The organism is Corynebacterium tuberculostearicum SK141 (genome assembly GCF_000175635.1).
GTDB lineage: Bacteria > Actinomycetota > Actinomycetes > Mycobacteriales > Mycobacteriaceae > Corynebacterium > Corynebacterium tuberculostearicum_C.
The window spans coordinates 115344-225539 of the sequence record NZ_ACVP01000003.1; the positions used below are offsets into that span (position 1 = coordinate 115344).

At 62.0% G+C, this 110196-nt stretch carries 110 protein-coding genes and 3 pseudogenes (2 of these 113 running past the window's edge); 59 read left to right on the top strand and 54 right to left on the bottom strand.

What is annotated here, in order from left to right; all coding sequences use genetic code 11:
- The 3 genes from CORTU0001_RS00895 to CORTU0001_RS00905 all read left to right on the top strand — a co-directional run.
- Positions 1-1467, top strand: partial view of a 5-oxoprolinase subunit B/C family protein gene (locus CORTU0001_RS00895; protein WP_005326669.1) — the 3' portion only. 108 nt of this gene lie to the left of the window's left edge; 1467 of the gene's 1575 nt are visible here — the last part of the coding sequence; the start codon falls outside the window, past its left edge; it ends in the stop codon at positions 1465-1467.
- Complete coding sequence (locus tag CORTU0001_RS00900; RefSeq protein ID WP_005326671.1) at positions 1457-3238, top strand: acetyl/propionyl/methylcrotonyl-CoA carboxylase subunit alpha; 1782 nt, start codon at positions 1457-1459, stop codon at positions 3236-3238. Before CORTU0001_RS00895 ends, CORTU0001_RS00900 begins: the two co-directional genes overlap by 11 nt.
- A 68-nt stretch (positions 3239-3306) precedes the next feature.
- The gene (locus CORTU0001_RS00905) at positions 3307-3927 is read left to right on the top strand and encodes a GntR family transcriptional regulator (RefSeq protein ID WP_005322499.1); all 621 of its coding nucleotides are present in this window, start codon (positions 3307-3309) and stop codon (positions 3925-3927) included.
- On the opposite strand, the gene CORTU0001_RS00910 is transcribed toward CORTU0001_RS00905, so the two are convergent.
- The 3 genes from CORTU0001_RS00910 to CORTU0001_RS00920 form a co-directional block, all read right to left on the bottom strand.
- Positions 3924-4694, bottom strand: a complete 771-nt coding sequence (locus CORTU0001_RS00910; protein WP_005326675.1) for a putative hydro-lyase — start codon at positions 4692-4694, stop codon at positions 3924-3926. The two genes, CORTU0001_RS00905 and CORTU0001_RS00910, sit on opposite strands and share 4 nt — an antisense overlap.
- Positions 4694-5857 (bottom strand): NRAMP family divalent metal transporter, encoded by a 1164-nt coding sequence (locus tag CORTU0001_RS00915; protein ID WP_005326676.1) that lies wholly within the window; start codon positions 5855-5857, stop codon positions 4694-4696. Before CORTU0001_RS00915 ends, CORTU0001_RS00910 begins: the two co-directional genes overlap by 1 nt.
- A gap of 187 nt (positions 5858-6044) precedes the next feature.
- Positions 6045-6947 carry an endonuclease domain-containing protein gene (locus tag CORTU0001_RS00920; RefSeq protein WP_005326677.1) on the bottom strand — a complete coding sequence of 301 codons (903 nt, stop codon included), beginning with the start codon at positions 6945-6947 and terminating at the stop codon, positions 6045-6047.
- Between the two features lie 251 nt (positions 6948-7198).
- Here CORTU0001_RS00920 and CORTU0001_RS00925 point away from each other — a divergent pair, with 251 nt between their 5' ends.
- Positions 7199-8242, top strand: a complete 1044-nt coding sequence (locus CORTU0001_RS00925; RefSeq protein WP_005326678.1) for an RNase H family protein — start codon at positions 7199-7201, stop codon at positions 8240-8242.
- Positions 8243-8414: 172 nt separating this feature from the next.
- Here the strand turns inward: CORTU0001_RS00925 and galK are convergent, their stop codons facing one another.
- The 6 genes from galK to CORTU0001_RS00955 form a co-directional block, all read right to left on the bottom strand.
- A complete protein-coding gene (gene galK / locus CORTU0001_RS00930) occupies positions 8415-9614 on the bottom strand; it encodes a galactokinase (RefSeq protein ID WP_005326680.1) in 1200 nt (399 codons plus the stop codon).
- Positions 9607-10701 (bottom strand): galactose-1-phosphate uridylyltransferase, encoded by a 1095-nt coding sequence (gene galT / locus CORTU0001_RS00935; RefSeq protein ID WP_005326682.1) that lies wholly within the window; start codon positions 10699-10701, stop codon positions 9607-9609. The genes galK and galT overlap by 8 nt, the downstream gene beginning before the upstream one ends.
- Positions 10701-10943 (bottom strand): hypothetical protein, encoded by a 243-nt coding sequence (locus CORTU0001_RS00940; protein WP_005322508.1) that lies wholly within the window; start codon positions 10941-10943, stop codon positions 10701-10703. Before CORTU0001_RS00940 ends, galT begins: the two co-directional genes overlap by 1 nt.
- A gap of 10 nt (positions 10944-10953) precedes the next feature.
- Entirely contained in the window at positions 10954-12603 is a 1650-nt protein-coding gene (locus CORTU0001_RS00945; RefSeq protein WP_005326684.1) for a sodium:solute symporter family protein, read from the bottom strand.
- A gap of 11 nt (positions 12604-12614) precedes the next feature.
- Positions 12615-13514, bottom strand: a complete 900-nt coding sequence (locus CORTU0001_RS00950; protein ID WP_005326686.1) for an aldose epimerase family protein — start codon at positions 13512-13514, stop codon at positions 12615-12617.
- A gap of 195 nt (positions 13515-13709) precedes the next feature.
- A complete protein-coding gene (locus tag CORTU0001_RS00955; protein WP_100067788.1) occupies positions 13710-14153 on the bottom strand; it encodes a YdcF family protein in 444 nt (147 codons plus the stop codon).
- Positions 14154-14283: 130 nt separating this feature from the next.
- Between CORTU0001_RS00955 and CORTU0001_RS00960 the strand changes: the two genes are divergently transcribed.
- From CORTU0001_RS00960 to rbsD, 6 genes are read left to right on the top strand one after another with little or no spacing between them, the layout of a single operon-like run.
- Positions 14284-15273 (top strand): LacI family DNA-binding transcriptional regulator, encoded by a 990-nt coding sequence (locus CORTU0001_RS00960; RefSeq protein WP_005326690.1) that lies wholly within the window; start codon positions 14284-14286, stop codon positions 15271-15273.
- Positions 15270-16814, top strand: coding sequence for a sugar ABC transporter ATP-binding protein (locus CORTU0001_RS00965; protein WP_005326692.1), 1545 nt, complete (start codon positions 15270-15272; stop codon positions 16812-16814). The genes CORTU0001_RS00960 and CORTU0001_RS00965 overlap by 4 nt, the downstream gene beginning before the upstream one ends.
- Positions 16811-17752 (top strand): ABC transporter permease, encoded by a 942-nt coding sequence (locus CORTU0001_RS00970; RefSeq protein WP_005326694.1) that lies wholly within the window; start codon positions 16811-16813, stop codon positions 17750-17752. The genes CORTU0001_RS00965 and CORTU0001_RS00970 overlap by 4 nt, the downstream gene beginning before the upstream one ends.
- 12 nt (positions 17753-17764) lie before the next feature.
- On the top strand, positions 17765-18679 hold the full coding sequence (locus tag CORTU0001_RS00975) for a substrate-binding domain-containing protein (protein ID WP_005326696.1): 915 nt from the start codon (positions 17765-17767) through the stop codon (positions 18677-18679).
- Positions 18676-19584, top strand: coding sequence for a ribokinase (locus tag CORTU0001_RS00980; RefSeq protein WP_005326698.1), 909 nt, complete (start codon positions 18676-18678; stop codon positions 19582-19584). The genes CORTU0001_RS00975 and CORTU0001_RS00980 overlap by 4 nt, the downstream gene beginning before the upstream one ends.
- Positions 19577-19951, top strand: coding sequence for a D-ribose pyranase (gene rbsD / locus CORTU0001_RS00985; RefSeq protein WP_005326700.1), 375 nt, complete (start codon positions 19577-19579; stop codon positions 19949-19951). The genes CORTU0001_RS00980 and rbsD overlap by 8 nt, the downstream gene beginning before the upstream one ends.
- On the opposite strand, the gene CORTU0001_RS00990 is transcribed toward rbsD, so the two are convergent.
- Positions 19948-20214 (bottom strand): type II toxin-antitoxin system RelE family toxin, encoded by a 267-nt coding sequence (locus CORTU0001_RS00990; RefSeq protein ID WP_034667840.1) that lies wholly within the window; start codon positions 20212-20214, stop codon positions 19948-19950. The genes rbsD and CORTU0001_RS00990 overlap by 4 nt on opposite strands.
- A 69-nt stretch (positions 20215-20283) precedes the next feature.
- On the opposite strand from CORTU0001_RS00990, the gene CORTU0001_RS00995 reads away from it, so the two are divergent.
- Entirely contained in the window at positions 20284-20535 is a 252-nt protein-coding gene (locus tag CORTU0001_RS00995; RefSeq protein WP_005326702.1) for a type II toxin-antitoxin system Phd/YefM family antitoxin, read from the top strand.
- Here CORTU0001_RS00995 and CORTU0001_RS01000 read toward each other — a convergent pair.
- From CORTU0001_RS01000 to CORTU0001_RS01010, 3 genes are all read right to left on the bottom strand, one after another.
- Positions 20532-20813: a type IV toxin-antitoxin system AbiEi family antitoxin domain-containing protein gene (locus tag CORTU0001_RS01000; protein ID WP_034667842.1), complete on the bottom strand. Its 282-nt coding sequence runs from the start codon at positions 20811-20813 to the stop codon at positions 20532-20534. The genes CORTU0001_RS00995 and CORTU0001_RS01000 overlap by 4 nt on opposite strands.
- 257 nt (positions 20814-21070) lie before the next feature.
- Positions 21071-21571, bottom strand: a complete 501-nt coding sequence (gene purE, locus CORTU0001_RS01005; protein WP_005326706.1) for a 5-(carboxyamino)imidazole ribonucleotide mutase — start codon at positions 21569-21571, stop codon at positions 21071-21073.
- A gap of 24 nt (positions 21572-21595) precedes the next feature.
- Positions 21596-22711, bottom strand: a complete 1116-nt coding sequence (locus CORTU0001_RS01010) for a 5-(carboxyamino)imidazole ribonucleotide synthase (RefSeq protein WP_050776567.1) — start codon at positions 22709-22711, stop codon at positions 21596-21598.
- A 79-nt stretch (positions 22712-22790) separates the two neighbouring features.
- Between CORTU0001_RS01010 and budA the strand changes: the two genes are divergently transcribed.
- Positions 22791-23522, top strand: coding sequence for an acetolactate decarboxylase (gene budA / locus CORTU0001_RS01015; protein WP_005326708.1), 732 nt, complete (start codon positions 22791-22793; stop codon positions 23520-23522).
- Here the strand turns inward: budA and CORTU0001_RS01020 are convergent.
- A complete protein-coding gene (locus CORTU0001_RS01020) occupies positions 23500-23940 on the bottom strand; it encodes a hypothetical protein (RefSeq protein WP_005326709.1) in 441 nt (146 codons plus the stop codon). The two genes, budA and CORTU0001_RS01020, sit on opposite strands and share 23 nt — an antisense overlap.
- Before the next feature lie 24 nt (positions 23941-23964).
- A complete protein-coding gene (locus CORTU0001_RS01025) occupies positions 23965-24834 on the bottom strand; it encodes a biotin--[acetyl-CoA-carboxylase] ligase (RefSeq protein WP_005326710.1) in 870 nt (289 codons plus the stop codon).
- Between the two features lie 44 nt (positions 24835-24878).
- Here CORTU0001_RS01025 and CORTU0001_RS01030 point away from each other — a divergent pair, with 44 nt between their 5' ends.
- The 6 genes from CORTU0001_RS01030 (at position 24879) to CORTU0001_RS01055 (ending at position 30910) form a co-directional block, all read left to right on the top strand.
- Positions 24879-25871: an ABC transporter ATP-binding protein gene (locus CORTU0001_RS01030; RefSeq protein ID WP_034667844.1), complete on the top strand. Its 993-nt coding sequence runs from the start codon at positions 24879-24881 to the stop codon at positions 25869-25871.
- A 168-nt stretch (positions 25872-26039) separates the two neighbouring features.
- Positions 26040-27290 (top strand): ABC transporter substrate-binding protein, encoded by a 1251-nt coding sequence (locus CORTU0001_RS01035; RefSeq protein ID WP_005326712.1) that lies wholly within the window; start codon positions 26040-26042, stop codon positions 27288-27290.
- A gap of 122 nt (positions 27291-27412) precedes the next feature.
- Positions 27413-28417: a carbohydrate ABC transporter permease gene (locus tag CORTU0001_RS01040; protein ID WP_425265839.1), complete on the top strand. Its 1005-nt coding sequence runs from the start codon at positions 27413-27415 to the stop codon at positions 28415-28417.
- On the top strand, positions 28417-29238 hold the full coding sequence (locus CORTU0001_RS01045) for a carbohydrate ABC transporter permease (RefSeq protein WP_005326715.1): 822 nt from the start codon (positions 28417-28419) through the stop codon (positions 29236-29238). The genes CORTU0001_RS01040 and CORTU0001_RS01045 overlap by 1 nt, the downstream gene beginning before the upstream one ends.
- Positions 29238-29423 (top strand): hypothetical protein, encoded by a 186-nt coding sequence (locus CORTU0001_RS01050; RefSeq protein ID WP_005326716.1) that lies wholly within the window; start codon positions 29238-29240, stop codon positions 29421-29423. The genes CORTU0001_RS01045 and CORTU0001_RS01050 overlap by 1 nt, the downstream gene beginning before the upstream one ends.
- Positions 29420-30910, top strand: coding sequence for an alpha-amylase family protein (locus tag CORTU0001_RS01055; protein ID WP_005326719.1), 1491 nt, complete (start codon positions 29420-29422; stop codon positions 30908-30910). Before CORTU0001_RS01050 ends, CORTU0001_RS01055 begins: the two co-directional genes overlap by 4 nt.
- A 112-nt stretch (positions 30911-31022) precedes the next feature.
- On the opposite strand, the gene CORTU0001_RS01060 is transcribed toward CORTU0001_RS01055, so the two are convergent.
- Genes CORTU0001_RS01060 through CORTU0001_RS01070 form a run of 3 tightly spaced genes read right to left on the bottom strand, consistent with a single transcriptional unit; the run spans position 31023 to position 33477 of the window.
- Positions 31023-31601, bottom strand: a complete 579-nt coding sequence (locus tag CORTU0001_RS01060; RefSeq protein ID WP_005326721.1) for a hypothetical protein — start codon at positions 31599-31601, stop codon at positions 31023-31025.
- Positions 31602-31603: 2 nt separating this feature from the next.
- Positions 31604-32176: a hypothetical protein gene (locus CORTU0001_RS01065; RefSeq protein ID WP_005322542.1), complete on the bottom strand. Its 573-nt coding sequence runs from the start codon at positions 32174-32176 to the stop codon at positions 31604-31606.
- A 32-nt stretch (positions 32177-32208) separates the two neighbouring features.
- Positions 32209-33477, bottom strand: a complete 1269-nt coding sequence (locus CORTU0001_RS01070; RefSeq protein WP_005326723.1) for a hypothetical protein — start codon at positions 33475-33477, stop codon at positions 32209-32211.
- A gap of 349 nt (positions 33478-33826) precedes the next feature.
- Here CORTU0001_RS01070 and CORTU0001_RS01075 point away from each other — a divergent pair, with 349 nt between their 5' ends.
- From CORTU0001_RS01075 to CORTU0001_RS11595, 6 genes and pseudogenes are all read left to right on the top strand, one after another.
- A complete protein-coding gene (locus tag CORTU0001_RS01075; RefSeq protein WP_084771589.1) occupies positions 33827-35287 on the top strand; it encodes an acyl-CoA carboxylase subunit beta in 1461 nt (486 codons plus the stop codon).
- Between the two features lie 8 nt (positions 35288-35295).
- Positions 35296-35505, top strand: coding sequence for an acyl-CoA carboxylase subunit epsilon (locus tag CORTU0001_RS01080; RefSeq protein WP_005326728.1), 210 nt, complete (start codon positions 35296-35298; stop codon positions 35503-35505).
- Positions 35505-36092, top strand: coding sequence for a Maf family protein (locus CORTU0001_RS01085; protein ID WP_005326730.1), 588 nt, complete (start codon positions 35505-35507; stop codon positions 36090-36092). The genes CORTU0001_RS01080 and CORTU0001_RS01085 overlap by 1 nt, the downstream gene beginning before the upstream one ends.
- A gap of 31 nt (positions 36093-36123) precedes the next feature.
- Positions 36124-36540, top strand: coding sequence for a DUF3151 domain-containing protein (locus CORTU0001_RS01090; protein ID WP_005326731.1), 417 nt, complete (start codon positions 36124-36126; stop codon positions 36538-36540).
- Between the two features lie 15 nt (positions 36541-36555).
- Positions 36556-37296, top strand: coding sequence for a hypothetical protein (locus tag CORTU0001_RS01095; RefSeq protein ID WP_005326733.1), 741 nt, complete (start codon positions 36556-36558; stop codon positions 37294-37296).
- A 166-nt stretch (positions 37297-37462) separates the two neighbouring features.
- Positions 37463-38759: pseudogene (locus CORTU0001_RS11595) on the top strand (IS3 family transposase).
- A gap of 92 nt (positions 38760-38851) precedes the next feature.
- Here CORTU0001_RS11595 and CORTU0001_RS01110 read toward each other — a convergent pair.
- Both CORTU0001_RS01110 and CORTU0001_RS01115 read right to left on the bottom strand, forming a co-directional pair.
- Positions 38852-39745: a DUF4282 domain-containing protein gene (locus CORTU0001_RS01110; protein ID WP_005326736.1), complete on the bottom strand. Its 894-nt coding sequence runs from the start codon at positions 39743-39745 to the stop codon at positions 38852-38854.
- Between the two features lie 87 nt (positions 39746-39832).
- Complete coding sequence (locus tag CORTU0001_RS01115; protein ID WP_005326737.1) at positions 39833-40894, bottom strand: Cj0069 family protein; 1062 nt, start codon at positions 40892-40894, stop codon at positions 39833-39835.
- 247 nt (positions 40895-41141) lie between these two features.
- On the opposite strand from CORTU0001_RS01115, the gene CORTU0001_RS01120 reads away from it, so the two are divergent.
- The 7 genes from CORTU0001_RS01120 (at position 41142) to CORTU0001_RS01150 (ending at position 47674) form a co-directional block, all read left to right on the top strand.
- Positions 41142-42005 (top strand): sulfurtransferase, encoded by an 864-nt coding sequence (locus CORTU0001_RS01120; protein ID WP_005326738.1) that lies wholly within the window; start codon positions 41142-41144, stop codon positions 42003-42005.
- Between the two features lie 156 nt (positions 42006-42161).
- Positions 42162-43925 carry an acetyl/propionyl/methylcrotonyl-CoA carboxylase subunit alpha gene (locus CORTU0001_RS01125; RefSeq protein WP_005326739.1) on the top strand — a complete coding sequence of 588 codons (1764 nt, stop codon included), beginning with the start codon at positions 42162-42164 and terminating at the stop codon, positions 43923-43925.
- A gap of 23 nt (positions 43926-43948) precedes the next feature.
- Positions 43949-44392, top strand: coding sequence for a hypothetical protein (locus CORTU0001_RS01130; RefSeq protein ID WP_005326740.1), 444 nt, complete (start codon positions 43949-43951; stop codon positions 44390-44392).
- Positions 44393-44434: 42 nt separating this feature from the next.
- A complete protein-coding gene (locus tag CORTU0001_RS01135) occupies positions 44435-45016 on the top strand; it encodes an ABC transporter ATP-binding protein (protein ID WP_005326741.1) in 582 nt (193 codons plus the stop codon).
- Positions 45013-46035: a hypothetical protein gene (locus CORTU0001_RS01140; protein WP_005326744.1), complete on the top strand. Its 1023-nt coding sequence runs from the start codon at positions 45013-45015 to the stop codon at positions 46033-46035. Before CORTU0001_RS01135 ends, CORTU0001_RS01140 begins: the two co-directional genes overlap by 4 nt.
- Before the next feature lie 140 nt (positions 46036-46175).
- Positions 46176-46553 carry a GntR family transcriptional regulator gene (locus CORTU0001_RS01145; RefSeq protein WP_005326746.1) on the top strand — a complete coding sequence of 126 codons (378 nt, stop codon included), beginning with the start codon at positions 46176-46178 and terminating at the stop codon, positions 46551-46553.
- A 47-nt stretch (positions 46554-46600) separates the two neighbouring features.
- Complete coding sequence (locus CORTU0001_RS01150) at positions 46601-47674, top strand: DUF5808 domain-containing protein (RefSeq protein ID WP_244262069.1); 1074 nt, start codon at positions 46601-46603, stop codon at positions 47672-47674.
- 165 nt (positions 47675-47839) lie between these two features.
- Here CORTU0001_RS01150 and CORTU0001_RS01155 read toward each other — a convergent pair whose 3' ends face one another.
- Entirely contained in the window at positions 47840-51271 is a 3432-nt protein-coding gene (locus CORTU0001_RS01155) for a pyruvate carboxylase (protein WP_005326749.1), read from the bottom strand.
- A 360-nt stretch (positions 51272-51631) separates the two neighbouring features.
- Between CORTU0001_RS01155 and CORTU0001_RS01160 the strand changes: the two genes are divergently transcribed.
- Genes CORTU0001_RS01160 through CORTU0001_RS01170 form a run of 3 tightly spaced genes read left to right on the top strand, consistent with a single transcriptional unit; the run spans position 51632 to position 53527 of the window.
- A complete protein-coding gene (locus tag CORTU0001_RS01160; protein WP_005326752.1) occupies positions 51632-52000 on the top strand; it encodes a GntR family transcriptional regulator in 369 nt (122 codons plus the stop codon).
- A complete protein-coding gene (locus CORTU0001_RS01165) occupies positions 51987-52841 on the top strand; it encodes an ATP-binding cassette domain-containing protein (protein ID WP_005326754.1) in 855 nt (284 codons plus the stop codon). The genes CORTU0001_RS01160 and CORTU0001_RS01165 overlap by 14 nt, the downstream gene beginning before the upstream one ends.
- A gap of 2 nt (positions 52842-52843) precedes the next feature.
- Complete coding sequence (locus CORTU0001_RS01170; protein ID WP_005326756.1) at positions 52844-53527, top strand: hypothetical protein; 684 nt, start codon at positions 52844-52846, stop codon at positions 53525-53527.
- 116 nt (positions 53528-53643) lie between these two features.
- On the opposite strand, the gene CORTU0001_RS01175 is transcribed toward CORTU0001_RS01170, so the two are convergent.
- The 4 genes from CORTU0001_RS01175 to upp form a co-directional block, all read right to left on the bottom strand.
- Positions 53644-55071 (bottom strand): NAD(P)H-quinone dehydrogenase, encoded by a 1428-nt coding sequence (locus CORTU0001_RS01175; RefSeq protein ID WP_005326758.1) that lies wholly within the window; start codon positions 55069-55071, stop codon positions 53644-53646.
- Positions 55072-55141: 70 nt separating this feature from the next.
- Positions 55142-56332 (bottom strand): M20 family metallopeptidase, encoded by a 1191-nt coding sequence (locus CORTU0001_RS01180; protein ID WP_005326760.1) that lies wholly within the window; start codon positions 56330-56332, stop codon positions 55142-55144.
- A 93-nt stretch (positions 56333-56425) separates the two neighbouring features.
- Positions 56426-56800 carry a helix-turn-helix domain-containing protein gene (locus CORTU0001_RS01185; protein WP_034667858.1) on the bottom strand — a complete coding sequence of 125 codons (375 nt, stop codon included), beginning with the start codon at positions 56798-56800 and terminating at the stop codon, positions 56426-56428.
- Between the two features lie 47 nt (positions 56801-56847).
- On the bottom strand, positions 56848-57483 hold the full coding sequence (upp, locus tag CORTU0001_RS01190; protein WP_034667911.1) for a uracil phosphoribosyltransferase: 636 nt from the start codon (positions 57481-57483) through the stop codon (positions 56848-56850).
- Between the two features lie 57 nt (positions 57484-57540).
- On the opposite strand from upp, the gene CORTU0001_RS01195 reads away from it, so the two are divergent.
- Genes CORTU0001_RS01195 through CORTU0001_RS01205 form a run of 3 tightly spaced genes read left to right on the top strand, consistent with a single transcriptional unit; the run spans position 57541 to position 60054 of the window.
- The gene (locus CORTU0001_RS01195) at positions 57541-57819 is read left to right on the top strand and encodes a hypothetical protein (protein ID WP_005322591.1); all 279 of its coding nucleotides are present in this window, start codon (positions 57541-57543) and stop codon (positions 57817-57819) included.
- Positions 57820-58764 (top strand): C40 family peptidase, encoded by a 945-nt coding sequence (locus CORTU0001_RS01200; RefSeq protein ID WP_005326764.1) that lies wholly within the window; start codon positions 57820-57822, stop codon positions 58762-58764.
- A 51-nt stretch (positions 58765-58815) separates the two neighbouring features.
- Positions 58816-60054 carry a hypothetical protein gene (locus CORTU0001_RS01205; RefSeq protein WP_005326765.1) on the top strand — a complete coding sequence of 413 codons (1239 nt, stop codon included), beginning with the start codon at positions 58816-58818 and terminating at the stop codon, positions 60052-60054.
- A 329-nt stretch (positions 60055-60383) separates the two neighbouring features.
- Here the strand turns inward: CORTU0001_RS01205 and CORTU0001_RS01215 are convergent, their stop codons facing one another.
- From CORTU0001_RS01215 to CORTU0001_RS01225, 3 genes are read right to left on the bottom strand one after another with little or no spacing between them, the layout of a single operon-like run.
- Positions 60384-61415 carry an alpha/beta hydrolase gene (locus CORTU0001_RS01215; protein ID WP_005326767.1) on the bottom strand — a complete coding sequence of 344 codons (1032 nt, stop codon included), beginning with the start codon at positions 61413-61415 and terminating at the stop codon, positions 60384-60386.
- Positions 61416-62093, bottom strand: a complete 678-nt coding sequence (locus tag CORTU0001_RS01220; protein ID WP_005326768.1) for a type 1 glutamine amidotransferase domain-containing protein — start codon at positions 62091-62093, stop codon at positions 61416-61418.
- Between the two features lie 11 nt (positions 62094-62104).
- A complete protein-coding gene (locus tag CORTU0001_RS01225) occupies positions 62105-62995 on the bottom strand; it encodes an adenosine deaminase (protein WP_394372002.1) in 891 nt (296 codons plus the stop codon).
- A gap of 39 nt (positions 62996-63034) precedes the next feature.
- On the opposite strand from CORTU0001_RS01225, the gene CORTU0001_RS01230 reads away from it, so the two are divergent.
- The gene (locus tag CORTU0001_RS01230; protein WP_005326771.1) at positions 63035-64228 is read left to right on the top strand and encodes a D-alanyl-D-alanine carboxypeptidase family protein; all 1194 of its coding nucleotides are present in this window, start codon (positions 63035-63037) and stop codon (positions 64226-64228) included.
- Here the strand turns inward: CORTU0001_RS01230 and CORTU0001_RS01235 are convergent.
- From CORTU0001_RS01235 to CORTU0001_RS01265, 7 genes are all read right to left on the bottom strand, one after another.
- A complete protein-coding gene (locus CORTU0001_RS01235; RefSeq protein WP_005326774.1) occupies positions 64191-65123 on the bottom strand; it encodes an RDD family protein in 933 nt (310 codons plus the stop codon). The genes CORTU0001_RS01230 and CORTU0001_RS01235 overlap by 38 nt on opposite strands.
- A gap of 56 nt (positions 65124-65179) precedes the next feature.
- Positions 65180-66259 (bottom strand): YhjD/YihY/BrkB family envelope integrity protein, encoded by a 1080-nt coding sequence (locus CORTU0001_RS01240; protein ID WP_005326776.1) that lies wholly within the window; start codon positions 66257-66259, stop codon positions 65180-65182.
- Between the two features lie 102 nt (positions 66260-66361).
- On the bottom strand, positions 66362-67387 hold the full coding sequence (gene trpS, locus CORTU0001_RS01245; protein ID WP_005322617.1) for a tryptophan--tRNA ligase: 1026 nt from the start codon (positions 67385-67387) through the stop codon (positions 66362-66364).
- Positions 67388-67504: 117 nt separating this feature from the next.
- Positions 67505-67696, bottom strand: a complete 192-nt coding sequence (locus tag CORTU0001_RS01250; protein ID WP_005322618.1) for a hypothetical protein — start codon at positions 67694-67696, stop codon at positions 67505-67507.
- A 51-nt stretch (positions 67697-67747) separates the two neighbouring features.
- Complete coding sequence (locus CORTU0001_RS01255) at positions 67748-68719, bottom strand: trimeric intracellular cation channel family protein (RefSeq protein WP_005326777.1); 972 nt, start codon at positions 68717-68719, stop codon at positions 67748-67750.
- On the bottom strand, positions 68719-69636 hold the full coding sequence (locus tag CORTU0001_RS01260) for an exodeoxyribonuclease III (protein WP_005326778.1): 918 nt from the start codon (positions 69634-69636) through the stop codon (positions 68719-68721). The genes CORTU0001_RS01255 and CORTU0001_RS01260 overlap by 1 nt, the downstream gene beginning before the upstream one ends.
- A gap of 21 nt (positions 69637-69657) precedes the next feature.
- Complete coding sequence (locus CORTU0001_RS01265; RefSeq protein WP_005326779.1) at positions 69658-70911, bottom strand: MFS transporter; 1254 nt, start codon at positions 70909-70911, stop codon at positions 69658-69660.
- A 216-nt stretch (positions 70912-71127) separates the two neighbouring features.
- On the opposite strand from CORTU0001_RS01265, the gene CORTU0001_RS01270 reads away from it, so the two are divergent.
- The gene (locus CORTU0001_RS01270) at positions 71128-73341 is read left to right on the top strand and encodes an NADP-dependent isocitrate dehydrogenase (RefSeq protein WP_005326780.1); all 2214 of its coding nucleotides are present in this window, start codon (positions 71128-71130) and stop codon (positions 73339-73341) included.
- 169 nt (positions 73342-73510) lie between these two features.
- On the opposite strand, the gene CORTU0001_RS01275 is transcribed toward CORTU0001_RS01270, so the two are convergent.
- Entirely contained in the window at positions 73511-74794 is a 1284-nt protein-coding gene (locus tag CORTU0001_RS01275; RefSeq protein ID WP_005326781.1) for a hypothetical protein, read from the bottom strand.
- A 1156-nt stretch (positions 74795-75950) separates the two neighbouring features.
- On the opposite strand from CORTU0001_RS01275, the gene CORTU0001_RS11895 reads away from it, so the two are divergent.
- On the top strand, positions 75951-76133 hold the full coding sequence (locus CORTU0001_RS11895; protein WP_005326783.1) for a hypothetical protein: 183 nt from the start codon (positions 75951-75953) through the stop codon (positions 76131-76133).
- 29 nt (positions 76134-76162) lie between these two features.
- Positions 76163-78187, top strand: a complete 2025-nt coding sequence (locus CORTU0001_RS01285; protein ID WP_005326785.1) for a M3 family metallopeptidase — start codon at positions 76163-76165, stop codon at positions 78185-78187.
- 345 nt (positions 78188-78532) lie between these two features.
- On the opposite strand, the pseudogene CORTU0001_RS11345 reads toward CORTU0001_RS01285, so the two are convergent.
- The 3 genes and pseudogenes from CORTU0001_RS11345 to pdxS all read right to left on the bottom strand — a co-directional run.
- Positions 78533-79036 (bottom strand): annotated as a pseudogene (locus CORTU0001_RS11345) (phosphoenolpyruvate carboxylase); the annotation flags it as partial.
- A 91-nt stretch (positions 79037-79127) separates the two neighbouring features.
- Complete coding sequence (pdxT, locus tag CORTU0001_RS01300; RefSeq protein WP_005326789.1) at positions 79128-79841, bottom strand: pyridoxal 5'-phosphate synthase glutaminase subunit PdxT; 714 nt, start codon at positions 79839-79841, stop codon at positions 79128-79130.
- Positions 79842-79855: 14 nt separating this feature from the next.
- Complete coding sequence (gene pdxS / locus CORTU0001_RS01305; protein ID WP_034667867.1) at positions 79856-80758, bottom strand: pyridoxal 5'-phosphate synthase lyase subunit PdxS; 903 nt, start codon at positions 80756-80758, stop codon at positions 79856-79858.
- Positions 80759-80839: 81 nt separating this feature from the next.
- On the opposite strand from pdxS, the gene pdxR reads away from it, so the two are divergent.
- From pdxR to metX, 4 genes are all read left to right on the top strand, one after another.
- Positions 80840-82144: a MocR-like pyridoxine biosynthesis transcription factor PdxR gene (gene pdxR / locus CORTU0001_RS01310; protein WP_005326792.1), complete on the top strand. Its 1305-nt coding sequence runs from the start codon at positions 80840-80842 to the stop codon at positions 82142-82144.
- A 37-nt stretch (positions 82145-82181) separates the two neighbouring features.
- Positions 82182-82343 carry a hypothetical protein gene (locus CORTU0001_RS11770; RefSeq protein WP_167313628.1) on the top strand — a complete coding sequence of 54 codons (162 nt, stop codon included), beginning with the start codon at positions 82182-82184 and terminating at the stop codon, positions 82341-82343.
- Between the two features lie 123 nt (positions 82344-82466).
- Positions 82467-83783, top strand: a complete 1317-nt coding sequence (locus CORTU0001_RS01315; RefSeq protein ID WP_005326793.1) for an O-acetylhomoserine/O-acetylserine sulfhydrylase — start codon at positions 82467-82469, stop codon at positions 83781-83783.
- On the top strand, positions 83780-84898 hold the full coding sequence (metX, locus tag CORTU0001_RS01320) for a homoserine O-acetyltransferase MetX (RefSeq protein ID WP_005326794.1): 1119 nt from the start codon (positions 83780-83782) through the stop codon (positions 84896-84898). Before CORTU0001_RS01315 ends, metX begins: the two co-directional genes overlap by 4 nt.
- Positions 84899-85011: 113 nt before the next feature.
- Here the strand turns inward: metX and CORTU0001_RS01325 are convergent, their stop codons facing one another.
- From CORTU0001_RS01325 to CORTU0001_RS01335, 3 genes are all read right to left on the bottom strand, one after another.
- Positions 85012-85992 (bottom strand): HNH endonuclease signature motif containing protein, encoded by a 981-nt coding sequence (locus tag CORTU0001_RS01325; protein ID WP_005326795.1) that lies wholly within the window; start codon positions 85990-85992, stop codon positions 85012-85014.
- A 125-nt stretch (positions 85993-86117) separates the two neighbouring features.
- Entirely contained in the window at positions 86118-86432 is a 315-nt protein-coding gene (locus CORTU0001_RS01330; protein ID WP_005326796.1) for a DUF3017 domain-containing protein, read from the bottom strand.
- Positions 86429-87277, bottom strand: a complete 849-nt coding sequence (locus CORTU0001_RS01335) for a bifunctional methylenetetrahydrofolate dehydrogenase/methenyltetrahydrofolate cyclohydrolase (protein WP_005326797.1) — start codon at positions 87275-87277, stop codon at positions 86429-86431. The genes CORTU0001_RS01330 and CORTU0001_RS01335 overlap by 4 nt, the downstream gene beginning before the upstream one ends.
- A 23-nt stretch (positions 87278-87300) precedes the next feature.
- Here CORTU0001_RS01335 and CORTU0001_RS01340 point away from each other — a divergent pair, with 23 nt between their 5' ends.
- Positions 87301-87771 (top strand): tRNA (cytidine(34)-2'-O)-methyltransferase, encoded by a 471-nt coding sequence (locus CORTU0001_RS01340; protein ID WP_005322648.1) that lies wholly within the window; start codon positions 87301-87303, stop codon positions 87769-87771.
- Here the strand turns inward: CORTU0001_RS01340 and CORTU0001_RS01345 are convergent.
- Complete coding sequence (locus tag CORTU0001_RS01345) at positions 87755-89128, bottom strand: PH domain-containing protein (protein WP_005326798.1); 1374 nt, start codon at positions 89126-89128, stop codon at positions 87755-87757. The genes CORTU0001_RS01340 and CORTU0001_RS01345 overlap by 17 nt on opposite strands.
- Positions 89125-89586, bottom strand: a complete 462-nt coding sequence (locus CORTU0001_RS01350) for a PH domain-containing protein (RefSeq protein ID WP_005326799.1) — start codon at positions 89584-89586, stop codon at positions 89125-89127. The genes CORTU0001_RS01345 and CORTU0001_RS01350 overlap by 4 nt, the downstream gene beginning before the upstream one ends.
- A 111-nt stretch (positions 89587-89697) precedes the next feature.
- Between CORTU0001_RS01350 and CORTU0001_RS01355 the strand changes: the two genes are divergently transcribed.
- Genes CORTU0001_RS01355 through CORTU0001_RS01370 form a run of 4 tightly spaced genes read left to right on the top strand, consistent with a single transcriptional unit; the run spans position 89698 to position 91260 of the window.
- Positions 89698-90246 carry a hypothetical protein gene (locus tag CORTU0001_RS01355; RefSeq protein WP_218840718.1) on the top strand — a complete coding sequence of 183 codons (549 nt, stop codon included), beginning with the start codon at positions 89698-89700 and terminating at the stop codon, positions 90244-90246.
- A complete protein-coding gene (locus CORTU0001_RS01360) occupies positions 90239-90457 on the top strand; it encodes a helix-turn-helix domain-containing protein (protein WP_034667872.1) in 219 nt (72 codons plus the stop codon). Before CORTU0001_RS01355 ends, CORTU0001_RS01360 begins: the two co-directional genes overlap by 8 nt.
- 42 nt (positions 90458-90499) lie before the next feature.
- Positions 90500-90763: a helix-turn-helix transcriptional regulator gene (locus CORTU0001_RS01365; RefSeq protein ID WP_005322660.1), complete on the top strand. Its 264-nt coding sequence runs from the start codon at positions 90500-90502 to the stop codon at positions 90761-90763.
- Positions 90763-91260: a hypothetical protein gene (locus CORTU0001_RS01370; RefSeq protein WP_005326801.1), complete on the top strand. Its 498-nt coding sequence runs from the start codon at positions 90763-90765 to the stop codon at positions 91258-91260. Before CORTU0001_RS01365 ends, CORTU0001_RS01370 begins: the two co-directional genes overlap by 1 nt.
- Here CORTU0001_RS01370 and CORTU0001_RS01375 read toward each other — a convergent pair.
- Positions 91257-94376, bottom strand: a complete 3120-nt coding sequence (locus CORTU0001_RS01375) for an error-prone DNA polymerase (protein WP_005326804.1) — start codon at positions 94374-94376, stop codon at positions 91257-91259. The genes CORTU0001_RS01370 and CORTU0001_RS01375 overlap by 4 nt on opposite strands.
- 137 nt (positions 94377-94513) lie before the next feature.
- On the opposite strand from CORTU0001_RS01375, the gene CORTU0001_RS01380 reads away from it, so the two are divergent.
- The 3 genes from CORTU0001_RS01380 (at position 94514) to CORTU0001_RS01390 (ending at position 97162) form a co-directional block, all read left to right on the top strand.
- Positions 94514-95377: a MetQ/NlpA family ABC transporter substrate-binding protein gene (locus tag CORTU0001_RS01380; protein WP_005326805.1), complete on the top strand. Its 864-nt coding sequence runs from the start codon at positions 94514-94516 to the stop codon at positions 95375-95377.
- A 70-nt stretch (positions 95378-95447) separates the two neighbouring features.
- Positions 95448-96485 (top strand): methionine ABC transporter ATP-binding protein, encoded by a 1038-nt coding sequence (locus CORTU0001_RS01385; RefSeq protein ID WP_005326807.1) that lies wholly within the window; start codon positions 95448-95450, stop codon positions 96483-96485.
- A complete protein-coding gene (locus CORTU0001_RS01390) occupies positions 96482-97162 on the top strand; it encodes a methionine ABC transporter permease (protein WP_005326808.1) in 681 nt (226 codons plus the stop codon). The genes CORTU0001_RS01385 and CORTU0001_RS01390 overlap by 4 nt, the downstream gene beginning before the upstream one ends.
- Positions 97163-97198: 36 nt before the next feature.
- On the opposite strand, the gene CORTU0001_RS01395 is transcribed toward CORTU0001_RS01390, so the two are convergent.
- Positions 97199-98059 (bottom strand): sucrase ferredoxin, encoded by an 861-nt coding sequence (locus CORTU0001_RS01395; RefSeq protein ID WP_005326810.1) that lies wholly within the window; start codon positions 98057-98059, stop codon positions 97199-97201.
- A 110-nt stretch (positions 98060-98169) separates the two neighbouring features.
- On the opposite strand from CORTU0001_RS01395, the gene CORTU0001_RS01400 reads away from it, so the two are divergent.
- Entirely contained in the window at positions 98170-98727 is a 558-nt protein-coding gene (locus tag CORTU0001_RS01400) for an AMIN-like domain-containing (lipo)protein (protein WP_005326812.1), read from the top strand.
- On the opposite strand, the gene CORTU0001_RS01405 is transcribed toward CORTU0001_RS01400, so the two are convergent.
- Positions 98724-100247, bottom strand: coding sequence for a Y-family DNA polymerase (locus CORTU0001_RS01405; RefSeq protein WP_005326814.1), 1524 nt, complete (start codon positions 100245-100247; stop codon positions 98724-98726). The two genes, CORTU0001_RS01400 and CORTU0001_RS01405, sit on opposite strands and share 4 nt — an antisense overlap.
- Positions 100244-100840 (bottom strand): hypothetical protein, encoded by a 597-nt coding sequence (locus tag CORTU0001_RS01410; protein WP_050776568.1) that lies wholly within the window; start codon positions 100838-100840, stop codon positions 100244-100246. Before CORTU0001_RS01410 ends, CORTU0001_RS01405 begins: the two co-directional genes overlap by 4 nt.
- Before the next feature lie 130 nt (positions 100841-100970).
- On the opposite strand from CORTU0001_RS01410, the gene CORTU0001_RS01415 reads away from it, so the two are divergent.
- Both CORTU0001_RS01415 and CORTU0001_RS01420 read left to right on the top strand, forming a co-directional pair.
- Positions 100971-101390: a hypothetical protein gene (locus tag CORTU0001_RS01415; protein WP_005326817.1), complete on the top strand. Its 420-nt coding sequence runs from the start codon at positions 100971-100973 to the stop codon at positions 101388-101390.
- 137 nt (positions 101391-101527) lie between these two features.
- On the top strand, positions 101528-102565 hold the full coding sequence (locus CORTU0001_RS01420; RefSeq protein WP_005326818.1) for an HNH endonuclease signature motif containing protein: 1038 nt from the start codon (positions 101528-101530) through the stop codon (positions 102563-102565).
- Positions 102566-102632: 67 nt separating this feature from the next.
- On the opposite strand, the gene guaA is transcribed toward CORTU0001_RS01420, so the two are convergent.
- A complete protein-coding gene (gene guaA / locus CORTU0001_RS01425) occupies positions 102633-104207 on the bottom strand; it encodes a glutamine-hydrolyzing GMP synthase (protein WP_005326820.1) in 1575 nt (524 codons plus the stop codon).
- A gap of 33 nt (positions 104208-104240) precedes the next feature.
- On the opposite strand from guaA, the gene CORTU0001_RS11675 reads away from it, so the two are divergent.
- Positions 104241-104612, top strand: a complete 372-nt coding sequence (locus CORTU0001_RS11675; RefSeq protein ID WP_157749110.1) for a hypothetical protein — start codon at positions 104241-104243, stop codon at positions 104610-104612.
- 111 nt (positions 104613-104723) lie between these two features.
- On the opposite strand, the gene CORTU0001_RS01430 is transcribed toward CORTU0001_RS11675, so the two are convergent.
- On the bottom strand, positions 104724-105887 hold the full coding sequence (locus CORTU0001_RS01430; protein WP_005322688.1) for a GuaB3 family IMP dehydrogenase-related protein: 1164 nt from the start codon (positions 105885-105887) through the stop codon (positions 104724-104726).
- A gap of 7 nt (positions 105888-105894) precedes the next feature.
- Positions 105895-107415, bottom strand: a complete 1521-nt coding sequence (gene guaB / locus CORTU0001_RS01435; RefSeq protein ID WP_005326824.1) for an IMP dehydrogenase — start codon at positions 107413-107415, stop codon at positions 105895-105897.
- A 119-nt stretch (positions 107416-107534) separates the two neighbouring features.
- Between guaB and CORTU0001_RS01440 the strand changes: the two genes are divergently transcribed.
- Positions 107535-107906 carry a DUF5319 domain-containing protein gene (locus tag CORTU0001_RS01440; protein WP_005326826.1) on the top strand — a complete coding sequence of 124 codons (372 nt, stop codon included), beginning with the start codon at positions 107535-107537 and terminating at the stop codon, positions 107904-107906.
- A gap of 3 nt (positions 107907-107909) precedes the next feature.
- Here the strand turns inward: CORTU0001_RS01440 and CORTU0001_RS01445 are convergent, their stop codons facing one another.
- Together CORTU0001_RS01445 and CORTU0001_RS01450 are read right to left on the bottom strand one after the other, a co-directional pair.
- Positions 107910-108665, bottom strand: coding sequence for a hypothetical protein (locus tag CORTU0001_RS01445; protein WP_005326828.1), 756 nt, complete (start codon positions 108663-108665; stop codon positions 107910-107912).
- Between the two features lie 65 nt (positions 108666-108730).
- Positions 108731-109303: a sigma-70 family RNA polymerase sigma factor gene (locus tag CORTU0001_RS01450; RefSeq protein WP_005326830.1), complete on the bottom strand. Its 573-nt coding sequence runs from the start codon at positions 109301-109303 to the stop codon at positions 108731-108733.
- A gap of 306 nt (positions 109304-109609) precedes the next feature.
- Between CORTU0001_RS01450 and CORTU0001_RS01455 the strand changes: the two genes are divergently transcribed.
- Positions 109610-109912: a WhiB family transcriptional regulator gene (locus CORTU0001_RS01455; RefSeq protein WP_005326832.1), complete on the top strand. Its 303-nt coding sequence runs from the start codon at positions 109610-109612 to the stop codon at positions 109910-109912.
- Positions 109913-109921: 9 nt separating this feature from the next.
- On the opposite strand, the pseudogene CORTU0001_RS01460 reads toward CORTU0001_RS01455, so the two are convergent.
- Positions 109922-110196, bottom strand: a pseudogene (locus CORTU0001_RS01460) (AAA family ATPase); it runs 635 nt beyond the window's last position.

Here is a 110196-nt window from a genome sequence, read left to right on the forward strand (position 1 = left end):
GTGGACTGCATCGCGGCCGCCACCACCCTGCTGCTGACGTTTGAAGCGCCGGATTCGGCGCGCGATGCAGCGGAATTCCTGCAGGACTTCTCCCCTGCCGCCGCGACGGCTGCGGAGGCCCGAACGGTAGAAATCGATGTGCTCTATGACGGCGAGGATGTGGACGAGGCCGCGGACCTGCTGGGCCTTTCGCGCGAGGCGCTCATTGACTGGCATACCTCTACCGAGTGGACCGCGGCTTTCGGTGGCTTTGCCCCGGGCTTTACCTACTGTGCGCCGTCGGAGCCCTCCCAGGCGCGAGCGGTGCCCCGCCGCTCCAGTCCCCGTACCGCGGTGCCGGCCGGTGCTGTAGGTATCGCGGGTGAGTTTTCCGCGGTGTACCCGCGCGTTTCCCCGGGCGGCTGGCAGCTTTTGGGCACCACCAATACGCCGATGTGGGATTCCAATGCCAACCCGCCGGCGCTGGTACAGCCGGGCGACCGCGTGCGCTATCGCAGCGTGGATAAGCTGCCTGAGCTTGTTGATCACTCTGCCCGCTCGAAGCGCGCCCCTGCCCGCTTGCCGCGCATGGAGGTTATCGATGCCGGCCTGCTCACCCTCTACCAAGACCTGGGCCGCCCCGGTGTGGGCGATCTCGGCGTGACTCCCTCCGGTGCTGCCGACCGCGCCGCCGCCGCGACCGCCAATGTGGCCGTGGGCAACCCGCGCGGGGCAACGGTGCTGGAGAATATCGGCGGCATTAAGCTCCACGCGCTCACCGATACCGTCATTTGCGTCACCGGCGCTACCGCGCGTGTGCGCCTCGGCGAGATGCCGGTTCACCTCGCCCGCCCAGTGCTGGTCACGGCCGGGCACACCGTCTCGGTGGATCCTGCAACGGTAGGCATGCGCAATTACGTGGCCATCCGCGGCGGCATCATCGCCGAATCCGAGCTTGGCTCCGCGGCCACCGACGTCCTTTCTGGCCTTGGCCCGGACCCGGTCACCACCGGCGATGTCATCGGCGTGCTACCGCGCTCTACCGGCATGACCGACGCCCAGCTGGCTAACCCACTGCGCGTGCGTGAAAGCTCCGACGGCAAGACCCGCGCCACCTTGCGCTGCGTGCTCGGACCCCGTGATGACTGGTTTGGCGATAATGTCTCCGCCTTCCTAGATACCGAATGGACCGTCACCTCGGACTCCAACCGCGTGGGCCTGCGCCTCGATGGCGAAGAGCCGATTGAACGCGTTAAAGACGGCGAGCTCCCCTCTGAGGGCATGGTCGCCGGATCGATCCAAATCCCGCCCAATGGCAAGCCCGTAGTCTTCCTGCGCGATCATGCCGTGACCGGCGGCTACCCCGTTATCGCTACCGTCTTGGAAGAAGATATTGATATCGCCGCGCAGCTGCCACCCGGCGCGCGCGTGAACTTTGAACTCGTAGCACCCCAAGCCTTGAACACTGGAGATAAGAATGCAGATTAAGACCGTCCTCATTGCTAACCGCGGCGAGATTGCCGTGCGTATCGCCCGCGTCGCCCGCGACCTGGGCATTAAGTCCATCGCCATTTACTCCGAAGCGGACGCAGGTGCCCTGCATACCCAGGTAGCCGATGAAGCTTATGCGCTGCCGGGCAATACCGCGGCCGATACCTACATGAACGTGCCCGCGCTACTCGATATCGCGGTGCGCGCCGGTGCCGATGCCATCCACCCGGGCTACGGCTTCTTGTCCGAAAACGCCGACTTTGCCCGCACGGTTACCGAGGCCGGCATGATCTGGATTGGCCCTTCCCCGGAGTCCATCGAGTTGCTCGGTGACAAGATCGCTGCGCGCCGCGTGGCCGAGGAGGTCGGCGCGCCGCTGGCACCGGGTACCTCCGATCCCATCGATGACTGGCAGGAGGCCCGCGCCTTCGCCGAAGAGCATGGCCTGCCCATTGCCATCAAGGCCGCTTATGGCGGCGGCGGACGCGGCTTGAAGGTCGTGGACAATATGGAAGAAATTGAGGGCGCGTTCAACTCCGCCGGCCGCGAGGCCATGGAGGCTTTCGGCCGCGCCGAGTGCTACGTGGAGAAGTTCCTCACCCACCCACGCCACGTCGAGGCCCAGGTGCTGGCCGATACGCACGGCAATGTGCGCGTGCTCGGCACCCGCGATTGCTCCACCCAGCGCCGCTTCCAAAAGCTCATTGAGGAGGCTCCAGCGCCCGCGCTTTCCGACGCCCAACGCAACGGCATCATCGAAGGCGCGCGCTCCATTTGCTCCAAGGTGGGCTACACCGGCGCCGGCACCGTGGAATACATCGTTTCCGAGGACGGCACCATTTCCTTCCTCGAGGTCAATACCCGCGTCCAGGTCGAACACCCAGTTACCGAGGTAGTCACCGGCACCGATATCATCGCCGAGCAGTTCCGCATCGCGGCCGGCGAGCCGCTGTCCTTCGATGAGGATCCGCAGTCCCACGGTCACGCTTTTGAGTTCCGTATCAATGCCGAGGACATCCTCAATGGCTTCGCCCCGTGCCCCGGCACCATCGTCTCCTTCGAGCCGCCCACCGGCCCGGGCATCCGCGTGGATTCCGCGGTGCGCTCTGGCTCTATCATCCCGCCGTACTATGACTCCCTGATTGCCAAGCTCGTGGTGTGGGGCCCAACCCGCGAGATCGCTCTGGCTCGCGCCCGCTTTGCCCTGCGCGAGTTCACCGTCACCGGCGTGCGCACCGTGCTGCCGTTCCACCGCGACATGATGGATGAGCCTGCACTCATCGGCACCGCCGCCCCGGCAGACGATGCCGCTGCCGCCGGCGCCTCCGAGATTGGCGTATTTACTGACTGGGTGGATCACAACTACCGCCCGTCTGCCACCAACCAGGTGGAAAAGGTCGAGGCCATCTACACCCAGCGCCGCAATGTGGCCGTAGAAATCGACGGCAAGCTGGTCAACGTCGGCGTCCCCGTGGACTTCCTCGCTGCGCCGGGCGCCGCCTCAGCTGGTGGTTCTGCCTCCACCGCGCCGTCTTCGGCCGGCGCGCAGTCCACCGATGACAATGCGGTCACCTCCCCGTTCGAGGCCAACCTCGTGGCCTGGAACGTTGCGGACGGCGATACCGTGGCCGAGGGCGATGCCATCGCCACCGTCGAGGCCATGAAGATGGAATCGGCCATCAAGGCTCCGCGCGGCGGTACCATCAAGCTCCTGGCCGCAGAAGGTGACCGTCTGGATTCCTCCAAGGTCATCGCGACCATCGATTAGCGCTCGCGCCATCGTTATGCACCCCATCTTCAATGTGAGGTGCATAACTTTTTAGTACAGTTGTGGTCATGCTTTCCCAGTCTGTCGCCTCCGAGTTGCGCGAGGCCATCTCCGCCGGCGAGTTTCAGCCGGGCGAGCAGCTCAGCGAGGTCAAGGCGGCCGAGCGCTTTCACTGCTCGCGCAATACCCTCCGCGAGTCCTTCACTAGGCTGGCCGCGGAACGCATTGTGGAACGCATCCCTAACCGGGGTGTTTTCCTTGCGACGCCCGATGCAGACTATATCCGCGACCTCTTTGCCGCCCGCGCAGCCATCGAGCCCGCGGCGGTGCGCTGGGGCGAGTTTGCTGATGCCCCCTCGCTCGTTACCCTCACTTCCTCCGCCTTCGACTACGCGGCACGCGGCGAGCACCAAGAAGTCTCCGCCATCAACCAACGCTTCCACCGCACGCTGGTGGCCGCGCTGGGCTCGCCCACCCTTAATGAGCAGATGGATAACCTGCTCGCCCGCATGCGGCTCACCTTCTTGCTAGCAATCCCGCGCTACCCGCAGCTGCATGCGGACCACATTCAAGGCAATATCACCTTGGCCACGCTCATCGCAGATGGAAAACGCCTCGAGGCCGCCACGCTTTCGCATGACAGCCTCATGAATACCTGCGAGAAGATCCTCGCCGTGCTGGACGATTAAGGAATGAGAAAATCTTGATCGCGGGCGTTGGTCACGAGCATCTGGCCCGGTGCGTGCGTAATAGCTAAGCGCGGCTTAGATTCCATCACGATGGCCTGCGGGGTCACACCACAGGCCCAAAAGACCGGCAGGCAGCCCTCCGGCACTTCGCCCGGATCACCAAAGTCCGGGCGGTTCAAGTTCTCAATGCCAATGGCCGCCGGGTCACCCACGTGAACCGGGGCGCCGTGAACTGATGGGTAACGGGAGGTAATCCGCACGGCATCGGAGACCTGCGCGGCCGGAATAGGGCGCATGGAGACTACCATGGGCCCGGAAAAGACACCGGCCGGGGTGGTGGGAATCGTGGTTTTAAACATCGGCACGTTGCGCTGCTGGGCAATGTGCGCGACCTCAATGCCGTTATCCTGCAGCGCAGTCTCAAAGGTAAAAGAGCAACCGATGAGGAAGCTGACCATGTCTGGGGTGTAGTAGGAGGTGACGTCGGCAAGCGTGGCTGTGTGCTCGCCGTTTTCAAAGACGCGGTAGGCCGGAATATCGGTGCGGATGTCCCCGCCCGGCAGCAGCTCGGAGGTGTACTGACCGGCTTCCAGGACGCCCACAATCGGACATGGCTTGGGATTGCGCTGGGCAAAGAGCAAGAAGTCGAAGGCGTATTCTTGCGGCACGGCCAGCAGGTTAGCCTGCATGAAGCCGCGGGCATGCCCGGCGGTGGTGGCCATGTCATGGCTGCGTGCATACTCGCGCACCTGCTCTGGGGCCTGCATTATGCCCACAGTTCGGTAATGCCGGAGAAAGCCTTGAAGCCGATGAAGATGGTAAGTACCCACGCCAGGGCGCCGATAACCAGCAACCACTTGGGATACTTATAGCCCTGCAGGAGGTCGCGGCGGAACCAGGCCACCCACATCACGAGGGCGAAACCGATGGGCAGGATCAGGCCATTGATGGCGCCGGCGAAGATGAGCAACTTCTGTGGCGCGGAGTTGATGGCCACAAAGACTACCGTGCACACCGCAATGAAGACGATGGTGAGAATATTGCGGGTGCGCGTCGAGGTGTCCTGGGAGGTCACGAAGGATACCGAGGTATAGGCGGCGCCGATAACCGAGGACAAACCGGCCGCGAAGAGGACCACACCGAAGGCACGCAGGCCAAACTCGCCGGCGGCATTGTAGAAAGCATCGGCCGCGGTGTTGTCGTCCGAGAGCGCCACGCCGGTGGCCACCACACCGAGGACCGCCAAGAAGAGGAGCATGCGCATGATGCCGGTTACCACGATGCCGCTTACCGAGGTATAGGTAATGTTCTTGACGTTTTCCACGCCGGTGTGGCCGGAATCGATGAGGCGGTGCGCGCCGGCAAAGGTGATATAGCCGCCCACGGTGCCGCCGATGATGGTGGTGATGACGAAGAAGTCGATCTCGCCCGGAGCGACGGTATTCTTGAGCGCCTCCCCCACCGGTGGCTGGCTGACCACCGCAACGTAGAGCATCAGCAAGATCATGACCGCGCCCAGAACCGCGACGAGCCGATCAAGCGCCATGCCCGCCTTCTTGGAGAGGAAGATAAAGATCGCGATGGCCGCGGCGATGACGCCACCGATGCGCGAGTCGATGCCCAGCATCGCGTTAATGCCCAGGCCAGAACCGGCGATATTGCCGATATTAAAGACTGCGCCGCCGATGAACACGAATACGGCGAGCACCCAGCCCAGGCCGGGGAGCACGGTATTGCCCAAGGTATTGGCGCGCATGCCGGTCACGCAGAGAACTCGCCACACATTGAGCTGGATAGCGATGTCCACGAGGATGGACAGCATAATCGCAAACGCGAAGGATGCGCCCATCTGCACGGTAAAGACCGAGGTCTGGGTCAAAAATCCCGGACCGATGGCGGAGGTGGCCATAAGGAACATGGCACCGGCCATGGCGCCGAGGCCTTTGGGCGGGGTCTTGTCCCCCGCCTGCGCCGGAGTGGCGTGTGATGTCTCAGCACTCACTAGATTTCACCTTTCGTGATGCAGGTCGCATTAATTTGTGATGCGCATCATCTTAAAGGTTGCTATGCCTTTTGTTCAACAACTTTTATGCGTTGTGGGGTGGCGCGGGGGTGATCTAGGCTACTTTTCTCGTTCGTTTTCCCAGGTGGCTGGCGATTATCCGCAAAGCCTCGTCCGGCGCTTTCATATCGCTGGGGCCAAAGCACAGCACCACGTATCCGCGGTTTTCTAGCGCTCGCTGCCTCTTTACCTGCTGCTTGACCACGTGAGCGGGCGCCTCGCCATAGGTACCGTCATATTTGGCATCGCCATCGACCTCGACAACCAGCCAGCCATCGAGACAAAGATCCGCCCGATATTTCCCGAGCAGCGGCTTCTGCGGCTCAATTTTCACCTGCGGCAAACGCTCAATAATAAGTGCTCGCAGATAGGACTCATAGGGCGATTCCGATCCGCCATACGCGTGCTCGATAACCTTACGCATGGCTGCTTGTCCCCTCGTGCGCTGCATTTTTGCCAGTTCTTCGCGCAGGTCGTATGTAGTGACGTCGTGTCGGCCGAGGGCAGAATCAGTAGCTACCAGGCCATCTGGGAAGCCGTGTAGCCGGGCGATTTCGAGGCAGGTGCGGGCGGGATTCGTGGCGCGCACACCCGCTATCGACACCGTGGATTCTTGAAGGGACTTTACTCGGCGGTACCGGTAGCCTTTCGGGGTGAGCCTGCGTGGGGGAACGCTTCCCGAAGGCACCGCTAGCTCCACCTCCTCCCCTTCCCCGGAAATTACCCACATTCCCCACAGCCGCGCGGCCGATTTGCCGATGAGGACGGCGCGGTGGGTGCTCCACCCGGCAGCGACTACTTTGGCGAATTGTTGTTTATGGCGAACCCATTGCCTCCAGGTGGCCGTGGGAACGGCGACCCAGGGCGCTATCTGGGTGAGCTCACCGCGTTGGAGGGCTAAATGGTGCGGACTTTCGGCTCCGGCGTAACGAAGGTTGATGAAGTGATCTGTAATCATGGTTTCATCTTCGCGGCTGGCGGGGCGGGGCACGCGTCATGAGGCTCAGGAAGGTGAATTTCCGAGGACCTTGAGTGAGGGTCGGAATATTAGGTCCAAGGTGATCGGGCCGAATTGAGGGCGTTGAGGCTGATTTGAGGGCGGGTTGTGCTCAGATCGGCTCGATCACATTCGACCTAAGGAGAATTAGTTCACAGCGGCGGTGTGGGGGATAATTCAGCAGCGCGGTTAACCGTGCTTTACTAGAGATAATGGAACCCATCGAGCTCTCAGAACTAACCGGTACGCAATCGCGCACCTACGGCACCCGCAAGATCACCTCGGATATGGTCTCGGCACCAATCCATGTTGCGGTCGCGCTCTGGGACGAGCGTTGGGATTCCGCCCCCAACGGCACCATCGAAGGCTGGGTCATCGCAGTCAATACTAAGCAGACGCGTTTTGTGCGCCGCGGCCAAACGAAGAAGGGCGATATCGTTGATATCGCCGTGCGCGAGGTCAAACGCGCGCTCAAGGGACTCGACGGACGAGTGTGGATTGTCACTGGTCGCAGGCAGAACGCGTTGCGAGCGGCACTCACGGCTGACGGTTTCACGGTGACGGGAAGCTTTGCGGGAGAAAATAGGGCGTCGAAAAGCGCGAGCTCTGTGCGCAGAAAACAAGCCGGCCTGACCGCTCGCAAGGCGCGCAAGATGGGTGAGGCGCCGAAAAAGAAGCAAGCGGCACAGGTAGAGACGCCGAAAGCGTACTGGTGGCCGAACTTCTCGCGCGCCTCCTCGTGGGCCGAGGGCGAGGTGGTGCGCATAGCCACCGATGCTTCCTCGGATACTGTATTCAAGGGGTCGATGTGCTTCGTTGCGGGAAACGGCGACTACCGGTTACGGACTCGAGAAACCAAGGCGAGTACGGATGAGCTCGAGCTCGAAGCACTGACGCTCGCGCTGAAATACCTGCTCAAGGTGGGTGCGCGCAAGGCGGTTATTGAGTCCGATTCCGTAGCCGCTTTGGAGGCGGTCGAGCAGATTGTGCATAAGCGCGGCTCTAAAGCATCGCGGCCGGGGCGCACGTGGCGAGGGGTGTCTTCGGGTGCGCGGTCCCGATTCCAGCAAGCTTGGGGCGATATCCAGGGCCAATGCGAGGTTGACATTCGCCGTGTGCTCGGGCATGCGGGCGATCCGCTGAATCGGGCGGCCGACCAGATTGCGTACATGGGGTTGCGCGCGATTGCGCATCCAATGAAGCAGTCTCGCGAGACGCTGCGCGAGGGGATTCAGAAAGCTCTCTCGGCGTTGTGATTCGAACGCTTAGGGCTTTGGGACAGGCTTAGGGCTGATCTGATCAGGCCGAATTGAGGGAGTTAGGGCCGATCTGAGGCGGCCCAGCCTTCAGATCAGCCTGATCAGTATGGACCTAACGACAATAGGCGCGCTGGGAGGGGCGCGACTGAGCCGAGCCGGCCTGCGGAGCTTAAGCCAGGCGGCGGGCGCCGTCTCCCGGGCGGGCCACCAAGAAGGTGGGTCCTGGAAAGCCGCGGGATGCCGCGGCGTCGTGGATGGCTTCGGCGGTGGACTCGACGGCGGAGCGCGGGATGAGCGCGATGACGGCGCCGCCGAAGCCGCCACCAGTCATGCGGGCACCGAGTTCACCGGCCGCGGTGAAGGCGGAGTCGAGTTCCGGAGTGGTGACTTCGTACAGGTCGCGCAGGGAAAGGTGGCTTTCGCGCATGAGGCGGCGGAACTTTGCCAGGTCGGAAGAGGTGAGCGCGGTGGCGGCGTCGAGGGTGCGAGCGGTTTCGTCCACCACGTGGCGCACGCGGCAGCGGTAGAGTTCCGCGTCGGCGGGGTTGACGGTGGCGGCAAAGGCGACGGCATCCGGGATGTCGCGGATGGAGCGGCCGGCGGCGGACTGGACGGCGTCGATGATTCCGCGGCGGGAGGCGTATTGGCCGTCGGAAAGCGTGTGCGGGGCATTGGTGTCCGCGATGAGCAGCACCATGTCCTGGGCCTCGATATTGAACGGCACGCGCTCGACGGCGCCGGTGGCAAAATCCAGGAAGAGGGCCTTGCCGCGCTGGCCGAAGAGGCTGGCGTTTTGATCCAAGCCGCCGGTAGAGGCGCCGACCACTTCGTTCTCGGCGCGGATGCAGGCCTGGGCCAGCTGCGCGCGGGCGGCGTCATCGGGGGCGTTGCCGTGGCAGAGCTCGTAGGCGGCCACGGCCACGGAGCATTCGAGGGCGGCGGAGCTGGACAGGCCAGAGCCGACGGGGACGTCGGAGACGATGGCAATATCGAGGCCGGTGCAGGTCAGAACGTCCGCGGCAGTGGCGGCCCAGACGGTGCCGGCAACGTAGCCGGACCAGTCGGAAGGGTGGCCAGGGCGGACTTCGGAGAGTGGGAGGCTGGCCTGGGCAACGCTGCCGTCGTATTCGGAGGCTATCCGGAGAAGGCCATCGGTGCGGGGTGCGACGGCGACGGCGGTGTTTTGTTCCAGCGCAAAGGGAATGGAGGCGCCGCCGGCGTAATCGATGTGCTCGCCGATGAGGTTGACGCGGCCGGGAGCGGCCCACACGCCGGCGGGCTCGGGCGCGTCCGGAAAGGAAGCGGCGAAGAGGTCGCGGGCTGCGGCGGCAAGCTCGTCATCGCTGCGGGTGTCAATCCAGTTAAGCATCCCAGATCTCCTTGAAGCGGGCGGCGATGCGCTCCGGGGTGGTGTCATTGATCCACACGGCCTGCGAGGACTCGGAACCGGCAAGGTACTTCATGCGGCCGGGCGATCGCATGAGCGAAAAGAGCTGCAGGTGCATGCGGATGCCGGGGCGCAGGTCCGGATCCACCGGCGCCTGGGTCCAGCCGGCGATATACGGGGTCTTGTCCACGCCATCGAAGAAGCGGTCCACGGCGGAGTACAGCTTCTTGAGGAGGGGCGCGAGGTCGGCACGTTGGGCGCCGGAAAGCGCGGCGAAATCGGGAACCTCCTCATTGGGCATGACCATGGCTTCCAGCGGCCATTTGGCGGCGGCGGGAACAAAGACGGTGAAGTGCTCGGTCTCAGCAATGATGCGGGTACCGGCGGCGCGCTCACGATCGAGGAGATCCTGGAAGAGGTCGCCGTCATAGGCGCGGGCGGAATCCACAATGGACCGCAGGCGGGGCGAGAGGAATGGATAGGAGTAGATCTGGCCGTGCGGGTGCTGGAGGGTCACGCCTATTTCTTCGCCGCGGTTTTCAAAGGGGAATACCTGCTCCACGCCGTCGATCTGGGATAGTGCGGCGGTGCGGTGAGCCCAGGCCTCGATGACGGTGCGGATGCGCGATTCCGGCAGGTCCTTGAAGGATAGGGCTGGGTCCTCGGTAAAGCAGACCACCTCGCAGCGGGCGCGGGCAGGAAGGCGCGGCACCATGCCGAGCAGGTTATCGTCCTCCGGATGCTCGATGTCCGCGGTGGTGGCAAAGGACGGGAAGCGGTTTTCAAAGACCACCACGTCATAGCTGGGGCTGGGGATCTCCGTGGGCAGCTGGCCTTCGCGCGTAGGCGCCAGCGGGTTCTCGTTGGCCGGTGGCAAGAAGGTGCGGTTCATGCGGTGGGCGGCAAAGGCCACCCAATCCCCCGTTAGGGGATCCCGGCGCATTTCGGAAGCGGGGGCGACGGTGGGGATATCGCGGGCGTCGACAAGCACGCGGTCGGGATGGGGCTGGTCGTCGAAGTAGAGGATCTCGCGGCCGTCGGCAAGCGTGGCAGAGGTAATCTCAACCATTAGTTTTCTCCTGGGATGGTGATGGGCTTCAGGCGTGCCCACAGCACAAAGGCAGCGGCCACGGCCAGCAAAGCAAGGCTTGCCCATAGGTTATCGCTGGCGTTCTTAGCCTGCCCGGTATCCGGGTTGATGCCTGGGTCGAGGAAGAAATAGCAGCCGAGCAAAATCAGGCCGTAGAGGCCGAGGAGTGCGGCGATGACGTTGCGCAGGTCGAATGCGCCCGCGCGCTTTTTCTCAGACATGTTGGGCTCCTTAGGCGAAGATGACGTTGAGGGCTACGGCCATCACCAGGCAAATGATGCCCAGCGGGACGGTCTGCTGGTACCACGGCAAGGACTTTTCGGTGTAGTCCTCAAAGTGGTCCTTGGGGGTCACGGAAGAGACGAAGCCAACCAGCTCGCTATCCGGCTTGGGCTGGGTGAACAGGGTGACCACGATGGAGACCAAGATATCCACCACGAAGGCCACACCAGCCGCCACAAAGGCCGTGCCTTGGCCGGGCAGGTTGATCATGTCCGTGAAGGATGCGACGTACCAGAAAGCGATAGCAGAACCGGTACCGGCTACGAGTCCGGACCAACCGGCGTGCGGGGTCATGCGCTTCCAGAACATGCCCAGAATGAAGGTGGCAAACAGCGGCGCATTGAAGAAGCCAAACAGGGTTTGCAGGTAGTCCATGATATTGCCAAAGTTTTGCGCGAGCAGTGCGGTAAAGATGGCAATAGCGGTGGCGATAATCGTGGCTATGCGGCCGAACTTCAGGTAGTAGTCATCCTCGCGGTCCTTGACCACATAGGTCTGCCAGATGTCATAGGAGATGACGGTATTAAAGGCCGAGATATTCGCGGCCATGCCGGCCATGAAGGAAGCGAGCAGGCCGGCGATCGCCACGCCCAGCAGGCCATTAGGCAAAAGGTCGCGCATGAGCAGCAGGATGGCGTCATTCGGCTCCGCGCGCTCCTCCATCAAGTCGGCCACGGAAACGGAGGCAACCATGCCTGGAATGACCACGAGGAAGGGCACGAACATCTTGGGGAAGGCGCCGATAATCGGCGTCTTACGGGCGGCGGAAATGGAATCGGAGGCCATGGCGCGCTGAACTTCCACGAAGTTGGTGGTCCAGTAACCAAAGGAAAGCACGAAGCCGAGGCCCAGCACGATGCCGATGACGGACCACACGGGATTCTCAAAACCGGAGATATCCGTGCCCGGCCAAGTGTGGAAGTGCGATTCCTGGGCCACCGCGTCCTTCAGCCCGCTCCAACCACCAACGCGGTTCAAACCAATGATGGTCAGCGGGGCGAGTGCGGCGATGATGACGAAGAACTGCAGCACCTCGTTATAGATGGCGGCCGAAAGTCCGCCCAGGGTGATATAGGACAGCACGATGAGACCGGCCACGAGCAGCGATACCCACATCTGCCAGCCCAGCAGGGCCTCCACGATGGTGGCCAGCAAGTACAGGTTCACGCCGGCAATAAGCAGCTGGGCCACAGCGAAGGAAATCGCATTGACCAGGTGCGCGGCATTGCCAAAGCGCTTGCGCATGAACTCCGGCACCGAGCGCACCTTGGAGCCGTAGTAGAACGGCATCATCACAATGCCCAAAAAGACCATTGCCGGGATGGCGCCGATCCAGAAGTAGTGCATTGTTTGGAAGCCGTACTCCACGCCATTGGCGGACATACCGATGATTTCCACCGCGCCCAGGTTGGCCGAGACGAAAGCCAGTCCGGTCACCCAGGCGGGCAATCCGCGGCCGGAGAGGAAGAAGTCGATGGAGCTAGACACTCGGGCCTTGGCGGCCCAGCCGATGCCTAGTACGAAGAGGAAGTAGATGGCTACCAAGAAGTAGTCCACCCAGGAGGCATCGAGCCTCAATACGGATTCAGCAGTCTCCATGGCTGACCTTTCTAGTTATTGTTCTCTGCTGCAAGGCGCAGCGTGAATCTCTGCGGGTTCTGAGCGCTCAGGCGCACGAGGTCTTCCCCGCTGCGCAGCGCATTCGGCGGCGCGCTCATCGGCTCCACGGCCAATGCCTTGCCGGGGCCGCCTGCCCGCGGGAAATCGGCCGGGGTAAACATCTGCACCCAGTTCAGGCCTTCGCCCATCTCCAAGCGCACGCCCTTTCCACCGGCCGAATACACGGCCATCAGTGGGCCTTCGCCGTGGAAGCAATCGTCCCAGTCCACCTCGGCGATAGGTTGATTAACAATGCGCACCTGCTCCGTCTTTCCCGTAGGCAGGTTGCGGGCGTCGAGCAGATAGCGCTTGCCGACGTCCACACTGAGCACCGCTTCCTCCGCCCCAGCTCCCTGTGGGGAGAGGTAAAGGTGCAGCCCATAGGCGAAGGGAACCTCGCCGGGTTCCGCGGTGCGGGCGGTGAGCTGGTGGTGCAATCCCTGCTCATCGAGGGTATAGGTGGCCTCTAGTTGAATCGCCCACGGCCAGCCCTGGCGCGGCTCAATATCAAAGGCAAGAGCCACCCGGTTGTCCGAGCGTTCCTTGACGTGCCACCAATCCACCGCGAATCCATGGATGGCGTTATTGCGCTCCAGCTCCGTGATGCCTAACTGGTGGGCTGTCCCCTGCCATTCAAACCAGCCATCCTCGGTGCGATTCGGCCACGGCGCCAGCACCACTCCAGCCATCAGTGGCGGCTTGCCCTCGTAGCTTTCTACCAAGGGTGCGCCGCGATAGGTCAGCGCCTTGAGTGCACCGCCGAATAGACCAATCTCGGCTGCATAATCGCCGTGGGCAAGTGCGACGCTGGGGTAGTCGGCGTCAGGGCCAGCCGCTCCTCCACTGGTCATAACAAAGACCTTTCTGGCTATAACTTTCGTTGGATTTAGCCTAGGAGTACGGCAAAGCACAGGTCAATCGTTTGCATAACCGCCCGCGAATACCTTCTATTTCAGCTGCTCATCGCAGTAGAGTTAACCGCTTGTTAACCTCTTTCGGGGCTGGAGGCACCTATGGGCCGCGAGCCGCCACACCGGGCAGGAGCGCTATCCCCGCATCCGCCGCCACACTATGCGCGCCGCGGAGTGAGGAGTGGCCAGGACTTCGCGCAGGTAATTGCGCGGCATCAACCGCCACGGGGTGCGCGCGGGATGCAGGCGCACGGCAATGCCGAGGTGCCAGGCCCACAACGCGGTGCGCAGGACATGAAAATCATTGGTCACTACCTGCAACACGGCATCCGGAGCCAAGCGATGGGCATTTTCTAGATTTTCATTGGTGCTCGTGGCTTCCGGTTCCACCACTACGCGCTCGGCCGGCACACCGCGTTCGATGAGGTAGGTAGCCATGGGCCCCGCCTCACCACGGCCGGAGACAATAATCTGCTGACCGCTATAGAGCGCCAACGCCTTGTCTAGGCGCGAGCGCAGCATGGCGCCGGGGTAGCCGTGAGTTACGCGGGAGCCCAAAACAAGGAGCGGGTCAGACATGGATACCAGCATAGACTCGCCCACCCTTGACAGAAAGACGGAAATAGCCGTACCTTTAACTCAAATATGCAATCGATTGCACCCAGGAGGGCCAGAAGCCGGCCCACACGCCTAAACCAAGGAGGACAGCATGGCCGGAACCACCCTCAAGGACGTGGCCGCTGCTGCTGGAGTATCCATTTCCACCGCGTCCCGTTCGCTCTCGGGGAACCCAGCCATCTCGGAGCCCACGCGCCAACGCGTCAAGGACACGGCCATCAAGCTCAACTATAGGCCCAATGCCCAAGCCCGAGCATTGCGCAGCTCCCGATCTAACGCCATCGGCTTGGTCATCCCCAGCCTAGATAATGCCTACTTCGCCGCAATGGCCGCAGCCATTGAAGAGGCCGCCGATAAGCAGGGACTCGCCACGATGATTACCAGTTGCGGCGAGGATCCGCAGCGGCTAGTCAAGTCCCTCGATGCCCTGATGGAACGCCAGGTAGACGGCATTATCGCGGTACCGCTCGAAGGCGCCGAAGAAGCGCTGGAGCAGGCGCGCGCTTACCGCCCGCTCGTGCTCATTGACCGCACCCTGGGCCAGATTCCAGCAGTGTTATCGGACCCCCACACGGGCATAAAACAAGCCGTGGAACAGCTCAAAGAGAAGGGGCACACGCACATCGGCTACCTTTCCGGGCCGCAGGAAACCTCCACCGGCCGCCAGCGCCTCCAAGCCTTCAAGACCGCCACCCGCGGCATGCCTACCCATATCCACCACGGCAGCTACCGCCACCGCGAGGGCTATAAAGGAGCCCTCGCACTCCTGCAAGAAGGCGTCACCGCGCTCATTGCCGGCGATTCCATGATGACGGCCGGCGCGCTGGAGGCCTGCCATAATGCGGGCAAGCGCATCGGAGAAGAAATCGCGCTCGTCGGCTTCGATGACTTCATCTACCTGCGCTTCCAACCTTCCCCTATCTCAGTGGTGGACCAGGATGTTGCCAGAATGGGCGAGACCGCCACGGCCAAGCTCATCGCGGCCATCAATGAAAAGCACCAACCGGAAGGCGAGGTGCTAGAAACCCGCTACATCCCGCGCATGTCCACCGCCCACCAACTCGATGGAGCCACGCCATGAGTGACTGCGTGTTGCGCCTGGACAATGTCACCAAATCCTTCGGCCCGGTGGAGGTCATTAAGGGGGTAGACCTCACCGTCCGCCGCGGCCAGGTGCAGGCCTTGTTGGGTGAAAATGGCGCCGGCAAGTCCACCCTCATCAAGATGATTGCCGGAGTGCACGAACCAGATTCCGGCCGCATCCTGGTAGATGGCACAGAGGTGAAGATCCCAGATACCAAGGCCTCTGAGGCGCTGGGAATCGCCACCATCCACCAAGAGCTCAACCTTGTGCCCACCATGTCCGTGGCCGAGAACATCATGCTTGGGCGCACCCCACGCCGCTTTGGATTGGTCAATCGCAAGCACCTCAAGGCACAAGCCCAAGCGGCACTGCACCTTATTGGCTTGGACGTGGACCTAGACATGCCGGTGGGTGAGCTGGGTGTGGCCAAACAGCAGCTCGTAGAAATCGCCAAGGCGCTGTCCATGAACGCGCGCATCCTCATCTTGGATGAGCCCACGGCCGCGCTCACCGGCAAGGAGGTTGATGCACTCTTTGCCGTGCTCGAGGAACTCAAGGCCAAGGGCGTGGCCATGGTCTTTATCAGCCACCACCTGGAAGAGCTGGCGCGCATTGCAGAGACCATCAGCGTGCTGCGCGATGGCTCTTTCATCGCCGAGGTCCCGGCCGATACGGACGAAGACGAGCTGGTGCGCCTCATGGTCGGCCGCGAGATTGAAAACCAGTACCCGCGCGAGGTTCCTCCCGAGCACGGTGAGGCCCTGCTGGAGGTCTCCGAGCTGACTGCCGACGGCGCCTTTCACGACGTCACCTTCACCGTCCATGCCGGCGAAGTCGTCGGCCTCGCCGGGCTCGTGGGCGCCGGCCGCACCGAAATCATTCGCGCCATCGCGGGCGCTGACCCATACGATTCCGGCACCATTCGCGTTGGCGGCACCCAGCTGCGCAGCGGCGATATTCGCGCCGCCATCCGTGCCGGCGTGGGCCATATCCCCGAAGACCGCAAATCCCAAGCACTAGTTCTGGACGCCTCGGTGGGCGATAACCTCGGATTCGCCACCCTCTACCCCACCGCTAAGGCAGGGCTGGCAGACCGCAGCGGCCAACGCCGCCGCGCCGGTGACGTAGCGGAGAAGCTGCGCATCCGCATGGCCGATCTCTCCCAGCCCATCCGGAACCTATCCGGCGGCAACCAACAAAAGGCGGTCTTTGGCCGCTGGGTACTGGCCGGCTCCAAGGTCCTCCTCCTCGATGAGCCCACCCGCGGCGTCGATGTTGGCGCCAAGGTGGAGATTTACAACATCATCAATGAGGTCACCGCTGCCGGGGGCGCCGTGCTTATGGCCTCTTCCGATCTGCCCGAGGTGCTCGGCATGTCCGACCGCATCCTCGTCATGTCCGGCGGCCAACTCGCCGGCCAGCTCCCTAAGGACTCCACCCAAGACGAGGTCATGGCCTTTGCCGTATCCAATGTGACCTCCGCTACCTCTGCCTCTGCTGCCGCGCCTGCCGGCACTAACCCCAAGGATGAAGCATGACCAAGAATCGAGTAGTTAACTGGGCCATGAATAATGGCGCGCTCGTCGGCCTCATTGCCCTGTGCATCGCGCTGTTTATCGCTACGCCGTACTTCCTCACCGTGGCGAACCTGCTCAATATCGGCATCCAGGCCGCCACGGTGGCCATCTTGGCCTTCGGCATGACCTTTGTCATCGTCACCGCCGGTATCGACCTCTCGGTGGGCTCGGTCGCCGCGCTCGGCGCCATGGTCTCTGCCTATATGTTCTCCACCGCGGGGCTGCCTGGCTGGCTCACCCTGCTCCTCGGCCTGGTCGTCGGCGCGCTGGCCGGCGCCATCTGCGGAATGGCCACCGCGTGGGGCAAGATCCCCTCCTTCATCGCGACGCTAGCCATGATGTCCATCGCCCGTGGCCTCACCCTGGTCATCTCCCAGGGCTCGCCGATTGAAACCGCCCCGTCCGTCAATGCCTTTGGCGGCGATATCGCCGGCTTCCCCGTGCCCATCATCATGATGGTCATCGCCGGGCTCATCTGCTGGTTCATCCTGGAGCGCACGGTGCTCGGCCGTTCCATGTACGCCATCGGTGGCAACCTGGAGGCCGCCCGCCTCTCGGGCCTGCCGGTCAAGCGCATCCAGATCGCCGTCTTCGCACTCTCCGGTTTCTTCGCCGCCTGGGCCGGCATGGTCATGGCCGGCCGCCTCGAATCCGCACAGCCGCAGGCCGGCACCGGCTATGAGCTCGATGCCATCGCGGCCGTCGTCATCGGCGGCGCCTCGCTCTCCGGTGGCCAAGGCAAGGCCACCGGCACCCTGGTCGGCGCGATCTTGCTAGCGGTCATCCGCAATGGCTTAAACCTGCTCAACGTCTCCTCTTTTTGGCAGCAGATCGTCATCGGCCTGGTCATCGCGCTGGCCGTCGGCTTCGACGTCATCCGCAATAAGACGGCCAACTAAGGAGCACCCGCCATGAAAAAACTCATCGCCACCCTCCTCGTACCTGCCCTCGCGCTGGGCCTTGCCTCCTGCAATCGCTCGGAAGAAGACCGCAACCGCATCACCCTAGCGCTATCGACGCAGACCAACCCCTTCTTCGTCGAACTGCGCCACGGCGCACAGGATAAGGCCAAGGAACTCGGCGTTCCGCTAGACATCCAAGACGCCTCCGATGACCCCGCCCAACAGGTCAATCAGCTGGGCAATGCCACCTCCATGGGCGCCAAGGTCGTCGTGGTCAACCCCACCGATTCCGATGCCGTTGCCCCAGCGGTTCGCGGCATCAAAAATGACGGCGTGCCCGTCATCGGCGTGGATCGCGATGTCAACGGCGTAGAGCTGGATTCCATGGTGGCGTCCGATAACGTCGCCGGTGGCGCGCAAGCGGCGGATAAGCTCGCTGAAGCCATCGGGGAAAAGGGCGATATCCTCATCCTGCAGGGCACCGCTGGTACCTCCGCCTCGCGCGAGCGCGGCAAGGGCTTTGAAGAGCAGATTGCGAAGTACGGGGACATTCGGGTCGTCGGCAAGCAATCGGCGAATTTCGACCGCACGGAAGGACTCAACGTCGCCACCAACTTGCTGCAGGCCAACCCGGATATCAAGGCCATCTTTGCAGAGAACGATGAAATGGCGCTCGGCGCGGTCGAAGCTTTGGGCTCGCGCGCTGGATCTGAGGTCAAGGTGGTGGCATTTGATGGCACCTTCGATGGCCTCAAAGCGGTCAAAGATGGCAAGCTGGAAGCTACCATCGCCCAGCAGCCCGCAGAGCTCGGTGCCCGCGCCATCGAACAAGCCGCAGCGCTCCTGCACGGTGGCGCGGCGGAGAAAAGCGTTCCCGTCGAGGTCATCACCGTCACCCGCGACAATGTGGAGGATTTCCAATGAGCAAGCTAACCGTCGTCGGTTCCATCAATGCCGATCTCATCGTGCACGCCGAGCGCCACCCGCAGCCCGGCGAGACCCTCCTGGGCTCTGGCGGCGACATCTTGGCCGGGGGCAAGGGCGCTAACCAGGCTGTCGCGGCCGCACAGCTGGGCGCTACCGTGGCCTTCGTGGGCGCGGTCGGCTCCGATCCCTATGCCGAGCCCGCCATGCACTACATGCGCACCTCCGGCATCGATCTGAGCGCCGTGGAGCAGGCCGATACCAACACCGGCCTCGCCGTCATTACTGTCTCGGCCGATGGCGAGAACACCATCGTCATCTCCCCCGGCGCCAACGCGCTTGTCGACGCCCCCTTTGTCTCTTCCCGTGCATCCACCATCGCCGACGCCGACGTGGTCCTCCTCCAAGGTGAAATCCCCGCCTCCGGTTTCCAGGCCGCGGTCGAGGCGGCCCAAGGCCGAGTGGTGGTTAACCTCGCGCCCGTGGTCGAGGTCGACCGCGATTCGCTCCTGCAGGCCGATCCCCTGCTGGCCAATGAACATGAAGCAGGGCTCATCCTGGACCAATTCGGCCTACCTGCACAGGGCGCCCCGCGCGAGCTCGCCCACCGCCTAGTAGAGGCCGGCTTCCGGTCCGTCGTGCTGACCCTCGGCGCCCACGGCGCCTACGTGGCCACCCCGGAAGGCGGCACGGACATCCCCACCCCGCGCGTGACCGCCGTGGATACCACCGGCGCCGGCGATGCCTTCGCGGGTGCCTTCTGCGCCCAGCTGCTCACCGGTGCCTCGCTTGTCGATGCCGCCACTTTCGCCGCCCGCGTCGGCGCCCTCGCCGCCACCGGCAACGGCGCACAGCCGTCCTACCCCACCACCGAATCCGCCCTGCCGGAGGTCACCGATGCGTAGGTCCGGCCTGCTCAATCCCGCGCTCACCAGCGCCGTCGCCCGCTTGGGCCACACCGATACCTTCGTTATCGCCGATTGCGGCCTGCCCATCCCCCACGCTGTGCCCGTCATCGACCTCACGCTGACCTTCGGCATCCCCACCTTTGCCGATACCCTGGCGGCCCTCCTCGATGAGGTCGTGGTCGAAGCCGCCACCATCGCCGATACCACCCCGCCCGAGGTGCGCTCCCTGCTTCCCGCAGTACCGCTTACCGAGGTCTCCCATGACGACCTCAAGCGCGAGGTCGCCCGCGCCTCCTTCGTCGTGCGCACCGGCTCCACCACGCCGTTTGCCAATGTCATCCTGCGCTCCGGCGTCCCCTTCTAGCGCTTATAAACGCTTCCGCGTGCCCCTACGGTAAACACTTCCACCAGCACTTCTTGCTCCTCTACGGAGTACAGCACACGGTAATTTCCCACCCTTATTCTTCGGCCACTCCTGCCGGACAAAGCGATAGATCCCGGTGGATATGGGTCTTTAGCCAGTCCACCGATCGCGCGCTTAATCCGTTGATATTGCTTTCGGTTTCCCTGATGGATTTTCTGTAACTCCCGCTTAGCCTGCCGCGTCAACGCGATGTTGTAGTCCATGACCTCTTAAAAAGTTGTACTCTTTGCTAACTTAGTACTAGTAGTACTTTGATGTTTTAGGAGCTTTCATTGTCTTTGCCCCTTTCCGAACTCCGCACCCGCTTAGGCCAGGTCATTGACCAAGCCCACTACGCAGGCACCCGCACCGTTGTCACCCGCAACGGTAAGGAAGCCGCAGTTATCATTTCGCCTCAAGAACTAGCATTCCTTGACCGCCTCGAAGCCGCCGCAGATGCTGAAGCCCTCCGCCAAGCCCGCGCCGTCGATACCGGCGAACGCTTCTCTTTTGAGCAGGTCACGGAAGAAATTGAAGGGCGCTAGCCGTAAATTGGCTCGGCTTCAAACCACTGCGAACCACTCACGACATGCTTGTAGGCAAATTTCAGAGGAAAGGTCATCTCCTTCTTGGAGTACAGCTGCACCGCAGAGCTTCCTGCAAGCATGATCCCAGGCCACCGCTTGTGCAGGATGCGAGCTACTTCCATGGGAGTCGGTTCCCGCCACGTATAGATCCCGCGGCCGATTCGGATTATCTTTCCATTCGCTACATGAGTTTTAAGCTCTCCCCTGCTTAGGCCTGAAACCAGTACTTCTTCCATGCTTCCCCCTTTGAGCATTATTCCCCTGCCCGAAAGCTTAAAGCACGCTTCCTCACGCCGCAGGCTACAACGATGCACAGCAAGCACGTTTTGCCCTTTTCCTCCGCGAATTTTGCCCGATCGTGCTTGTTTTGCATGTTGGCAAGGGGCGATGAGAACTTCGCTAGAGATTAGGAGACAAAACAAGCACGTTTTGCCGAAAAACTACGTGGTTTTGGCTAAAACGTGCTTGCTTTGTTCGGTCTTCGACCGGAGAGCTACTCTCCCAGCAGCTTGTCGCGCAGGTTCTTATCCTTCTGCTCGACTTCCTCGGCCATCTGCTTTTGGTAGTCCACCATCTTGTCTTGGATGGCGGGGTCGTCAGCGCCGAGGATGCGGGCGGCGAGCAGGCCGGCGTTCTTCGCACCGCCGATGGAGACGGTGGCTACCGGCACGCCGCTGGGCATCTGCACGATGGACAGGAGGGAGTCGAGGCCATCGAGATCCTTTAGTGCGCGGGGGATACCGATGACCGGCAGCGGCGTGGCCGCGGCGACCATGCCGGGAAGGTGCGCGGCACCGCCGGCGCAAGCGATAATCGCCTTCAACCCGCGGGTATGGGCTTCCTTGGCATAGGCCAGCATCTTTTCCGGGGTGCGGTGGGCGCTGACCACGCCGACCTCGAAGGGGATGCCAAAGTCCGCGAGGACCTGAGCGGCGGGTTCAACGGTGGGCCAATCGGAATCGGAGCCCATGATGATGCCTACGTGCGGTTGCATAGTGTCCTTTCTACAGGAAGGAATTTAAGCCCATTCGGCGTGCACGAGGAAGTGCGCGGCCTGGCGGGCGATGGTCAGGGTCTCGTCGGTATCTTCACCGGTGACGTTGACGTGGCCAATCTTGCGGCCTGGGCGGTGGTCCTTGCCGTAAAGGTGAATCTTGGCCTGCGGGTAGCGCTGCATGACCTCGCGGACGCGCTCCGGCATAGGCATGGCGGGATCTTCGTCAGCGCCCAAAACATTGGCCATCACGGTGACGGGGGCGAGCGCGTCGACTGCGCCCAAGGGGAGGTCGAGCACGGCGCGCAGGTGCTGCTCAAATTGGGAGGTCACGCAGCCATCCTGGGTCCAGTGGCCGGTGTTATGCGGGCGCATGGCCAGTTCGTTGACGGAGATATCCTCGCCTTCGGGGCCGTCGAAGGCAAAGAGTTCGACGGCCAGCACGCCGGTCACGCCGAGGGATTCAGCGATGGACAGGCCCAGCTCGGAGGCGCGCTGGGAAAGTTCCGGTGTAAGGCCAGGGGCGGGAGCAATGGCCTCGGCGCAGATGCCGTTTTCCTGGCGGGACTGGGTAATCGGCCACACCTTGGCCTCGCCGGAAGGACGGCGGGCGACCAAGATGGAAAGCTCGCGGGTAAGTTCCACCTTTTCCTCTGCCATCAGCGGGGTTCCGGCCTCGAGCAGCTCGGAGACCAGCTCAAAGCAATTCTCAGCGGTGGGGAACCATACGCCCTTGCCGTCATAACCACCGCGGCGGGCCTTGAGGCACACGCGGCCATCGACGGCGTCGAAAAAGGCGCGGGCATCGGCCACCGAGTCGATGGCGGCAAAGCGCGGCACGGGAGCGCCCAGCGCGGCGAGCTTTTCGCGCATCTTGAGCTTATCTTGCGCATAGATAAGGGCGGTGGGCTGGGGCTGGACGTTAAATCCGGCGTCGATAAGCGCGGCGGAGTGCTCGTTGGGCACATGCTCATGCTCGAAGGTAATGGCATCCGCGCCCTCTGCCACACCGCGCAGCTCCTCCAAGGAGGTGTAATCCCCCAGCACCACGTCCGGGGTGACCTGCGCTGCGGAGGAGTCCGGCTTGCTGGCCAGAATCCGCAGGTGAATATCGAGTTCCGCGGCGGCCGGCTGCATCATGCGAGCCAGCTGGCCGTCGCCACAAACAGTTACAATAGGCTTTAAGTCACTCACGTCCCCCAATACTAGCCTGGATACTATGTTCACTCGTCATACCATCTTCCAAAATTCCCTCATGACCGCTTTGCTCGACGGCATTTATGACGGCGAAATGACCATTTCGGAACTGCTTGGTAAGGGCAATTTTGGCCTCGGCACCTTTGATGGCCTCGACGGAGAGATGATCATTTTGGATGGCACCTGCTACCAGCTGCGCGGCGATGGCTCCGCGCAGATTGCAGACCTGGACCAGCGCACCCCCTACGCGGTGGCCACGAACTTTGTCCCGCGCATTACTGCCGACGCCCCCGCGGGCCTGCGCCGCGATCAGCTCTCTGCGTTCATCGATAAGCTCGAGCCTTCCGCTAACTACATGTACGCGGTGCGCATCGTGGGCACGTTCAAGGAGGTGACCACCCGCACGGTGGTCAAACAAGAAAAGCCCTACCCACCAATGTCTGAGGCCGTGGGCGGCGATAAGGAGCTGCACTTTAAGGACGTCGAGGGCGTTATCGGCGTCTTCCGCACCCCTGTCTATGAAAAGGGAATCTCGGTACCGGGCTGCCACGTGCACTTTATCGACGCCGCCCGCACCTCCGGTGGCCACGTGCTGGACTACGTAGTGGATAAGGCAACGGTTGAGCTCTGCCCCGCTTCCGATCTAGAGCTGCGCCTGCCGCTGACGCAAGAATTCAGCCGAGCCAACCTCTCCCCCGAGGATCTGGATAGCCAGCTGCACACCACCGAGGTTAAAACCAAGGGCGATCATTAATAATCTCGGCCACGCGCTTGGGCTTGGCCACGTTGGGAAAATACATGGCCCGGTCCCAGCCGTGAATGGCTAGGGACACCCCACCCCGGCGCTTGCGGGCGCCGCGGATATCCTGCAACGGAATCGAATCAATATTTCGGCCCTCGCGCGCGATGACGCGCCTATTAGTCACGATGAAGCGCTTGCGGCGAGCCTTATAAAGGGGAATGACAAAGCGCCAGATTCCTAGCAGGGCCCATACCGCGACGAGTCCGTTGCGCAGCATCGGGTCTACTGCTTGGACATCGCACCAACCGATGGCGATCCACAGCAGGCCGGTGATAAGGATGAGCTCGAGGAAGGGGAAAATCAGCGCGCGAAACGGCGCGGAGACATCCGCGCGCTTGACCTCACCTTGGCCCATCTTCATTAGTCCCATAGCTATGGATGCTACCTCGCGTGTCTACTTCCGTGGACGCAGGTGCGTGACATCACCTGCGGAATAGTACTCGCCGGCGACCATGATGCGGCCGTCCTCGCCAATTTCATCGACGTGGCCGGTGACATCGCCGGACGGGGTCTCTAAGCGTACCTCCTGGCCCAGCGAGGAGCAGACCGCACGGTAGTCACGCAAGAGCTGCGGATCTTGGTTCTCCCACTGCACGATGCGACGGCGCAGGTTCTTCAACACGGTAATGGCCAGCTCGGTGCGGTCCGTATCGCGACCCTCGAGCGCGAGCGAGGTGGCCTTTTCAATCGGTAGCTCCTCACGAGTCAGGGTGACGTTGATGCCCATGCCCACGACGACGCGCGCGGATGGTGCGGCGCCACCTACTGCCTTATTAACCTCTGTTTTATTGACTTCAGCCTTATTTACTTCGGCCTTGTTAACTTCGGCCTTGCCTACCTCCACCTTGGTGAGCTCGGTCTTTGGCGCGGCCTTGAAGGCCTGGCCCACGGGACCGGCCTCGGCAAGGATGCCGCACAGTTTATTGCCGTCGATATGCACGTCGTTTGGCCACTTCAGCACGGTGCCCTCGATCGAATCGGTCACTGCAAGGCCCGCGGCCAGCGGCAGGGTGCCCAGGTGCTCGAGGGATTCCGGCAGCAAGAGCACGGAGAAGATGACCTGGGAGCCGGCCGGCGCGGTCCAAGTGCGGCCGAGGCGGCCCTTGCCGGAAAGTTGTTCGTCGGCAAGCAGCACGGTGCCATCCGCAACGTTGGTGGCCTGCATCAAATCGGTATTGGTGGAGCCGGTCTTTTCCACGAAATCGATGGTGGTGAAATTGTCCGCCAGCGCGGTGCGAATGCGTTCCAAATCAAGTGCAGTCATAAGCTTCAAGGATACCGGCCGCCAATGGTGCTAGTGTGTTGCGCATGGCAAAGGTCACTTTTGAAAAGGTCAACATCACCTACCCCGGCGCGAGCGCGCCCACGGTAAAAGAATTGGACCTCGATATCGCAGACGGCGAATTCCTAGTCCTCGTTGGCCCATCGGGCTGCGGCAAGTCCACAACGCTACGCGCACTGGCGGGCCTGGAACCTACCTCCAGCGGCCGCATCACCATCGATGGCAAGGACGTGACCAACCTGGAGCCAGGCGATCGCGATATCGCCATGGTCTTCCAGAACTATGCCCTCTACCCGCACCTGACGGTGGAGGAAAACATGGGCTTTGCCCTGAAGCTGGCGAAGCTCCCCAAGGCCGAGATCAAGGCCAAGGTGCACGAGGCGGCGGAAACGCTCGGCCTGACCGAGTATCTCAAACGCAAGCCCAAGGATCTATCCGGCGGTCAGCGCCAGCGCGTGGCCATGGGCCGGGCCATTGTCCGCGAGCCGAAGGCCTTCCTCATGGATGAGCCGCTGTCCAACCTGGATGCCAAGTTGCGCGTGCAGACCCGTGCGGAGCTGGCCAGCTTGCAGCAGCGCTTGGGCACGACGACCGTGTATGTCACCCACGACCAGGTGGAAGCTATGACCATGGGCGACCGCGTGGCGGTCCTCAAGGACGGCGAGCTGCAGCAGGTAGCCCCGCCGCGCGAGCTTTACGACGCCCCCGCGAACGAATTCGTTGCCGGTTTCATCGGCTCGCCGGCGATGAATATCTTTGATTACAACGGTTCCCGCGTGGGCGTGCGCCCGGAAAAGATGTTCATCAATAAGGGCCCAGTGGGCTTCCAGGGCGTCGTAGACATCGTGGAAGAACTCGGTGCTGAGTCTTTTGTCTACGTCACCGTGGGCGAAAACCGCTTTGTTGCTCGCGCCGAAGGCACCCCACCGCAGCGCGGCGAGGAGGTAGTGCTGACCTTCAACCCGCGCGAGGCGCACCGCTTCGATCCGGAAACGGGCCGCCGCATCGCGCAGGACTAGTTCTAGCGGCGGCTAAGCGGCGAAGAAGGCTGGGACGCAGGTACGCGTCCCCGTCACCTATAGCCCCTTTTCTACCCCCGTTTAGAGTTAAATAGGCCAAAATTATCCACCTTTTGGTTTCCGTATTTTAGGTTTAAAGAACCGAAAGTTTTCCGAAAGGTGAATTCCATGAAGAAATTCCTGCTTCGCACCACCGTTGCGACAACCGCAGTTTTGGCACTGGCCGGCTGCTCTTCTTCCTCCTCCGATTCCGCGGCGGGCGGTTCCTCTGAGGGCGGTGCGGATGCGCGCGGCCCCATCACTTTTGCCATGGGCAAAAATGACACGGACAAGGTGACCCCCATCATCGAGAAATGGAACGAGCAGCACCCAGACGAGAAGGTCACCCTCAAGGAGCTGGCCGGTGAGGCCGACGCCCAGCGCGAAACCCTGGTGCAGTCCTTGCAGGCGGGCAGCGATGACTACGATGTCATGGCCCTCGACGTGGTGTGGACCGCGGAGTTCGCCGCCAACCAGTGGCTCCAGCCGCTCAATGGTGACTTTGAAACCAATACGGATGAGCTTTTGCCGGCCACCGTGGAGTCCGCCACCTATAACGACGTGCTCTACGCACTGCCACAAAACACCAACGGACAGCTACTTTTCCGCAATACCGAGCTCGCAGATAAGGCACCAGAGAAGTTTGCAGATCTTAAGTCCGCGTGCAAGGCACTGGACAAGGGCAAGGACTGCCTGACCACCCAGTTCAAGCAGTACGAGGGCTTGGCACTCAACACCGCTGACTTTATGGAAGGCTGGGGCGGCTCCGTCTTGGATAAGGACGGCAACGTGACCGTGGATTCCAAGGAGGCCAAGGACGGCCTGCAGGCCATGGTGGATGCCTACAAGGAGGAGACCATTTCCAAGGACTCCACCGCCGCTACCGAGGAAGAAACCAATATGGCCTTTACTGAGGGCAAGACCGCCTTCGCCATGAACTGGCCATATATGTACTCCAACGCGGTGGATGCCGGCGTTGACGTCGAGGTCCAGGCCCCGCTGGGCAAGGACGGCGTAGGCGTGTCCACACTGGGCGGCTATAACAACGGCATCAATATCAATTCCAAGAATAAGGGCACCGCGCTCGACTTCATGAAGTTCATCATCAACGAGGACAACCAGAAGTCCTTCGCGGAGCAGTCCTTCCCGCCGGTCTTGGCTTCCATCTACGATGACCCGCAGCTGCAGCAGGAATTCCCGTACCTGCCGGCGCTGAAGGAATCTCTGGAGAACGCGGTACCGCGCCCGGTTTCCCCGTTCTACTCGGCCATTTCCAAGGCCATCCAAGACAATGCCTACGCTGCATTGACGGATGGCAAGTCGGTGGATGATGCTACCGCCGATATGAAAGCGGCCATCGAATCGGCTTCCCAGGGCTAAACGCCCAATCCGGGTGAGGTAGGCGGACACCCCGCCGCCTCACCCTTTGTGGTTTTCACTCCCCTAATGGGGATAGAATCTAGCCAATACTTAGCATTTCTTGAACAGAAAGGCGGTCCAGCGTGGCTATAGCTTCGCCGACTGCGTCCAAGGGGGCGCCGAAGGGGGCGTCGGCAAGCGCGCCGAAGCCCCAGCGCAAGAATTATGGGCGCGTGACCGGGCTGATTGCTCCGGCGCTCATCGTGCTCGCCGTCATCATCGGCTACCCCATCATCCGCGCCATTGTCCTGTCCTTCCAAGGCAATAGGCAGCTCAACCCGCAAACGGGGCTTTTTGAGGAGGGCGGCTTCGCCGGGCTGGAAAATTATCTGTACTGGATTAATAACCGGTGTGTTTCCGGCACTGGTCAGATTTCTACCTGCCCGCCGGGCGTTATCGCCACGGACTTTTGGCCGGCGGTAAAGATTACGCTCTTTTTCACCATCGTTACCGTGCTGCTGGAAACCATCCTGGGCATGCTGATGGCGCTCATTATGAATGGTGAGTACCGCGGCCGCGGGCTGGTGCGCGCGGCGGTGCTTATCCCCTGGGCTATTCCTACGGCCGTCACAGCCAAGCTGTGGCAGTTCATGTTCGCCCCAGATGGCATCGTTAACTCGCTGCTTGGTGCGAACATTGCTTGGACCACGGACCCGTTCTACGCTCGCCTGGCTGTCATCATCGCGGACGTATGGAAGACAGCACCATTCATGGCGCTGCTCATCCTGGCCGGCCTGCAGATGATTCCCAAGGACGTTTACGATGCCGCTCGCGTGGACGGCGCCAACCGTATCCAGACCTTCTTCCGTATCACCCTCCCGCTGGTGCGCCCGGCGCTCATGGTGGCCGTGCTCTTCCGCACCCTGGATGCGCTGCGCATGTATGACCTACCGGTCATCATGATTTCCAGCTCCTCCAACTCCCCCACTGCGACCATCTCCCAGCTAGTGGTAGAGGATATGCGCCAGGGTAACTTCAACTCCGCCTCTGCGCTCTCCACCCTGATTTTCCTTCTCATCTTCGTCGTCGCCTTTATCCTCATCCGCTTCCTTGGCGCGGATGTCTCCGGCAGGAAGGCAGCTAAATAATGCGTAAATTCGGACACTACGCCGGCATCATTTTCATCATGTTCTGGGGCCTAGCGCCCTTCTACTGGATGCTGGTGACGGCGCTGCGGGATCAGCGGTTCACCTTCGACACCACCCCGTGGCCCACCCACGTCACGCTGGATAATTTCCGCGATGCCCTGGCTACCGATAAGGGAAATGACTTCCTAGCCGCGCTCGGTAACTCGCTGCTTATCTCCCTGGTTACCACCGCTGTGGCCGTGCTCATCGGCGTCTTTACCGCCTATGCACTCTCCCGATATGACTTCCCGGGCAAAGGAATCGTGACCGGCATTATCCTGGCCGCCTCGATGTTCCCGGCCATTGCCTTGGTCACCCCGCTCTTCCAGCTCTTTGGCAACCTGGAATGGATTGGTACTTACCGCGCGATGATCATCCCCAATATTTCCTTCGCGCTTCCGCTGACGGTTTATACGCTGCTGAGCTTCTTCCGCCAGCTGCCTTGGGAACTAGAAGAAGCAGCCCGGGTGGATGGTGCCTCGCGCTCCCAGGCTTTCCGCCTCATCCTCCTGCCTCTGGCAGCACCGGCGCTATTTACCACCGCGATCATCGCCTTTATCACCACGTGGAATGAGTTCATGCTGGCCAAGCAGCTGTCCACCACCGATACCGAGCCGGTGACCGTAGCCATTGCACGCTTTTCCGGCCCGTCCGCTTTCGAGTACCCGTATGCTGCAACCATGGCCGCCGGCGCATTGGTGACCATCCCATTGGTCATCATGGTGCTCATCTTCCAGCACCGCATCGTCGCCGGTCTCACCGCAGGTGGTGTCAAGGCCTAATGCGCCGGGCCATGCTGTGGGATACCGCCTTAGGTTTCCTCGGTTTCTTTAGCCTCCTCGCGGTTATCCAAGCTGTACTCAATCTCTTCCACGACTCCCCCGCCTTATGGCCCGGCCTCCTCGCCGGCGTCTTGTGCCTCCTTACCTACCTGACCTGGCGGGCGAAAAGAAAGGACCTTTCATGAGCTGGTACCACAATGCCGTCTTCTACCAGGCCCTCGTCGGCTCCTTCAAGGCCGATGGGGATAAGGAGGTAGGCACGCTGCGCGGGGTCATCGATAAGCTGGATTACCTGCAGTGGCTCGGCGTGGACTGCCTGTGGCTCTCGCCGTTTTATGCCAGCCCCTTGCGCGATGATGGCTACGATATCGCGGACTACTACTCCATCCATCCGGATTACGGCACGATGGAGGACTTTGAAGAGCTCATTGCGCAGCTGCACCGCCGCGGCATGCGCATTATGACGGATCTGGCGCTCAATCACACCAGCTCCGACCACCCGTGGTTCCAGGCCTCCCGCACGGCTCCCACCGGCCCCTATGGCGATTTCTATGTTTGGGGCGATGACCCAGAGCGCTACCCCGAAATCCGTGTCATTTTCACCGACGTGGAAACCTCCAATTGGACATGGGATGACCAGCGCGGCCAGTACTACTTCCACCGCTTCTACTCCCACCAGCCGGATTTGAACTACGATAACCCGGCCGTGCAGGAGGAAGTGTTCAAGATCTTGTCCTTCTGGATGGACAAGGGGTTGGACGGCCTGCGCCTTGATGCTATTGCTTACCTCTTTGAACGCGATGGTCTGGGTGGCGAGTCCCTGCCGGAGACCATCGAGTTTGTGGAGAAGATTCGCTCCTTCATGGACACCCACTACCCGGACGCGGTGCTCATCGCGGAGGCCAACCAGCCTCCGGCCGAGACCATGCAGTTCTATGGCAAGGGCGAGCGCTTCCACATGGTCTTCAACTTCCCGGTTATGCCGCGGTTGTACCAAGCATTGGCGCTTGCCGACGCCACCCCGGTCTACTCCATCCTCGACGAACTACCCGCCCTGCCGGATGGCTGCCAATGGGGTACCTTCCTGCGCAACCACGATGAGCTCACCCTGGAGATGGTGGACGATGACGTGCGCGAGCTAATGTATGAGGCTTTCCTCCCCGATGATGAAATGCGCGCCCATGTGGGCATTGCCCGCCGGCTGATGCCGCTGATGAACGGTGATCGCCGCAAGGTGGAGCTCATGTTCTCGCTGCTGATGACCCTGCCGGGCGCACCGTTTATCTACTACGGCGATGAGATTGGCATGCTCGATGACACCACGCTCCCAGACCGCTATGCGGTGCGCACCCCAATGCAGTGGGACGATTCCGAGCACTCTGGTTTCAGCACCAAAGCACCTTCCCGCCTTCCGGTTGTGGGAGGTACCTCCGTGGCCGCCCAGCTTGATGACGCCACCTCGTTGCTCAACACCGTTCGCTCCATGATTGCCGAGCGCCATGCCCATCCGGATCTCGGCACCGCTCCGTGCGAGCCGGTCGAGACGGGCGAGGAAGCCGTCCTTGGCTATCAACGCGGCGATCTGCTGTGCCTGCACAACTTCAGCGATCGCTCCATCGACCTGGGCCCAGTAGAGCTCGGGCCGTACGGCTACGCCTGGCTGCCAGCCTAAGCCTGAGCGCGCAGCTGCAGCCTCCTCTCCTACTGGCGCACTGCGCAACCCACAGAGAAAAGCGCCCTGTCGGTCCTTATGGGCCGACAGGGCGCTTAATAGTTGTGGTGGCCTAGTTCCACTCAGGCGCGTCTTCGAGGCGCAGCTCGGAGTAGCGCGCTTCTGGCACAGAAGCCGAATACGGCTTGCCCTGGGCTTCCCACTGCTGGTCGGAGTTGCAGCGCACGTCCTGACCGTCAGTGTCGAGCATGGTAAAGCCCCATACCAGCTTGCCCTGCGAGTTCGCAGGCAAGGTGTACGGGCCAACCACCTGGTTTAGCTTCCAGTGCTGCTCGCTGACGTAGTTGAAGCCATAGGTCTTGGTCAGCACCTTGGCCAGCTCGCCGGTGCCCTCAACGGATCCGGAGACCTCGATGGTCTGCGTGCGAGCCTGGGTAACAGTGTGCTTGACCGGTACTTCCTCGGCGTTGCGGTTTGCCACGCTAGTAGCGTCGGTCTGCTTGAACCAGCGGCGCTTTGCGGTGACGTAGGTGCCGTTTTCACCTGGCGTCGAGCAATGCGTGCCTGGCTTGTAGTCGTCGTTCCAGCGCTGGGGCAGCTCAAAGTCCCCACCGAAATCAGCGGCGTGGGCAACAGGAGCGGCCACCAGGCTCAGCGCCGCGAGGGCGCTAGCGATGGACGTCTTGCTCACGTTTAGCCCCAATCGTTGTTATCGCGGGTGGAGACCTCGATGTGGCGCTCCTTCGGCAGGGTGGCGGTGAAGGTGCCGCCGTTGGCCTGCCACTTGTGGTCGGAGCCGCACACGGTCTTCTGGCCTTCGAAGTCAGAGACAACCCAGCCGGCGCGCAGGACGGCGGTCTTGCCCGGAGCAATGTTGTACGGACCAACCTGCTCGCCTACCTCGTAGGACTGGCTATCGGTGTAGCTGGAGGAGAAGGTGAAGTTGATGAGGTCCATCAGCTTGAAGTCAACGCCGGCGGAAACATTCCAGGTCTTGGTTTTGGTTTCCTTGATAGAACGGGTAACGGGCAGCGGCTCATCGTTGTAGTTGGACACGGTCCAGGAACCGGCGGAGCCATCGAAGTAGGTGCGCTTGATGTCAACGGTCTGGCCGGTATCACCCGGGTTGGAGCAACGCTCACCGATGGTGGTCGGGTTGGCCGGGCCGAGGTCGCGCTGCGGCAGGGCGTTAGCGGCCGGAGCGAAGATGAGGCCGGAAGCAACGGCAAGAGCCGCGGTGGTAGAAGCAATCTTGGACTTGAACATGGAACTTTCTCCTTGTGTAGGTGTGGTGGGGTTTAGTAGATGGTTTGGGTGGAAACCGGCAGGTCACGGAAGTCGTCCGGAGTGACGTCCTCGGTGCGGGTATTGCCGGCCTTATCGGTGATCTTGGCCTCTGCCCAGAAGCCGCTCGGGGCGGAGGTCTGCTTGTAGTTAGAGGTGAGGTCGTAGTCTCCGCTCTTGCCGCAGTGAATCTCGCGGTAGTTAATGCGGGTCATGGTGGTGCCATACTCCACACGCACGCGCTCGCCTGGCTTGAGGTCGACGTGCTTGAGCTCGGTGCCGACCGGCATGTAGGCGCGCTTTACGGCACCGACGGACTCCAGCCAGCCCTTCGGAATATCGCCGCGGTTGCCCTGCCAGTTGGTGTATGGGGCGTGCTCGGCGCCAACGACGAAGTCAGTTACCGGTGCAAACTCGTAGTCACCCTTGGACCAGTTGAGGAAGTCCGTGGAGTAACCAGCCTTGCGGTAGGTCGGCTTTACAGCGGTGATGTCCAGCGGGTACCAGGAGCTATCGCCGGCTTCACACTTATCGCCTTCCTTAGGCCAGGAGGGATCGCGCTGCAGATCCGCAGAAGGCTGCATGATCTCATCCTTCTTCGGATCGGCGATCTTCTCTAGGCTCGGGCCGGATACGGAGGTGTAGTTGCCCTCGATGGGCTTGGAGTTTGCACCCGGGGAACGGGATGGAATTTCCATGGCCAGATCAGACACGGAGCCGTCCGCCTTGATGATGTAGGCAAAGGCGTAGCGCTCGGCCGGGCCCTTACCGCGGATGACGTTAGAGCCTGGGATATTTTCCAAGCGGTCATCGTTGCAGCCTACGAACATGGAGATGAAGTCCTTTTCAATCACGCCGTACTCGACGCGGAAGGACTCACCCGGCTTCAGCTTCACTGGGCCGAAGGTTTCTTTATCGCGCCAGCCGTTGGTCATCTTCAGACCGATATCGGACTTAGCGGTGGTGTCCCAACCGGAAGGCAGCTTGGCCTTGGAATTGGCTTCAATCTCGTGATTGGTACCAGTTTCTACCTCGGCGGTGTAGGGCACTTCTTGGTTGGTGGTGTTTTTAAACTGCAGGGTGCCGTCGCTCATGTAGCGGCGGCCGGTTTCTGCAAAGCGCCATTCGCGCTCTGCATTATCGCCGGCGGCACTGCAGCTCTTGTAGAGGTTGGAAATGGGATATGCCTGCGGCATCGGGGGAACATCTCCCGCGTGTGCCACTGGCGTGAAGAGAGCCGCTACGGCGAGCGGTGCGAGCAAACGCAGTCCCTTTTTAATCACCAGAAGACCGTCCTTAATAGATCGTTAAAATCAGGGGAAACATTCATGAAGACTCAGGCAATCATAAGGGCTTACGGGGCACACATCAATAGTTGAATGAAAATCTTTCTAATGCTTTTATCCACCTTGAGGTGCAATAATGGGCACTCACCTGCCCAGCACCGTTAAATGTTTACAGTGGGAACCACCCCCAGATTAGGGCCCTTTGGCCTAGTGCCACCCAAGGAATTCCCAGGTTTTATGCACCGCCCACACTGTGGTGGCATTTGCCACCCAATCATTTTCCGCACCGCGTCCCCGCAGCGTTCCATTCCGCATTGACCGGGGTGCGCTAGTAATGTGGGGGCCTATGACTGACCTGAAAACCACCGCCGGCAAGATCGAGGACCTGGACGCCAAGCTCGCCGAGTCCCGCGCGCCGCTGGGAGAAGGCGAGCCGGCCGCCCGCACCCGCGTGACGCAGCTGCTCGATGAGGGCTCCTTCGTGGAAACGGACGCGCTAGCCCGCCACCGCTCTACCGACTTCGGTCGCGAGCATGACCGCCCTTATACCGATGGCGTGGTCACCGGCTACGGCACTATCGACGGCCGCCGCGTGTGCGTCTTTAGCCAGGACGGCGAAATCTTCGATGGCACGATGGGTGAGGTTTATGCCGAAAAGCTCACCAAGATATATGACCTCGCCATCAAGACCGGCGTGCCCATCATCGGCATCTATGAATCCACCGGCCCGCGTGTACAAGAAGGCATCGTCACCATGGCCGGATACGCCCGCCTCATGGCGCGTGTCTCCCAGGCTTCGGGCCTTATCCCGCAGATTTCCGTTGTCGCGGGCAATACCAGCGGCATTGCGGCGTTCGCGCCGACGTTTGCTGATGTCCTCATAGTCACCCAAGGCACCGCCCTCCACCAGGCCGCCAGCCACGTGGCCGGCGCGGAGCCGGAAACCTTCGGCGGTGCCGCAGCCCACGCAGAGTCTGGCACCGCTCACCTGGTGGCCAGCGACGACAAGCAGGCTTTGTCCCTGGTGCGCGACGTTCTGGCCTACTTCCCCGCCAATAACCGCGCCGAGGCGCCGCGAGTGGAAGCCGGTAGCGTCGCAGACTTTGATCTCAATAGCATCATCCCAGATACCGCCGCGCAGGCCTATGACATGAGCGATGTCATCAAGGCTGTCGTCGATGAAGGCTCCTTCTTCGAGCTTTCTGCCGAGGCAGCACAAAACATCCTTACCGGCTTTGCCTACATCGATGGCCGCGCCGTCGGCATCGTTGCCAACCAGCCGCTGGCACTGGCCGGCGCCCTAGATTCCGCCGCCGCAGAAAAGGCCGCACGCTTCGTGCGTACCTGCGATGCCTTCAATACCCCCATTGTGGAATTCGTGGACTCCCCGGGCTTTGTGCCTACCCCGGAAGAGGAAAAGGCCGGACTGCTGCGCAGGGCGTCGAAGTTTGCCTATGCGCAGGCTGAAGCGAGCGTCGGCAAGCTCACTGTGATCACCCGCAAGGCCATTGGCCCGGCCTACGTATTTATGGGCGCCAAGGACCTCGGTGCAGACTTGGTCTACGCATGGCCCACCGCGGAAATTGCCGTCACCCAGGCCTCCCAAGCTTCCCTGGCCATTTATGGCTCGGAGGACAAGGAAGAGGAGATGGACGAGCTCTTCTTGCACCCGTATGCCGCAGCAGAGCGCGGGCTGGCCGATAATGTTATCGAGCCAACTGCAACCCGCCACTACCTGGTAGAAGGCCTGCGTCTGCTCGAGCGCAAGGCCGTGGCCCAGGTACCGAAGAAGCACGGAACCGTTTAGGAGGGGAAATGTCTACGCCGGAAATCAAGGTAGTCAAGGGCAATCCCACCGAGGATGAGCTCGCGGCCCTGCGCACGGTATTGGCGCAGATGAGCGCCAAGCACTCGGGCGCTACCGGAGAACGCAATGAATGGGGCAACCCGGCCGAGCGCTTCGAGCGCTTTGGCACGCAGCGCGTCTACAACCCCTCCGCCTTCCATACCGTGCGGTACTTCTAATGCGACTTATCCTTGCCTCCCAATCGCCCTCACGCGCGTCTATCCTGCGCGGCGCGGGCGTGGAGCCCGTATTGGAGCCGGCCGATATTGACGAGCGCTCCCTCGAAGCCTCGCTCGCAGGCCACCCGCCGGCCGATATCGTGGCGGCCCTCGCCACCGCCAAGGCCGAAAAGGTGGCCGAACGCTACCCCACCGAGCCTGTCATCGGCGGCGATTCCATGCTGCTGCTCGACGGCGAGCTACAAGGCAAGCCCCTTACCGAGGAAGCCACCATCGAGCGCTGGCACCAGCAAGCCGGCCGCACGGCCGAGCTGCTTACCGGCCACTGCCTCATCTTTGGCGATAAGCGCCATGTGGAAACGTCCACCACCACGGTGCACTTTGCTCAGGCCAGCGAGGCCGATATCGCAGCATATGCCCACTCCGGCGAGCCTCTCCACTGCGCCGGCGCCTTCACCTTGGAAGCCATGGGCGGCTGGTTCATTGACCGCATCGAGGGCGATCCCTCCTCCGTTATCGGGCTATCGCTGCCGGTGGTGCGCCGCGCGCTCTATGCCTTTGATCTGAACGTCTCCGATTTCTGGTAGCCGCGCGCCGGCGTCGCTACAGTGGGGTGGCATGGAAATGAAAGACATGCTTGCCCCGAAACCCATTGAGCTGCCGGCCGATCCCGGCGCAGAGTCCACCTCGGATCTCGCCGCCGGCATTGTTGCCCACCCCGATTCCCCGCTGCTATGGGCGCTCCTAGCGGAGCAGGAGCTCAAGGAGCAGGAAGGCTCCGAGCCGGCCGCTTTCATCACCGCCTACGCCTACGCGCGCACGGGCTACCACCGCAGCCTCGACCGCCTGCGTGGCAATGGTTGGAAGGGTTGGGGCCCTGTCCCCTTCTCCCATGAACCGAACCAGGGTGTCCTGCGCGCCATCGCCGCGCTCGGCCACGCCGCCAAGGCCATCGGCGAGGACGACGAATACGACCGCATTCGCCAGATGCTTTCCGACGCCGACCCGGACTCCGTCGCCACCCTCCTCGACTAATCCTGGAGTTCCCGCATGCCTGCCGTGACACCGCGCTGCCTACGCCGCTTCTCCGCCGTCGCATTACTCACCGCTGCCGTGCCGCTCGCGCTGAGCGCCTGCGGCCCTCAGGAGGATTCTTCTTCCTCGCCAGAGCCGGTCTTTTCCAGCCAAGCACCTGCCGAGGACGAGTCCTCCAGCGGGGAGAATGCGGATTCCGCAGCAGCACCCTCCCCATCTGAGTCCACCGACGGGGGCGAGGAGGAAACCACGCAGCAGCAGGATAAGGGCGAGGACACCGAGTGCGCGGAGCTGCCCAACGACCCGCGCAAGGTCTACGCCTCTGGCACGGCCCCCGGGCGCATGCCCGCCGATGACGGCAGCGATTTCAATTACTGGATCGCCGATATTGAGAACTCCTATGACCCGTGCGCCACGATTAGCTGGATCACCTTCCGCGGCTCAATGGGTGACTTGCACGGTCCGGCGGGCACCGGCGCCTCTATTGCTGATGGCATAGCTTTCTACGTCAATGGCGCTCCGGCCAAGGACATGTCCATCTTCCACAAGGTAGAGAGCATCACCCCGGTCTCAGACAACGAGGTCGATTTCACGTGGGGAGAGCGCAGCCGCACCACCGCAGAGGGTATTACCACCCACCACACCGTGCGCCTGCGGGCACAGGGCGATTCCCTCGAACCGGTATCCGGTGAAGTCGCGGAATTCAACAAGATGTGGGTTGACCTTCCCAGCTACCAGCTTGGCACCTACGACTAACTTTGCGGCCGCCACTTAATTCGCCTATGCCGGCAATACAATGCGCCCCAGCGGAATCTGAACTGCTCCCCATTAGTTGGACTGAGGAATCAGTTTCCGATTAGTGGGGAGTAGTTTTCATTGAGAGCTCGAAGTTTGGTGAGTGAGCATCAGCGGGAGCAGTTGGTTGAACTATTTGAGCAAGGCGTGGGCTATCGTGCCGCTGCTACTGCTGTTGGTGTCTCCCAATACGCCGCCCGTATGCTCTGTCGTCGGTTTAAGCTGCATGGCAGACTATGTCTTGTGGAAAAACCGACTAAGCAGCAGTATTCGTTCGAAATCAAGAAGGAAGTTGTCCAACGCCACCTTTCTGGTGAGACAGCGATGGATCTTGCGCGCGAGTTTGGCCTGTCATCAGAGCACTTGGTCGGCGGATGGTCGAGGAAATGGCGTAAAGGTGGCGATGAGGCACTAAAACCGAAGCCGAAGGGCAGGCCCAAGGGTTCGGGCACGCCGAAGCCGCTTTCGGAGGAAGCGAAGCTGCGTCGCCAGATCGCGCGGTTGGAAGCGGAAAACGCATATCTAAAAGAATTGCGGGACTTGAGGAATCAGGGACACGCCTGAAGGTCCAGGCGATTGTCATCCTCAAGTCACGGCATCGTCTGCAATACCTTTTGGATGCGGCCGGCATGGCACGGTCGACGTTCTTCTATCACCAGAAACGACTCAGCGATCCGGATAAGCACGCTGCGCTCAAAGACGCGATCCGGGGAAGCTTCGAGCGCAACAAGTATCGCTACGGCTACCGACGAGTGCTACTTGACCTGCGCAACCAGGGGTGGGTGGTCAATCACAAGCTCGTCTACAAACTCATGCGCGAGATGGGGCTTCGGGCCAAGATCCGCCAGCGCAGGCGATATGTTTCTTATAACGGGACGATCAGCCACATTGCCGACAACACACTTGACCGCAAGTTCACTCCAGATAAGCCAAATACCGTCTTTGTTAGCGACGTCACCGAGTTCAGGGTCGCAGGCCGCAAGGTCTACCTGTCACCGGTGATGGATCTGTTCGACCGTTCAATCGTTGCCCACACCGTGGCTACATCGCCGTCGACAGCGTTTACCGCCGATTCTTTAACTAAGACGATTAAAACGTGTGCGCCTGAGCCTGGGTGGATGATGCATACCGATCAAGGTTTCCAATACCAGCATTCGTCCTGGCGCAACCTGATTCATGACAACGGTGGTGTTCAGTCAATGTCGCGTAAAGCCAACTGTTACGACAACGCGGTCATGGAGAATTTCTTCGGGCACTTAAAAACCGAGATGTACCACGGAGAAGTCTTCGACACCGTCGCAGAGTTCAACCAGGCCATCGACGAGTACATCCAGTGGTACAACACCGAACGCATCCAACAACGACTCAAGGGTCTGACCCCGATGCAATATCGGAATCAGACCCTTGAAGCCCTAACCGCCTAGAATTAAACCAGTCCAACTTTCGGGGGCCAGTTCAAATCCCGCTGGGGCGCATGTCGTTGCTCGCTTAATTGCGCAAGCAGCTCATTACAGCGCTAGTCCATCTTGTCCAGGATATCGCCGGAGTTTTGGGCGATGCGCACGTTAGCCACCATGGCTTCCAGGAATAGCCTGATGGCGACCATGATTGCGTAGTAGATGACAGTGCTCAGTACCGCCAGGAAGATGAAGGCAAAGATGCTTCCGAAGATGGCGGACGCGGAATCTTCCTGAATGCCATAAATGCCCATGCCGGTGGCGAAAAAGAAGGCACCGAGAAGGTGAAGTATCCACATGATGCCACCAAGGATCATGGAAACCTTGTAGATTTCCTTCACGTGGGTAAGTGTCAGGAAGTGCTTGAACTCGAACTCAAAGAGCCCGCCCAAGAGGCCGTCCTTCTTGCCCAAGCCCTTGAGGGTGTCACTCATCTGGCTCTTCTTATCACCGAGAGTCTGGCCGGAATCGGCAGGAGCATCGCCTGCTTGCGGGAACTGTCCGAATCCCTGGCTCGTGCCCTGCTGCTGGGTGTAACCGCCGAAAACCGGCTGATCGCTAGCGGACTGGGCGGAACCGAATTGGTTGCCGTTCGCAGCAGCGTCCGACGATGCCGAATCCGTAAATGGGTTATGCGCACGGGAGGCAGCGCCCTCGCTTGGGGTGGAGGGCCTCGAGGAGGCCCAGAAGTCAGAGGAGTTGCCCTCCGCGCTCGGCTTCGGGGAGGAAAGGTCACTCGAATTTCCAGACTCACCAGGCTTATCGGTGTGGCCGAAAGACTTCGTCTCCTTGGCATCGGTAGAGCCGAATTCCTTAGTCTCATTCGCCTCGGAGGCGCCGGTGCCTTCCGCGCTTTTCACAGCGTCCTCGGCGCGGTGACGCGGGGTTTCAGAAAAATCGCGCGGAGAAAAATCCTTCGGAAACCCGTCGGAGTTGAAATCATTATCAGCCATGATCTGGTCCTTCGAAAATGCTTTAGGGGATGGTAGGAAAATGCCCCACGGTCACCCGTGGGGCCACTTGGCAGAATACAGCGTGCGCTAGGCGTTCGCGTCCTGAACGCGACGAATTGCCTCGGCGGCAACCTTTTCTTGGATGCCCATGTCTAGCTCAGAAGTGAAGCCAACACAGGAACAGTTGATCTCGCCGAGGACATAGGTGTCGGTGCCATCCGGGGCATCGTCAAGCATGAAGTCCGCGGTCCAAATCAGCGGAACGTCCTTGGTATCGCCGAGCTTCTCTGCGATAACGGGGCGAGCCTTCTCGAACATCTCGAGCAACTCCGGCCAAGATTCCGGCTTATCGTAGGTGTACTTTGCGCCGGAGAAGAGCGTGGCAGAGAAGTTGTCGCCGCCTTCCGCTGGCTTCTTGTGCACGATGAATACCGGCTCATCTCCCACGAGGAGAATGCGGATTTCACCTTCCACAATGCGCGGCATAAAACGCATGTCCACCAGCATGCCGTTATCGCCCTCAATGTACTGGTCACAGAAGTCCATGAAGGCGCCCAGCTTGTAGTCGTGGGTCTGATTGTCTACTGCTTCGGTGCACTTCAGGGCGGTATCGAGCGGGAGCGCGGTGCCCGGTTCTACGGACTGGGCAAGCTCCTGGTCCGCGAGGCGCACGCGCCAGATGCCCTCACCGGTGGAACCGCGGTTTTGCTTGAGTACACGCTCGCCATAAGACAGCGAGGTGGGGAAAGTATTGTGCAGCTCTTCTACCTCGTAGTACGCGGCAGTATCGTCCGGCACCAGCGGGGTGTCATTGAGCTTGACCAGTGCATCCTTGGCGCCGTAGGCCATCATGTCCGCCGGAGTGGACATGCCTACCAGGCCGGCATCTGCCAGCTTGGTGAGCAATTCGAAATAGCCCTTTTCGCCACCGGGGATATTGCCTGGGTTCACGCGAGAGATATAAGCATCAAAGTTTTCAGAAACCTGGGCGTAGATCTCTTCTGCCTTGTCTGGGTGGAAGTAGATGACCTCCGCATCCCAGCCTTGTTCCTTGATCGCGTTGACGATCGGCATGGTGTCCTTACGGTGACCATCTGCGCCTTTATCGGAGCCGCCCTCTACCTCAAATACAACGATTGCCTTGTGCACTAGCAATTCCCTTCTTAGGTGGTGTTCATAGCACGTTGTCGCACCATATCCATAGTTTATCCCAGCTTTTCCTCCCCCGCGCGGCCAACTGCCCCCTCTGCCTAACCCCGCCGGCCGGCGCCCCTATTTCCCGGCCGAGCCCTGTATCGCACACCACAGGAATGATCCCCGAGTGATCACCACGGGAAAATTCGGGTTAAAGTGGTGGGAGCGAAATACTAACCCTTATCGGAAAGGCAGGCGGACAGTGGCTGACGTTGATCCCTATCCTCCATTTCAGGAATACGCACACCCCGAGCGCCTCGTGTCTGCACCGTGGCTGTCCGCACGCCTAGGCATCAAGGGCCTGCGCGTCATTGAGGTCGATGAAGACTCGCTTCTCTATGACATTGGCCATATCCCCACCGCCACCCGCATCAACTTCCGCACGGAACTGCTGAGCCCACTTACTCGCGATTTCATCGATGGCAAAGAGTTCACTGCCTTGATGCGAGACAAGGGCATTAATGCCGACGATACGATTGTCCTTTATGGCGATAAGTCCAATTGGTGGGCCGCCTACGCCCTGTGGGTATTTACCCTCTTTGGCCACAAGGATGTTCGCCTGCTCGATGGCGGCCGCAATGCCTGGATGGCCGAGGAACGCGATACTTCCTTCATGGTGCCGGACTTCCCCGTATCCGAATACCCCGAGGTAAGCCGCGATGATTCCGTCCTACGTGCCTTCGTAGACCAGGTGCGCGAGTCCGAGGGAGCGCTCGTAGATACCCGCTCCCCAGAGGAGTTTGCGGGCGAGGCCACCGAGCACGATCCCAATGGCGATTCCGCCTACGGCACTACCATGCGCCACGGCCATATCCCGGGCGCCATCAACCTCGAGTGGGACCGTTCCAACTATCCCAACTCCTGCTTCCGCTCGGCCGAGGAGCTCAAAGTTAGTTACGGAATGTTGGAGCCTGAATCTACAACGATTCTCTACTCCCACGTGGGCGCACAGGCCGCACACACCTGGTTTGTGTTGACGCATCTTTTGGGATTCACAAAGACGCAGGTCTACGATGGTTCGTGGTCTGAGTGGGGCAATATGGTGAAAATGCCGATTGAGCGTTAACTTTTTCGGTTTCGCCACATAAACCCATATCCGGCAGGGATGTGGGTTTATTTTTGTTCAAAAACATCCCCACTCGCGTGCGTGAAAATTAACTCATGTTTTTGTGTGCAAGAATAGATTGCGTATTCAACCTAATGTGTTCAGGAGGTTGCTGCCGTGGCAGTAGAAACCAAAAAGATCTCTAAGGTTCTCGTGGCGAACCGCGGTGAGATCGCCGTTCGCGTGATCCGCGCGGCCCGCGACGCTGGCATTGCCTCCGTCGCCGTCTACGCCGAGCCAGACGCCAAGGCACCTTTTGCCTCGCTTGCCGACGAAGCCTTTGCCCTCGGCGGCACCACTTCTGCCGAGTCCTACCTCGTCTTTGACAAGATTCTGGACGCCGCAGAAAAATCCGGCGCCGATGCCATCCACCCCGGCTATGGCTTCTTGTCTGAAAACGCCGACTTTGCCCAGGCCGTCATCGACGCCGGTCTGACTTGGATTGGCCCTTCCCCCGAGTCCATCCGTGATTTGGGAGATAAGGTCACCGCGCGGCACATCGCCGAGCGTGCCGAAGCCCCCATGGCCCCAGGCACCAAGGATCCGGTAGCCGGCGCCGATGAGGTGCAGTCCTTCGCCATGGAATACGGCCTGCCCGTAGCCATCAAGGCTGCCTTTGGCGGCGGCGGCCGCGGCATGAAGGTGGCCTACTCCGCAGAGGAGATCCCCGAACTTTTTGAATCCGCTACCCGTGAGGCAACCTCCGCCTTCGGTCGCGGCGAGTGCTTCGTAGAGCGTTACCTGGACCGAGCCCGCCACGTCGAGGCCCAGGTGCTGGCGGATAAGCACGGCAACGTAGTCGTCGTCGGCACGCGCGATTGCTCCCTGCAGCGCCGCTTCCAAAAGCTGGTCGAAGAAGCCCCGGCCCCTTTCCTCACCGAGGAGCAGCGCGCCTCCATCCACGAGTCCGCCAAGCGCATCTGCCGCGAGGCCGGTTACTACGGCGCAGGCACCGTGGAATACCTGGTGGGCGCTGATGGCCTCATTTCCTTCCTAGAGGTCAATACCCGCCTGCAGGTGGAGCACCCAGTTTCCGAGGAAACTACGGGCCTCGATCTCGTGCGCGAGCAATTCCGTATCGCTGAGGGCCACGAGCTCTCGCTCAAGGAAGACCCCACCCCGCGTGGCCACGCCTTCGAGTTCCGCATCAACGGCGAGGATGCCGCGGCGAACTTCATGCCAGCCCCTGGCACCATCGTGAAGTACTCCGAGCCAGCAGGTCCGGGCGTGCGCGTTGATTCCGGCGTCGTCCAGGGCTCCGTTATTGGCGGCCAATTCGATTCCATGCTGGCCAAGCTCATCGTTTGGGGCCCAGACCGCGAGACCGCGCTGCGTCGCTCCGCCCGCGCCCTGTCCGAGTACACGGTGGAGGGCCTGCCCACCGTTATCCCGTTTGACCAGGCTGTCGTTGCTGACCCCGCCTTCGCTGCAGAAGACGGCAACTTCCGTGTCTACACCAAGTGGATCGAAGAGGAATGGGATAACCAACTGCCCGCCCACGATGAGTCCACCGATGCCGAAGCCGCCGACGCAGAGCCTTCCCAGGTGCACACCGTGGAAATCGACGGCCGCCGCATCGAGGTGGCTCTCCCCGCCTCCTTCGGCGCCAATGGAACCCCACACAAGAAAAAGAAGCGCAAGGGCTCCGGCGCCAAGGCCGCCGTATCCGGCGATGCCGTTACCTCCCCAATGCAGGGCACGGTCATCAAGGTCAATGTGGAAGAGGGCCAAGAGGTCGCCGAGGGCGAGGTCCTCCTCGTGCTCGAGGCCATGAAGATGGAAAACCCCGTCAAGGCCCATAAGGCCGGCACCGTTACCGGCTTGGCCGTGGAAGCAGGCGCTTCTACCACCAAGGGCAGCGTACTGCTGGAAATCAAGTAGCCTACCCCGCTAGCCTTGGAAGAATGACTGATTCTTCCCTCGGCGTGCGCTTGGCCAAGGAAGAGGACCGCGACTATCTTGCGGGCCTCTTCCCTTCTTCTATTGCGGACTGGTCCCCCATTGTGGACGGCGGGGTCATCGCCCTGCCCATGGCCGCCAACGAGGACCCCACCGTTGCTCCCCGCGGCGCCGCGCTCCTGCGCTACTACCCCGCCGCCGACAAGGGCCCAGCTTTCTTGGGCGATCCCTCGGCGCACCCGCTTGACGACGCCACCTGGCTTACCCCCTTCGACCCCGAAGACATTCCCGAGCTCATCGTCTCCAGCGATGACCCCGCCGCCCGCGAGTTGCTTATTGCCAACGCCATCGACCTCGCGGCCGAGCAGACTGCCCCCGGCATCTCTTCCGCTGAGCCCTTGCCCGGATTTGAAGAGCTCGCACCCGGTAAGTTCTTCCGCCGCTTCTAGCTCGCCCCTAGCTCCGGCCGCCCTCCTGCTAACCTAGCTACGATGCTGAAAATAGATGCAACTTATGGACATTCCACCGCTTTAGGGCGCCTGAATCGCACCTTCGACGCCGGTCGCGTATACGGCTTGAAGGGTCCCAATGGTGCGGGTAAATCTACGCTGCTGCAGACCTTGAGCGGCGAAATTGCCCCACTCGAGGGCACTGTCTCCATCGACGGTGCCGCCCCCGGCAACGCAGAGGCCGCCGGCTCCGTCATCGCAGTCGCGGATCCGGTCTTCTTGCCCGACCTCACCGTCGGCGAACACTTCACCCTGCTTTCGCGCCGCTCCGGCGTGGACTTTGCCGAGGTCCATGAGCTCTGGGCTATCGACGACGCCATCCGGAACTCCGCGGTCAGCGACCTTTCTTCTGGTCAGCGCCAGCGCGTCTACCTCGCCGCCCAGCTCTATCAGCCGGCTAAGGCCCTGCTTATCGACGAACCCGAGCGCCACCTTGACCACACCTGGACCGCCTTCTTGGCCGAGGAGCTGCGCCACCTCGCCGCCGAGGGCCGTTGTGTAGTGCTGGCCTCCCACTCCCCGGCCATCTTCGATGCCTGCGACGAGGTGGTGGAAATTTCATGAAACTTCTATCCCACGCCTCCTCAGCCATCTATTACGCCTTTATAGCGGCGCTCATTGCGAGCGTCAGTGTCTACGCTTGGCAGAATGCCGCCGAGGTTTTGCCCTCGCTCGCGCAGCGCACAGCCGCGGCTCTGCCCGCCACCGCGACCATCGGCGCTGGGGTCGGCTCCCTCGCCCTCATCGTTCTTCTTGAAGCGCTCTATCCGCTGCGCAGCCTTTCGCTCAGCCGGTGGGTCTATGTGAATAGGCCGCGGGGGCGTATGCGGGGCGTCGATAAGCTGTCCATTGCCCAGCTCGCCGGCGTGAGCCTCCTCGGCCTCGCCCTGTGTACGTCGCTGCGCCTTCCGCTCTATGCGGCGATGGCCCTCCCCTTGCTGCGCATAGCGCTCGGCTGGCGTTCCTTCGACCTCGCCTCACTTCTTCGCGCGGGCCGCACCCGTGCCGTCGGCTCGTCCTCCTTTGGACTGCTGGATTCTGAGGTTTCTGCCGATGCCATTGCCTCCCAGTCGGCGCGCCTGCGCCCCAGCTCGCGCGCCACAACATCGCCCGGCCGTCTCTTTTTCCGACGCCTATACCGCCGCTGGTACATCCCGCTCGGCGCGGTAGCTGTCATCGGCCTCACCCTAGGCCTCGTCCCACAACTCGGCAGCCTGGCGCTCATAGGATTCGCTGCCGCATGGACCATCGTCGGCGCCGCCACCGGCCGCGCCGCATCCTTTGGCCGCATCATCGACGGAACCTGGCCTGACTGGGGTCTTCCATTGACCGCGACAGCCGGTGCCGCCGTTCTCGGTACCACCTTCATCGCCGCCGTGTGGAAGCTGCCTGTACTCGTACTCGCCGCGTGCTGTTTAGGACTTACCTACGCCTCCTTCAAGCGCTCCCGCCCGGCGCGGGTGACCACCATGAACATCATCGACACCGGTGGCTTCGGTGCTTCGTTCTCCCCCGAAGTCTTCGGGTACTTCCTGCGCGGTGGCTACGGCATTGCGGCCATAGCTGTAATCCTCTTTTTCTAGTCGCCCTGCGCTTCCCCAGGTACGCCACTTCAATAAGTTGCACATACCTGGGGATTTCTTTTGAGCTTTATTCTGTATTACTTCACATAACACAGTTTGTGTTACTATAAGTAATACAGAATAAAGATTGGAGGTGACAGATGTTCATTAACCTCAACCCCGATTCAGATGTCCCCGTCTTCCAACAAATCCACGATGAATTAGTACTGGCCATAGCTCGCGGCCAGCTCTCTGATGGCGACAAGCTAGACCCTGTCCGCCGCGTCGCCAAAGACATAGGCATCAACCCAGCCACCGTAAAGAAGGCGTACGACCTCTTGGTCTCTGACGGCCTCATTGAAACCGCCGGCCGCTCCGGCTCCATCGTCAGACCCGGCGCTCACACCGAGGCTCAGGAAAGACAACTAGCTGAGCAATTAGGCCGTGTAATCGCGCTCGCTCGCGCCCAAGGCTTTAGCCCAGATGAGCTCCACACCCACCTCAGCTCCACTCTTAAACACTTGGAAGTATCGTCATGATTTTCGCCCTCTTAATGGCCGCCACAACTCTCGCAATTACTTGGATTATGGCCAAAGCCCCCTCCCTTGCCTCGCCCGGCACACCGCTCGGTGTGCGCGTCCCAAAGGCCTACCTTTCCGATAGTGCAGTTACCTCTGCGCTTGCTGGATACAAGGTCCGTACTTGGGGCTGCGGCATCGCGGCAACAATTCTGTCCCTCTTTGCCTGGAAGTTGCCACTCCTCGCCGCCGTACCGTCCCTCTTGGTAACGCTCGACGGCTTGTGGGCCTACGTCTCTCAACGCCGCCGCATCATCGCTGCGAAAAAGGCCGGCGGTTGGTTCGACAACATTGAAACCAACATCGCTGCTCGTGTTTCCACCAACGCCATTGGCACACCCGAATTCGCAGGCATCCCCACGCCGACTTTTCCGTGGGTAACAATGCTCGCCTCCCTGTTGTGCATCGCGGCCGGTGCCATCATCGTCTCTTCCCACTGGTCCGATATTCCTGACCCCGTTCCAGTGCACTGGAATTCTTCCATGGAGGCAGATAATTGGAGCGAAAAGAATATCGGCAGCGTATTTTCTACCTCTTTCATCGCCTTAGGAATGCTCTTGCTTTTCGCCGTCATCTGCTCTTGTATCGCACATAGTGAGGTATTCCCACGTTCAGAACGCAGCATTAAAGCTCGACTGCGCAACGAGGCCAACCTCGCCTTCACAAACACCGGAATGGGAGTTCTCACCCTGCTCATGTGTGTGGGCATGGCCTTCATGCAAGTAACCGGCCCTGTACCGCAATTTCAACGGTTCAATGGAGCCGCCATTATCACGATGTTGGTTCTTACCATCGGTGGCAGCATCGGACTGGTTGCGTTACTTCTCTACAAACAATCTCAATTATCCGAGCAACTGCGTGGAATCCGCTTTCCCGATGAAGACAAAGAATCACCGGACAATGACCATCTCTATAAATGGGGCGTGATGTACTACAACCCAGAGGATCCGGCGGTACTAGTGGATAAGCGCTTCGGCACCGGCATGTCGTTTAATTTCGCCCGCTGGCAGGCCAAGGCATTCCTCGCCATCGCGCTTCTGGTTCTGGTCGGCTCGATAGCGCTGCCTTTACTACTGGGCTGAAAATCCTGGCCCTCCACGCTGAATCACGATTTTCGTCCATATAAACCACCAAAACCGTCGACGAAATCGGTGGTTTATATGGACGAAAGTCGCGAAAGCCGCCTGCAGACAGCACAGCGCCCCGCTTCCTAGAGGTTTAGGAAGCGGGGCGCTGGCGTGCGTCAGTTAGTTGATGACGGCGATGAGGTCGCCGCCTTCCACCTTGGTGGCCTGGCCGATGGCCACGCGCTCGACCACACCATCCTTGGTGGCGGAGATGGAGGCTTCCATCTTCATTGCTTCGATGACGGCGATTTGGTCGCCGGCCTTAACCTCGTCGCCAGGCTTGGCGGTGGGGTTGACCACGCCGGCGAATGGTGCGGCGACGTGTCCCTCGTTGGAGGGGTCGGCCTTTTCTACGGTAGCGACCGTGGATTCGGCGTTCTCATCGCGGACCTTCATCGGGCGAATCTGGCCGTTGACGTTGAGAACCACGTTGCGCATGCCCTTTTCGTCCGGCTCACCCACGGCGTCGAGACGCACCACGACCTGCTTGAGGTCGGCGCGATCGGTGGAGTCCTCTGGGAAGTAGTGGACGACCTTTTCTTCGCCTTCGGTAAGACCGTAGAAGAAGGTGGTATCCGTCAGCGCCTCAGTGTTGCCGTACTTGCGGCGGAACTCGTTGAATTCCTCGAACTGCTTCGGGAATAGCAGGCGGTTCAGGCTGGCGCGGCGCTCATCGGAATTATCGGATTCCAGATGCGGCTGTTCTTCCGCAGGAACCTCGCTCACCTTGGCGCCGGTTTCCTCCCGGCCATCGAGTACCTTATCGCGCAGCTCCGGCCAACCGCCCGGAGGAGTACCGAGCTGGCCGCGGAGGAACTGGTTGACCGAGTCCGGAATATCGAACTTGGTGGGGTTGGCAGCGAAGTCCGCAGGGTCGACGCCTGCACCGACAAGATGAAGGGCGAGGTCGCCCACGACCTTGGAGGATGGGGTGACCTTGGTCGGACGGCCCAGCATCTCATTGACTGCTGCGTAGGTGTCCTCGATGACCTCGAAGCGGTCCGCCAAGCCAAGGGCATCGGCTTGGGCACGCAGGTTGGACAGCTGGCCGCCTGGAATCTCGTGCTTGTACACGCGACCGGTCGGGCCAGGGATACCGTTTTCAAACGGGGCGTAGAGCTGACGCACAGCCTCCCAGTAGGGCTCGAGATCGGATACGGCCTGCAGGTCGATGCCGGTATCGCGCTTGGACTGAGAGAATGCTGCAATAAGAGCGGACAGCGACGGCTGCGAGGTGGTACCAGCCAGCGGCGCGGAGGCGCCGTCGACGATGTCGGCACCGGACAAGGCGGCCGCATAGTAGGTTGCCATCTGGCCGCCCGCGGTATCGTGCGTGTGCACGTGCACCGGCAGGTCGAATTCCTTGCGCAGCGCCATAACCAGCTTGGAAGCAGCCTCAGGGCGGAGCAGACCAGCCATATCCTTGATGGCAAGGATATGGGCTCCGGACTCTACAATCTGCTCGGCCAGCTTGAGGTAGTAATCCAGCGTGTACAGGTTCTCGCTCGGAGAGGAAAGGTCACCGGAGTACGCCATGGCCACCTCAGCAACGGTGGTATTGGTCTCGAGGACGGCATCGATGGCGGGGCGCATCTGGGAGACGTCGTTAAGTGCATCGAAAATACGGAAGACGTCCACGCCGGACTTGGCTGCTTCCTGGACAAAGCCGCGGCAGACCGAGTCTGGGTACGGGGTATAGCCCACGGTATTGCGTCCGCGCAGGAGCATCTGGATGTTCTGGTTCGGCATAGCCTCGCGCAGCATATCCAGGCGGACCCAAGGGTCCTCGTGGAGGAAGCGCATGGCGACGTCATAAGTCGCACCACCCCAAGCCTCGACCGAGAACAGGTTCGGGGTCATGCGGGCTACGGCTTCGGCTGCAGAAACCAGGGCGGTACTACGCACGCGGGTAGCAAGCAGGGACTGGTGAGCGTCGCGGAAGGTGGTATCCGTAACCATCAGCGCATTCTGCTGGCGGATCTTCTCCGCCCACTTTTGCGGGCCAAACTCGAGCAGGTCATCGCGGGAACCGCGCGGGAGCGGCTCGGAAAGGTCCAGCTCAGGGAGCTTATCAAACGGACGCAGAGCCGTCGGACGCTTACCGTTGGGCTTATTAACGGTGGTCTCTGCGATGTACTCGAGGATGCGACCAGATTCGTCGACTGCCGGCGGAGCCTTGAGCAGGTGCGGGTGTGCGTTGATGAATCCGGTGTCCACGCGGGTCTGAGTGAAGTCCGGTTCGCGCAGCAGGGCGCGCAGGAAGCCGATATTGGTGGCCACGCCGGAGACGGTGAACTCGTTGAGCGCACGCTGGGCGCGCTGCACGGCCTGCTCGAAAGTGACTCCACGGCAGGTCATCTTCACCAGCAGAGAGTCGAAGTTGGGCGAAACCTCTGCGCCCACGGAAGTTGCACCGTCCAGGCGCACGCCGGCGCCGCCCGGCGAACGATACGCGGTCAGCGTGCCGGTATCGGGACGGAAGCCGTTATTCGGGTCCTCGGTGGTGATGCGACACTGCAGGGCAGAACCGGTGATGGAAATCTTGTCTTGGGCGAGGTGAATATCTTCCAGCGATGCGCCGGCCGCGATATTCATCTGGGCCTTGACGATGTCTACGCCGGTGATTTCCTCGGTCACGGTGTGCTCCACCTGCACACGCGGGTTCATCTCGATGAAGACGTGATTGCCGCGCTCATCGACGAGGAATTCCACGGTGCCCGCACCCTCGTAATTGATGTGCTCACAGAACTTCACCGCATCCTGGCAAATGCGGTCACGCAGCTCAGAATCCAGCGACGGAGCCGGCGCAATCTCTACCACCTTCTGGTGGCGGCGCTGCACCGAACAGTCGCGCTCGAAGAGGTGCACCACGTTGCCCTGGCTATCGGCGAGAATCTGCACCTCGATGTGCTGCGGGTTGATGACCGCGGTTTCCAGGTACACGCTGCCGTCACCGAACGCCGCCTCCGCCTCGCGCGAAGCCTCGGCCGCCTTTTCGCGCAGCTGATCCTCGGATTCCACGAAGCGCATGCCACGCCCGCCGCCACCGGCGACAGCCTTAACGAATACGGGGAAGTTAAAGTCCTTGGAGTATTCCACCAGCTTATCGACGTCCGTCGATGGCTCCGAGTCCTGCAACGTCGGCAGCCCAGCTTCCTTCGCCGCACTAACTGCCGCAGCCTTATCACCGGTCAGGTCCAACGTGCTTGGGGTCGGACCAATGAACTTAATGCCATTGTCCTCACACGCACGAGCAAGATCCGCGCGCTCCGAAAGGAATCCGTAGCCGGGGTAAATGGCATCCGCTTCGGCCTTCTTGGCGGCGCGGATAATCTCATCAATGTCCAAATATGCCTTGACCGGCTGCCCCTCGGCGCCGATGCGGACGGCCTCATCCGCGAAGGCGCGGTGGAAGGAGTTTCGGTCTTCGCGAGGATAGACCGCGACGGTCTTTGCCCCGGTCTCAAAGGCAGCACGGAATGCACGCACGGCGATTTCGCCGCGGTTGGCTACCAGAATCTTTTTGAACGATGGAAGCGCGGGATTAGCCACTTCGGTGTTCCTTTCAACTCGGAAGGTACTGCGATACAGCACCTCCTCTTGGGTGATCCGTATCTCAGTTTAGAGATCGAAACCTTTCTTGTCTGCCCATTTTCAAGCGGATTTTGCCACACTATCCAGCACTTAACCCGTTGCAAGGGAAATTTCTGCCGCCCGACCAGTAATAACAGGGTTAGCCGGTCTGTAAATCCTGCAAATTTCTACCTCAACAAAATATGCAGCGGGGACACCTGCGTGCCCAAGTAAACCGTTGTTGACCGAACGCCTTCCCGGCTATATGGTTACCCACATAGGTGGTAAACCCATACACCACGGAAGGAATCATATGCCGCATGTACGAGAGGCCGCACCATGAGCGATACCCGGCCCATTTATCAGCAACTAGCAGGAGGAATCAGGGACATGATTATTTCCGGTGAGCTCGCCGAGGGCGAACGCGCCCCCAGCACCAATGAGCTTTCGGCTTTCCACTCCGTTAACCCAACTACCTCCGCAAAGGCTCTAACCGTCCTCTTCGAGGAGGGCCTGCTGGAAAAGCGGCGCGGTTTGGGCATGTTTGTGCGCGAAGGCGCGCGCGACAACGTCCGCCACCAACGCCAAGAAGCCCTTAGGGAAGATTTCATCGTTCCGCTTCTCAAGGAAGGAGCCGCGCTGGGCTTAAGCGCCAGCGATATCGCCGACCTCATCGAAGCCGAAGGAGACCACCATGACGCACCTTAAGATGCACAATGTCAGCTGCAAGCGCCGCCTGCACGTACCACACCTAGAGCTCACCGCCGGCATGTATGGGCTAATCGGACCCAATGGCGCTGGCAAGACCACGCTCCTGCGCACCGTGGCCGGGTTCCTGCCCGCAAAGGGCAGCATCGATAGCTCGCAGGTGGCGATTGCGCGCACCGGCGCCGATATCTTGCTCGCCGGTTCCACCGTGGCCCAGCACTTGCGCGCCGCACAGCATGTGCGCGCGGGATTCGACGTGGGGTATGCGGGGGAGTTGTTGGATAAGGTGGGCGTCGATAAGCGCAGCAAGAACCGCGCCTTGAGCACCGGCCAGCGCCAACTGGTTGCCTGTGCCACTGCCCTGGCTGCGCGCACGCCGGTCACCCTCCTCGATGAGCCTTTCAACGGCCTGGACGCGCCGACGCGCACGCGCCTGCGCGAGCTCATTATCGCCCACGCCTCCGGCACCCCGGACTGGCTGCTGGTGCTTTCTTCTCACCGCGCCGAAGACCTCGTCGGCCTGGTTGACCACGTCATTACCGTGCACGACGGCACGGTCAATAAGCCCACCGACCTGGAATCCCAACGGCCGCACTACCCCGTCATTAGCGGCAGTACCAAGGACGTGGAGCAAGCACTCGCGCTTGCCGACGCCCTCCCCCTCCACCATTCCTCCCTTGGCTCCACCTCCAAGGTGCACGCCTGGTGCCCGGCCCCGTTCCCTGCCGATACCGCAGGCGCCGCCCAGGTCACCGTCTCCTACCTCGACGACGGCCAACTCATTGATTCCCTTGTCTCCCGCGCCCACGAATCCGCCCGCACCCCACAAGAGGAGTCCTAGCCATGCAGACACTCAAGACCTTTAATCTCAACGCCACCAAGGCGCTCACCGTCATAAGCATCATCGTCGTGTTGCTGTGGGTTCTCCCGTATGCCGTCCCCAGTGATCCTTCTACCCTCGGTGCCAATCCGACCGGCTGGGGAATATTCGCAGTCTTCATGTGGGGACTCTACTGTGCCTTCGCCGCAACCGAATACCGTTCCTTGCGCGGCCTAGGGATGCACCCCCGGCAATGGCTTACCAGCATGCACGCGACTCTGTGGTTAGCCGCGCTCATTTTTGGTGCCGTCGCTTGGACCGCTTACTACATCGCGCTGCAATCGGGTGCGTACGCGAATTCTTCGTGGGCAATCACCCCCGGCACAGTCGAAGCCAGCCTTCCGTTTTGCTACGCGGCAACCTTCGGTAGCTTCGCCTGTGGCCACCTCATAACCGGATACGTTGGCGCACTCATCGGTGTGGTGGTCAGTAGCGCAAACCAAAGCTCCCTGTTTGTTCGGCTGCTACTTATCGCCGGCATCATCATTGGTCTATTCCTAGCGGATGGCATTCTCATCACGCTCGTAGAATCATTTGGAGCTGCAGAAATCGGCGCACCCTGGCCCGGCATGTTCTTCTTCGCTGGTTTAGCTGCCCTGATCTGCACCGCAGCAATTCACCTGCTCGCGCGGCGCATCCAGCCTTAACCTGCCCCGGTGTTAAATGCACCAATTCCCCCGGCCTCCAAGAAGACTGCAGTCTCTTGAGCCGGGGGAATTCTTGTCATACGCTGCTGCTGTACTAGTGGCGGAAACGGTGTGGTTTACTCCAGATCGTCGTGGGCAACGAGGCGTCGAGCAGCCTCGGTGATGGTGCCCGACAGGGACGGGTATACGGCGAAGGAGTCGGCCAGCTGGTTCACGGTGAGCTGATTGGTCACGGCCATGGCGATGGGCAGGATGAGCTCGGAGGCGGTCGGCGCGACGATGACGCCGCCAATAACTCGTCCGGAGGTGGCGCGGCAGAAGAGCTTGACAAAGCCGTGCTGCAGCGAGCGCATCTTGGCGCGCGGGTTGGTATTGAGCGGCATGGTGATGGTGCGGGCGGCGACTTCGCCGGCCTCAATTTCTGCCTGGGTGAAACCGACGGCGGCGATTTCTGGGCGGGTGAAGACGGCGTTGGCCACGGTCTTCAAGCGCAGCGGGGACACGCCCTCGCCAAGTGCGTGGTACATGGCTACGCGGCCCTGCATTGCGGCGACAGATGCCAGCGGGAAGAGGTCAGAGCAGTCGCCCGCGGCGTAGATGCCGGCGATATTGGTGCGGGAGACGCGGTCGACCTGAATGTGGCCGGACTTGGCGGTTTCTACGCCCACGTTCTCCAGCTTCAAGTCCTGAGTATTCGGGATGGAGCCGATAGACATAATGACATGGGAACCGGTAATCTCGCGGCCGTCCTGAGTGGTCACCAGCACGTTGCCATCCTCGGTGCGGTTGACGGTTTCCACGCGGCAGTTCTTTTCCAGTTCCACACCGCGCTCGCTCAGCACCGTCTCGAGGACGTCGGCCGCGTCGGCGTCGTCATGCGGCAAGATGCGGTCACGGGAGGCAACCATGGTGACCTTCACGCCCAGCTCGGCGAAGGCGGAGACGAACTCGGCGCCGGTCACGCCGGAGCCGACGACGATGAGGTGCTCGGGAAGCTCGGTGAGGTTGTATACCTGCTGCCAGGTGAGGATGCGCTCGCCGTCTGGCTGCGCGCCCGGCAGAATGCGTGGGGTCGCGCCGGTAGCTACCAGGACGAGGTCAGCGTCGATGGTTTCCTCGTGGCCGTCCTCGTTAAATACGGCGGTAACCTTGTGGCCGCCGAAGGCATCGGCTTCCTGATCCTCTGGGAAGTAGCCGCGGCCGTCGATAACGCGGGCTCCTAGGGATTCCACCGTGGCGCGGATATCGGAGGACTGGTTGCTTGCTAGGTCCTGCACACGCTTATTCAGCGCGGTGAGCGATAGGTCGGCTTGGCCAATGCCCTCGTTGAGCTTCATATCCTCGGCGCGGCGCAGGTCGGTCTTAATATTGGCGCCGGCGATAAAGGACTTGGAGGGAACACAGTCCAAGATAACGCTGTTACCGCCCATGCCTTGGTCTTCAATAATGGTGATTTCTGCACCATATTTGGCGCCTGCCAACGCGGCCTCATAGCCTGCCGGGCCACCGCCGATGATGACGATTCGCTTGGTCTGGTTCAACACGCACTTGCTCCTTTATCGGCTCCACTTTAAAAGTCGCCTACGAGTTTAACGTGTAGAACCTTTCAGCGCGTTAGTCTGTCTCCGCATTCTCCCCTATGAACTGCTCAACCACGGCGCCAAAGAGTTTGATGCCCACACCAATAGCCCGCTCGTCCACGATGAGATCGCCCATGTGCAGGTCATGCTGCTCGCCCTCGCCGGACCAGCAGCCAAGCCGCGCCATGGAACCGGGAACCTTTTCTAGGTACCAGGAAAAGTCCTCGCCGCCGGAGGACTGCGGGGCTTGCACGACGGCCTGCGGGTCGATGGATTGGGCGGCGGAGGCAAGCAGGGCGGTGGCGACGTCGTCGTTAAGCACCGGCGGAACACCGCGGTTATAGGTCAGCTCATGTTCTACGCCCACCGGCGCGAGAATCTGTTCCACCAGCTCGGTAAAGAGGCTTTGCATATCGCGCCAGATGCCGATATCGGCCGTGCGCATGGTGCCGGTCAGGCTGCCGGTCTCTGGAATGGCGTTCGGGGCATAGCCGGAATTGACCTGGCCAAAGACCAAAACGGTGCCGGTGCGCGGGTCAACGCGGCGCGAGAGCAGCGCGGGCAGTTCGGTGATTACCTTTCCGAGGGCATACACAACGTCGGCCGAAAGGTGCGGCCGAGAGGTATGCCCGCCTGGGCCCTTGATATTAAGCTCCACCACGTCGGTAGCAGAGGTGATCGCCCCAGCGCGGATACCGATGCGCCCCACGCGCAGCTTGGGCTCGGCGTGGATGGCAAAAATGGAATGCACTCCCTCCAGCGCGCCCCATTCAATGACGTCGGTCGCACCGCCGACCCAGACCTCTTCGGCCGGCTGGAAGATGACGCGAATGCCCAGCGGCAGATCATGGACGCGCTGGAAATCCGCCAATGCACAGGCCAGACCGAGCGCCACGGTGGTGTGCACGTCGTGGCCGCAGGCATGCATTTTGCCGGGAACCTCGGAGGTATATTCCAAGCCGGTGACCTCGGTGACCGGCAGGGCGTCGATATCGGCGCGGAAGGCCAGCCGGCCTAGTTCCGTATCGGGGCCAATATCTACCATGAGACCGGTCTGTGGGAAGCGCTGTGGCTCCAAGCCATAGTCCTGCAGGATGGAGGCCAGGAAGTTAGTGGTCTCCACCTCTTGGTTCGCGGTTTCCGGGTGACGGTGGATATGGCGCCGCCACGCGATGACCTCCGCACGGTGGGCATTGAACCACTCGTTGATGAATTCCGAGATCATCCGCGTGCCTTCCCTGTCGTTGAAATACGTCTGGGTGCAAAGTCTACAACTAGACCATGCGGTTCAGTAACTCAGGTGGTGATGCGGGGTGCTCTAGCTCAAGGCGCCATTCCACGTGGCGGCAAACCGACGCCGGTCCACATAGCCTTGCGGGAAGGGCGCAACGTCCTCGGCAACGGCCACCGCGGAATCGGTCAAATGCCCTTCCACCACGTCCCCGCCGGCCGGCAGCAGCACCGCCGGCGGAATTTCTAGGGCCAAGGCCAGCTTATATACCGTAGACAGCTGCGGATCGGCCATGGCGTGCACGCCATTCTCGTTGCGCTCCAGATTGGAAATTTGGCTGCGAGATACCCCAGAAATCTCCGCCAGCGCCTGCTGCGAAATCCCCCGACGCTGTCGCACCCGCCGCAATTGTTGCGAAAATCCGCGGCCGTAGCTCGACCACATTAGATGAATGAAACTCATATTCTCCCCCTGGAAAGTGCGGTCGCCTTTCCAGGGAGAAGATTACCTTAAAGGTCGATATTGCGCGGACCGTAGAGGCGGTCGCCGGCATCGCCCAAGCCCGGCACGATATAAGCATCCTCGTTGAGCGAAGGATCGATAGCGGCGGTGACTAGGCGCACCGGCAGATCGGAGTCAGCCAGCGCATCCACACCCGGCTGCGCCGAGACCATGCAGATGGCGGTGATATCGGTGGCGCCACGATCGGCAAGCAGGCGCAATGCGTGGAGCAGGGAACCACCGGTGGCCAGCATCGGATCCACCACGAACACCGTGCGGCCGGTCAGGTCCTCCGGCAGTGCCTCCAGGTATGGCACTGGCTCGTGCGTTTCTTCGTTGCGCGCCATGCCAATGAAGCCGACCTGTGCATCCGGAATCATAGACAGGGCCGGGTCCACCATGCCCAGCCCAGCGCGGATGATCGGCACGATGATGGGCGGGTCCTGCAGGCGGGTGCCCTGTGCGGTAGAAACCGGGGTGGCGCAGTCGAAGTTCTCCACGGCAAGGTCGCGAGATGCTTCATAGACAAGCATGGCGCCCAAGTCTTTCAGGGCGGCGCGGAACGCGGAGTTATCGCTGCGCGCATCGCGCATGAGGGTAAGGCGGGAGGCAGCAAGCGGGTGGTCTACTACGTGGATGTCCATGACCACCACTTTAAACTTTTTGGGAACCAAATGGGCCATCGGGCAGTCCAATAGGGCATGAGACCTTTCACGATCGATACTGACTATGCCCGCCACCTCGCCCGCGACCTGCACGCCCAGTCCCAAGGGGAGAATCCGCCCCACCCCGTTTTGCCTGAAGATTCCGCATTCACCGCTTTCAATGAGGCGGTGCATGCCGCGCTCGATAATGTGGGCGCGCGCATGAGCGTGCTGCGCAACGATATGGGACAGGTTGCCCACTCCGGTTTCCAGATGTCGCGCGAGGCAGAAGACACCGATGCCTCGCTAGGCCAGCACCTTGGGGCGGCGATGTAGATGCTCGATACCGCGCTCAAGCAGATTGCCACCATGCAACCGGCGCAGCTTCCGGAGGTTGAGCTTCCCCGCGTGCCGGATCTCTCCGCCGCCGAGCCTTTGGCCGCCATCGCCCATGGCAACCCCGCTCCCCTACTTGAATCGGCGAAAAATATCGATCTCGATAATGCAACCATCTCTGCCGCGCTCAGCCAGGCTCGCACCTTGGTGGCGGGCACCATCCGGGACCTGGTGGGCATCGCCACGCAGCTGGTGCGCCAGGCCCTGCCCACCGCGCTGGGTTTCCTATCGCTGGATCCATCGGCGCGTGCCGCCGCTCTGGCTCAGCTTCGCGCGCTTATCTCCCAGCACTTGGGCATGGCCACTGCCCGCGTGCAGCGCTTGATGGGTGATCTCAGCGCGGCCGCTCAGTCCTTGCAGCCGGTAGCGCAGCGGCCGGTGCACTCCGCGCTTGCCGACGCCCCCGTAAGCCCCACCGGTGCCCAGCACTCCACCGCTCTTCCAGAACAATCCGCCGCGGGCGCTGATGCTGGCGCCGACGCCACCGCACACGAGGTATCTTCTCCCCCGCCCGCACCAAAGCCTTCTGCCGAGGGCGGTTCGGCCGCCGGGCAGGCCGCGGTCGCCGCGGCGAAGAGCCAAGTGGGCCAGCCCTACGTATGGGGCGGCACCGGAAACGGTGGCTTTGATTGCTCGGGCCTTACCCAATGGGCTTATTCACAGGCCGGAGTGGACTTGCCCCGCACGGCGGACCAGCAGACGGTTGGTCAGCAGGTTAGCGCGGATCAATTGCAGCCCGGTGACCTGGTGGTATGGGACGGGCACGTGGCAATGTATTCCGGCAATGGCGAAATCGTGGAGGCCGGAGACCCGGTGCAAACCAACCCGCTGCGCACCACAAATATGGGTATGCAATTCAAAGGCTTTTGGCGGCCCACGGCCTAAGGCCGGTGCGGCCTCGCGCGCTGCTTAGGGCGTTGGGTAGACTAAAACGCCATGAGCACCCGCGCAATTGTACCTGTAAAGCTCTCGCTGACCGAGGGCGATTTTTATACCCTCTGGGCACCCAAGTGGCGCCAACATGGCTCCGAGTGGCAGGCCTTTCTGGGCGATGACGAGGCCGTCCTAGCCTTTAACTCACCCGCCGAGCTGCTGTGCTTCGTGGAGTCTGGCACTAAGCATGATTTGCTGGACCACCCGCACTGGGACCAGTTTGCCGGCCGCGATGCGGACCGCGTTACCCCGGCGGAGCGCGATGAGTATGACCTCATCGGCATGCCGGAGGCGCTGGCTGGTCGCCCGAGCCACCGGAACGTATCCACGGTGGCCCGCAACCTGGAGATGGCCTCCGCGCTTGCCGACGTCGCCGGTGCAGAGCACACCACCATCTTCTTCGCCTCCCACTCCATCCTGCGCAACGTCTCCCGCGGCGCCGACCACTACTCCGGCGAACAGGGCATGAGCGAGTGGTCCGGCGTGGGCCACGTCATCGCCGGCAACTGGAAGAAGGTCATCGAGGACCTGGATGAGCACGTCCGCGTGGTCTCCAGCGATGACTTTGATGCGGCCAAGGTTTCCGATGCCAAGGAGCGCATCTCTTCTGCTGCCGCCGCCTCCGCCGCTGCGGCCAAGGAAGCCGAGGAAAAGCGCAAGGCCGCCGCCGAGGCCGCTGACCCGTACGATAACTCCCCGTGGGCCGCCGCTGGCATCGATCCCATCAAGATCACCGCGCAGTCCAAGTCCGTCTACACCCTGCGCACCTACTTGGACGGCAAGCCCATCTTCTTGGGCAAGTGGGGCGAAATCTTCACCTTCGACTCCCCGAAGACCCTCGTGCGCTGGATTATGGACAACGATGACCACGACCTGGCACGCGTATCCACCTGGGAAGAGGTTGTCGCCGCCGCTAATGCCGGCGAGCTAGAAATTCAGGTCCACCCGGATAACCAGTACTCCTTCAACGGCATCGTGCGCGATATCGAAAAGGGCCCAGAGGCCGTCGATTCCGATCAGATGGCGCGCTGCTATGAGGTATGCGCCGATGCCGCTGACTGGGCCGGCGACGATTCCATTAACTCCTATATGCTGGCTCACCCGCGCCTGCAGGACTACTTGGGCTACATGCTCGGCTCCACCGAGCACGCCGGCTACGTACCGTCCAAGCCATATAACGAGCACGCTGAGTCGTGGAAGGGCTTGGAAGATATGCTCATCAAGCGCTTCTCTAAGTTCTAAACCCGTACCAGGTCGCGCGGCCCCGGCCGCGCGTGGCATCAGCCGCCCTAGCCTCTGCCCCACTGCACAGCAGCTGGACGGAGAGGGGGCGGCTTTTTGCGTCTAGCGGCCCGGCGCTTCTTCCTCTTGGCGTCGGGTCCGGTCGCGCATGTATTTATCGAAAATCAGCCACACTATCGCCAAACTGAGTCCAATAATGGAGCGGCCTAGAGTCCCTATTCCAAAGACTCCGCCCAGAATCAGACCGAGAACAATCACGCTGGCGAAAGTTACGACCCACGACACGTGCGTGTTGTATTTCATCGCTCGTCCTCCCTTAGTACGTGACCTTAGAGGTGACGGCGGAGGTGGTCAATGAGGGCGTCGATAAGCTCGCGCGATTGCGGCGCCTTGGGTTTAATCTGGTCAAACCCGTGATAGGCGCCGGCCCACACGTCGAGGGTGGTGTCCACGCCGGCCGCATCGAGGGCTTGGGCAAAGGCCACGGATTCATCGCAGAAGAGGTCGATCCCACCTACCCCGATCCACGTTGGCGGCAGGCCGGAAAGATCACTGCGCGTGGCCGGCGAAGCATAGGGCGGCAAGTCAACATCCAGGTGGTCATCTCCCAGGTACATGGACCACGCGCCGCGGTTCGGGCCCGCCGTCCAGATGAATTGGCCCACCGCACCGGACTTATCCGTGGTGCGGTGATCCAGCATGGGATAGACCAAGCCGAGCGCGCGGACCGGATGGCCCTCATCAAAGGCCCGCTGGACCAAGCCCGCGGCCAAGCCACCGCCGGCGCTATCGCCGGCGACGGCGATGCGCGAGGTATCCCCGCCCAGCTTATCGCCGTGTTTTTGCACCCAGCGCAGCGCGGCGTAGCACTCATCATGGTCCGCGGGGAACGGCTCTTGGGTGGATTTGTGGTAGCGCGGGGCTACCACGATGGCACCGAGCTCGGACGCCATGCGGGCATTCTGCGGGTCATACATGGCCGGGCCACCGATGAGATGGCCGCCGCCGTGCGTCCATACGACCACGGGGCGCGGCCCAGCGGTGGCTGCGCCCTGGGCATCGCCGCGTGGGGTAAGCACGCGGGCACTAAAGGCGTGGCCATCGAAGGAAGCGGAAAACTCCGTAATATCCACCGCGTGCCGCACCGGACGGGAGAAGTCGATGCTGGCAAAGAAGCGGCTGGCGCGGGCAAAGGTGGCGTCGGCAAGCAGGTGCATAGGCAGGTACAAAATCGGGCTGCGAAGGCCCGGTGCCACCTCGCGCAGGTACGGCCGGCGGCTGAGCGCATACGCCGCCATGCCCGCTACCCCGACCACACCGGTCAGGGCAGCCCCGGCCTTGAGAACTCGCGAAACGCTCATTTAGAAATCGCGCAGAATACGCTGTGCCAGCGGCTCAGAGGAAGCCGGGTTCTGGCCGGTGTACAGGTTGCGATCCACAATGACGTTCGGGGACATCGGATCGGTCTCCTGGTAATCCGCGCCGAGCTCGCGCAGGCGGGTCTCCAGCGCCCACTTAGCGGCGGCGATGACGTCCTCGCCCTCCTCAGCATTGCTGAAAGCAGTCATCTTGTAGCCCTTGAACGGCCAGTTCTCGTTATCTACAGCCAGCATCGCCGCTGGGGCGTGGCAGAGCAAAGCAAGCTTGCGGCCAGAATCCATGCGAGCCTGCAGAAGCTTAGCGGAATCCTGGTCATAGGCCAGATCCTCCATCGGGCCATGGCCGCCTGGGTAGAAAATGAGGTCATAGTCTTCCTCATTGACATCGGCCAGGTTCATCGGGTGCTCGAGCGCTACGCCCAACTCTGCCAGGTAGTTTTCCTGCGCCATGCGCACGTTATCTGGCAGCACCTCCAGGCTGTACTCATCTACCACGGGAGCCTTTGCCCCGGGGGTGGCGAAGTGGATATCCCAGCCTGCGCCCTGGAAGGCGCGGTGCGGGGCAATAAGCTCCTCGGCCCAGTAACCGGTGGGGCGCTTGGTGCCATCGGCCAGGGTCCATTCCTCAGCGGCAGTAACAACAAAAAGTACGGAAGGCATGTAATTCTCCTTTAGTCAGTAGTTTCTTCAGCAGCGTCTGCCAAAGACTCTTCAGTGTCTGGGCCTGCCAGCTCGGGGTCTGAAAGTTCCTCGTATGCTGGCAGGATAACCGTTTCTAGCAGATGCTGCCGTAATTCCTGGTCAGCAAAGGAATTCTCCACCGCTTTGACGGTGAGGTCGAAAAATTCCTCCAGCCCGTAGCCAAAGGTCTCACTCAGCGCGAGGAACTGCTTGGTCAAGGTGGTCTCGCCCGAGGAAATGGTGCAGGTAAAGCCCAGCTGCTGCAGCAGTGGCAGTGGGTGGTCGGTCAGCTCCTCGGCTTCCTCCAGTGGGGTAAAGACCAGGGGAATATGGCGGTCGCGGATGTAGCCAGAGGCCTTGCCCGGCACGATGCCTTCGATATTCGCAGTGAAGTCATCGATCATATTCACCGGGTGGATAAGGCGATTCACGCCGGCCTGGGCGGCGCGCTCAACTTCCGCGAAGTCCTCGCCCACGTGAATCTGGGTGGGTAGGTAGGCGGCGCGGAAGTCCGCGGCCGCGCCCGCCTCGTCCTGCGGGAGGTTATAGCCCACCACGGGGGCGTCGTCAGGCACTGCTGCCTCAGGGGCCGTGCCGGCCAGGACGAGGCGGGAGTCCAGGGAAGGAATGCGGGCTGCAACGGCGGCTTCAACAACCGCGGCAGCGTCCAGGCCAATCGCTGCTGGATCCAAGTGCAGTTCCGCGTAGACCACGCCGTCTGCGGCTAGGGCTTCGTAGCGCTCACGGATGGTCGCGGTGAGTTCCTCCGGCGTAGCGGCCGTGGAGTTAATGGGCTCAAAGAGGGAGACCTTAGGCAGCTTGGCCACCACGTCGGCGGCGGAGTCCTTGTTTTCAGGGCTAATCAAAGGCGCGTCATGCATGCGTCCCATCGTAGGCACGGGCCTAAGATGTGTCATGTCATGAAAAGAATTATAGCTAGTTCCCTCGTTACCGTCCTGCTCAGCGGCGCACCGCTCGCGCTGGCGGAAGAGCCGGAAACTCCTACCACCATGCGCACCACCGCCCCGGATACCGATAAGTGCCCGCACGCCGAGCGCCCGGAAAAGGCCACCACCACCTCGGAGCGCCTCGCTCCTGGGCAGGCCTCACCCACCCCGCTGCCGCCGGTGGAAAGCAATGAGGCCTGTGGCACCACCCTGCCCGAAGGGTTCAAGGTGGATAAGGATGTGGTGGCCGCGGCGTGGATGGTCTCCGATATCGATTCCGGCGAAATCATCGCAATGAAGGACCCTAACGGCCGCTACCGGCCGGCCTCCATCATCAAGGCACTGCTGGCGCTGGTGGTTATCGACGAACTGGATCTGCACCAGAAGGTCGAGGTGGGCGAAGAATCGGCACAGATTGACGGCTCAGCGGTCGGCATCGGCCCAGGCGGCACGTACACGGTGGAACAGCTTTTGCAGGGCTTGCTCATGGCCTCTGGCAACGATGCCGCGCACGCCCTGGCACAGGAATTGGGCGGCGACGAGGCCACGCTGCGCAAGGTCAATGAGAAGGCGGCCGAGATCGGCACAAATTCCACCTACGCGGCCAGCTACTCTGGGCTCGATGCCCCGGGCATGTCTACCTCGGCCGAGGATATTTCCCGCATTTACCGCGCGGCCTTCCATAACCCGACCTTCGCGCGGATTGTGGATACGGAGTCCGTGGACTTTCCCGGCTGGGGCGACCTTGACGGTTACCAATTAGGCAACGATAACGGGCTCTTCCTCAATGATCCGGACGGCATTGGTGGCAAGACGGGCTTTACCGATGACGCGCACCATACCTTCGTCGGCGCGCTCGACCGCCATGGCCGACGGCTGCAGGCGGTGCTGCTCGATACCACCGTGGAGCACGGCCCGCGCGCGTGGGAGCAGGCCCAGAAGCTGCTGCACGAGGCCTACAAGGTGCATCCCGGTGACGGTGTAGGGCAGTTGCTTGCCGACGTCCATTCCGACGCCGACTCCACTGCCTCCCCGGCCCCCGATGCCCAGGCACAATCGGCCAACTCCTCCTTGGCCGGGGTGCAGGGGTGGCTCGGCTGGGTTATCGCCGGCGCCGTAGTGTTGCTGGCTATTTGCGTGGGTGCTTTTTCACTACTTCGGCGTTAGCCCACTCATCGTGGGAGCCGCGGCGGTTATTCTTCTCCGAAATGGTGAAGGTATGCACGCCGGCGCCCACCCAGCTGGCGAACGTACCGGGGCCCGGCACGATATTGACTAGGCGCCACCACTGGCGCTTAGCGGACTGGGTGAGGGTGAGCCGCTCTTTGGTGTCGACATCGCGCACCGTGTAGCCCATCAGCAGCTTGGCCGGGCTGGCGCCGAGCCAACATTCGGTGCCCAAGGTGTAGAGCAGCAAGATGATGGCGCCGCCAATGAACGTCGAGAGCTCATCCACGCCGCCGGACAGCAGCGCGCCGCCGAAGCTGCCGCTAATGAGCGAAAAGAAGATGAGGTCCAAAATGGCCATGCCGATGCGCGCATCTTGACCGGCGCGCTGGCTAATTTCGGCCGCTGGTTGTTGTACCAACGGCGCGGGTACAGCCGCGTTCGCCGTTGCCGGCGGGAATGGATTGTGCTGCGGGGCAAAGGGATTGCGCGCATACGGCGACCCATAGGGGCTCGAGGTCTGCGCAAATCGTGGTTCCTGCTGAGCGTGACGCCCCGGCCCGGCCGCCTGACCGGGCTGGAAGGACTGAGCTTGCTGCTGGGCTTGCAGTGGCCGCGGGTTCCACTGCCCTACCGCGCCCAGCTGTCCGAGGTCTCCCCAGGTGGGGCGCACTCCCGCCGCGCACGCCTTATCGTATTCGGCCCGCTTTGCAGCAGAGCCCAAGACGCTGGCAGCGATGCGCAGCTGCGCGCGCCGCGGATCTTCAATGTCGTGGCCTTGCTGCTGTAGCAGCACATCCTTGGACTCCAGCAAGACTAAGAGCTCGTGCTCGCCATCGCGGCGATCTAGTCCCCATTCCTCATAAAGATTCGGTGCGATGTCATTGGCGTTCATAATGCTCCATCTTAAAGCCCAACGGCAGCGGCGGCCTCACCCCTAAGGAGGAGATTTTACTTACGGCGCAACAAGCTCCATGCGCCCACGGCCGCGGCGCCTACAGCGGCGCCAACGCCGAAGGTCGCACCTGCAGGCGCGCCTTCCTTGACCTCGTTGCGGACGCGAATAACGGCCGGCTCTGGGACCGGCGGGTGAGCGTACTTCAGGGACTCGGCGGTGGTGGCGGTCCACGCGGAGACGTACAGCACCACGCGCCAAATCAGATACATGACCACCATGAGCACGATGACGGGGCCGAAGACCGCGCCGGCAGGGCTGCCGGTAGCAGAGGACATGATGAGCGTGGACAGCTGCTTGAGCAGCTCAAAAGCCACGGCACCAATGGCCGCGCCGATAAGGCCGGACTTCTTCGGCACCTTGGTGCGCGGCAGGATCATAATCAGCCACCACATGACGATGAGGTTGGCCAGAAGGCCCACTGCCAAGCCGACAAAGAAAATAACCGAGTCCATGCCCGGGAAGGACTCGATTCCTACGCGCTCAAAGATTTTCTGGGTAAGGCCGGAGGACCCGGCGGCGGTGACGCCAAAGGCGATGAGGAATGCCACGATAAGGCCAATGAGGCCCACCAGGTCAGACAACTTCTTCTTCAAGAAGGAACCGCCCTCGTTGGCATCGATGCCCCACATGGCCGAGATACCGATGCGCAGGTTGTTCATCCAGCCTAGGCCGGACCACAGAGTGGTCAAACCACCGATACCGAACATGGCGCCGCGTTGGTCAATGGCGGTATCCAAGATCTCATTGACCGTATCTCCCATATCGCCATCGATAGAACTGGTGATATGGGATTGCAGATCATTGAGCAGGTCCTCGCGGTTAGCCAAGACGGCGGCGACGGTGGCCACGACCAGCATGGCAAGCGGGAAGATGGAGAGCACCGAATAATAGGTGATGCCGGCGGCAAACTGGTTGCCGCCTTCGGCACCGTAGCGCTCGTTCATGCGCATGAGGTGGTCAACGAATCCGGACTTGGAGCGAATCTTATCTACCGCACCGGGATCGTCGGCATTGGCGCGTTCGATGCCGTAGTGGTCCGTCTTCTTCGAGGAGGATTGCGTGGTGGTAGGCACGTGCTTCCCTTCTTGCTCGCACAGTTTTTATCTCACCTAGAGTAACTGGCAGATGCCCACTTGTCCCTTTGCGGGGTGGGGCACGGGGGAAGCGGCCGCTTACTACTTGCGCAGGCGGGGAAGGAAGCCGACCTTTTCATAGACGGCGTCGACAAGCGGCTGGGCAATCTCCTGCGCCGTCTCCGCGCCCTGCGCCAGGATGCGCTCGAGCTCGCCGCGGTCCGCCATCAACTCGTCATAGCGCGCCTTGAGCGGAGTGGTAAATTCCTGCAGCGCGTCGGCGGTATCGACCTTGAGGTGGCCGTAGCCCTGGCCGGCGTACTTTTCCACCAAGGAATCGATGGATTCACCGGTGAGCGCAGACTGGATGACCAGCAGGTTGGACACACCCGGCTGGTTGTCGCGGTCAAAAGCCACCGAGCCCAAGTCATCCGTCACGGCGGACTTGATGCGCTTAGCCGAGGTCTTCGGTGCATCAAGCAGGTTGACCAGGCCCTTCGGGTTGGCGCCGGACTTAGACATCTTGGACGTCGGCTCTTGCAGGTCATAAATCTTTGCCGCACCCTCCGGGATGAACGGCTCCGGCACCTTGAAGGTCTCGCCATACTTATTGTTGAAACGCTCGGCAAGATTGCGGGTCAGCTCCAGGTGCTGGCGCTGGTCCTCGCCCACCGGCACATAATCCGGCGAGTAGAGCAAGATATCGGAGGCCATGAGGATCGGGTAGGTAAATAGGCCCACCGAGGTGCGGTCCGAGCCCTGCTTGGCAGATTTATCCTTGAACTGGGTCATACGGGAGGCCTCGCCAAAACCGGTAAGGCACTGCAGTACCCAGGTCAGCTCCGCGTGGGCGGGCACGTGCGACTGCACGAAGAGCGTGGACTTTTCCGGATCAATGCCCAAGGCAATGAGCTGTGCGGCACCCGCGATGGTGCGGTTGCGCAGCTCCTCCGGATTTTGCTCCACGGTGATCGCGTGCAGGTCAGGGATGAAGTAGAAGGCGTCATAGCCGTCCTGCAGGTCAATCCACTGCTTCAGCGCTCCCAGGTAATTACCCAGGTGATAGGAATCAGCGGTGGGTTGGATACCGGACAGGACGCGGGAAACGGTGGAATTGTCTGCAGTCATGGTGCCTTATCCTACCCCCTAGCCTCGCCGCGCGGTTCACATCCTTCCCCGGCGCCGCCTGAGCGAAGGATCGAAAAATCCCCTGCCCGATTAGGCAGGGGATGCGGCGCAAGGATGTTAGAGCTTGCGGGAGGTCGGGCTGACCACGTCCATCAGGATGGCCCAACCGGATACCATCAGCGCGCCGCCCACGCCCATGAGCACGATGGGGCCGAGGAAAGCGAAGGACGGACCAACAACGGTCCACCACCAGATGCTCAGGCCGAGGATTACAGCGCCGAGGACGAAAGAAATAATTGCGCGAGCCATGAACTTTCTCCGTTGCAGATTACTGAATTTTTTGACCTACCTATAGTAGCACTACTGCTTGTGTTTGGGCGCCTTGCGCTTGCCGACGTCCCCCTTATTAAAGCTCCACTGCTGCTCCACGTTTACTCCCCTTGCCCCTGGCGAGTGCCGGCCGCTCGGCCGCGTAATCGACTGCTGCTTCGGCCGGCGCGCAATGCGGTTGCTCGACATATCGTCGTAGTCTGCCCCCTCTGCCGCAGTAGAAAAAGCTCGTGTCTTGTTCTTAAACGGGCGACTTAAAGGCCTAGTCAGCGGGCGTGTGATGGGGCTGGCATAGCGCGTGGCCGCGCCTGCCTTGCGCTTGGCCTTGCGGGCGCCATCGCGCACAATGCGCGCAGACAAACGCAGGCGCGGGTCCATCTGCTGCTCGGCGTCGCGGTATTCGAAGACGGGCAGGCCCTTCTTGAAGTAGATCGCGGCCAAGCGAGCAATAAAGCACACGGAGGCGGTGATAATCGCGGTCGGTTCCTCGGCCAGGCCACTGTGGTACAGCGCCATAAATAGCGCCGCGGCGAGCAGCGAGATAGCGGCGTAGAACTCGCCGGAAAAGACCAACGGGATGCGATCCGAAAGCAGGTCACGCAGCACTCCTCCAAAGACGCCGGAAATCACCGCAGAGACCGAGGCAATAATGAACCCGTGGCCCAGATGGACCGCGATTTGGGTGCCGAGCACCGAAAAGACCGCAAGCCCCAGCGCATCCAAGATGAGGAAGAGGTGGCGGAAGTAGTGCATGAGGAATGACATGCCCACCGTCACCACGGCCGCCACGATGACGATTACCAAATAGATGGGGTGCTCAACCCAGGTAAAGGGAGGGTCATCGAGGATCATATCGCGCACCGTGCCGCCGCCCAGCGCCGTCATGGAGGCAATCATGGTGACGCCAAAAAGATCGAGCTTTTGGCGGCCGGCGGACAATGCGGCGGTCATGGACTCGGCCGTAATACCAACTACATACAGGACGCTAAATAGTGGCGTCATCAGCGGTACTCCACCAGCAGTGGGGAATGGTCGGACCAGCGCTGCTCCACGGTAGGAGCCTTATCCACCCAGGTGCGCTGCGCGCGCTCTAGCATCGGGCGGGTGGCCGCCTGGTAATCGATGCGCCACCCGGCGTTGTTATTAAACGCCTGGCCGCGGTAGGTCCACCAGGTATAAGGACCATCTTCTTCTGGGTGCAGGCGGCGGGCGACGTCGAACCACTGCGGTTCTGCCGCTGGGGCCCACGGCTCGCCGCCGGCGTACTCGACCACTCCCTGCCACTGCCCCAGGTTCTTCTTCTCCTGCGGCTTGTCATCCGGGAACGCGCCAAAGACATGGTCCATAAAGGCGCGCTCTTCCGGCAGGTGGCCAGCCTTCTTTTCGTTGGCCTTATTATTTTTCAGGTCCTGGGCGCGGTGGCAGATATTCCAGTCGCCGCCGATGACCATGTCGGCCGGGCTGCCATCAGAATTCGTGCGCGCCGCGTTCTCCGCCAGCACCTCCTGGAATTCATCCAAGAAGCGGTACTTTTCATCCAACTTCGGCGAACCAGTATCGCCGGAAGGCAGGTACAGCGAGGCGACGCGAATATCGCGGGTGGTAGCCGCAATCCAGCGGCCGGCGTCGGTAAAGGAGCCGAAGCCCACTTCGACGTCGGCAAGCGGGGTGCGAGACAGGATACCCACGCCGGCGCGGCCCTTTGCGGCGGCGTCGGCAAGAGCTAAGTGCCACCCCGCCTCTAGGGCTGGGGCCAGGGCCTTTTCGGCCTGCTCCGGGGTTGCGCGCACCTCCTGCATGAGCACGATATCGGCCGGAGTCTCCTCTAGCCAGGCGTTCATACCGGGGTTATTTTCATTGCGCTGCTTGCACGCAGCGCGGATTCCGTTGACATTAACGCTCGCGATGGTAAGGGTCATGCCAACAGCATATCGGTAAGCCTAGGCGCGGCGAGAAAGGCGCTTTTTATCCCACATCGTCGCAGCCCATACCAGGCAGCCCGCAGCCGCCAGGGCCGCACCGGCCAGCGCCGGGGCGGAGTAGCCCAAGCCGGCACCCACCACGGCGCCGCCAATGGTCGCACCGGCCGCGTTTGCGATGTTCAGCGCGGACTGGTTAAGGGCTGCGGCCAAAGTCTGGGCGTCGCCAGCCACATGCACCAAGCGCAGCTGCAGCGAAGGAACCAAGGTGGAGCCCATAAATGCCACGCAGCCAAAGCACAAAGTGGCGGGAATGGCATGGCTAGAAAGGAAGTAGAAGGCCGTCAGGATAACGATGAGGCAAGCCAAGGCAAAGATAATGCCAAACTCCAGGTTGCGGTCAGCCAGCCAACCGCCAAAGGCATTGCCGATGGTCATGCCGATGCCATAGGCCATGAGCACCACCCAGATGAGGCTCTGGTCCATGCCGGCGACCTCGGTCATGGTCCACGAAATATAGGTATAGACGGAGAACATGCCGCCAAAGCCGACCACGCCCATGATGACGGTGAACCACACCTGACTGTTTTTGAACGCACCAAATTCGGTGCGGATATCGGTCTGCTTCATCTCCGTCATGTGCGGCATCAGGAAGAACAACGCAATGGCGGTGACGATACCCAAAGCCACGACCACTAGGTAGGCCGCCTGCCAGCCCAGCGCGGAGCCGAGGGCTTGGGCGGCTGGTACACCAATAACCGTGGCGATGGCCAGGCCCATGCCCACATAAGCCATGGCCTTGCCGCGGCCGCCTGGGGGCGCCATGGATGCGGCCGAGAGATTAGCCACGGAGAAATAAGCGCCGTGCGGCATGCCCGCAATAAAGCGCGCGACCATGAGGATGGCGTAATTCGGTGCCAAGACCGAGAGGAGGTTGCCCACCACGAGGAAGCCGATGAGCAGCAGGATGAGCCGGCGGCGCGGCAGCTTGCCGGTAAAGGCCGCAATCAGCGGGGCACCGACCACCACGCCCATGGCATAGATGGTGATGAGTGTGGAGGCGTTTTCTTCCGAAACGCCAAAATCATCTGCAATAAGCGGCAGCAGGCCCATAGACACGAACTCCGTCGTGCCGATGGCAAACGCGCCCAGGGCCATGGCCACCATGACGATGGCGCGGCGGCGGGTGGTAATCTCCGTTTGCAGCGGCAGCGGGCGGCGGCGAACGCGGTGTTCGTGTGCGCTGCGCGGGCTTAGCTCATCGATGATTTTCATGGAGAGTGAGGGTACACCCCGTCTGCGCCTGCAGCATGCCCGCAGCGGGGGCTCGTGAATATCTCCACCCCTCCCGCGCATGGGTGACAGCGGCCACGCAACCCTTTTCAAGGGGCGGCAAATGGGGGATCACTATCAGCAAACTGGCCCACATGCCGCCCACAAAATCGGTAATCTGGGCACTTGAACAATTTTCCAACGTTAATTAGGAGAATCATGGCAAAGATTACGTGGACCCGTACCGATGAGGCGCCGCTGCTGGCGACCTACTCCCTCAAGCCCATTGTGGAGGCCTTCGCTTCCACCGCTGGCATCGACGTGGAAACCCGCGATATCTCGCTGGCCGCCCGCATCGCCGCGCAGTTCCCGGAGCGCCTGACCGAGGAGCAGAAGGTCGAGGACGCCCTGGCAGAGCTGGGCAAGATGGCTAAGACCCCGGAAGCAAATATCATCAAACTGCCGAATATTTCTGCTTCCCTGGTGCAGCTGAAGAAGGCCATCGCCGAGCTGCAGGCCGCAGGTTACGATCTGCCTGATTACCCGGATAATCCTTCCACCGAGGAAGAAAAGGACATCGCCGCCCGCTATGACTCCGTCAAGGGCTCCGCTGTTAACCCGGTGCTGCGCGAGGGCAACTCCGACCGCCGCGCCCCGGAAGCCGTGAAGAACTTTGTGAAGAAGCACCCGCACCGCATGGGCGAGTGGTCCAAGGACTCCAAGACCAACGTTGCCACCATGGCGGACAACGACTTCCGCCACAATGAGAAGTCCGTCATCCTGGACAACGAGGACACCCTGTCCATCGTCCTCAAGACCGCCGATGGCGAGCAGACCCTGCTGCCGGAGCTGCCGGTTCTCAAGGGTGAGGTCATCGACGGCACCTTCATGTCCGCCAAGGCCCTGGATGAGTTCCTCCTCGCACAGGTCAAGCGCGCTCAGGAAGAGGGCGTGCTCTTCTCCACCCACCTGAAGGCCACCATGATGAAGGTCTCTGACCCCATCCTCTTCGGCCACGTCGTCCGCGCCTTCTTCGCCGATGTCTATGACAAGTACGGCGAGGAGCTGCTGGCTGCCGGCCTCAACGGCGAGAACGGCCTGGGCGCTATCTACGAGGGCCTGAAGAACCTGGACAATGGCGAGGAAATCAAGGCTGCTTTCGACGCCGCGCTTTCCGACGGCCCCGACCTCGCCATGGTCAACTCCCACAAGGGCATCACCAACCTGCACGTGCCTTCCGACGTCATTATTGACGCCTCCATGCCCGCCATGATCCGTACCTCCGGCCACATGTGGAATAAGAACGACGAGGAGCAGGACACCCTCGCCGTCATTCCGGATTCCTCCTACGCTGGCGTCTACCAGGCCGTTATCGAGGACTGCAAGGAAAACGGCGCCTTCGACCCGACCACCATGGGTACCGTGCCGAACGTTGGCCTGATGGCGCAGAAGGCCGAGGAGTACGGCTCCCACAATAAGACCTTCAAGATCCCGGCCGCGGGCACTGTTGAGGTTCGCAACTCCCAGGGCGAGGTCCTCATCTCCCACGACGTGGAGGAAGGCGATATCTGGCGCGCCTGCCAGACCAAGGACGCCCCGATCCAGGACTGGGTCAAGCTCGCCGTCAACCGCGCTCGCCTATCCGGCATGAAGACCATCTTCTGGCTCGACCCAGAGCGCGGCCACGACCGCAATATCAAGTCCCTGGTGGAGAAGTACCTTAAGGACCACGACACCGAGGGCCTAGATATCTCCATCGAGGATCCGGTCACCGCTACCAAGACCTCCATCGAGCGCATCCGCCGCGGCGAGGACACCATCTCCGTGACCGGCAACGTGCTGCGTGACTACAACACGGACCTCTTCCCCATCCTCGAGCTGGGTACCTCCGCCAAGATGCTGTCTGTGGTTCCGCTCATGGCTGGCGGCGGCCTCTTCGAGACCGGTGCGGGCGGCTCCGCCCCGAAGCACGTCCAGCAGGTCGAGGAAGAAAACCACCTGCGCTGGGATTCCCTCGGCGAGTTCCTGGCCCTGGCCGAGTCCTTCCGCCACGAGAAGCAGACCAACGGCAACGAGAAGGCCGGCGTCCTGGCCGCCACCTTGGACAAGGCCACCGAGCGCCTGCTCAATGAGGGCAAGTCCCCGTCCCGCAAGGCTGGCGAAATCGACAACCGCGGTTCCCACTTCTTCCTGGCTACCTTCTGGGCCGAGGAGCTGGCTAACCAGACCGATGATGCCGATCTCGCCGCTGCGTTCAAGGACGTAGCTTCCCAGCTGTCCTCCCAGGCAGACGAGATTGCCCAGGCGCTTGTCGACGCCCAGGGCAACCCCGCCGACCTCGGCGGCTACTACTGGCCGAATGACGAGAAGACCTCTGCCGTCATGCGCCCAGTTGCTCAGTTCAACGAGATCATTGATGGCCTGAAGAAGTAGTTCTGCGCTTCTTCTCTAGCCCCGGTGTCTTAGGCCAGAGCTAGGTCACCACAGAGGCTCGATCCACGATGAGTGGGTCGAGCCTTTTCTTGCTTCACTTGTAGCAACCAATCCGGCCCGCAGCTCCGAACAACTTCAGTGCTTCGTCGCGGCGAAAACTATAACCGCGTCACGCCGGATCGGATTCCACCTCAACCTGATCTTCGTTGTCAGCCAACTCGAGTGCTTGTTGTGCCTTCTTCTCCCGTCGCGCTTCAATTTCAGCTGCCTTCGCAAGCAGCCGGTCATCATTCATGTCACGGGTTTTCTCAATGGTCTTTCGTGCATGTTCCACCACAGACTGACCTGCGCGATTCGTAGCATCGACCGTGTCGCCAGCTAGAGACTTCACAGATTGGGGCCACCCTTGGACCTCGAGGCGTTTCGCATTCTCCACGCTCATCCACAAATACTGCGCGAACTCACCAATAATGTCGTGAATACTGTTCGCGTGTGCAGTTATGCGCCGGGCACGAATCGGGTTGGTCACCCAGACCTGATTACTCAGCTTGGCGGCATCACGGATGGCCGAATCCATTTCCAGCAGACGGCGAGTTGTCGATTCCAATCGATCCTTACGCGCTTCGACGATCGCCTCTCTGTGAGAGTCCAATTGGGTGGGCTCAAACTCATTCACATGGGCAATCTCAAGGACATACATCCGATCGTGGAGATAGATGCTCCGAGCAACTACGCCGAGCCAAAGCGGCAGGTTTCCGCTCAACTCTGCAAGACGGCTTTCAAGCTTCTTGGAACTGTACTTCTGCTTCCCCAGCTGATCAACGGCATCATCGAGGTGCTCGACAGCATAAGACTCGATGCCGTTGAGTGCTGATCCGAGGTGGTCAACCTTTGACCAGGTGGTTGCGGAAACGCTGTTGCTCCGCCGGTAGATTTCGTCAGCTTCTTCAATCGTGTACTGGATACCGCCAAGCTGGGCTAGTGCATCAACCTTACACTGCCGGAGGAGGTCATCGAGCTTCTCATCGATAACCTCCAAATATTCCTTGATTTCCGCGATGGCTGCCTCAATTGCAGCTTGTGCAGCGATACCGGCAGCACCTGAGGCCATGACTGGCGAAAACTTCACCTCTTGAAAAGAAGTGTGCTTGAAAAACAGACTGGGATTGCCAGCGAGCCCAAGATCCTCCCGACGCAGGACTCCGGGAACCGGTCCCTTTGTAGTGCGACGCTGGAGCAGCGCAGCAGTTTCCTCAGTTGCCTTGTAGTACTTTCCTGATTTGAACTGACGGTCCGAGATCGTGCGCAGCACAGAGTTTGCGCGGAAAAGCACTTGCGGGGACATGGGCTCAAACATAGACGTGGTGCTGGCTGGGAAGTTGTCTTCCTCGCTAAGGATCAGCAAACCGTTGCTGTCTGCCAAGAAAGCCAATTCATTAGTCGCGGTCTCCATACGCAAAACCATAGTCTTAATGGCTAGACAGTACGTCGAAGGCAACTGCGCTACCGCCTTGTCCCTACCGCAGAAAGGTATTCGCTCACGTAGCGTACCGCGATGACAACGAGCCCATTAAAGCATCGATGCTGGTTTCCACAGTGCGACGAGGCCCCTCCTGAAGATGAACTGCGTGATTAGTGTGATGACAGACGACGATGCCGATGAGAGTGCCATGTACGCACTCGATGACGCGATGGTTCAGTACTTTGACTTTGAGACCAAAAGCGGCGCAATCATCGCCTCAATCGAAGGAGTGAGTATTGGGACATAGCCACAGAGCAGCGAAAGTAGGTTGCTTAGCTTTCACACGGACAATAATGTTTAGACATGGCATGTAGCGTTTGTGGTGCTATTGGGCACAATTCCCGGACGTGTGAGTCCACTCCACGATGTGAAGGGTGCGGTGAAAGAATCACCACTGGTGGAATCGATTTCAACGGCGAACCTTGGCATCAAGATTGCTTCGAAGTGAGCGGTGGTCCGTCGTATTGCTGCGGAAACATCTACGAAGAGGGCGAAACGTATTGTGAAAGCTGCGGAGAGCCTCTTTACTAACTTCTAGAACCATCGATGGTTTGCACGTTTACTAGGTTGCGGCATCCCTCCCTGTGGGTCATAAACAAGCTCTCCAAGGCAAATTAAATCTTCTCGGAAAAGGTTCTCCGCCGATTTACTATTCAGATGCTCTAGAAGACTATGCAGATCTCGATGGACCAATCGTCGACCGTTCCACTTTTACCCAATCGCTAACCACGCCCTCGACCGTTTGTGGTCAGCATTGCCGTTACCGGCCGGCCATTAACATTGGAGGGACCGCGCTTATCTCGACTGATTTGCTAATACTTTGTTTTTCTTCGGGGCTACCCCTTACACGAATGGGAAGACCTAGCGTTAGGAAAATCACCACTCGGTTGATTGAAAACTCTGACAGCGAAGGACATGGGGCGTAGTCAAGCGCGTCCTCACCACCGGCCGCACCGAGGGACTGACCGGACCGCTGCGCCTGTACCCGCCGGAGGACGCCCACTCCGCCTGGCAGGTCAGCGAACGCTGGGCGGAATGGCGCACCACCTCCGATGCGATTTCGGAAGATGGCGCCGCCGGGGAGGTCATGGACCGCCAGCCTCTGCTTAGCAAGCTGAGCAGCTGGGGCACCGACCTGCACATGGGCATAATGATCGGCCTTCCGCTGCAGGTCACGCTACTGGGCATTACGCTTGCGGCGTTCTTGATTCTCGATGTCATCCTCATCCACACACCACGACAGAAGAAACTAGTGAATGCCATCACATAGAGCAGGAGGCATAGGTACGGTAGTTTCTTATGACTAACCCACTGCTGACTCCCTCCTCGCTGCCCTACCAGCTCCCGCCGTTCGCGGAGATCAAGGTGAAGCACTACCGCCCCGCCTTCGACCAAGCACTCGCGCTTCACGACGCCGAAATCGCCTCCATCACCGACAACCCCGCCGCCCCGACGTGGGAAAACACGGTGGAGGCGCTCGAGCGCTCCGGCCAGGACCTCGACCGCGTCATGGCGGTCTTTGGCAACCTCTCCGGCACGGACGTCACCGAGGAGATGGAGGAGATCGCCGCCGACATCTACCCGCGACTGTCCGCGCACTATGACGCGATGTACCAGAACGAGGTACTCTACGCGCGAACCAAGGAGGCCACGCCCCCTGCCGACGACAAAGAAGGCCAGCGCCTCCACGACCACCTCCTGCGCACCTTTGCCCGCAAGGGCGCCGACCTCGACGCAGCCGGCAAGGCCCGCCTCTCCGAGATCAACCAGCGCCTCTCCGCGCTCTCTGAAGAATTCGGCCGCAACCTCATGGCGTCTACCCGCGAGCGCGCGGTGTCCTTCACCGAAGAAGAACTTGAGGGCCTTCCCGCCGAGCGCATCGCCTCCGCCCGAGCCGACGCCGAGGCGCTCGGCCGCGAGGGCTTCGTCATCCCGCTGGAGCTGCCGACCGTGCAGTCGGAGCTGAGCCGTCTGGTGCGGGAGGATGCGAGGCAAAGGTTGTATGGGGCGTCGGCAAGCAGGGGCTCCGAGAACAACATCCCGGGACTCATCGAGGCCGTCCAGCTGCGCGCCGAGCTACTGGGCTTTGCCACGCATGCCGACTACGTCATCGCCGAGGAAACCGCCGCGACTGCCGACGCCGCCCGCACCATGCTCTTCGACCTCGCCCCCGCCGCCGCAGCCAACGCCGCCGGTGAGCAGAAGCTCCTCGCCGAAGAAGCCGAGCTCAACGGCCAAGGCTTTAGCGCCGCGGACTGGCCCTACTGGGAGTCCAAGGTCCGCGCCCGCGACTTCTCCCTCGACGAGGAGGAACTACGCAAGTACTTCCCGCTGGACCAGGTCCTGCAAAAGGGCGTCTTCGCCGCCGCCGAGCGCCTCTACGGCATCACCGTGACCCCACGCGATGACCTGGAGGGCTACGCGGAGGGCGTTCGCGTCTGGGAGGTGATTGACGGAGACGCCAATCACGGGGACAAAGGGATTGGTCTCCTCCTTACCGACTACTTCGGGCGCCCCACCAAGCGTGGTGGCGCGTGGATGAGCGGGTTCGTGGGCCAATCCCGGCTGCTGGAGCGCAAGCCGGTCATCGTCAACGTCATGGGCATCACCAAGCCCACCGACGGTTCGCAGCCGCTGCTCAGCATGGACGAGGTCCGCACCATCTTCCACGAATTCGGCCACGCCCTGCACGGCCTGCTTTCCGACGTCCGCTACCCCACCTTCGCCGGCACTAACGTCCCACGCGACTGGGTGGAGTTCCCCTCTCAGATCAACGAGAACTGGGCGCTCGACAAGAGACTGGTCAAGGAATACGCGCGCCACGTGGAAACCGGCGAACCAATCCCGGATGAGCTGCTCGATGCCATCACCTCGGCTTCCGAATTCGGCCAGGGTTTCGCCACCTCGGAGTATCTGGGGGCATCGATCATCGACTTGGCGTGGCATTCTCTCAGCGCCGCAGACGCCGCCAAGTTGGAGGCCACGCCGGAGGCCGTCGCCGAGTTTGAGACTGAGGCCCTGCGCGCAGCCGGGCTGGACAACGAGCTCATCGCGCCTCGCTACCGGTCGACCTACTTCAACCACATCTTCGCCGGTGGCTACTCGGCGGGCTACTACTCCTACCTGTGGGCCGAGGCCCTCGATGCCGATGGCTTCGAGTGGTTCAAGGACCAGACCGACCTGCGCGCGGCTGGCCAGAAGTTCCGCGACGTGATCCTGTCGAAGGGCGCGTCGCGCGACTTCACGGAGGCCTACCGCGAATTCCGCGGCCGCGATAAGGACGTCGCACCGCTGCTCAAGCGCCGCGGCCTCGCCGGCGTCTAGTGCCGACTAGTTATCCACAGATTTCGTCAGATGGCTAGTTGGTGGCTTGGCGGCCGAGTGCGCGGGCCTGTCTGAATCTGACCTAGTCGCCCTCGGCGCCGCGCCTGCCACCGCCACCGCGTTCCTCCCCCCACCACACCTACTTCGGGCACACCTCCTCGACGAAAAAGCTGCGCACAGCGGTCGAAGCCGCGCGCCGGCGCGGGCACGGGCTGGTGACCTTGCAGCTCGATGTCTATGCCGAGCTACTCAAAGGCAATCCGGAGAAGGACGGCGATGATGTCGTCATTGAACTGGCGCAGCGAGCGGTCTGATAGGAAGAGCGCGCTCCAGCTCGCCGAGCTAGTCGGCGTACGGGTTGCCGTCATGGTCGCCGCCAATCCAGGAGCCGGGGCGGACGAGGCGAATCAGCGCTGACTGCCAGAGCAGCGTCATGCGCAGATACATTTCCTTCTCGATTGCCGCCATGTCGCCGCCGCGGTGTGATTCCTTGAGGAGAGTCTTGATGCGGGTCTGAGTATCAAAGACGGTGCGGCGGCGGGTTTCGGTGGGGTGCGCAGTGAGAACGGGGGCGACGTGCGCGCCGCGGATCACGGAAGAGACGTCGGTTGGCGTGACGCCTTCTTCCTTAAGCTTGGCGACTGTTTTGCGCAGGGAGACGGGCGCTTCAACGGACTCTTCATCCAGTTCCTCTACGAGGCTGGCTTTGAGCGCGAAATAGCTGATGGTGATGTCGAGATCGCGGAATATGGAGACGAGGTCGAAGACGTCCTCGCCTCCCCGCTACGCGATGGCTCGGCCGAGGAAGCGGATATCTTCGCGGACTTGCTCTGGAGCGGGTGTGCTCACGGCGAAGTGCCTTTCTGGGCGTGATGTGCTCAGCTAACACACCTCAATGTCACCCAGATCACTATTGGGCGATAGTTATTTGCCGGAAGAACTAATGGTCAAAGGAAGCGAGCCACGCTGCGTGGAGGCGCGAGTCGCCGTTTTCTTCCGGATGGAAGCTCAACGCCGTGACGCATCCTTGGCGCACGCCCACAATCGCCTCGTGCCTCGTAGCAGGACGAGTTCGTGTCCCGGCGCAACTTTCCTCACCACCGGAAACAATGTCGTGGGCAGGGAGGGGAACGGTGGCGATGACCTCAACGCCCTCGCCCGCGCGGGTAACGATGGGCGCGCGGATGAAGCTCGCCTCGATGGCTAGAGGCTCACCTACCCCTGAGGCTCCTACGCCGGACCTCTGGCCTTCCATCGCGACGGGCACGGTGCGCTCCTCGGAGAAGCGCTGGTTGCCGAAGGCGTTGCGGCGCACGGTGACGTCGATAAGCCCCAGCGTCTGCTGGCCCGGCGCGGGGTTTTCCAGCTCGCGGGCACTGTAGATGAGACCCGCGCAGGTAGCCAGGACCGGCAGCCCATTTTCGACGGCGCGGCGCAGCGGCTCAGCGACGCCAAAAGAGCGCGCCAGCTTATCGATGGTGCTCGACTCGCCGCCCGGCAGAATGATTCCGTCCAGCCCGTCGAGATCCTGCGGCAGGCGCACCCGGCGCGTTTCAGCGCCGAGGCTCTCCAGCACCGCGATGTGCTCTTCCACTCCGCCTTGCAGCGCGAGCACGCCGACGAGCGGTCGCGTCGTGTCCGCCGATTTCTTCACTGCGCACACAGGTCCTACCAGCCACGCTCAGCCAGGCGGTGCGGTGCAGGCACGTCGTTGACGTTAATACCCACCATGGCCTCGCCCAGGCCGCGGGAAAGCTTGGCGAGCTCAGCGGGGTCGTCGTACAGCGTGGCAGCCTTCACGATGGCCTCCGCGCGCGCCGCCGGGTTGCCGGACTTGAAGATGCCGGAGCCAACAAAGACGCCTTCGGCGCCCATCTGGCGGACAAGGGCGGCGTCGGCAGGCGTAGCCACGCCACCGGCAACGAAGAGCACGACCGGGAGCTTGCCGGTCTCCGCCACCTCTGCAACCAGGTCGTACGGTGCCTGCAGTTCCTTGGCCGCGACGTAGAGCTCGTCTCGATCCAGGTGGCGCAGGCGCGCGATCTCGGCCTTAATGGTGCGCAGGTGCTTCACGGCCTCGGAGACGTCGCCGGTGCCGGCCTCGCCCTTGGAACGAATCATGGCCGCGCCTTCGGTGATGCGGCGCAGCGCCTCGCCCAGGTTGGTCGCACCACACACGAACGGCACGTCGAAATCCCACTTATTGATGTGGTTGACGTAATCGGCCGGGCTAAGCACCTCGGACTCGTCGATAAAGTCCACACCCAGCTCGCCCAGGATCTGCGCCTCTACAAAGTGGCCGATGCGGGCCTTGGCCATGACCGGGATGTCCACCGCTTCGACGATGCCCTCGATAAGCTCCGGGTCAGACATGCGGGCCACGCCGCCCTGCGCGCGGATATCGGCCGGCACGCGCTCCAGCGCCATCACGGCCGACGCGCCCGCGTCCTCCGCAATGCGCGCCTGCTCCGGAGTCACGACGTCCATGATGACGCCGCCCTTCAACATATCAGCCAGTCCTCGCTTCACGCGCGTGGTAGCGCGTCCTTGTGCATTTACCTGTTCAGTCATAGGTGCCATAGTGGCCCACACAAGTGGTACAAGACAAGAGCCATTTTCAGCGTGTTGGATTAGACCACTTATGATGGGCCCGTGCCCCTTCGCCTCGATCCCTCTGATACGCGGCCGCTGCCCGTGCAAATCGCCGCGGCCCTCCGCACCCAGGTTGCCGCCGGCGTCCTCCTGCCCGGCGAGCGCGTCCCTTCCACCCGCCACTTGGCTTCGCAGCTCGGCATTTCCCGAGGCAGCGTGGTCACCGCCTACGACCAACTCACAGCCGAGGGCTACCTCACCGCCGAGGTTGGTTCCGGCACCGTCATCAACCCGCTGCTTCCCCATGCGCGTGCCCCACGGCCGGAGCCGGCCCCCGCACCCGCCGCCGAGCCCGAGCTGGTGTCACTGACCCCCGGCCTTCCCGACACCGCCGGCATCCTCACCCCTGAATGGAGGGCCGCGTGGCGTGCAGCGGCCGTCGACCCCTCCGGCAATCTGCCCCACGAGGTCGCAGCACACCTGCGCCACATGCGCGGGCTCACCGTGGACCCGGCCTGCGTGCTAATCACGGCCGGCGCCCGCGACGGCCTCTCCGTACTCCTGCGCGCCCTCGGCCGACAGCTGCGCGTGGGCGTGGAATCCCCCGGTTACCCCAGCCTGCGCCGCGTGCCCCACGCCCTCGGCCACACGTTGGTGGAAATCCCCACCGGCCCCGAAGGCGTCACCGTCCCCACGGCCGATCTCGACGCCCTCATCGTCACCCCCAGCCACCAATATCCCTACGGCGGCTCGCTGCCCGCAGCCCGGCGCGCCGAACTCGTCGAATGGGCCCGCGCACACGACGCCCTGCTTATCGAGGATGACTTCGACTCCGAACTGCGCTACGTCGGCCAGCCGCTGCCCGCCCTGGCCGCACTCGCCCCGGAACACACCGTGCTGCTGGGTACCTTCTCCTCGGTCATCTCCCCCTCGATTGCCTGCGGCTACCTCGTCGTTCCACCGCGCCTGCGCCCGGCCGTGGACCACGTGCGCGAGGTCTTCGGCCAACCCGTCGGCTCCATCCCCCAGGCCGCGCTCGCCCACTACCTTGCCAGCGGCGCTTTACGACGCCACACCGGCCGCATGCGCCGCACCTATAAACGCCGCCGCAACCTAGTGGCCGAAACGCTGGGCTCCATCGATGGCGCCCAACTTCTCCCCATCCACGGTGGCCTCCACGCGGTATTGCTGTGCGACTCGGCCGTGGTCCCCCGCGCCGCCGCCCGCGGCATCAAACTCACCCCGCTGCGCGATTATTGGGGCGGGGCCGAAGCTGAAGACGGCGTCGTACTCGGCTTCGGCCACCTCAGCGATACCGAGCTACGCGAAAGCCTTTCTGCAGTCGCGGCCGCTTTACAGGGGTGATACCGTAAAGCCCACGTTTATAAACGAAAGGTAATAGATGTCTTTAGGTCCGATTGAGCTCCTTCTCATCCTCGTTTTCGTCCTTATCCTCGCTGGAATTATCGCCCTCGTAGTCAAGCTCGTGCACAATAGCAATGACACCTGCGCGAATACTAGCCGCATTGCTAATCAGCTCGAGGAGCACGACCGCCGCAGCTAAGAAAGACACCCCACCAGACCAAGCGCCACACCGACCGCTTGGTCTATTTTTATTCTCGCGGCTGCCAGTGCGTTTCCACAAAATCGTTCGCTATATATACCGCTTGGTCTAGTCTTGCCAAGCATGACGACGAAATACGATAACTCCAATTCCAACTGGTCCTTCGCCACCCGCTCCCTCCACGCCGGCCAAAACCTCGATGGGCACCACAATGCCCGCAACGTGCCGATTTACCAGACCACCTCCTACGTCTTTAACGACGCCGAGCACGCGGCCAACCGCTTCAACCTCTCGGACGCGGGCCCCATCTACACCCGCCTGACCAACCCCACCCAGGACGCGTTGGAAGAGCGCCTCGCCTCCCTCGAGGGCGGCGTCGCGGCCGTCGCCTTCGCTTCCGGCCAGGCCGCCGAAACCGCGGCTATTCTGAATCTCGCCTCGGCCGGCGACCACATCGTGACCTCTCCGCGCCTCTACGGCGGCACCTCCACCCTCTTTACCGTCACGCTCAAGCGCCTGGGCATCGACGTTACCCTCGTCGAGAACCCGGATGATCCGCAATCCTGGCAGGACGCCGTCCAGCCGAATACGAAGGCCTTCTACGGCGAGACCTTCGGCAACCCCGTGGCCGATGTCCTCGATATCCCGGCCATCGCCGAGGTCGCCCACAACAACCAGGTCCCGCTCATCGTGGATAACACCATCGCCACCGCCGCCCTCGCCCGGCCGTTGGACCTCGGCGCGGACATCGTCGTTGTGTCCACCACCAAGTTCTACACCGGCAATGGCTCGGCCATCGGCGGCGCGATTATCGACGGCGGCTCCTTCGACTGGACCGTTACCCGCAACGGCGAGCCCGTCTTTCCCTACTTCGTCACCCCAGACGAGGCCTACCACGGCCTGAAGTACGCCGATCTTGGCGCCCCAGCCTTCGCACTCAAGGCCCGCGCCGGCCTGCTGCGCGATACTGGCGCCGCCATCTCCCCCTTCAACGCCTGGCTGACGCTGAATGGAATTGAGACGGTGGGACTGCGCGTCGAAAAGCACAATGCCAACGCCCAGGCCGTCGCCGAGTACCTGGAAGGCCACGCCAAGGTCGCCAAGGTCAACTACGCCGGCTTGAACTCCTCGCCGTATAAGGCCACCAAGGAAAAGCTCGGCTACGCCTACACCGGCTCCGTGCTCTCCTTCGACATCGACGGCGGCCGCGAGGAAGCCTGGGCGTTTATCGACGCCCTCAAGCTCCACTCCAACCTCGCCAATATCGGCGACACCCGCTCTCTGGCCGTGCACCCGGCAACCACCACGCACTCCCAGTCCGACGAGCCTGCGCTCGCCGCGGCCGGCATCACCCAGTCCACCATCCGCCTGTCCGTGGGCATCGAGCACATCGATGACATCATCGCGGACCTCGAGCTGGGCTTTAACGCGCTGGCATGAAGCTAGTTAGCATCGGCGACTTCCACACCGAAGCCGGCGCCACGCTTGCCGACGCCCACATTGCCTACCACCGCTTCGGCCACCTCCTCGGCGATCCCCACGGCCGCAATAACGTCATTGTGGTTGAACACGCCCTGACCGGTGACTCGAATGTGGCCGAATGGTGGGCCGATCTGGTCGGCCCCGGCAAGGCGCTAGATACGACGAAGTGGTGCGTTATCGCCACCAACGCACTGGGCGGCTGCGGCGGCTCCACCGGCCCCGCCTCCCCGCACCCGGACGACGGCCGCGCCTGGGGCTCGCGCTTCCCCGCACTGTCCGTGCGCGACCTCGTTGCGGCCGAGCGCGCCGCGCTCCGCGAGCTCGGCATCACCCACGTCCACGCTGTCATCGGCGGCTCGATGGGTGGCGCGCGCACACTGGAGTGGACGCTGATGCACCCCGAGGCCATTGATGCGGCCTGCGTCATTGCCGTATCAGCCCGCGCTTCCGCCTGGCAGATTGGCATCCAGTCGGCGCAAATCGCGGCCATTGAGCAGGATTCCTTCTGGCACGGCGGCGATTACTACGCCTCCGCGCAGCGCCCGCGCGAGGGGCTGGCGGCCGCGCGTCGCATTGCGCACCTGACGTATCGCGGCGAGCAGGAAATCGACGAGCGCTTCGGCGTCCAGGCCCAGACCGGCGAGAACCCGCTCGGGCCCTACCGCCGCCGCAATGAGCGCTTCGCGGTCAATTCCTACCTGGACTACCAGGGCACCAAGCTGGCCGACCGCTTCGATGCCGGCTCCTACGTCACCCTCACCGAAGCTCTCAACCGCCACGATATCGGCCGCGGCCGCGGCGGCCTTAACCGCGCGCTGGGCACATCAGAGGTGCCGACCATGGTCGTCGGCGTAGACACGGATATCTTGTACCCGTATCACCAGCAAGAACACATCTCGCGCAACCTCGGCAACCTGCTGGCGATGGCGAAGGTTGTCTCCCCGGTAGGCCACGACGCTTTCCTTACCGAGTCACGCCAGATGGATCGCATCTTGCGAAACTTCCTCACGCTTTCCCAACCGGACCCGAGCATCGATTCTGCGGCAGGTGATCCCACCGAGTACTCGATTTAACGCCTCGCTGCATCTGCGATCGCCAAAGCTGCGCAGCGCGCACTAGCTATAAGCGGTGCGGCACGCTGCGCTGGTCCTAAGGCCAGTCGTGGCGAGCAGAGGCGGAACGGGGCTCAGCCGTCTTCGGGCGGTGTGGCCCAGGGCGGACGCCAGACGATACCTTCGCCGGGGCGGCGCTCGAGCCGACCGCGGCGCGGCGGCGCATTGGGGTCATCATCATTGACCCCGTTGTGATATTTGCAGGCCATGGTGAGGTTCTCGGGATTTGTGTCCCCACCGAGCAGCCACGGGGTGAGGTGGTGGACCTGGCATTCATCCGCTGGCGTATGGCAGTCGGGCCACGGGCACACAGGGTTTTCCGCCATCGCCATCTGGCGTTGCTTCCATGTAGCCCGGCGCCGCGATTGATAGAGGTTTACGGGGCCGGTGACGGGGTGGATGAGGGTGATAAGGCCGACGTCGGCAAGCGCGCGGCGGGCAAGATCCGCACCGGAGATTTGCGCGCCATTGGTCAGCTGCAGGGTAACGTCCTCGCCGTGGATGACCTTGACCATCTCATTGAGGGTAAGCACCACATTGGTGGTGATTGTGGAGGCGGCGGCACCCTGGGAAAAGACGCGGCGGGCATCGGCGACGGTGGAGACATGGTTGTTAATCTCTGCCACCAGTTCGGACTCGGCGGTAATGGTCAGCGTCCACAGGTCATCGCGGCGGCGGGTCAGGCGCACGCCCTCAGAGCGCTTGGTGGTACGCTCCTCGCGCACCAGGCGGCGGGCGCGCTTTTCAATCTCGCTGGTAGCAACGCGCAGGGCGCAGAGTTCCTCGCGCAGTGCCCAGGCCGCGCGCTGGGTTTTCATCTTCTGCGCGTAGTGCTCGATGATTTTTAGCGCGTCGAGCGGCAGCGTAGTGCGGCGGGCGGTGCGCTGCTTGGCGCGAAAGGAGGTGCGGCCGAAGTAGGTATCAGCAAGGCGGGCAAACTCGGCGGCCTCGCGATCGCTAAAGCCCTTATCGACGAGCTCTTCTACCGACAGCCCAGCGCACTCCTCGATGAGCACCATCGGGGAGTTCACGGCAGCCAGGTAGTTCGAAATCATGGCCCCGAGCCTAAGCCGGCCGCGCATGCCGACGCGCGGTGGCGGGCGGTGACCTGTGGATAACCGCCCGAACTACACCATTTAGGGCCGAGTTGGGTGATGGCTCTACAAAAACCTGTGGACAACTAGCTGCCGAGCGAGTCCACCGAGAAGGCCAGAAAGGCCATCGTGGCGCCGAGCAGGCCGGTAAAGCAGGCATCGAAGCGGCGCGAGCGCACTGCCAGCACGCCGACGCGACTGGAATCACACGTCAGGCGGACCACGGTGAGCCACAGCAAGGCCAGGCCGAGGAGGAACGTGGCCCGGCGCCAGTATTCGAAGACGGCATAGCCGCCAGAGACGACCACGCCGGCCACGAACATGCCGATAGCCGCCCACTGCGCGGCGGGAGGCAGCGGGGAGGGCGCGAGGCCGGCGTCGTGCGGGTTGTCTAGATTCACGCCAACTTTTCCGCGCGCTCGACGATATTGCGCACCAAGAAGGCACGGGTCAGCGGGCCGACGCCGCCCGGGTTCGGCGAGACGAATCCGGCCTTGTCCCAGCAGTCTGGGTGGATGTCGCCGGTGAGCTTGCCGTCGACGCGGGAGACTCCGACGTCGAGAAGCGCGGCGCCTTCCTTAATCATGTCCGCAGTGAGCATGTGGGGCTGGCCGGCGGCGGCGATGACGATATCGGCCTCGCGGGTCTCGGCGGCCAGGTCCTTGGTGCCGGTGTGGCAGAGGGTGACGGTGGAGTTCTCGCTGCGGCGGGTAAGCATCAGGCCAATAGGGCGGCCAACGGTCACACCGCGGCCGATGACCACGGTCTTGGCGCCGTTGAGCTCAACGCCGAAGCGGCGCAAAAGGTGCAGGCAGCCATTCGGGGTACACGGCAGGGGTGCGTCCTCGTTGAGCACGAGCTTGCCCAGGTTAACCGGGTGCAGGCCATCGGCATCCTTGGCGGGGTCGATTCGCTCGAGGATGGCGTTTTCATCTAGGTGCTTCGGCAGCGGGAGCTGGACGATGTAGCCGGTGCAGGCATCATCAGCGTTGAGCTCATCGATAACGGCCTCAAGTTCTTCCTGCGTGATATCGGCCGACAGGTCCTTGCGGATGGAGTTGATGCCGAGCTTTTCACAGTCGCGGTGCTTCATCTTCACATAGGACTGGGAGCCGGGGTCCTCGCCCACGAGGACGGTGGCGAGGCCGGGGGTAATCCCCTTCTCCTTCAGCGCGGCCACGCGCTGGGCAAGGTCGGAAAAAATCTCGTCGCGGTACAGTGTGCCATCTAGTTTGGTAGCGCTCATAGCCACCATCCTAGACTGAAGGCATGAGCCAGCTGCACATTGTCTTTGATAACCCGGTCATTCCTACAAATACGGGCAACGCCATCCGCACGGCCGCGGTAACAGGCGCGAGCCTGCACCTGATTGAGCCGCTGGGCTTTAATTTCGACGATAAGCACTTAAAGCGCGCCGGACTGGATTATCACGATCTGGCTGATGTGCAGATTCACAAGGATTTTCAGGCCTGCATGGATGCACTGCCGGGGGCGCGCGTATTCGCGTTTACCACGCATACGGATAAGTGGTTTACGGATATCGAATACCAGGAAGGCGATGTCTTGCTCTTCGGCACGGAGCCGACTGGCCTGCCGGAGGAGCATATTAACCATCCGCGCGTGACGGACCGCGTGCGCATTCCGATGGTGCCGGCCAGGCGCTCGATGAACCTGTCGAATTCGGCGTCGACGGCCGTATTCGAGGCGTGGCGCCAGCTGGGATTTAACGGGGCGGTTTAAGTCCTGGCAGCTGGCGGGAGCGCAGGCGGGCAAGGAGTGCGGTGGCGTCGGCAAGCGTGAGGTTGCGCGCGGCCATGCGCACGGGCCCTTGGACTAGGTCGAGGTCGACGGTGGCCAGGCCGAGCGCCTGGGAAATCGGCCCGCGGCGGTAGGTGAGCTCCTGGATATGGGAGGTGTGGATGGCCTTGACGCGGCGGTTGAGCCGGCCGTTGCGCACGATGACATACTCGCCGGTGAGCGCGACGGTTTGCTGGCGGTAATCCAGCGGGGAGACCCATTTGGCGCGGGCCGGCGAGGCGTAGGTGGGGGCGGCATCGGCCGGGAGGAATTGCCGGGCTTGGACGAGGGTGCCCACCGGCAGGATGCGGGTGGAGCCAGAAGCCTTGCCGCTTGCCGACGCCCCATATCCCGCCACCGAAACCCTCACCTCATACCAGCCCAACGGCCGCCAGAGAAACGGCTGGGTAATTTGCACGGCGTGGATGCGGTCAAGGCGGATGCTTTGGCGGCGGCGATCGGCCAGGCCGTAGGTGATGTTGAGGACCTCGCCGTCGGTGCGGGCGGTGTAGCGCCAGGAGGAATCGAGCACGTTCCAGGCGTTGGGGATCGCGCCGACGAGGATGGGCAGCGCGGTCGACAGCGGCAGCCGGGTGACCACGACGACGATGAGGAAGCCGACGAGGAAAAGCGTGGAGGCGCGCAGCGCGGCCGCCATAAGGGAGCGCGCGATCGGGATTTCGGGCACGAGGGCCGGTTCTTCGACCGTCGCGGCGGGTGTGTGGGCGCCGATCGCGTCGGCGGAGGTTGCGTCGATGTCAGTGTCGGTGGCGGCCGGTGTGGGTGCGGGAGCACCATGGACGCGGGCGAGGATGTCATCGCGTAGGGCCTCGGCGTCGGACTTTTTTAGGTAGGCGATTTCGATGACAGAAGATTGACCACCTGCGGTTTCCACGCGCACGGCCGCGAGGCGAAAGAGTCGGGCGATGACGGGCTCGACGACGTCAACGGCCTGCGTGCGGTCATAGCGTGCGGTGCGCAGCTGGACAGATAATAGGCCGCGGCGCAGAGAAAGCTCTTCTGCGCCGAGCCGATAGCCCATGCGGCGCCACCATAGGCCGGAGACGAGCCACACCACCGCGCAGACCGCGATGAAACCGGCGAGGGCGAGGGCGGTATCACGCAAGGCCTCGCCGCGGTGTTCGCCGGTGATGAAGGCGAAGATATCGCGCAGGGCCGCCATGTTGACGTTGAGGGCGAAGGCCGCGATAAGCGCCAGGATTACCGACCACAGGCGCAGCAGCGGGGTGAGCCGGTGGACGTGTTGATACTGCGGTGTGGTGCTGGACTGATCACTCATAGTCCGCTCATCCGTTCGCGGGCTTGGTGGGCAAGGCGGGTGCGGAGGGCGTCGGCAAGCGGGGCTTCTAGGCCCTTAATGGTGGCGTCCGTGCTGGCCGAGGCCGTATGGAGCTGCAACTTTTTCAACCCGAGCGCGCGGTCGATAGGCCCGGAGGTCACGTCGACGAATTGGATGCGGCCATAGGGCACCACGGTGAAGGAATGCCAGAGCTTGCCGCGGGTGATAAGTAGCTCATCGTCGGTTTCGAGCCAGCCCATGTTGCGCACTTGGGCCGGGATGAGCCAGAGCAGCCAGAAGAAAAGGGCGACGAAAATTCCGGCCGCCCAATAAAACCACGGGGTCCACCAGAAGCCTGCAGCAGCGGCGGCCGCGGCAAGCAGAAACATCCAGCTCAGGTGGTGGATATAGCGCGAGGTAACCAGGCGCGGCGAGACGGGATTCATTTCTTCGCTCATAGTTATTGACAGTATCAATCGGGTCCAGCTCTTGCGTCACTTATCGCTAATCGATATTATCGAATTACGACAACATCGAAAGTCGATAAGTTATCGACGGAAAGGATTGTCATGACCACCCCACAACCCGCCCCCAAGGCCGAGCGCCGCGAAATTAATGCGGCAGCCGGTCTCGCCCTCCTCACCATCATCATCCTCGGCCCCACCTACCTGCGCGACCTTGCCACCGGCCGCTTTTCCACCGCACTGAGCGCAGCCATCCCAGAAGGCCTAAGCAAACACAACCTCGACGGCGGACCATTCTGGATACTCACTGCGGCGCTCGTTACCAAAATCGCGGCAATCTTAATCATCGCGTTCTTTGCCTACCGTCTGGTCAGGCCAATGCTTCGCGGGCAGGTTTTTAATACGAAAAATATCCGCCTCCTGAACGGAATGACCGCCGGCATCCTCGTCTGGTTTATCGGACGGTTCGCACTCGAAGGCCTGGGCAATAACTGGGCCTCCTCACAGCTTGGAATCGACTGGTGGGCCAGCCAGGACGGAACATCCCTTGGCGAGCTCGCCCTGCCCTACCTCTTCGTCTGCACCTTGCAGCTCTTCTCGGCCGCCATCAAGCGCGGCTGCAAGCTGGAAGAGGAGGTCGAAGGCCTTGTCTGAAACACAAGAACCCCAGGTGGTTTGCCACCTCGACCGCATCATGGAAGAGCGCGGCGTTACCGGCGCGGGGCTCGCTAGAGAAGTAGGAATCACCCCAGTTAACCTCTCCGTCCTAAAGAATAATCGCGCCAAGGCCGTACGCTTTAGCACCCTGGCAGCACTGTGCACGGCATTGGATTGTCAGCCGGGGGATATCTTCGGCGTCGAGTAACAACCCTTGCCAGGGTGTTGGGTTTATGCAATACTTTGACTCATGTCCCCAAAGAAGAAGCCCTCCGCACCCATTTATAACCGGGTACGCGTGCTGCGCGCCGAGCGGGACATGTCGCGCGCGCAGCTGGCTGAGGCCATCGACGTCAATCCCCAGACCGTCGGAGCCCTCGAGCGCGGGGACCACTCCCCCAGCCTGGACCTAGCCTTTCGCGTCTGCGAAGTCTTTGACCTTCCGGTGGAGGCTATCTTTTCCCGCCAGGAATTTGCCCCTATGTCCACTGAAATCTATAGGAAGAATTCCTAATGGCTACCACAATTCCCGCCTCTGTTTCCCGCCGCAAGCGCTTGATCCTAGCCGGCGACATTTTTCTCGGCCTGGCCATCGTGGCGGCGGCCCTGCACTTCTTCGCGCTTGGCTTGTCTAATCTGCTGTGGCCGATAGCTGGCATTGCGGCGACCATGTGCACCACGTGGCTGCGCCAGTCCATTCGGCACCTCGACGTTCCCACTACGGAAATGGATGAGTACGAGCTGCGCCTGCATACCAACGCCCGCGACAAGGGCCTGAAAACCGCATTGGCCACGGCCATAGTGCTCTTCCTCGTCGCCGGCGCCACCGCCTTTGGGCTGCGCTTCTTCAGCGCGGAGCAGGTTGCGGTGGAGCAGGCGACCTCCGGGGCTAATATCGCCATCTTCTTTGCCAAGCTCATCTATATCCAGCTGCTGTGGATTCCGTTTGCGGTAGCCAAGGAATTGGCCAATAAGCTCAACGCGGACGAGCTGCGCAGCGGCGGCAACTAGCGGAAGTCACGGGAGCCGCGGGAGAGGAATTTACCAAAGTCCAACGGCTCGAGCTTATCCGCGACCACGCTGACCGCTCCGGTGGCATTTTGTACGATGCCGCGGATGATCATTGCGCGAGCGGTGCGGGCCAGAACTTTATGCCGCGACCACAATCCGGGTGAGACCATCACGTTCATCAGGCCGGTTTCATCTTCCACACCCAAAAAGGTCAGGCCAGAAGCAGTACGTGGGCGCTGGCGGTGAGTAATGATGCCGGCGATGCGCACGCGGGTGCCATCGGGGACATGGGGGAGATGGGAGGCAGGGAGGACGTCGGCAAGCGAGGCACGCACCAGCTCCATCGGCTGCTGATTATGGGTCACGCCGGTCGCGGCGACGTCGGTAGCCATGAGCTCAAACGCGGACATACCGGGCAGGTGCGGCGAAGCCAGGGCGGACGTACCAGGCAGCATGCCCTCGCGCTCGGTGGCGGCGACGCCGGCCTGCCACAGCGCTTGGCGACGATCCAGCCCAAGGCACTCCAACGCCCCGGCCGTAGCCAGCGCCTCCACCTGCTCCACGCTGAGATCCGCCCGGCGCGAAAGATCGGACATGCTAGTAAAAGGCGCGCCCGCCTCCACGCGCTTGGCGGCGGACTCCCCCAGCCCCTTGATGAGGTTAAGGCCCAAGCGAATCTCCGCCGATCCCGTCGCATGGGCCTGGGCGCCGGAGTCATTAATGCTTACCGGCAGCACCCGCACGCCGTGGCGCCGAGCATCCTGGATGAGCGACTGCGGGGAATAGAAACCCATCGGCTGCGCGCGCAGCAACCCCACGCAGAATTCCGCCGGGTAGTGGTATTTAAACCACGCGGAAAAATACACCAGCGAGGCAAAAGACTGCGAGTGCGATTCCGGGAAGCCATAGGCGGCGAAGGCCACGATTTTTGCCCACAGCTTTTCTGCCACCTCGCCCTCGATACCGTTGGTCTCGCGCAGGCCGGCAAAGAAGCGGCTGCGCAGCGCGGCCATCTTTTCCGGGGAGCGCTTCGAGCCCATGGCGCGGCGTAGGTCATCGGCCTCGGCGCCGGAAAAGCCGGCGGCATCGACTGCAATCTGCATCAGCTGTTCCTGGAAAAGCGGGATGCCCAGGGTTTTGCCCAGGGATTTCTCCAACACGGGATGGTCATAGGTGACCTCCTCCAATCCATCGCGGCGGCGAAGGTAGGGGTGCACGGACCCGCCCTGGATGGGGCCGGGGCGAATGAGCGCGACCTCGACCACCAAGTCAAAGAAGCGGCGCGGCTTCAGCCGCGGTAGCGTGGCCAGCTGCGCGCGGGATTCCACTTGGAAGACGCCCACCGCATCGGCGCGGCAGAGCATGTCATAGACCTCCGGCTCGGCAAGGTCGAGCTCCCACAGGTGCACCTCGCGGCCGGTGGTGGCGCGCACAGCATCGATCATATGGTGCAGCGCCTCCAGCATGCCTAGGCCCAAGAGATCGAATTTCACCAGGCCGGCGGCCGCGCAATCGTCCTTATCCCACTGCAATACGGAACGATTTTCCATGCGCGCCCATTCCATAGGAACGACGTCCGCAATGGGCCGATCACATAGCACCATGCCACCGGAGTGGATGCCTAGGTGGCGGGGCTGGCCGAGGAATTGCTCGGCTAATGAGGAGACGTCGGCAGGCGGCTCAGAGGTACCTTTCGACCACGCATCGGCCGAGCCCTGCGGGTAGCCCAACGCGCGGGCGGCATCGCGCGTAGCTCCCTTGCGGCGATAGGTAATGACATTGGCCACCTGCGCGGCGCGATCGCGGCCGTGGGTGCGGTAGACATACTGAATAACTTCCTCGCGGCGGCCGGACTCGATGTCGATATCAATATCGGGCGGGCCATCGCGGTCCGGGGAGAGAAAGCGCTCGAAGAGCAGCTGCGCGGAGATGGGCTCGGCGTTGGTAATGCCCAGCGCAAAGCACACCGCGGAGTTGGCGGCCGAGCCGCGGCCTTGGCACAGAATATTCTCGCGGCGGCAAAAATCCACCAGGTCGCACACAATCAGGAAGTAGCCGGGGAAGCCCAGCTGCTTGATGACGCCCAGCTCATGCCGAATCTGTTTCCTTGCCGCCTGCCTGATCTCGGCCGGGCGCGAAGCATAGCGGTCCTTAGCGCGGCGCCAGACCTCATGCTCCAGCCAGCTCATTTCGGTATACCCCTCCGGCACCGGAAAATGCGGCAGGTTGGGAGCGAGCGCGTCCCAGGTAAAGGAACACTCTCGGGCGAGCGCCACGGTTTCGGCGATGAGCTCCGGCCGATCCGGCAAGAGTTGCGCCATCTGCTCGCCGGATCGCAGCCAGCCAGCACCCATGGGGTGGGCGTGCGGCGCGGCGGCCGCAAGGGATTCGCGCCGGGCTAGGGCACGCTTGGCGGCGGCGAGCCGAGCTTGGTCGCGGGTCGCGGCCGCGGGCCGTGCGGTTGCGATGGCCCGCAGGTTATTGTATTTATCGAGGAAACGGTGCTGATCCGCATCCTCGGGGGACATGCTGCACGAATATTCGAGAACTATGCTGTCTATTTTTATTCTTTCGAGCAGGTTATCGATTTCCGCTAGCGCCTCCGGCCCCACCAGAAAGAAGCACTCCCCTTCCAGTTCGCGTGCCACCTCATCTAACGGCGGATAAGCTACGCGATCCTTCTCCCCAGCCTCCATTCGGGCGCGCGCGATGAGGCGCGACAGGCGGCGATAGCCCTCCGGAGTGCGTGCCAGCACGGTCACCGGGGCCTCCGCAAGCGATAGCTCCGCACCATATACGGCGGGAAGTCCTGCTTTAGCTGCGGCTTCAGCAAATTTCATCAGGCCATAAAAGCCATCGCAGTCTACAATGGCCAGCCCCTCAAGGCCCAGCTCTACAGCTCGGGCCACCAGTTCCTCCGGCTCGGCGGCGCCGTCAAGAAAGCTATAGGAACTTACCGCGTGCAACTCCGCGAAGGGGACGGCGGAGTGACCACGCCGAGCAGAATCCGCTGGCCCATGAAGGTGATTAACCGGCACGGGCGCAGTAGATTCGCGACCAGAGAGAATGCGCTCCACCCGCGACCACGACAGTGCTTTTCCGCCATTAAATTCCACTCCAGACAGCGTAATATCGAATCATTGTTCTATACAAGCCGGTGGGGCGTGATGTTCACAATAGACAAAGCGGTTCGCTGATTGCTAAGTTGCTAAACAAGCAAATTATTTCAACTCCTACAAGAAGGGGATTCCCCATGCAGATCCGTCGCGTAGTGGCTGCTACCGCCGCCGTAACCATCGCCGCCACCAGCCTGGTGGCATGCTCTTCCGACTCCGATGACTCCAAGGCCATCAAAGTCGGCACCACCGATGACGCAAAGAAGGCTTGGGTAGCGTTCGAGCAGGAAGCAAAGAACGCAGGCTATGACATCGATATCCAGCCTTTCGCGGATTACAACACCCCGAACCAGGCTCTGGACCAGGGCGAGCTGGACACCAATAACTTCCAGCACCTGAAGTTCTTGGCGGAGTATAACCACGGCAACAGCACCAACCTGGTGCCTATCGTGGCTACCGAGATCGTGCCGCTGGCACTGTTCTGGAAGGACCACGACTCCCTCGACGGCATCGAGGGCGAAGAGGTCGCCATCCCGAATGACTCCACCAACCAGGCTCGCGCCATCAACGTGTTGGTTCAGGCCGGCCTTCTCACCCTGAAGGACAAGGACAACCTGGAGCCCACCCCGCTGGACATCGATGAGAAGAAGTCCAAGGTCAAGGTCACCCCGGTAGATGCCGCACAGACCACGTCCGCACACGGCGAGGGCACCCCGGCGATTATCAATAACTCCTTCTTGGAGCGCGCCGGCATCGACCCAGCCACCGCCATCTTCCAGGACGACCCGAACTCTGAAGAGGCAGAGCCGTACATCAACGTCTTCGCCGTCCGCGAGGAAGATGCCGATAACGAGGACATCAAGAAGCTCGCCGAGCTATGGCACAGCGACGCCGTCCAGGAGGGCGTTGACGAAGACTCCGCCGGCACCTCCGTCGAGGTGGAGCGCAGCCAGGAGGATCTGCAGAAGATCCTGGATAAGCTCGAAGCAGATCTGGACTAATCACCCTTGCTTTTACCCCGCCGGAGACCCCGGCGGGGTTTGGCACTTTCCTAGCTAAGGACGCAAACACGTGGCAGATTCCACCCACCGCGGCACCCGCATTGAGTTCCGCGAGATCACCAAGATCTTTAAGCAGAAAAAAGCGCGAATTAAGGCGCTCGACCATGTCTCCATGACCATCGAGCCTGGCGAAATCGTCGGCATCATTGGTTATTCCGGCGCCGGCAAGTCCACCCTCGTGCGCATGATCAACGGCCTGGACACCCCATCCTCTGGCGAGCTACTGCTCGACGAGACCAATATCGTTGGCATGTCCGAGCGGAAACTGCGTGGCATTCGCCGCAATATCGGCATGATCTTCCAGCAGTTCAACCTGATGAGCTCGCGCACCGCGGCCGGCAATATTGAATACCCGCTGCAGCTGCAGGGCGTCGGCAAGCAAGAGCGCGCCAAGCGCGTGCAAGAGCTGCTGGACTTCGTCGGCCTAGGAGACAAAGGCAAGAGCTACCCGGAGCAGCTTTCCGGCGGCCAGAAGCAGCGCGTTGGCATTGCCCGTGCGCTGGCCACTAACCCTTCGCTGCTGCTTGCCGACGAAGCCACTTCCGCCCTCGACCCCACCACCACACAGGAAGTCCTCGACCTCCTGCGCCGGGTGAACAAGGAATTCGGCATCACCATCGTGGTTATTACCCACGAGATGGAAGTCGTTCGCTCCATCGCCGATAAGGTCGCCGTGATGGAAAACGGCCGCGTAGTAGAGCAAGGCAGCGTCTATGAGGTCTTCTCCAACCCGCAGACCTCCGTGGCCGCCAAGTTCGTGGCCACCTCGCTGCGCAACGAACCCGACGTCGTCGAAACCGACGACCTGCTTGCGCACGAAGGCCGCCTGTTTACCATCAACCTGACCGAGGAATCTGGCTTCTTCACCGCCGCCGCTCGGCTCAAGGAAGCCGGCGTGTCCATCGCCGTTGTCCACGGCGGTATCACCACGTTGCAGCAGCATTCCTTTGGCAAGCTGACCGTGCGGCTTAGCGGCGATAATAACGCCATTGAAGAGTTCTACCGCACGCTTTCTACCACCACCCAGATTGAGGAGATTGCACGATGACCGTCACCAACCTCGCCCAAGCCAACTGGGACCGCCTCGGCCCTTCACTAGCCGAGGCCATCGTCGATACCCTCATCATGGTCTCGACCACCCTCATCGTCTCCGGCATCCTCGGCCTTGGCCTGGGCATGCTGCTCTACACCACCCGCACGGGCGGCATCCTGCAAAACAGGTTTGTCTACGTCATTGTGAACCTGCTGGTGAACTTCGTCCGCCCCATCCCGTTCATCATCTTGCTGGCCTTTGCCCAGCCGTTGACCGTCGCTGTAATGGGCGGCTCCATCGGCCGCGGCCCGGCCACCTTCGTTATGGTGATCGCCGCAACCTTCTCCGTGGCCCGCGTGGTGGAGCAAAACCTCGTGGCCATCGATCCCGGTGTTATCGAGGCCGCCCGCTCCATGGGTGCCTCGCCGTGGAAGATCATTACCTCCGTCATCGTTCCGGAGGCCCTCGGCCCGCTGATTCTGGGCTACACCTTCCTGTTCATCGCCATCGTGGATATGTCCGCCATGGCCGGCTACGTCGGCGGCGGCGGCTTGGGTGACTTTGCCATCGTCTACGGCTACCGCGCCTTCGAGTGGGAAGTCACCGTCGTGGCTACGCTCATCATCATCGTGCTGGTGCAGGCCGCCCAGTTCCTCGGCAACTGGCTCTCTTCCAAGGTCATGCGCCGCTAGCCCCCGCTTGCCGACGCCGCCCCCGCCCCGCGCAGCCTACTCCGCGACCGGCTCCACGCCGGTCGCTACGATGGCTTGGCCTTTCTTCGGCGCATCGCCGCAGGAGGAGACCACGCCTTCTACCTCGCGCTCCTCGAGCGCCACGCGCCAGCGCCGGCCGTCAGTGTGGCTGACCTCGCCGCCGTCGGTGGCGGTGAGCTGGCCATAGGAGAGGTCCTCGCCGGCGTCGATAAGCGAGCGGGCCACCGCCAACTCCGCCACCTGGCCGCGCGGGCCGAAAATACCGCGCCCGCGATTTACCGGGTAGAAATACTTCCCCTTCGCCGCCGCCGCAATCATCTGCGCGGCGGCTTCTTTATTCATGCGGCCAAAGGAATAGGCCCATGGCATAAGCATGACCGACGGCGCGAACCGGTGCCCCTTCGTGTGCGAGGTCTCCCACACCATATCCGGATAATCCGCCACCAGCTCCGCAGCCAGCGGCCGGCCCTTGACCGCACAGCACGTATCGCGCTTCGCATGCGTACACACCAGCACTAGCGGCGTATCCAAAGAGCCGCCCCCATTGCGGCCAGGCCCGGTCAGATCCAGATCGAGGATTTTCTCTGGGCCCGTCAGCAGCACGAGTTCCATCACGCCCTGTTCGGCCCACACCAGGTAGCAGCGGTGCATCTTGCCCACCTGGCGACCGTTGCGGCCCGGCCGGCGAATAAGCTGCAGCCCCGCCGCGCCCTTCAGCTTGGACTTAAGCTGCGCTGTGAGCTCCGGCCCAAAGGTATCGCCATCAAGCACGTCTCGCGACCATCCACCCGGCCACTCGAAAAGCACATAGACGGATTCCTTCTTCGCCGTGCCCGGCAGCGGCTCTACCTGGATATCTGAACAGAACTCGGTCATATACCTAAGCCTAACCTTTCTGCATTCCAGCTCACACCCTTGGCAACAATTCGGCCACGAAGTACCCCCTCAGCTATACAGTTCACGGCCGAAAATATAACCTAGGGGACATGTTGAAAGTCCGTCTCGCCGCAACGCTTCTCGTCGCTGCTTCTCTCAGCGGCTGCGCCGCCCACGAGACGGACCGCACCACCATGGCCGCGTCTGCGGATAACTCCCAGCTCAATCCGCTAGGCCAGGCCAATATGGAGATGAAAACCCTCCGGCCGCAGGCGCCCTCCGAGCTCACGGTGACCGACGTGCGCATCGGCCGGCACGAGGGTTTTGAGCGCGTCGTCTTCGAGCTCGACGGCGGCGGCACTCCCGGCTGGTTCGTGGACTATGCCGACACGCCCACGCAGCAGGGCTCCGGCAAGACCATTGACCACTCCGGCGAGACCGCACTCAATGTCAATATCGACGGCGTGGTCTATCCCTTCGAGGCCGGCAAAGATGATCCTCGCATCGGCGTGGTGGATGCCCCTACGGAAGGAATTGTCACCCAAGTGGTCAATGGCGGCACTTACGAGGGCCGCTGCCAATTTGTCATCGGCATGACCTCCCGCAAGCCTTATTCCGTGCAGGTGCTCGATAACCCCACCCGCCTCGTGGTCGATATTCGCGATTAATAGGTCGCCTCAACCCGCCAGCGACCGCCGGACCATACCAACAGCCAGGCCCGCTGATGCTCTTCGTGGTCGGATTGGCCCACCACCTGCAGGCGCGCTACGTGTTGCGGGGTATCGGTCCACCACTGCGTATCCACCGGCCACGGCCCGGCCCAGCCCAGCACGCGGAAACGATGCGCGCCCCAGCTCAAGGCCACCGGCACCCCGGACAAGAGGGCTTCGGCGGTGACGAAGACGGGTCGCTCGGCGGCGTCGATAAGCCGAATGCGCGCGGCCGGGTGGTTCGGCCCACCGCCCAGCCGTGCAGGCAAGGGTGCGGGAATGCGGCCGGGCCACTCGCCGTCCGGCGGGGCGTCGCGCTGCTCGCCATAAGGCACGTACTCGATGCGCTCGGCCACCCCACGGCCGCCCACCGCCCGCGGCTGCAGCACGCGATCCACCCCCAGCTGCGATTGCACGCGGGCGATCACGCGCTTGACCTGCTCCTGCGAGCTCTCCCCGCCCCAGAGACCTGCAGCGGACGGGGCGGCGACCTCCACCGGCTCCAGCGCTAGGCGGCGAATGGCCGCGCCCTCACCAGTAGCGCGCGTGAGCCAGCCATCGAGCTGCCAACGCACGCGGTCCGCGGTGGCCTGTTCCGTCAGCGCTTCCTGTGTGCGCCATACCCGCGCCAGCTCCTCACCGGTGCCAAACTCCGCCACCACGCGCAGCCGCAGGCACACCTTGCCGGCCTCTTCCAAGCGGGCATGCAGCCGGGCCGCGAGTTGGCGGGCCGCGAAGGCGGCCGCGTCCACACGCTCGATGCGCTCTTCCATCTCCACCGCCAGATCCGGGCGCGCCAGCTCTGGGGCCACGCGCCTATCCGCACGGGCCTGGGCCAGTTCGTGGGCGCGCCGGCCAGGCTCGCCAAACCGGGTGGCTACCTGCTTAAACGGCAGCGCGGCTAAGTCGCCCAGGCGTCGCACGCCCAGCTTGTCCAGCTGTGCGATAAACCCAGCCTCAAAGCCCAAGGCCTCATCGGCCGCCAGCACGCCTATGGGCTGGGTAGCCAAAAACTCCCGCGAGCCGCCCTCTGGCACCACCGCGCCCACGCCGCAGTACCGGGCTGCGATGACGGCCGTGGCAATCTCATCGGCGACGCCGAGGGTGGAGTCGAAGCCGGCGTACGATGAGGCGTCGACAAGCATCTCTAGTGCTTTCTCCCCGTGGTAGCGCAGCGCCGCGCCCGCATCCACAATCGCCAGGCCCGGGCGCAGCACCTCCACCGAGGACGCCACCGCATCCAAGCCGGCCGCAACCTCCGCAAACGCCGCACCATCCCGGTCCGGATTGGCCTCCACCACTGCGGCCTCGGGGCACAGCGCTTGGGCCTGGCGCAGGCGCATCCCGCGCCGCACGCCCGCCCGGCGCGCGGCCCTATCGCACACCGCCACCGCGTGATTGCGCGCAATAACCATAGGGCCCTGCCCGCCGGCGGCCTGGATGGGCCAATCCGGAAACCACACGGCCGCTACCCTCATACGGCCTCCAACCGGCGACGCTCACCCACCGTGAGCACCCCGCGCGAGGTAGCCTGCTTCGAGGTCACCTCCACGTCCATGTCCACGCCGCGAATGCGCCCGCTGCCCTTGCCGACGCCCCGATAGGCACTCACCCGCGCCCCTATCCCCACCGCCGTGCCGGGCAGGCGCGTGCCCACCGTAAGCACCGCCGCGCGCCCGCTGCGCACCTTCGCCAGCACCGGCCGCGCCTTGGTGGGGCTCACCTCGCCGGGCGGCCCATGGTGGATAACAAGGTCCAACCCTTCCGCCAATACTCCTGCCACCATCCAGGATTCCAAGCCCGGATCCGGCACGGTTACCACGCGTTCGATAGCGCCTTCCTCGGCCACTTGTGCGAGTAGCAAATCCGGCCACCCCACCACTCCCACATACCCGCCACGGGCGGTGAGGTGACAGATAAGCTCCACCACCAGCGCTGGGCAGCTCGCACAGTGCACCACCTGTCGGCGCGCCAACCCACCTGCGGGAAGCAAGCGCGCCAGGCCAGGGAGCGTATCTACCAGCTCTTCTTCCGGGCCGCGCTCCATAGCGCGCATGCGGGTACGCAGCATCGCCACGCGGTCCGACCTACTTAGCCCGGCCACCGCTTTTTCTAGGCGAACGCTCGTTTGACTCACCCGAATAGTATGAACCCTCACCCGGACACATGCAAGTGTATGTTCGAATGGTATCCTTAGCGGCATGAACTTCAACGCTGCCTACGGCGCCATGCGCGAGCACACCACTCCCATCCCTACTCCACCTTGGGTGCGCTTGGGCTCGTCCATCCTCATCGGTGCGGCCGTGGCGCTCTTGGCTAGCCGCGCACATATCTTTGCCGCACTGGTTGGGGCACTCGTATGCCTCGTGGCGGCCTTCGTTCTCGTCTTTGCCCACCCCTACCGCCGCGCGATGCGTGCCTATGCCGACAAGCGCAATGTCGCTCTGGTTCCTACCATCGCACAGCTCGTGCCACTGATGATTCTGTGGCTTATGGTGATGCTCGCGCCCATCGTGGCCCTGCCCGCGTGGGGCGCCGGGCTGGTGTGGCTAGTGGTCTTTGGGCTGAGCTTTTTCGCCTTCCCCCACGTGGATGGCACGCGCCGGCTCGCGTTTGCCTAATCTATACGACGCTTTTCGGGGTTATCCACAGCTTTTTCGGCCCGCGGCGGGTGTGCGGGCCGGGTTATCCACAGAATCGGCCGTAGCGGTTGCGCCGGCCGTGCGCCGGTGTGGGTGCGCGCCGTAGCGTTGCAGGCATGAACGCACTCGAGACCTACCTCACCGCCTTGGGCCCTGGCATGGACATCATCGCCGGGTGCCAAGGCATGTCTGGGTCCGAGCTCATGGACCGCGGCGCGCCCGATGCCATCGCCGCCGATCTGCTGCTTTTGTGCGAAAGCTACTTCGGCCGCACCAAATTTACGCGCCTGCAGCGCCGCGCTATTGCCGACGCCCGCCGCAACACCCACTCCATCGCCACCCTTACCGCCCTAGAACGCATTGTTAACCGCGCGCCCAGCAAGAAGCAGGCCTGGCAGCTGCGCGCGGAATGCTGTGCGATGGCCGGCTCGATGAGCCACATCCTTAAACACGCCCGACGGCGCCTGCGGGAGATGAAAGACGACACCGTAAGCCCAGGCGTGCGCACTTACCGACGCCCCAATGATTACTGGACGCTTGCTATCACCGGAACCTCTAGTTTCATCGCGGATCTCAACGCCGCACTGGCCGCGACCGGAAAGCAATCGCTCGAGGCGGTAGAAAAGATCTTCTTTGACCAAGCTGCGGCCGCGCGGGCAGAAGTGGTGACCAATGCCATCGTGCCGTTAGACAAATTCATCCGCATCCGCGACGGCCGCGGCGATGATATCGAGCTCGATCTGACCAATGGCGCCACCATCACCGGCACCGAATATCTGCGCCGCGTGCTCAACGACGTCGGCTTTGCTGGCGACAAAGAAACCGGCTACGTCACGCTCGTGCACCCCGAAGAAGGTCCAGTCAATCTCTACCGCACGGCGCGCGTGGCCAATGACAAGCAGCGCATTATGGCCGCCGCAGAAAACCCACGCTGCGCCTGGCCGGGCTGCAACCAACCGGCCGACCTCTCCCAAGTCCACCACCTCAAGGCGTGGAGCAATGGCGGGGAGACGAATATGAAAAACCTGGTCATGTGCTGCGCTTACCATAATGGCGTCAACGACGATGACCCCAACGCCCCACCTCGGCGCGGCCGCCTCGAGCGGGTGGGCGGGCGCATTGTGTGGCGGCCACCGTTTACCCCACGCGAGTAAGCGCCGCCCGCTAAAACGAGCGAGAAGGCGCTCAGCACTAAACTGAGCGCCTTCTACGCATGCCGTTTTACTCCCACTCGATGGTTCCTGGTGGCTTGGAGGTGCAGTCCAAGACCACGCGGTTGACGTCCTTCACCTCGTTGGTGATGCGGGTAGAAATCTTCTCCAGCACCTCGTAAGGCAAACGGGTCCAGTCTGCGGTCATGGCGTCTTCCGAAGACACCGGGCGCAGCACAATCGGGTGGCCATAGGTGCGGCCGTCGCCCTGCACGCCAACGGAGCGGACATCGGCCAGCAGTACTACCGGGCACTGCCAAATCTGGTCATCTAGGCCGGCATTGGTCAGCTCGGTGCGGGCAATGAGGTCTGCCTCGCGTAGCGTCTCCAAGCGCTCCTCGGTTACCTCACCGATGATGCGGATACCCAAGCCCGGGCCCGGGAATGGCTGGCGGCTAACGATCTCTTCTGGCAAGCCCAGCTCGCGGCCGACGGCACGCACCTCATCCTTAAACAGCAGGCGCAGCGGCTCGACCAGCTTGAACTCCACGTCATCTGGCAAACCGCCGACATTGTGGTGAGACTTAATATTCGCCGTGCCATCGCCGCCGCCAGACTCGACTACGTCCGGGTACAGAGTGCCCTGGACGAGGTAGTCGACGGTGGAGCCTGCGGGGGCGTCGTCAAGCACGCCTGCAACCGCGCGCTCAAAGGAACGGATAAACTCCGCGCCGATGGCCTTGCGCTTGGCTTCTGGGTCGCTAACTCCTGCCAGCTTTTCCAGGAAGGCGGCACGCTCATCCGCAGTCACCAGCTTCGCACCGGTGGAGGCGACAAAGTCCTTTTCTACCTGCTCGCGCTCGCCGGCACGCAGCAAGCCGTGGTCAACAAAGACACAGGTGAGGCGATCGCCAATGGCGCGCTGCACCAGTGCGGCCGCTACAGCGGAATCTACACCGCCGGACAGGCCACAAATAGCGCGGCCTTCCTCGCCCACCTGTGCGCGGACATCCGCGATGAGCTGCTCGGCGATATTATCGGCCGTCCAGTTCTGTTCTAGGCCAGCAACCTCAATAAGGAAGCGGGTAAGAACCTCCTGGCCGTGCGGCGAGTGCTGTACCTCAGGGTGGTACTGCACGCCGGCCATCTTCTTGTCTAGGCACTCCATCGCTGCAACCGGAGCACCGGCCGACGTGGCCGTAACCTCAAAACCTTCAGGAGCGGCAGATACGGCATCGCCGTGAGACATCCACACCTTGTGGGTAGCCTCCAGGCCTTCGTGAAGTACGCCGCCCTTGACATTCATATCGGTACGGCCGTACTCACGCTCGCCAGTCGACGACACGGTGCCACCAAGCGCATGGTTCATGGCCTGGAAGCCGTAGCAGATTCCGAAGACTGGGATGCCGAGCTCAAGCAGCTCCGGCTTCAGGGCCGGGGCGCCGTCGGCATAAACGGAAGACGGACCGCCCGTCAGAATAAGCGCGGCGGGATCTTTAGCTTTGATTTCCTCCACAGACGCGGAGTTGGGGACAACCTCGGAGTAAATCTTGGCCTCGCGCACGCGGCGGGCAATAAGCTGCGCGTACTGAGCGCCAAAGTCCACAACGAGGACGGGGCGCGGGGTAGTATTTGGCTTAGTCACGCCCCATAGTCTAACCCACTAAACTGATAGCTTATGAAGCGCTTGGCTATTGTGCTCGCCGCGAGCCTGCTGTTGTGCGGTTGTGACACCACCCCGACTACGGCCGAGGTGACGTCTGCGCTGGATGAACAAGGCCCGCAACAGGTGACACTTCCGGCCGCGGAAGTCTTTGGAAGCGAGTGGGATGAGTGGGTTCCCTTGTGTGGCACTCGACAGGCAGAGCGTGTGGGTCATCCAGAAGTTGCGCATAATTCGGTGGTTCTACGCGCGAGCGGTGAAGAAAAGGTTGTAGAGCTCAATCCCTCGGGAGTACGCGTGTGCCCGGTCCACAACGCAGGGCAATGGCGGCCGATGACAGGCAAGACCACGTGGAGGCGTGAGGGCGGCTGGCAATTGGTTTCCTAAACCACTCTCCTACCTCGCCAACTGGTATCTGTTCGGCGGCGAAGGAAGCCCTGAGACAAAGAAACGCGGCTGCGCCAAGAAGGCACAGCCGCGTCAGGACTCTCGCGCGGATTAGTAGCGGACGGCGAGTTCGACCTTCTGGAAGGACTTCAGGTCGGTGTAGCCGCACTTGGCCATGGAACGGCGCAGCGCGCCGACCAGGTTGGTGCGGCCGAAGGGCTCGCTGGAGGGACCGTGCAGCACGGTTTCCAGCGACGGGGCGGCCGATTCTTCTGTGGCTTCGGCCGGGGTACCGGTGGTGAGGAAATCGACGTCCAAGTCGGTATCGGCCCCGGAGAACTGGACGAAGCCGCGTGGGAAACGCGGGTGGCCGGCCGTGGCGGGCCAGTACCAGCCCTTGCCGCCGGCCTCGCGGGCCTGGGCAAGCAGTGGGCCGAGAGCAACACCGTCAGCGCCGCAGGCGAAAGCCTTGGCAATATTGCCGGAGTTTTCAAACTCGGTATCGGCGATGATGTGTACGTAGCGGCCGCCGGTCTCGTCGAGGTAGTCGCGGCGGGCTGCGGCGGCGTCGGCAATCGCGGTGCCCATGGCCGAGTCAATGCCTACGGTCTCGGCGTTAGTGGTCACGCCTGCGCCAACGATGACGCCGGCAGCACCGGTGCGCATCAGGTGTAGCGCAGTGGTGTAGTCGGTAACTCCGCCGGCGATGACGGGAACGTCAAGGGAGCCAATGAACTCCTTGAGGTTCAGCGGCTCACCGCCGGTAGCCACGTGCTCGGCCGAGACCAGGGTGCCCTGGATAAACAGCAACTCGGCACCGGCCGCGATGACCTTCGGGGCCATCTCGCGAGCATTTTGCGGAGAAACGCGCACAGCAACGGTAACTCCGGAGTCGCGGACTTGGGAGATGCGCTCGGTAAGGAGGGCGTCGTCAAGCGGGGCGGCGTGCAGCTCCTGGATGATGGAGTTATCGCCCGGCTGCGAGTAAATGCGGGCCAGGGCGCCCTCGAGGTCCTTGTGGCGACCCCACAGGCCCTCGGCATTAATGACGCCCAGGCCGCCCTGCTTGCCCATCTCGATGATGAACTCGGGGGTGGCGAGCGCATCGGTGGGGTGGGAAACGAAGGGGATGTCGAAGGTATAGGCGTCGATGTGCCAGGTGGTGTCCACGTCCTTGGAAGAACGGGTACGACGCTGCGGCACGATGGATAGTTGCTCTAGATCGAAGGTGCGGCGGGCCTCGCGGCCGATGCCAATTTCGGCGTATTCACGCATGATATTCCTAGCGGTAGTTTGGTGCTTCTGCGATTTGCTGCAGGTGGTGCGGGTGGGATTCCTTCAAGCCCGCGGCGGTGATTTGGACGAAGCGCTTGGTCTTCAGCTCGGCCAGGGTGGCGGAGCCGGTATAGCCCATGGAAGCGCGCAGGCCGCCGATAATCTGGTGCACGATGGCATCGATATCGCCGCGGAAGGGCACGCGGCCCTCGACGCCTTCCGGAACCAGCTTGTCTTCGCTGCGGACATCGGCCTGGAAATAGCGGTCCTTGGAGTAGGAGCGCTTCTCACCGGAGAGGCCGCGGCCCTGCATGGCGCCCATGGAGCCCATGCCGCGGTAGCGCTTGTACTGCTTGCCCTGGTAGACCACGATGTCACCGGGGGCTTCGGTGGTGCCGGCAAACATGGAGCCCAGCATGACGGTATCGGCGCCGGCCGCCAGGGCCTTGGCGACGTCGCCGGAGTACTGCATGCCACCATCGCCGATAACCGGCACACCGGCCGGGCCAGCTACTGCGGCGGCCTCCATCAGGGCCGTAATCTGCGGCGCGCCCACACCGGCGACGACGCGGGTGGTGCAGATGGAGCCCGGGCCGATGCCGACCTTGATGGCGTCGGCGCCGGCATCGATCATCGCCTGGGCGGCCTCGCGGGTGGCAAGGTTACCGCCGATGACATCGACCTTGGAACCGAAATCCTTTTGGACGCGGGCGACCATTTCCAGCACGCGGTTGTTGTGGGCGTGGGCGGAGTCGACGACGAGGGCGTCCACGCCGGCGTCGACAAGCGCGGCGGCGCGCTGGTAGGACTCTTCCCCGGTACCGATGCCGGCCGCAACCAACAGGCGGCCGGCCGAGTCCTTGGACGCGTTAGGGTACTGCTCGGTCTTGACAAAGTCCTTGACGGTAATCAGGCCGGTGAGCTTATTATCCGCATCGACGATGGGCAGCTTTTCCACCTTATTGGCCGAAAGCAGTTCGAGGGCTTCCTTCTTAGATACGCCCTCGCGCGCAACGACGAGCGGCATGGCCGTCATGACCTCGCTGACCTTGCGGTCAAAGTCAGGCTCGAAGCGCATATCGCGGTTGGTGCAAATACCCACCAGGGTGCCATCCTCGTCTACCACCGGCAGGCCAGAAATACGGAAGCGGGCACACAACGCGTCTACTTCCCCGATGGTCATATCCGGGCGGGCGGTGATGGGGTCGGTGACCATGCCGGACTCGGAGCGCTTCACAATCTCTACCTGCTCGGCCTGGTCCTCGGTGGAAAGGTTGCGGTGCAGCACACCGATACCACCCTGACGGGCCATGGCAATGGCCATGCGGGCCTCGGTCACGGTATCCATGGCGGCCGAGGCAAGCGGAACGCCGAGGCGGATATTGCGGGTAAACTGCGCGCCGGTATCGACCTCGGAGGGCACGATATTGGATTCGGCGGGCAAAAGGAGCACATCATCAAAGGTCAGGCCGCGCAGGGCTACCTTGTTCGGGTCATCTCCACCAGTATGAATACGGTTCTCGCTCATCGAGGTCTCTCCTTAACAGGTTTAGCGGCTAACCTAACTGTAGTGCGTTGCCGGCCGACGACACCATTTGGGCAGGGGGTAAATTGCCTCGGGAGGGTAAGTTCAATAGGCTCGCAGACGTGAACTTCTTCGCCAATATGCCCCGCGATCCTTTCGCCGATGATCCGAATGACCCCGCCTCCTTCCTGGAGGAGGACGAGCAGGTCATGCCGCTTACCGACGATGACCGGATCGCCATCATCCACGACCTCGCGCTGGTGCAGAAATTCGCGTCCATCCTCGGCCCGCGCGGCATCGATGGCATCTTCTTCTTGTGCGAGGATTGCCAGGAAAACCACTTTTATGAGTGGGACATTATGGCCGCTAATATGCGCGCCACCCTTGAAGGCGAGCTAGCGCCGGTACATGAGCCAGGCGCCGAACCAGATCCCTCCCGCTACGTGCCTTGGGACTACGCCTTGGGTTACTTGGATGGCCTAGAGGGCCGCTAGCCTCTACTGCTGCTGGCCCAACTCGATGGTGGTCGTCGGCTCATCCTCAACGTTGGGGTTGGGCTGCGGGTTTGGCTGCACTTGTTCCGTGACCACCACGGTTTCGGTGGCGTATTGAGTTTCGGTCACGGTGACCTGCTCCGGCTGTTGCTCCGGTTGCGAAGCTTCTTCCGCCACGGTTTCGGTGGCAGTCTCCGTCACGGTGTGCGGGGTGGGCTTCGGGTGCGCAGAGCGTTTTTGATCGGCCTCACGGTTGGCGGCGATGGCCTTTTCTTCTTTGCCTTCGGCCTCATCCAGCTTGGCGCGGGCGTCCTTCATCAGTTCGCGAGCGCCTTCAATATCACCTTCGGCCGCGCGAGATTCCATCTCTTCCAGCGTGCCGGCCAGCTCTACGTTGCGGGTCTTATCGCCCTTATCAAAGGTTCCGGCGTGCAGCATGGCTCCACCGGCTCCAGCGATGACTAGCGTTGCGGCCGCCGCACCGATGAGCCCATGTACGAACGGGCCGCCGCGGCGGCGCTTGCGGGCCTGGCCTAGGTCGATGACCTCAGGCTCAGCTTCGGCGCCTTCTACCAGCGGGGCTGGAGGCATCTGCTTATCGACGTCCCCCTTTAACTCCAGCAGCAGCTCCGCCAGGTCATCCTGGCCGTCGGAAGGGTTAGTTCCCTTCGAAAGCTCGGTGAGGAATGCATCATCATCTATCAAGGGCTGGAGCTGGTCCGCCAGGCCGTCATTTTCGCCGTGGTGCTTCGGTGCCATGATGGTGTCTCTCCCCCTTCCTTTCTGTTAAGAGATATCTGCTGTAAGAGTCGGCCGCTAGGCCCTTAGCGCGCAGTTTCCTGGGCAGCTTGGAGGGTCTTTCGCAATTGAGCGAGTGCTCGGTGTTGTGCGACACGAACCGCGCCTGGGGTGGAACCCACAATTTCCGCGGTCTCTTCTGCCGACAAACCGTTGAACACGCGCAGAATCACGATGTTTTTCGCCTTGTCACTTAACGTATCGAGCAAGGCGCGCATTCTGTTACTACCGTCGGCCTCTAGCGCCCACTCTTCTGGGGTAGCTTCGTGCGCGGAGTCTTCTGGAATTTCTTCGGTAGGGGTGGACTTATCGCGCCCCATGGCGCGGTGGGCATCGGTGACCTTGTTGAACGCAATGCCGTAGACATAGGCCATAAACGGGCGGCCCTTGTCCTCGTAGGAGCCAATGGAGGTGGCCACTGCAAGACAGATCTCTTGGGCTACATCCTCCGCGGTGGGTTGGCGGCCGCCACCGATGCGGGCGCGGCAGTAGCGCAGCACCTGCGGGTGAATGATCCGCAGAACTTCTTGCAGCGCTCGACGGCTGCCGTCGACGGCATGCGGGACGAGATCCGCTAGCTCCTGTTCCTTATCACTCACGTATGCACCCTCTGACATGTTTTAAACCGGTAACTAACCATATTGGCACACGGGAAGATTATGCAAAGGCAACGCGCGGCCCCAGCGCGTGCGCAACCCGAGCGGCAGAAAATTCACAAACCGTTAACCTTCGTTGTTTCCGCTGGTAAACCGTAGTGCCGGAGGGGTGAACTGGGGAAGAATACCTAAAAGTCAAAAATAGGTAACCCATCGTTAACCCACGCGCGAAACACTACGTGAGGTTGCTTGCCGTAACACTGCGGAAGCCACACAAGAATTCTCGCCCTTACAAAGGAGCTAAGTAACGTGTCTCAGCCTCATTTGCTTCCCGGTCCCACCGCTGACCTGTGGGATTGGCAGCTACAAGGCGCCTGCCGCGGAGAAAACTCGGACGTGTTTTATCACCCAGATGGCGAGCGCGGCCGTGCCCGCGCCCAGCGCGAAAACCGCGCCAAGGCCATCTGCAATTCCTGCCCGGTCATTGATCTGTGCCGCGAGCATGCCCTGCAATCCGCCGAGCCTTACGGCGTCTGGGGCGGAATGAGCGAATCCGAGCGCGTCGTTGCGCTGCGCCAACGCCGCCGCGCCGCCGCGCCGGTCAACGCTTAAGGCAGAAGATTAGGGGGAGACGAGGGCGTCGGCAAGAAAGCGCCCCGTCACCGAGTCTTGCTGCTCGGCTAAATCGGCCGGGGTGCCGCTAAAGACCAGCTGGCCGCCGGCCGAACCGGCGCCGGGGCCCAAGTCGATGGCGTGATCCGCATGCGCGAGAACGGCCAGATTGTGGTCGATGCAGATGACGGTGTGCCCGGAGTCCACCAACTCATCCAGCAGCGCCAGAATCCGGGCGGTATCTGCCGGGTGCAGGCCGGTCGTGGGCTCATCGAGGACCAGCA

What these genes read in the sequence shown, in the direction of transcription:
- CORTU0001_RS01050 (WP_005326716.1), top strand. Translation starts at nt 29,238, where the DNA reads ATGCGCCGGGCCATGCTGTGGGATACCGCCTTAGGTTTCCTCGGTTTC.
- CORTU0001_RS01235 (WP_005326774.1), bottom strand. Translation starts at nt 65,123, where the DNA reads ATGAACGCCAATGACATCGCACCGAATCTTTATGAGGAATGGGGACTA.
- CORTU0001_RS01180 (WP_005326760.1), bottom strand. Translation starts at nt 56,332, where the DNA reads ATGATCTCGGAATTCATCAACGAGTGGTTCAATGCCCACCGTGCGGAG.
- CORTU0001_RS01160 (WP_005326752.1), top strand. Translation starts at nt 51,632, where the DNA reads ATGAGCGATACCCGGCCCATTTATCAGCAACTAGCAGGAGGAATCAGG.
- CORTU0001_RS00970 (WP_005326694.1), top strand. Translation starts at nt 16,811, where the DNA reads ATGACCAAGAATCGAGTAGTTAACTGGGCCATGAATAATGGCGCGCTC.
- CORTU0001_RS01195 (WP_005322591.1), top strand. Translation starts at nt 57,541, where the DNA reads ATGAGACCTTTCACGATCGATACTGACTATGCCCGCCACCTCGCCCGC.
- CORTU0001_RS01085 (WP_005326730.1), top strand. Translation starts at nt 35,505, where the DNA reads ATGCGACTTATCCTTGCCTCCCAATCGCCCTCACGCGCGTCTATCCTG.
- CORTU0001_RS01285 (WP_005326785.1), top strand. Translation starts at nt 76,163, where the DNA reads ATGACTAACCCACTGCTGACTCCCTCCTCGCTGCCCTACCAGCTCCCG.
- CORTU0001_RS00965 (WP_005326692.1), top strand. Translation starts at nt 15,270, where the DNA reads ATGAGTGACTGCGTGTTGCGCCTGGACAATGTCACCAAATCCTTCGGC.
- guaB (WP_005326824.1), bottom strand. Translation starts at nt 107,415, where the DNA reads ATGAGCGAGAACCGTATTCATACTGGTGGAGATGACCCGAACAAGGTA.
- CORTU0001_RS01025 (WP_005326710.1), bottom strand. Translation starts at nt 24,834, where the DNA reads ATGACTGCACTTGATTTGGAACGCATTCGCACCGCGCTGGCGGACAAT.
- CORTU0001_RS00950 (WP_005326686.1), bottom strand. Translation starts at nt 13,514, where the DNA reads ATGACCAGTGGAGGAGCGGCTGGCCCTGACGCCGACTACCCCAGCGTC.
- CORTU0001_RS01200 (WP_005326764.1), top strand. Translation starts at nt 57,820, where the DNA reads ATGCTCGATACCGCGCTCAAGCAGATTGCCACCATGCAACCGGCGCAG.
- CORTU0001_RS01080 (WP_005326728.1), top strand. Translation starts at nt 35,296, where the DNA reads ATGTCTACGCCGGAAATCAAGGTAGTCAAGGGCAATCCCACCGAGGAT.
- CORTU0001_RS00990 (WP_034667840.1), bottom strand. Translation starts at nt 20,214, where the DNA reads ATGGACTACAACATCGCGTTGACGCGGCAGGCTAAGCGGGAGTTACAG.
- CORTU0001_RS01260 (WP_005326778.1), bottom strand. Translation starts at nt 69,636, where the DNA reads ATGACCCTTACCATCGCGAGCGTTAATGTCAACGGAATCCGCGCTGCG.
- galT (WP_005326682.1), bottom strand. Translation starts at nt 10,701, where the DNA reads ATGGTTGAGATTACCTCTGCCACGCTTGCCGACGGCCGCGAGATCCTC.
- CORTU0001_RS01355 (WP_218840718.1), top strand. Translation starts at nt 89,698, where the DNA reads ATGACCACCCCACAACCCGCCCCCAAGGCCGAGCGCCGCGAAATTAAT.
- CORTU0001_RS01135 (WP_005326741.1), top strand. Translation starts at nt 44,435, where the DNA reads ATGCTGAAAATAGATGCAACTTATGGACATTCCACCGCTTTAGGGCGC.
- CORTU0001_RS01395 (WP_005326810.1), bottom strand. Translation starts at nt 98,059, where the DNA reads ATGACCGAGTTCTGTTCAGATATCCAGGTAGAGCCGCTGCCGGGCACG.
- CORTU0001_RS00915 (WP_005326676.1), bottom strand. Translation starts at nt 5,857, where the DNA reads ATGGCCGGTGCCATGTTCCTTATGGCCACCTCCGCCATCGGTCCGGGA.
- CORTU0001_RS01250 (WP_005322618.1), bottom strand. Translation starts at nt 67,696, where the DNA reads ATGGCTCGCGCAATTATTTCTTTCGTCCTCGGCGCTGTAATCCTCGGC.
- CORTU0001_RS01140 (WP_005326744.1), top strand. Translation starts at nt 45,013, where the DNA reads ATGAAACTTCTATCCCACGCCTCCTCAGCCATCTATTACGCCTTTATA.
- CORTU0001_RS01000 (WP_034667842.1), bottom strand. Translation starts at nt 20,813, where the DNA reads ATGGAAGAAGTACTGGTTTCAGGCCTAAGCAGGGGAGAGCTTAAAACT.
- CORTU0001_RS11895 (WP_005326783.1), top strand. Translation starts at nt 75,951, where the DNA reads ATGGACCGCCAGCCTCTGCTTAGCAAGCTGAGCAGCTGGGGCACCGAC.
- CORTU0001_RS00945 (WP_005326684.1), bottom strand. Translation starts at nt 12,603, where the DNA reads ATGGAGACTGCTGAATCCGTATTGAGGCTCGATGCCTCCTGGGTGGAC.
- CORTU0001_RS00980 (WP_005326698.1), top strand. Translation starts at nt 18,676, where the DNA reads ATGAGCAAGCTAACCGTCGTCGGTTCCATCAATGCCGATCTCATCGTG.
- CORTU0001_RS01380 (WP_005326805.1), top strand. Translation starts at nt 94,514, where the DNA reads ATGCAGATCCGTCGCGTAGTGGCTGCTACCGCCGCCGTAACCATCGCC.
- CORTU0001_RS00960 (WP_005326690.1), top strand. Translation starts at nt 14,284, where the DNA reads ATGGCCGGAACCACCCTCAAGGACGTGGCCGCTGCTGCTGGAGTATCC.
- CORTU0001_RS01415 (WP_005326817.1), top strand. Translation starts at nt 100,971, where the DNA reads ATGAACTTCAACGCTGCCTACGGCGCCATGCGCGAGCACACCACTCCC.
- CORTU0001_RS01390 (WP_005326808.1), top strand. Translation starts at nt 96,482, where the DNA reads ATGACCGTCACCAACCTCGCCCAAGCCAACTGGGACCGCCTCGGCCCT.
- CORTU0001_RS01030 (WP_034667844.1), top strand. Translation starts at nt 24,879, where the DNA reads ATGGCAAAGGTCACTTTTGAAAAGGTCAACATCACCTACCCCGGCGCG.
- CORTU0001_RS01270 (WP_005326780.1), top strand. Translation starts at nt 71,128, where the DNA reads ATGGCAAAGATTACGTGGACCCGTACCGATGAGGCGCCGCTGCTGGCG.
- CORTU0001_RS00975 (WP_005326696.1), top strand. Translation starts at nt 17,765, where the DNA reads ATGAAAAAACTCATCGCCACCCTCCTCGTACCTGCCCTCGCGCTGGGC.
- CORTU0001_RS01055 (WP_005326719.1), top strand. Translation starts at nt 29,420, where the DNA reads ATGAGCTGGTACCACAATGCCGTCTTCTACCAGGCCCTCGTCGGCTCC.
- CORTU0001_RS01420 (WP_005326818.1), top strand. Translation starts at nt 101,528, where the DNA reads ATGAACGCACTCGAGACCTACCTCACCGCCTTGGGCCCTGGCATGGAC.
- CORTU0001_RS01130 (WP_005326740.1), top strand. Translation starts at nt 43,949, where the DNA reads ATGACTGATTCTTCCCTCGGCGTGCGCTTGGCCAAGGAAGAGGACCGC.
- CORTU0001_RS11770 (WP_167313628.1), top strand. Translation starts at nt 82,182, where the DNA reads ATGTCTTTAGGTCCGATTGAGCTCCTTCTCATCCTCGTTTTCGTCCTT.
- trpS (WP_005322617.1), bottom strand. Translation starts at nt 67,387, where the DNA reads ATGACTGCAGACAATTCCACCGTTTCCCGCGTCCTGTCCGGTATCCAA.
- rbsD (WP_005326700.1), top strand. Translation starts at nt 19,577, where the DNA reads ATGCGTAGGTCCGGCCTGCTCAATCCCGCGCTCACCAGCGCCGTCGCC.
- CORTU0001_RS00910 (WP_005326675.1), bottom strand. Translation starts at nt 4,694, where the DNA reads ATGCAGGCCCCAGAGCAGGTGCGCGAGTATGCACGCAGCCATGACATG.
- CORTU0001_RS00955 (WP_100067788.1), bottom strand. Translation starts at nt 14,153, where the DNA reads ATGTCTGACCCGCTCCTTGTTTTGGGCTCCCGCGTAACTCACGGCTAC.
- CORTU0001_RS01400 (WP_005326812.1), top strand. Translation starts at nt 98,170, where the DNA reads ATGTTGAAAGTCCGTCTCGCCGCAACGCTTCTCGTCGCTGCTTCTCTC.
- CORTU0001_RS01265 (WP_005326779.1), bottom strand. Translation starts at nt 70,911, where the DNA reads ATGAAAATCATCGATGAGCTAAGCCCGCGCAGCGCACACGAACACCGC.
- CORTU0001_RS01075 (WP_084771589.1), top strand. Translation starts at nt 33,827, where the DNA reads ATGACTGACCTGAAAACCACCGCCGGCAAGATCGAGGACCTGGACGCC.
- CORTU0001_RS01010 (WP_050776567.1), bottom strand. Translation starts at nt 22,711, where the DNA reads ATGATGCAGCCGGCCGCCGCGGAACTCGATATTCACCTGCGGATTCTG.
- CORTU0001_RS01255 (WP_005326777.1), bottom strand. Translation starts at nt 68,719, where the DNA reads ATGACGCCACTATTTAGCGTCCTGTATGTAGTTGGTATTACGGCCGAG.
- CORTU0001_RS01315 (WP_005326793.1), top strand. Translation starts at nt 82,467, where the DNA reads ATGACGACGAAATACGATAACTCCAATTCCAACTGGTCCTTCGCCACC.
- CORTU0001_RS01335 (WP_005326797.1), bottom strand. Translation starts at nt 87,277, where the DNA reads ATGAGCGCTACCAAACTAGATGGCACACTGTACCGCGACGAGATTTTT.
- CORTU0001_RS00920 (WP_005326677.1), bottom strand. Translation starts at nt 6,947, where the DNA reads ATGATTACAGATCACTTCATCAACCTTCGTTACGCCGGAGCCGAAAGT.
- purE (WP_005326706.1), bottom strand. Translation starts at nt 21,571, where the DNA reads ATGCAACCGCACGTAGGCATCATCATGGGCTCCGATTCCGATTGGCCC.
- CORTU0001_RS01020 (WP_005326709.1), bottom strand. Translation starts at nt 23,940, where the DNA reads ATGGGACTAATGAAGATGGGCCAAGGTGAGGTCAAGCGCGCGGATGTC.
- CORTU0001_RS11675 (WP_157749110.1), top strand. Translation starts at nt 104,241, where the DNA reads ATGAAGCGCTTGGCTATTGTGCTCGCCGCGAGCCTGCTGTTGTGCGGT.
- CORTU0001_RS01410 (WP_050776568.1), bottom strand. Translation starts at nt 100,840, where the DNA reads ATGCTGCGTACCCGCATGCGCGCTATGGAGCGCGGCCCGGAAGAAGAG.
- CORTU0001_RS01110 (WP_005326736.1), bottom strand. Translation starts at nt 39,745, where the DNA reads ATGGCTGATAATGATTTCAACTCCGACGGGTTTCCGAAGGATTTTTCT.
- pdxS (WP_034667867.1), bottom strand. Translation starts at nt 80,758, where the DNA reads ATGACTGAACAGGTAAATGCACAAGGACGCGCTACCACGCGCGTGAAG.
- CORTU0001_RS01150 (WP_244262069.1), top strand. Translation starts at nt 46,601, where the DNA reads ATGGCCAAAGCCCCCTCCCTTGCCTCGCCCGGCACACCGCTCGGTGTG.
- CORTU0001_RS01215 (WP_005326767.1), bottom strand. Translation starts at nt 61,415, where the DNA reads ATGAGCGTTTCGCGAGTTCTCAAGGCCGGGGCTGCCCTGACCGGTGTG.
- CORTU0001_RS01045 (WP_005326715.1), top strand. Translation starts at nt 28,417, where the DNA reads ATGCGTAAATTCGGACACTACGCCGGCATCATTTTCATCATGTTCTGG.
- CORTU0001_RS00900 (WP_005326671.1), top strand. Translation starts at nt 1,457, where the DNA reads ATGCAGATTAAGACCGTCCTCATTGCTAACCGCGGCGAGATTGCCGTG.
- CORTU0001_RS01185 (WP_034667858.1), bottom strand. Translation starts at nt 56,800, where the DNA reads ATGAGTTTCATTCATCTAATGTGGTCGAGCTACGGCCGCGGATTTTCG.
- galK (WP_005326680.1), bottom strand. Translation starts at nt 9,614, where the DNA reads ATGCTTAACTGGATTGACACCCGCAGCGATGACGAGCTTGCCGCCGCA.
- upp (WP_034667911.1), bottom strand. Translation starts at nt 57,483, where the DNA reads ATGGACATCCACGTAGTAGACCACCCGCTTGCTGCCTCCCGCCTTACC.
- CORTU0001_RS01430 (WP_005322688.1), bottom strand. Translation starts at nt 105,887, where the DNA reads ATGCGTGAATACGCCGAAATTGGCATCGGCCGCGAGGCCCGCCGCACC.
- CORTU0001_RS01230 (WP_005326771.1), top strand. Translation starts at nt 63,035, where the DNA reads ATGAAAAGAATTATAGCTAGTTCCCTCGTTACCGTCCTGCTCAGCGGC.
- CORTU0001_RS01090 (WP_005326731.1), top strand. Translation starts at nt 36,124, where the DNA reads ATGGAAATGAAAGACATGCTTGCCCCGAAACCCATTGAGCTGCCGGCC.
- CORTU0001_RS01370 (WP_005326801.1), top strand. Translation starts at nt 90,763, where the DNA reads ATGGCTACCACAATTCCCGCCTCTGTTTCCCGCCGCAAGCGCTTGATC.
- CORTU0001_RS01365 (WP_005322660.1), top strand. Translation starts at nt 90,500, where the DNA reads ATGTCCCCAAAGAAGAAGCCCTCCGCACCCATTTATAACCGGGTACGC.
- CORTU0001_RS01145 (WP_005326746.1), top strand. Translation starts at nt 46,176, where the DNA reads ATGTTCATTAACCTCAACCCCGATTCAGATGTCCCCGTCTTCCAACAA.
- CORTU0001_RS00925 (WP_005326678.1), top strand. Translation starts at nt 7,199, where the DNA reads ATGGAACCCATCGAGCTCTCAGAACTAACCGGTACGCAATCGCGCACC.
- CORTU0001_RS00940 (WP_005322508.1), bottom strand. Translation starts at nt 10,943, where the DNA reads ATGTCTGAGAAAAAGCGCGCGGGCGCATTCGACCTGCGCAACGTCATC.
- CORTU0001_RS01350 (WP_005326799.1), bottom strand. Translation starts at nt 89,586, where the DNA reads ATGAGCGAAGAAATGAATCCCGTCTCGCCGCGCCTGGTTACCTCGCGC.
- CORTU0001_RS01325 (WP_005326795.1), bottom strand. Translation starts at nt 85,992, where the DNA reads ATGATTTCGAACTACCTGGCTGCCGTGAACTCCCCGATGGTGCTCATC.
- CORTU0001_RS01035 (WP_005326712.1), top strand. Translation starts at nt 26,040, where the DNA reads ATGAAGAAATTCCTGCTTCGCACCACCGTTGCGACAACCGCAGTTTTG.
- CORTU0001_RS01095 (WP_005326733.1), top strand. Translation starts at nt 36,556, where the DNA reads ATGCCTGCCGTGACACCGCGCTGCCTACGCCGCTTCTCCGCCGTCGCA.
- CORTU0001_RS00905 (WP_005322499.1), top strand. Translation starts at nt 3,307, where the DNA reads ATGCTTTCCCAGTCTGTCGCCTCCGAGTTGCGCGAGGCCATCTCCGCC.
- CORTU0001_RS01405 (WP_005326814.1), bottom strand. Translation starts at nt 100,247, where the DNA reads ATGAGGGTAGCGGCCGTGTGGTTTCCGGATTGGCCCATCCAGGCCGCC.
- metX (WP_005326794.1), top strand. Translation starts at nt 83,780, where the DNA reads ATGAAGCTAGTTAGCATCGGCGACTTCCACACCGAAGCCGGCGCCACG.
- CORTU0001_RS01345 (WP_005326798.1), bottom strand. Translation starts at nt 89,128, where the DNA reads ATGAGTGATCAGTCCAGCACCACACCGCAGTATCAACACGTCCACCGG.
- CORTU0001_RS01275 (WP_005326781.1), bottom strand. Translation starts at nt 74,794, where the DNA reads ATGGAGACCGCGACTAATGAATTGGCTTTCTTGGCAGACAGCAACGGT.
- budA (WP_005326708.1), top strand. Translation starts at nt 22,791, where the DNA reads ATGTTCACTCGTCATACCATCTTCCAAAATTCCCTCATGACCGCTTTG.
- CORTU0001_RS01220 (WP_005326768.1), bottom strand. Translation starts at nt 62,093, where the DNA reads ATGCCTTCCGTACTTTTTGTTGTTACTGCCGCTGAGGAATGGACCCTG.
- CORTU0001_RS01225 (WP_394372002.1), bottom strand. Translation starts at nt 62,995, where the DNA reads ATGCATGACGCGCCTTTGATTAGCCCTGAAAACAAGGACTCCGCCGCC.
- CORTU0001_RS01205 (WP_005326765.1), top strand. Translation starts at nt 58,816, where the DNA reads ATGAGCACCCGCGCAATTGTACCTGTAAAGCTCTCGCTGACCGAGGGC.
- CORTU0001_RS01340 (WP_005322648.1), top strand. Translation starts at nt 87,301, where the DNA reads ATGAGCCAGCTGCACATTGTCTTTGATAACCCGGTCATTCCTACAAAT.
- CORTU0001_RS01170 (WP_005326756.1), top strand. Translation starts at nt 52,844, where the DNA reads ATGCAGACACTCAAGACCTTTAATCTCAACGCCACCAAGGCGCTCACC.
- CORTU0001_RS01165 (WP_005326754.1), top strand. Translation starts at nt 51,987, where the DNA reads ATGACGCACCTTAAGATGCACAATGTCAGCTGCAAGCGCCGCCTGCAC.
- CORTU0001_RS01445 (WP_005326828.1), bottom strand. Translation starts at nt 108,665, where the DNA reads ATGGCACCGAAGCACCACGGCGAAAATGACGGCCTGGCGGACCAGCTC.
- CORTU0001_RS01065 (WP_005322542.1), bottom strand. Translation starts at nt 32,176, where the DNA reads ATGTTCAAGTCCAAGATTGCTTCTACCACCGCGGCTCTTGCCGTTGCT.